General features: G+C 74.0%; 61 protein-coding genes. 32 read left to right on the forward strand and 29 right to left on the reverse strand.

The genetic code is table 11. The annotated features are described in order from the left end of the window. Together ACFP3U_RS26470 and ACFP3U_RS26475 are read left to right on the forward strand one after the other, a co-directional pair. Positions 1-334: lactate utilisation protein LutB domain-containing protein (locus tag ACFP3U_RS26470; RefSeq protein ID WP_380228180.1), on the forward strand; the 334-nt coding region annotated here is incomplete at its 5' end. Next, entirely contained in the window at positions 331-987 is a 657-nt protein-coding gene (locus ACFP3U_RS26475) for a LutC/YkgG family protein (RefSeq protein WP_380228181.1), read from the forward strand. The genes ACFP3U_RS26470 and ACFP3U_RS26475, both read left to right, overlap by 4 nt. Before the next feature lie 30 nt (positions 988-1,017). On the opposite strand, the gene ACFP3U_RS26480 is transcribed toward ACFP3U_RS26475, so the two are convergent. Continuing rightward, the gene (locus ACFP3U_RS26480) at positions 1,018-1,752 is read right to left on the reverse strand and encodes a FadR/GntR family transcriptional regulator (protein ID WP_380228182.1); all 735 of its coding nucleotides are present in this window, start codon (positions 1,750-1,752) and stop codon (positions 1,018-1,020) included. Positions 1,753-1,925: 173 nt separating this feature from the next. Next, on the reverse strand, positions 1,926-2,894 hold the full coding sequence (locus ACFP3U_RS26485) for a serine protein kinase RIO (RefSeq protein ID WP_380228183.1): 969 nt from the start codon (positions 2,892-2,894) through the stop codon (positions 1,926-1,928). A gap of 368 nt (positions 2,895-3,262) precedes the next feature. Here ACFP3U_RS26485 and ACFP3U_RS26490 point away from each other — a divergent pair, with 368 nt between their 5' ends. Next, entirely contained in the window at positions 3,263-4,645 is a 1,383-nt protein-coding gene (locus ACFP3U_RS26490; RefSeq protein WP_380228184.1) for a glycosyl hydrolase family 28-related protein, read from the forward strand. Positions 4,646-4,691: 46 nt separating this feature from the next. On the opposite strand, the gene ACFP3U_RS26495 is transcribed toward ACFP3U_RS26490, so the two are convergent. Further along, positions 4,692-5,828: an AI-2E family transporter gene (locus ACFP3U_RS26495; RefSeq protein ID WP_380228185.1), complete on the reverse strand. Its 1,137-nt coding sequence runs from the start codon at positions 5,826-5,828 to the stop codon at positions 4,692-4,694. Positions 5,829-6,032: 204 nt separating this feature from the next. On the opposite strand from ACFP3U_RS26495, the gene ACFP3U_RS26500 reads away from it, so the two are divergent. Continuing rightward, positions 6,033-6,740: an SMI1/KNR4 family protein gene (locus ACFP3U_RS26500; RefSeq protein ID WP_380228186.1), complete on the forward strand. Its 708-nt coding sequence runs from the start codon at positions 6,033-6,035 to the stop codon at positions 6,738-6,740. A 14-nt stretch (positions 6,741-6,754) separates the two neighbouring features. Here ACFP3U_RS26500 and ACFP3U_RS26505 read toward each other — a convergent pair whose 3' ends face one another. After that, a complete protein-coding gene (locus ACFP3U_RS26505; protein WP_380228188.1) occupies positions 6,755-7,741 on the reverse strand; it encodes a helix-turn-helix domain-containing protein in 987 nt (328 codons plus the stop codon). A gap of 128 nt (positions 7,742-7,869) precedes the next feature. Between ACFP3U_RS26505 and ACFP3U_RS26510 the strand changes: the two genes are divergently transcribed. Further along, positions 7,870-8,913, forward strand: coding sequence for a saccharopine dehydrogenase family protein (locus ACFP3U_RS26510; protein ID WP_380228189.1), 1,044 nt, complete (start codon positions 7,870-7,872; stop codon positions 8,911-8,913). 19 nt (positions 8,914-8,932) lie between these two features. On the opposite strand, the gene ACFP3U_RS26515 is transcribed toward ACFP3U_RS26510, so the two are convergent. The 3 genes from ACFP3U_RS26515 to ACFP3U_RS26525 all read right to left on the reverse strand — a co-directional run bounded on the left by ACFP3U_RS26515 (position 8,933) and on the right by ACFP3U_RS26525 (position 14,541). After that, a complete protein-coding gene (locus ACFP3U_RS26515) occupies positions 8,933-9,991 on the reverse strand; it encodes a protein kinase family protein (protein WP_380228190.1) in 1,059 nt (352 codons plus the stop codon). A 161-nt stretch (positions 9,992-10,152) separates the two neighbouring features. Next, complete coding sequence (locus tag ACFP3U_RS26520) at positions 10,153-12,870, reverse strand: beta-L-arabinofuranosidase domain-containing protein (protein WP_380228248.1); 2,718 nt, start codon at positions 12,868-12,870, stop codon at positions 10,153-10,155. A 372-nt stretch (positions 12,871-13,242) separates the two neighbouring features. Continuing rightward, on the reverse strand, positions 13,243-14,541 hold the full coding sequence (locus ACFP3U_RS26525; RefSeq protein WP_380228191.1) for an MFS transporter: 1,299 nt from the start codon (positions 14,539-14,541) through the stop codon (positions 13,243-13,245). Positions 14,542-14,669: 128 nt separating this feature from the next. Between ACFP3U_RS26525 and ACFP3U_RS26530 the strand changes: the two genes are divergently transcribed. Further along, on the forward strand, positions 14,670-15,197 hold the full coding sequence (locus ACFP3U_RS26530) for a CGNR zinc finger domain-containing protein (RefSeq protein ID WP_380228193.1): 528 nt from the start codon (positions 14,670-14,672) through the stop codon (positions 15,195-15,197). A gap of 101 nt (positions 15,198-15,298) precedes the next feature. Here ACFP3U_RS26530 and ACFP3U_RS26535 read toward each other — a convergent pair whose 3' ends face one another. Then, positions 15,299-15,739, reverse strand: a complete 441-nt coding sequence (locus ACFP3U_RS26535) for a VOC family protein (protein ID WP_380228194.1) — start codon at positions 15,737-15,739, stop codon at positions 15,299-15,301. Between the two features lie 39 nt (positions 15,740-15,778). Beyond that, positions 15,779-16,963, reverse strand: a complete 1,185-nt coding sequence (locus ACFP3U_RS26540) for an MFS transporter (RefSeq protein ID WP_380228195.1) — start codon at positions 16,961-16,963, stop codon at positions 15,779-15,781. Positions 16,964-17,255: 292 nt separating this feature from the next. On the opposite strand from ACFP3U_RS26540, the gene ACFP3U_RS26545 reads away from it, so the two are divergent. Further along, the gene (locus ACFP3U_RS26545) at positions 17,256-18,077 is read left to right on the forward strand and encodes a hypothetical protein (protein ID WP_380228196.1); all 822 of its coding nucleotides are present in this window, start codon (positions 17,256-17,258) and stop codon (positions 18,075-18,077) included. 130 nt (positions 18,078-18,207) lie between these two features. Here the strand turns inward: ACFP3U_RS26545 and ACFP3U_RS26550 are convergent, their stop codons facing one another. Together ACFP3U_RS26550 and ACFP3U_RS26555 are read right to left on the reverse strand one after the other, a co-directional pair. Further along, the gene (locus ACFP3U_RS26550; RefSeq protein WP_380228197.1) at positions 18,208-19,083 is read right to left on the reverse strand and encodes an ABC transporter permease; all 876 of its coding nucleotides are present in this window, start codon (positions 19,081-19,083) and stop codon (positions 18,208-18,210) included. Continuing rightward, a complete protein-coding gene (locus ACFP3U_RS26555; protein WP_380228198.1) occupies positions 19,080-20,009 on the reverse strand; it encodes an ABC transporter ATP-binding protein in 930 nt (309 codons plus the stop codon). The genes ACFP3U_RS26550 and ACFP3U_RS26555 overlap by 4 nt, the downstream gene beginning before the upstream one ends. Before the next feature lie 135 nt (positions 20,010-20,144). Between ACFP3U_RS26555 and ACFP3U_RS26560 the strand changes: the two genes are divergently transcribed. The 3 genes from ACFP3U_RS26560 to ACFP3U_RS26570 are packed head-to-tail and all read left to right on the forward strand — an operon-like array spanning position 20,145 to position 22,781. Next, positions 20,145-21,416, forward strand: coding sequence for a sensor histidine kinase (locus ACFP3U_RS26560; RefSeq protein WP_380228200.1), 1,272 nt, complete (start codon positions 20,145-20,147; stop codon positions 21,414-21,416). Next, the gene (locus tag ACFP3U_RS26565; protein WP_380228201.1) at positions 21,413-22,102 is read left to right on the forward strand and encodes a response regulator; all 690 of its coding nucleotides are present in this window, start codon (positions 21,413-21,415) and stop codon (positions 22,100-22,102) included. Before ACFP3U_RS26560 ends, ACFP3U_RS26565 begins: the two co-directional genes overlap by 4 nt. Positions 22,103-22,136: 34 nt before the next feature. Next, positions 22,137-22,781: a class I SAM-dependent DNA methyltransferase gene (locus ACFP3U_RS26570; RefSeq protein WP_380228202.1), complete on the forward strand. Its 645-nt coding sequence runs from the start codon at positions 22,137-22,139 to the stop codon at positions 22,779-22,781. 99 nt (positions 22,782-22,880) lie between these two features. On the opposite strand, the gene ACFP3U_RS26575 is transcribed toward ACFP3U_RS26570, so the two are convergent. After that, positions 22,881-23,180 (reverse strand): hypothetical protein, encoded by a 300-nt coding sequence (locus ACFP3U_RS26575; RefSeq protein ID WP_380228203.1) that lies wholly within the window; start codon positions 23,178-23,180, stop codon positions 22,881-22,883. 56 nt (positions 23,181-23,236) lie between these two features. Continuing rightward, positions 23,237-23,584: a DoxX family protein gene (locus tag ACFP3U_RS26580; protein ID WP_380228204.1), complete on the reverse strand. Its 348-nt coding sequence runs from the start codon at positions 23,582-23,584 to the stop codon at positions 23,237-23,239. Positions 23,585-23,783: 199 nt separating this feature from the next. On the opposite strand from ACFP3U_RS26580, the gene ACFP3U_RS26585 reads away from it, so the two are divergent. From ACFP3U_RS26585 to ACFP3U_RS26600, 4 genes are all read left to right on the forward strand, one after another. Then, positions 23,784-24,134, forward strand: a complete 351-nt coding sequence (locus ACFP3U_RS26585) for a cyclic-phosphate processing receiver domain-containing protein (RefSeq protein WP_380228206.1) — start codon at positions 23,784-23,786, stop codon at positions 24,132-24,134. Positions 24,135-24,273: 139 nt separating this feature from the next. Beyond that, complete coding sequence (locus ACFP3U_RS26590) at positions 24,274-24,402, forward strand: hypothetical protein (RefSeq protein WP_380228208.1); 129 nt, start codon at positions 24,274-24,276, stop codon at positions 24,400-24,402. 4 nt (positions 24,403-24,406) lie between these two features. Further along, positions 24,407-25,549, forward strand: a complete 1,143-nt coding sequence (locus ACFP3U_RS26595; RefSeq protein WP_380228209.1) for a methyltransferase domain-containing protein — start codon at positions 24,407-24,409, stop codon at positions 25,547-25,549. A 22-nt stretch (positions 25,550-25,571) separates the two neighbouring features. Further along, positions 25,572-26,360: an MBL fold metallo-hydrolase gene (locus ACFP3U_RS26600; protein ID WP_380228210.1), complete on the forward strand. Its 789-nt coding sequence runs from the start codon at positions 25,572-25,574 to the stop codon at positions 26,358-26,360. An 81-nt stretch (positions 26,361-26,441) separates the two neighbouring features. Here the strand turns inward: ACFP3U_RS26600 and ACFP3U_RS26605 are convergent, their stop codons facing one another. Further along, positions 26,442-27,119: a hypothetical protein gene (locus tag ACFP3U_RS26605; protein ID WP_380228211.1), complete on the reverse strand. Its 678-nt coding sequence runs from the start codon at positions 27,117-27,119 to the stop codon at positions 26,442-26,444. 170 nt (positions 27,120-27,289) lie between these two features. Between ACFP3U_RS26605 and ACFP3U_RS26610 the strand changes: the two genes are divergently transcribed. Both ACFP3U_RS26610 and ACFP3U_RS26615 read left to right on the forward strand, forming a co-directional pair. Further along, positions 27,290-27,991 carry a hypothetical protein gene (locus ACFP3U_RS26610; protein ID WP_380228212.1) on the forward strand — a complete coding sequence of 234 codons (702 nt, stop codon included), beginning with the start codon at positions 27,290-27,292 and terminating at the stop codon, positions 27,989-27,991. A gap of 139 nt (positions 27,992-28,130) precedes the next feature. Continuing rightward, entirely contained in the window at positions 28,131-32,648 is a 4,518-nt protein-coding gene (locus ACFP3U_RS26615; protein WP_380228213.1) for a CHAT domain-containing protein, read from the forward strand. A 10-nt stretch (positions 32,649-32,658) separates the two neighbouring features. Here ACFP3U_RS26615 and rho read toward each other — a convergent pair whose 3' ends face one another. The 7 genes from rho to ACFP3U_RS26650 form a co-directional block, all read right to left on the reverse strand. Next, a complete protein-coding gene (gene rho / locus ACFP3U_RS26620) occupies positions 32,659-34,110 on the reverse strand; it encodes a transcription termination factor Rho (RefSeq protein ID WP_380228214.1) in 1,452 nt (483 codons plus the stop codon). Between the two features lie 315 nt (positions 34,111-34,425). Next, a complete protein-coding gene (locus ACFP3U_RS26625; RefSeq protein ID WP_380228215.1) occupies positions 34,426-34,746 on the reverse strand; it encodes a hypothetical protein in 321 nt (106 codons plus the stop codon). Between the two features lie 49 nt (positions 34,747-34,795). Then, a complete protein-coding gene (locus tag ACFP3U_RS26630) occupies positions 34,796-35,239 on the reverse strand; it encodes a hypothetical protein (RefSeq protein WP_380228216.1) in 444 nt (147 codons plus the stop codon). Between the two features lie 55 nt (positions 35,240-35,294). Beyond that, the gene (locus ACFP3U_RS26635) at positions 35,295-36,290 is read right to left on the reverse strand and encodes a cyanobactin maturation protease PatG family protein (protein WP_380228217.1); all 996 of its coding nucleotides are present in this window, start codon (positions 36,288-36,290) and stop codon (positions 35,295-35,297) included. Positions 36,291-36,396: 106 nt separating this feature from the next. Beyond that, the gene (locus ACFP3U_RS26640; RefSeq protein WP_380228218.1) at positions 36,397-36,627 is read right to left on the reverse strand and encodes a hypothetical protein; all 231 of its coding nucleotides are present in this window, start codon (positions 36,625-36,627) and stop codon (positions 36,397-36,399) included. A gap of 105 nt (positions 36,628-36,732) precedes the next feature. Continuing rightward, positions 36,733-37,647, reverse strand: coding sequence for a S8 family serine peptidase (locus tag ACFP3U_RS26645; protein WP_380228249.1), 915 nt, complete (start codon positions 37,645-37,647; stop codon positions 36,733-36,735). Positions 37,648-37,867: 220 nt separating this feature from the next. Then, positions 37,868-38,794 (reverse strand): alpha/beta hydrolase, encoded by a 927-nt coding sequence (locus ACFP3U_RS26650; protein WP_380228219.1) that lies wholly within the window; start codon positions 38,792-38,794, stop codon positions 37,868-37,870. 456 nt (positions 38,795-39,250) lie between these two features. Here ACFP3U_RS26650 and ACFP3U_RS26655 point away from each other — a divergent pair, with 456 nt between their 5' ends. From ACFP3U_RS26655 to ACFP3U_RS26665, 3 genes are all read left to right on the forward strand, one after another. Further along, positions 39,251-42,328 (forward strand): lantibiotic dehydratase, encoded by a 3,078-nt coding sequence (locus tag ACFP3U_RS26655; protein ID WP_380228220.1) that lies wholly within the window; start codon positions 39,251-39,253, stop codon positions 42,326-42,328. After that, positions 42,325-43,581 (forward strand): lanthionine synthetase C family protein, encoded by a 1,257-nt coding sequence (locus ACFP3U_RS26660; protein ID WP_380228221.1) that lies wholly within the window; start codon positions 42,325-42,327, stop codon positions 43,579-43,581. The genes ACFP3U_RS26655 and ACFP3U_RS26660 overlap by 4 nt, the downstream gene beginning before the upstream one ends. A gap of 215 nt (positions 43,582-43,796) precedes the next feature. Beyond that, positions 43,797-43,997 carry a hypothetical protein gene (locus tag ACFP3U_RS26665; RefSeq protein WP_380228222.1) on the forward strand — a complete coding sequence of 67 codons (201 nt, stop codon included), beginning with the start codon at positions 43,797-43,799 and terminating at the stop codon, positions 43,995-43,997. Between the two features lie 164 nt (positions 43,998-44,161). Here the strand turns inward: ACFP3U_RS26665 and ACFP3U_RS26670 are convergent, their stop codons facing one another. Next, entirely contained in the window at positions 44,162-44,968 is an 807-nt protein-coding gene (locus tag ACFP3U_RS26670; RefSeq protein WP_380228223.1) for an MFS transporter, read from the reverse strand. Beyond that, positions 44,965-46,062 carry a MerR family transcriptional regulator gene (locus tag ACFP3U_RS26675; protein WP_380228250.1) on the reverse strand — a complete coding sequence of 366 codons (1,098 nt, stop codon included), beginning with the start codon at positions 46,060-46,062 and terminating at the stop codon, positions 44,965-44,967. The genes ACFP3U_RS26670 and ACFP3U_RS26675 overlap by 4 nt, the downstream gene beginning before the upstream one ends. Before the next feature lie 254 nt (positions 46,063-46,316). On the opposite strand from ACFP3U_RS26675, the gene ACFP3U_RS26680 reads away from it, so the two are divergent. The 5 genes from ACFP3U_RS26680 to ACFP3U_RS26700 all read left to right on the forward strand — a co-directional run bounded on the left by ACFP3U_RS26680 (position 46,317) and on the right by ACFP3U_RS26700 (position 62,182). Next, positions 46,317-46,910 carry a fasciclin domain-containing protein gene (locus ACFP3U_RS26680; protein ID WP_380228224.1) on the forward strand — a complete coding sequence of 198 codons (594 nt, stop codon included), beginning with the start codon at positions 46,317-46,319 and terminating at the stop codon, positions 46,908-46,910. 292 nt (positions 46,911-47,202) lie between these two features. Continuing rightward, positions 47,203-57,606, forward strand: coding sequence for a DUF7927 domain-containing protein (locus ACFP3U_RS26685; protein WP_380228226.1), 10,404 nt, complete (start codon positions 47,203-47,205; stop codon positions 57,604-57,606). A 120-nt stretch (positions 57,607-57,726) separates the two neighbouring features. Beyond that, entirely contained in the window at positions 57,727-59,007 is a 1,281-nt protein-coding gene (locus ACFP3U_RS26690; protein WP_380228227.1) for a hypothetical protein, read from the forward strand. Beyond that, complete coding sequence (locus tag ACFP3U_RS26695) at positions 59,004-60,998, forward strand: GMC family oxidoreductase (protein ID WP_380228228.1); 1,995 nt, start codon at positions 59,004-59,006, stop codon at positions 60,996-60,998. Before ACFP3U_RS26690 ends, ACFP3U_RS26695 begins: the two co-directional genes overlap by 4 nt. Further along, positions 60,995-62,182, forward strand: coding sequence for a ferritin-like domain-containing protein (locus ACFP3U_RS26700; RefSeq protein WP_380228229.1), 1,188 nt, complete (start codon positions 60,995-60,997; stop codon positions 62,180-62,182). Before ACFP3U_RS26695 ends, ACFP3U_RS26700 begins: the two co-directional genes overlap by 4 nt. A 55-nt stretch (positions 62,183-62,237) precedes the next feature. Here ACFP3U_RS26700 and thpR read toward each other — a convergent pair whose 3' ends face one another. Together thpR and ACFP3U_RS26710 are read right to left on the reverse strand one after the other, a co-directional pair. Beyond that, positions 62,238-62,855, reverse strand: coding sequence for an RNA 2',3'-cyclic phosphodiesterase (thpR, locus tag ACFP3U_RS26705; RefSeq protein ID WP_380228230.1), 618 nt, complete (start codon positions 62,853-62,855; stop codon positions 62,238-62,240). Between the two features lie 71 nt (positions 62,856-62,926). Then, a complete protein-coding gene (locus tag ACFP3U_RS26710; RefSeq protein ID WP_380228231.1) occupies positions 62,927-63,397 on the reverse strand; it encodes a nuclear transport factor 2 family protein in 471 nt (156 codons plus the stop codon). Positions 63,398-63,503: 106 nt separating this feature from the next. Between ACFP3U_RS26710 and ACFP3U_RS26715 the strand changes: the two genes are divergently transcribed. Further along, positions 63,504-64,082 carry a TetR/AcrR family transcriptional regulator gene (locus ACFP3U_RS26715; protein WP_380228233.1) on the forward strand — a complete coding sequence of 193 codons (579 nt, stop codon included), beginning with the start codon at positions 63,504-63,506 and terminating at the stop codon, positions 64,080-64,082. 282 nt (positions 64,083-64,364) lie between these two features. Beyond that, positions 64,365-65,279, forward strand: coding sequence for a ribosome-inactivating family protein (locus ACFP3U_RS26720; protein WP_380228235.1), 915 nt, complete (start codon positions 64,365-64,367; stop codon positions 65,277-65,279). A gap of 102 nt (positions 65,280-65,381) precedes the next feature. Here the strand turns inward: ACFP3U_RS26720 and ACFP3U_RS26725 are convergent, their stop codons facing one another. After that, positions 65,382-66,857 (reverse strand): glutamate synthase subunit beta, encoded by a 1,476-nt coding sequence (locus tag ACFP3U_RS26725; protein ID WP_380228237.1) that lies wholly within the window; start codon positions 66,855-66,857, stop codon positions 65,382-65,384. A gap of 1,363 nt (positions 66,858-68,220) precedes the next feature. On the opposite strand from ACFP3U_RS26725, the gene ACFP3U_RS26730 reads away from it, so the two are divergent. The 3 genes from ACFP3U_RS26730 (at position 68,221) to ACFP3U_RS26740 (ending at position 69,883) form a co-directional block, all read left to right on the forward strand. Next, positions 68,221-68,688, forward strand: a complete 468-nt coding sequence (locus tag ACFP3U_RS26730) for an XRE family transcriptional regulator (protein ID WP_380228238.1) — start codon at positions 68,221-68,223, stop codon at positions 68,686-68,688. A 90-nt stretch (positions 68,689-68,778) separates the two neighbouring features. Then, positions 68,779-69,333 (forward strand): ParH-like protein, encoded by a 555-nt coding sequence (locus ACFP3U_RS26735; RefSeq protein WP_380228240.1) that lies wholly within the window; start codon positions 68,779-68,781, stop codon positions 69,331-69,333. After that, positions 69,326-69,883, forward strand: a complete 558-nt coding sequence (locus tag ACFP3U_RS26740) for a DUF6545 domain-containing protein (protein ID WP_380228241.1) — start codon at positions 69,326-69,328, stop codon at positions 69,881-69,883. Before ACFP3U_RS26735 ends, ACFP3U_RS26740 begins: the two co-directional genes overlap by 8 nt. Positions 69,884-69,932: 49 nt before the next feature. Here the strand turns inward: ACFP3U_RS26740 and ACFP3U_RS26745 are convergent, their stop codons facing one another. Together ACFP3U_RS26745 and ACFP3U_RS26750 are read right to left on the reverse strand one after the other, a co-directional pair. Continuing rightward, the gene (locus tag ACFP3U_RS26745) at positions 69,933-72,140 is read right to left on the reverse strand and encodes a tetratricopeptide repeat protein (protein ID WP_380228242.1); all 2,208 of its coding nucleotides are present in this window, start codon (positions 72,138-72,140) and stop codon (positions 69,933-69,935) included. An 80-nt stretch (positions 72,141-72,220) separates the two neighbouring features. After that, positions 72,221-73,420: a hypothetical protein gene (locus ACFP3U_RS26750; RefSeq protein WP_380228243.1), complete on the reverse strand. Its 1,200-nt coding sequence runs from the start codon at positions 73,418-73,420 to the stop codon at positions 72,221-72,223. Between the two features lie 751 nt (positions 73,421-74,171). On the opposite strand from ACFP3U_RS26750, the gene ACFP3U_RS26755 reads away from it, so the two are divergent. Together ACFP3U_RS26755 and ACFP3U_RS26760 are read left to right on the forward strand one after the other, a co-directional pair. Then, entirely contained in the window at positions 74,172-75,749 is a 1,578-nt protein-coding gene (locus tag ACFP3U_RS26755; RefSeq protein WP_380228244.1) for a prenyltransferase/squalene oxidase repeat-containing protein, read from the forward strand. Continuing rightward, positions 75,746-76,396 (forward strand): HAD family hydrolase, encoded by a 651-nt coding sequence (locus tag ACFP3U_RS26760; protein WP_380228245.1) that lies wholly within the window; start codon positions 75,746-75,748, stop codon positions 76,394-76,396. Before ACFP3U_RS26755 ends, ACFP3U_RS26760 begins: the two co-directional genes overlap by 4 nt. Before the next feature lie 87 nt (positions 76,397-76,483). Here ACFP3U_RS26760 and ACFP3U_RS26765 read toward each other — a convergent pair whose 3' ends face one another. Continuing rightward, the gene (locus ACFP3U_RS26765; protein WP_380228246.1) at positions 76,484-80,581 is read right to left on the reverse strand and encodes a hypothetical protein; all 4,098 of its coding nucleotides are present in this window, start codon (positions 80,579-80,581) and stop codon (positions 76,484-76,486) included. Positions 80,582-80,898: 317 nt separating this feature from the next. Here ACFP3U_RS26765 and ACFP3U_RS26770 point away from each other — a divergent pair, with 317 nt between their 5' ends. Further along, on the forward strand, positions 80,899-82,338 hold the full coding sequence (locus tag ACFP3U_RS26770; RefSeq protein ID WP_380228247.1) for a serine/threonine-protein kinase: 1,440 nt from the start codon (positions 80,899-80,901) through the stop codon (positions 82,336-82,338). The last annotated feature ends 181 nt before the right edge of the window (positions 82,339-82,519 follow it).

The following is an 82,519-nucleotide window of genomic DNA, read 5'->3' on the forward strand; positions in this document are numbered from 1 at the left end:
CGACGCCTGCCCCGTCAAGATCAACATCCCGGAGGTGCTCGCCCACCTGCGGGCCCAGGTGGTCGAGGCCAAGGCCGAGGGACGGCGCCTGCCCACCGTGGAGGCACTCGCCATGAAGGGGGCCGCGGCCGTCCTGGTCTCCCCCGCCCGGCTGAGGCTCGCCCAGCGCGCCGCGGGCCTCGGCGGGCGGGCGCTCGCCCGGCGCGGCCGGATCGGCCGGCTGCCGCTGCCCGGCCCGCTGCGGGCCTGGTCCGACACCCGCGACACCCCCGCGCCGCCGGCCGAGTCCTTCCGGAGCTGGTGGCGCGCCAACCGTGCAGGAGAGCAGGAATGAGCAGCCGCGACACCATCCTCGGGCAGGTGCGCACGGCCCTGCGCGACGTCCCGACCGCCGAGCGGGTCGAGGAGGCGTCGGTCCCGCGCGGGTACCGGCGCAGCCACGCCGACGGGCCGCTGGTCGAGCTGTTCGCCGAGCGGGTCGCCGACTACCGGGCCACGGTCACCGTCGTCGAGGAGAGCCGGGCCGCCGAGACCGTCGGCCGCATCCTCGCCGACCGCGCCCGGACCACCGCCGTGGTACCGGACGGCTTCCCCGCCGACTGGCTGCCGGCCGAGGGCTGCACCTGGGTCTCCGACGAGCCGCCGCTGACCGTCGGCGAACTCGACCGCACCGGGTCGGTGCTCAGCACGGTCGCCGTCGCCATCGCCGTCACCGGCACGATCGTCCTCGACGCCGGGCCCGGCCAGGGCCGCCGCGCCCTGACCCTGCTGCCCGACCACCACCTGTGCGTGGTCCGCCAGGACCAGATCGCGGGGGACGTCCCCGAGGCGCTCGCCCTGCTCGACCCCACCCGACCGCTGACCTTCGTCTCGGGCCCGTCCGCCACCAGCGACATCGAACTCGACCGGGTGGAGGGCGTCCATGGCCCCCGCACCCTGGACGTCGTGGTCCTCACACGTGCGAAGAAGGAGGCCACAGACGGGTAGCCCTGCACGCGCGCGTCGGGCCGGAGCGGATCACCGAGGTCGAAGGCCTGCCGCGTCGGCGTCGGGGAAGACCGGCGGCAGGGCCGAACCGGAGCCCAGCATCCCGCGCAGCCACTCCTCCACTCCGGCGACGTGCACCGTCGTCCAGGCGTGCGCGAGGTCGGGCCGACGGGCGGCGATGCCCTCCAGGATCGCCCGGTGCTGGTCCCGAGTCTGCTGGACGGCCTGCCCGTCGGTGATGCCGCGCCACGTCCTCGCGCGGCTGGTGGGGCCAGACAGCCCTTCCACCAGCGAGCAGAGCACGGTGTTCCCCGAGCCGACGGCGATCAGCCGGTGGAACTCCAGGTCGTTGGCGATCAGCTCCTCCAGCGTGGGAGTGTCGCCGAGCCGGTCGAGCACCGCGCGGAGCTCCGCGATCGCCTCGTCGGACATCACGCGGGCCGCCAGCGCGGCCGCGGCCGGTTCCAGGATGCGGCGCACCTCCAGGAACTCCAGCACGGTGTCGTCCTGGTGGAAGTCGACGACGAAGCCCAGCGCGTCCAGCAGCAGGTTCGGTTCCAGGCTGGTCACATAGGTGCCGTCGCCCTGCCGGACGTCCAGCACCCGGATCAGCGACAGCGCCTTGACGGCCTCCCGCAGGGAGTTGCGGGAGAGACCCAGCCTGGCGGCGAGGTCGGCCTCCTTGGGCAGCTTGGAACCCGGCCGCAGCTCGCCGCGGACGATCATCTCCTTGATCTTCTCGATCGCCTCATCGGTAACCGGCACCTGCCCCGCCTCTCCTGGCAGCCGAACATCGGATCTCTCCATGATAGAGCTGTCGCGATGCCGTTCGACGGGCAGCGCGGACACCTCGGCGGAGAGATCGGAAGCCCTGTGTCGGGCTCGCAGGGGTGCCGTGCCGCGATCCGTCCGACGACACGGCACCACCTGACGAAGCTCTACGGACGGAGGCGGGCGTCGGCGGCCAGCGAGGCGGCCAGGTCGTCGACCCGCCCCTCGGGCAGGCCGCGGGAGACGAACCAGGCGCCGACGTTGCGCACGTCCCGCTCCAGGAAGGACAGCCCGCGCGGGTTGGCGATGACGTCGACGATCTGCGGGACGTCGATGATCACCAGGCGGCCCCGGTGGACGAGGATGTTGTACGCCGAGAGGTCGCCGTGCGCGAAGCCGCCGACCGCGAGCAGCGACAGGCTGCGCCCCAGCTGCTCCCAGAGGTCCTCGATGTCGGCCTCCTCGACCCGGAGTTGGGCGAGCCTGGGGGCGGCCGTGCCGTCCGCGTCGCCGACGAACTCCATCAGGATCTCCGTGCCGGTGATCTGCACCGGGTAGGGGACGGCCACCCCGGCCGACCAGAGGCCGCACAGGGCGGAGAACTCCGCCGCGGCCCACTGCCCGGCGATCGCCTCCTTGCCGAACGCGCTGCGCTTGGCCATCGCCCGGGAGACCCGGGACTCCTTGTGCTGGCGGCCCTCCAGGTAGCCGGAGTCGCGGTGGAACATCCGGTGTTGGCCGTCGCGGTAGCGCTTGGCGGCCATCAGGGTGCGCCGCTCGGTGCCCGGGACGGCCCGCTCCAGCAGGAAGACGTCGGCCTCCTTGCCGGTCTTCACGATGCCGAGCTCGGTGTCCACGGCCGCCAGTTCGGTCACCACCCACCCGGGGCGCGGCTCGGGCCCCTTCTCGGTGGGGGTGGACTGGTCCCAGGTGGACCAGCGGTCGCCCTCGGCGGGGCCGTCGGCCACCGGGGAGGCGATGGTGGGGTCGTCCGAGGCCCCGGGGAACTCGGACTCACCGGCGGGGAAGTACTCCGGCTCGAAGTCGTCGAACCGGTCGGACCTGCGGCCGCGTCGGGGACCGCCCTTGGGGCGGATACGGGAGAAGGATTCGCTGTCGGCAAAGCGCTCGCGCACTGCGGGGGCTCCTTGAGGAGTGTCCCACCGGGTGCGCCGGTACGAGGCGTTTCAGCCGGTGGGCAGATGACGGACGAGGAAGGCGTATGGCGCGCACACGAGGGCGCGCCGCGACACGGCGGCAACCATCCGGACACACCTCCTCGACGTCAGGTCCTCGCACGGTCTCGGCGAGAACGTGACCACCATAGCCGTTCCCTCCTCCACCGCAAGCGAATTGTTTCCGCCGCTTCCCAACCCGGGCACCCCGCCGCACCAGCCGCCTTGACGGCCCGTCCGACCGACTGCGATCTTGGCGACCGGGCCGACACACGGGCCCGACACGGACATCGACAGACACACCTACAGACATCTGACGGGGGATATCCATGAGCAGGACGGAGCCCGCACGGGCCACCGCCGACACCACGCGTCGGCGCGCACTCCTGACCGGGGCGGTGGCCGGACTCGCCGGAGCGGCCGTCGCCGCCGGCAGTCAGCCCGCCTCGGCTGCCTCGGCCGCGACGGCCGCCGCCGGCGGCACGGACTGGTTCGACGTACGCGCGTACGGCGCGGTCGGCGACGGCGCCCACGACGACACCGCCGCCGTCCAGGGAGCGCTCGACGCGGCGGCCGCCGCCGGGGGCGGCGTCGTCTACTTCCCGGCCGGCAAGTACCTGGTCGTCCCGACCGCCGGCGCCCCGGCGCTGCGCGTCGGCGGCAACGACATCCGGCTGATCGGTGCCGGCAGCAGGGCCTCGATGCTGGTCAAGGGCGGGAACGGCATCCTGCTGCGGATGTCCGGCGCGGGCGCCGACGCCAGCGGCGCGACCCACCGCCGCTACTGCTCCGTCGAGAACCTCGGCTTCAACGGCAACCGCCGCACCGGTCTCGTCCTGGAGCTCTACTACAACGACAACACCGTCATCCGCGACGTCTACATCACCAGCAACGACGACCTGTGCATCGACGCGGTCGAGTTCTGGGACTCCCGGATCCACAACCTGGTCGTCGAGTCCAGCAGCGGCCCGGCCGGCAGCACCTCCCAGCCCAACGTCTGGCTGCGCAACTCCTCCGCCACCTCCGGCTGGGGCTACAGCACGGACAACGTCAACCAGGTGCACTTCACGGGCTGCCGGTTCGAGGCCTTCGGCACCGGTGCGCTCTGGATCACCCAGGGCACGGCCGGGACCAACAACCCGAACGGGATCCACCTCACGGACTGCAAGTTCGAGACCTCGCAGATGATGGGCGGCCCGCACCTCAGGGTCGACGCGTCCTGCAAGCACGTCCACGCGCGGGACATCTACGCCTACGCCGGGAACTTCGCGGCCGGCTACAGCACGCCCCAGAACATCATCGCGTGGGCCGCCATCGCCTCCACCCTGGAGAACGTCCTCGTCGCCAACGGGGCCGTCGCCACGGTCAACTCCGGCATCGACCTCTACGCCGGGCCCGGCACCGTGGCCGTGCTGCGCGACGTGGTCGGCCTCTACGGGACCAAGCCCACCGGCCACCACGTCTACTACGAGGCCTCCAGCGCCGGGGACTTCCGCGTCGAGAACACCTACGCCAACACCGGCAGCCAGGCCGGCGGGGCCGTCCCCACGCGGCACGCGCCCAATCCCCCGATCCGTCAGGTCTCCGGCCCGGTGAGCGACAGCTCCTTCACCCGGCCCCCGGCCGACGGCACCCTCGCCGTGGACAAGGACAACCGGCGGCTCTACGTCCGGGTCAACGGCACCTGGCAGTGGACCCAGCTGAACGGCTGACCCGCTGAGCCGGTGACCGGCGCCGGGCCTGGCGCCGGTCACCGGCTCAAGGCCGCCTGGACCGCCCGGACGGCACGGACGCGGCCAGCGGCCCCGGCCCTCGTCCCGGCCCCGGGCGGCGCAGCTCGGCGTAGACCGCCCAGACCACCGAGACGGCGGGGACCGCGACCACGGCGCCGATGACCCCCGCCGCGATGCTGCCCGCGAGCACCGACACGGCGACCACCACCGGGTGCAGGCTGACCGCCCGGCTCATCACCAAGGGGTGCAGCAGATGGCCCTCGATCTGGCCGATCACCACGATCAGCAGCAGCACGACGACCGCGATCACCGGCCCCCGGGCGGCCAGCGCCACCACGGCGGCGGCCAGCATCGCGATCGGTGAGCCGACCAGCGGCACGAAGGACGCGCAGAACTCCAGCACGGTCAGCGGCACGGCCAGCGGCACCCCCAGGAAGTACAGGGCGATGCCGACCATGACCGCGTTGGTCGCGGCGACGACGAAGATGCCCCGGGTGTAGCCGGCGAAGGTCCGCCAGGCCGCCCGGCCGCCCCGGTCGAGGTGGTCCCCGGCGGCGGACGGCAGCTGAGCGGCGACCCAGCGCCACAGCCGTTCGCCGGAGTGCAGGAAGAACACCGACATGAAGAGCGCGAGCGCGGCGCCGGTCCCGACCTCGACCAGCCGCCCGGCGCCGCTGAGGGCCGTACTGATCAGCGTCGAACGGTGCTCGGAGACGAAGTCGCCGACCTTGCGCTGGAGGTCCTCGAAGGTCGTGGGTTCGAGGTGGAACGGCGCGCCCTCCAGCAGCTTCTCCAGGCGGTCCAGGCCGCCCTGGAACTCCCGGCTCAGCCGGTCCAGGTCGTTCGCCACGGTCTCGCCGATCAGCGCGAGCAGGCCGGCCGGCACCAGGATCGCGATCGCCAGGCCGATCAGCACGGCGAGCGGGCGGGGGACGGCCCGGCCGGCCAGATCGACCAGCGGCCGGACCACCGAGGTGATCACCATGGCGAGGAAGGCGGCCAGCGTGATCAGGTGGAACCGCCCCAGCACCGTCAGCACCAGGTACCCGGCCACCGCGACGGCGACCAGCCGCCAGGCGTAGTCGGAGAGCCGGCGCAGCACGGGGCCGGCACCGGGCGCCGGGCGGGCCGGGCGCCGGGGGCCGGGCCGCCTCACCGGCATGCCGCGTACCGTCCCCCGGAACCGGGGTACGGCGGGACGCCGGGCGCGGGGAACCGAGCGGGACTGCTGGGGTACGAGAGCGGCATGAACCCTGGATAGCGGGTGCAGCGGCCCACCGGTGTGTTCCCGCGCCGACGGGCACCCACCCGGCCGATCCTCCGTCGACCGGTGCCGGGGCTCCCACGGCTCCGGTAGCGTGGCGCCATGATCACCGGTGACTCCCTGGCCACCCGTCTGCGCGCGCTGGCCGCCCGCGTCCCGTTCGACCTCGCCGTCCGCCCCGGCCTCGACGGCGCCCCCGGGGTGCCGCTACCGGTGCCGCCCGCCGAGGGCGAACTCCTGCGCCACCTGGGCGGCTTCTCCGTGCCGCCGGTGGAGGTCCACCTGACGGCACATCCGCGTCGGAACGCTCCCGCGCTGCCCGACCTGGGGCATGTGGTGTCGGACGACGGCGGCGGCGGGCTGACCTGGGTGGACGTCGCCTCCGACGGGAGCTGGGGCCAGGTGCTCATGCAGTACCGGGAGGGCGGTCTGTACGTCCAGGCCGACTCGCTCGCCGCCTGGCTCGACCGGCTGGTCAGCACGGCCGAGGAGCTCGCCGACGAGGTCGACTTCGAGGACGGCGTCCAGCCCTACGCGGACGAGTTCTGGGACGCCCTCCACCCCGACGGCCCCGACCTCGCCCTGCACCCCGCGCCCGCACTGCACACTGACAACACCGACGACCCGGTGCTCGCCGCCCTGGCGCGGAGCGTCCCCGACAGCGCCGTGCTCGCCGACCTGCGCGGAGCCGCCCCGGGCAGCCGCGCCCGGTTCGACCGCGTCTGCGGCCCGTACCGGCTCCGGCGCGCGGCCGACGCTCCGGTGTTCGCCGCCGTCCCCTGGGACTGGGAGCACGACCGGCCGCGCTGAGCGGTGCCGGACGGTCAGCGCGCCCACAGAGACCCGGCGGGCCGGCCCGCCGTCGGGCCCGACATGACGGGGCGGAAGGTCCGCCGGTAGGTGTCGGGCGGGACGCCGACGCTGCGGTGGAAGTGGCGGCGCAGGGTGGTGGCGGTGCCCATGCCGGTGGCCGTGGCGATGGTGTCGACGGTGGCGTCGGTGGTCTCCAGCAGCTCCTGGGCGTGGCGGATGCGCTGGGTGTGGAGCCACTGCAGCGGCGTGGTGCCGGTGAGGTGCTTGAAGTGCCGGCCGAGGTGCCGTGAGCTCATCCGGGCCTGGCGGGCGAGGTCCTCGACGGTGAGCGGCTGGTCCAGCCGCTTCAGCGCCCAGGGGAAGAGCTCCCCCAGGGGGTGGTTGCCCGGGTCGGGCAGCGGGGTGGCGATGAACTGGGCCTGGCCGCCGTCCCGGTGCGGTGGGACGACCAGGCGGCGGGCGATCCGGTTGGCGTTGGCCGAGCCGTGGTCGAGGCGGACCAGGTGCAGGCAGAGGTCCATGGCGGCGGCCTTGCCCGCGGAGGTGAGGACGTCGCCGTTGTCGACGTAGAGGACGTCCGGATCGACGGTGGCGGCCGGGTGGCGCCGGGCCAGTTCCCGGGTGTGGGCCCAGTGGGTGGTGGCGCGCCTGCCGTCGAGCAGTCCGGCCGCCCCCAGCACGAAGGCGCCCGTGCAGAGGGAGACGATGCGGGCGCCGACCTCGTGGGCCGCGCGTACCGCGTCCACCAGTTCGGCGGGCGGTTCGACGTCGGTGTCGGCCCAACCGGGGACGATCACGGTGTCGGCGTGCGGGAGGTGGTCGAGCCCGTGGTCGGGCTCCAGGCGGAAGCGGTCGATCTTCACCGGGCCCGGCCCGCAGAGGGAGAAGTCGTACCAGGGGTCCACGAGGTGGGTCAGGTCGGCTCCGAAGATCTCGACGGCCACGGACAGTTCGTAGTGGAGCATGCCGTCGGTGACGGCCAGTGCGACCCTGTGCATGTCCGAAAGTGTACGCGCCATGTCGTTTCCGACACTCGTGCGGGATGCCACCGGACGGACAGGATAGGGGTGTCGGACCGCAGCGGATCAAGACCGCGGCGGACGGTCGAGTACGAGGAGCAGTTCCCATGGGGGCAGGCCAGCTGGTGGCGGTGTTCGGCGCTTACGGTCACACCGGGCGGTTCGTGGTCGCGGAGCTGGCCGCGCGCGGGTTCGTCCCGGTGCCGTCCGGGCGCAACGCGCAGGCGCTGGAAGAGCTGGCCGGGGAGCACGGGCTGCAGGCCCGGGTGGCGTCGGTGGACGATGCCGCCTCGCTGGACCGCGCCCTGGCGGGCACGGTGGCGGTCATCAACTGCGCCGGCCCCTTCGCCTCGACCACCGGCCCCGTGATCGAGGCCGCGCTGCGCGCCGGGATCCCGTACCTGGACGTGGCGGCCGAGCTGGAGGCCAACCTCGACACCTTCGAGCACTACCGCGACCGGGCCCGGGAGGCGGGAGCGGTGATCGTCCCGGCCATGGCCTTCTTCGGCGGCCTCGGCGACCTGCTGGCCACCGCGGCGATGGACGACTGGACCTCGGCCGAGGAGGCGCACATCGCCTACGCGCTCAGCAACTGGCACCCCACCGAGGGCACCCGGCTGTCGGGCGCGGTCTCCCGCGAGCGGCGCGGCGACGTCCGGCTGCGCTACAGCGGCGGGCAGTGGGAGCGGCGCACCGATGCCGCGCCCACCCTGGAGTGGGACTTCCCCGAGCCCGTCGGACGCCGTCCGGTGATCGGGGAGTTCACGATGGCGGACGTCGTGACCGTCCCCCAGCACCTGTCCATCTCCGACGTGACCACCTACATGAACACCGACGCGGTCCGCGACGTCGTCGCCGCGCACACCCCGGCCCCGGCCGCCGCCGACGGGAGCGGGCGCTCGGAGCAGACCTTCCTCGTCGACGTCGTCGTCCGCTCGGGCGGGGCCGAGCGCCGCGCCACGGCCAGTGGCCAGGACATCTACGCCGTCACCGCGCCCCTGGTCGTCGAGGCCCTCGACCGCGTCCTGACCGGCCGCACCAGGGTCACCGGCGTCGCCTCCGCCGGCGAGATCTTCGACGCCCCCGACTTCCTGCGCGCGCTCGCCCCCCACATCACGCTCGACCTGCACCCGCAGACGGCCAACGCCTGACCGGGGCCCTTCCTCAGGCTCAGGCTCCGGCGGCCCGGTCGAGTTCGACGGCCGGAAAGGGCGTCCGCTTGCTCTCCGACAGCAGCCGGCGGTGGAACCCGTCCAGGACGGCGGCGGCCCGGGCATGACGTTCGACCACCGCCGCGAGCTCGGGCGGGACGCCGGCGGGCCTGCGCCCTTCGATCCACTCCCGGAGGAACACGTCCGGATCCGCGCCCTCCTGGAGGCGGTCGACGAGGTGGTGGCGGATCAGATGGCTCGCGGTGTAGTGGCGGTCGTAGGCGCGATGGTCGGAGAGGAACCGCTCCTCGACCGCCGACAGCTCGAAGCCCGAGCTCAGGGCCAACCCGAAGTCCGTGAAGTAGATCCTCCGGCCGTCGGTCAGGAGGTTGCGGAAATGGGCGTCGAAGTGCACGAGTCCCTGGGAGCTCATGAACGCCGCACCTCGCGCCAGTTCCTCCGCCGCCCACGCGTACGGGGAGCCGCCGTCGGGTCTCGTGGCCTCCCGGCGCTCGTGGAGCCACCCGCCGAGCGTCTGCGGCACGTGCTCCAGGAAGAGCACCAGGCTGTGGGAGGAGCGGCCGATGGCCTCCAGCCGCGCGCGCACGGCCGGCGAGCCGTCCCAGTGCGCGACCGCTCCGTCGATGCTCCCGAAGGCGTCCAGGAACCCCTCGGGAGCGGAGTCGGGGAGCACACGCCAGTGGTACATCAGGGGGAAGCCCGCGAACTCCCCGGTCAGGACCCAGTGGGTGGTCATGGTGTGGGCGGCCAGCTCCCGCCAGGCGCCGAAGCCGGCCGAGCCCACTCCGTACTGGTAGAACATCGGCAGGCCGAAGAGGTTCGCCGTCGACCGCACGTTCTCCGGCCGGGTCTCGACGTCCGTCAGCGGCACCCTCTTGACGAAGACCCGCACCCCGTCGAGGTCCAGTTCCGCGGACCTACCGCCGATGCCGGTCCCGACGTCGGACGCTGACGCCACGACCGCGCCGAGCCGCCGGTCGCTCAGCAGGGAGAGGCGGGTGGCCGCGCTCCCGTAGGCGGCGAGCCGCGCGGCGTGCGTGGAGTCGGGGTGGTGCATCAACGGCTCCTCGATGCCCGGACCGGGGCGTCAGTGACGGCACGAACGCGCTCGACTCTATCCACCGAGGTCAAGCCCGTTCAGGCGGAGCAGCGCGGAGGAGCCGGGTCACGTCGCCGTGACCCGGCTCCTCATTGAACCGCTCGCACAGGGGGCGCCGGTTACAGGAAGCGCCAGAGGTGGTCGCTCGTGCCGTTGTCGTCCCAGAGGACGATCTGGGCGCCCGCGGTGGTGGAGGCCCCGGAGACCCCGAGGACGCGGCCACTGACGGACTGGATGCGGAAGGTGTCGCCGCCGCCGTGCCGCAGGCGCCACCGGTGGTCCGCGGCGCCGTTGTCGGCCCACTGGACGATCCTGGCGCCGTTGGCCGTGCCGCCGCCCTCCACGCCGAGGACCTTGCCGCTGTTGGAGTTCTTGAGCCGCAGGTAGCCCCCCGAGTCGACCACCGCCGTCCACAGGTGGTCCGCGGTGCCGTTGTCGCCCCACTGGACCACCAGTCCGCCGTCGGCGGTCGACATGTTCTGCACGCCGAGCAGGAGCCCACTGCCCACGTTCTGGATGCGCCGGGTGCCCGTCGGGACGAACCACCACCGGCTGGTCGCCGAGCTGGTGTCCGGGGCCTGCACGGCGAGGGCGCCCTGGGAGGTGGCGGCGCCGGCGATGCCGAGCAGCTTGCCGCTGTTGGCGTTGCGCAGGCCGTGCGAGCCGTCGGCCGTCTCGACGACGGTCCACCGGTGGTCGGCGGTGCCGTTGTCCGACCACTGGACCACGGAGGCGTTGTCGGCGGTGGACATGTTCTGCACGCCCAGGACCTTGCCGCTGTTGGCGTTGCGCAGCCGCAGCGCGGTGCCGTCGGCCACCAGCCCCCAGTCGTGGTCGGTGGTGCCGCTGTCGCCCCACTGGAGGGCCGGCGCACCGTCCGCGGTGGACATGTTCTGCACGCCGAGCACCAGCCCGCTGCCCGCGTTGACCAGGCGGAATCCGGTGCCTCCGGTGCTTCCCGTGCTCCCGGTGCTCCAGTAGACGGTGTAGTTGAAGCCCTGCGCGTCGTGGAACGGGCCGAGGTTCACGGACGAGCCGTTGGCGGTCGCGGTGAAGGCGAGGCCGGTGGTGCCGGTCCGGGTGATCGACGCCGGGTCGAGGGTCGGGAGGGCGTTGAGCGCGGTGCTGCCGTAGTTGCCGCACAGGACGGCCGGGCCGTAGGTGACCGCGGCGACGCCCGGGTTGTCGTTGGCGGCCCGGAGCGCGACCCGCATGGGCAGCTTGACGGTCACCGTGTCGCCGGAGGCCCAGGCGCGGGTGACGGTGGCGTAGGTGCCGGGCGTGGTGGCGATGTTCTGCACCGTGCCGTTGACGCTCACGGTGGCGTCGGAGGTCCAGGCCGGGATGCGGATGCGCATCGACCAGGTGTCACCGGTGCTGCCGGTGACCTTGAGCGTGGTGGTGTCCTCCGCGGGGTACGCGGTGGACTGGGTGATCGTGAGGCCGCGCTCGGCCCAGGTGAGGACCGTGGGCACGAACAGGTTCACGATGAGCGTGGTGCCGTCGCGGAAGTAGGCGGAGTCCGCCAGTTTGGTGTTGGACTCCACTCCGGTGCCCTGGCAGCACCAGAAGGAGTCGTAGTCGGTGCTCCAGGTGCCGCCGCCCCAGGCCGGGCCCACGCCGCGCCGGCCGCCGGGCTTGAGCGGGGTGAAGTAGGTGACGTGCCCGTGGGCGTCGGCCGGGTTCTGCGCGCCGATCACGTGGTTGAGCAGGGTGCGCTCGTAGAAGTCGAAGTACTCGACCCGCCCGGGGTCCAACTGCCACAGCTCGCGGGTGAGTTTGAGCATGTTGTACGAGTTGCAGAGCTCGCAGGTGTCGTTGGTGAGCTGGGAGGCTATCGCGTCGGGGGCGCGGAAGTGCTCGGCCTGGCTGTTCCCGCCGATGGCGTAGCTGTGCTTGGTGGTGCAGATCGTCCACGCCGAGGTGGCGATGTCGCGGTAGCGCGTCGTCCCGGTGGCCCGGTACTCGCGGACGGCGCCGATCCACTTGGGGACCTGGGTGTTGGCGTGCAGGCCGTTCAGCTGGTCCCGGCCGGCCGCCAGCGGGTCGAACACGGCGGCGTGGTCGAAGCGTTGGGCGACCGTCAGCCAGCGCGCGTCCCCGGTCCGCAGGTGGAGGTCGGCCAGCACGTCGTTCATGCCGCCGAACTCGGTGCCCATCAGCGCCTGCATCTGGCCCTGGGAGAGCCGGCCGGTGCGCTGGTCGACCCAGCCGGCCAGGGCCAGGAGGACGTCCCGGGCCTGGGTGCTGCCCAGCAGGCGCCAGACGTCGAGCAGGCCGACCATGGTCTTGTGGACGGCGTAGTAGGGGACGTTGCCGTTGTTGAGCGTGCCGGACTCCAACTGGGCGAAGTCCGACTCGGGGAAGCCCGAGAGGTAGCCGGCGGAGAATCCCGCCGCGCCGTTGTTGGCCTGGCACTTGGCCAGCTCGGCCACCATGCGGACGGCCTTGTCGCGGCAGGTGGTGTCCCCCACCGCCAGGTAGGACTGGGCCCACGCGCTGAGGAAGTGCCCCTGCACATGGGTGCGGAAGGGGAACGACGGGGCGTCCCAACCGCCGTTCGCCGCTGCGGCGTTGGTGGACAGCCGGTGGTTCGCGCGGAAGTTGTAGAGCAGACGGTCGACGTCGACGAAGCGCAGATAGGCCAGGGTGCGGTTCTGGTTGTCGAGCCAACGGCCGGCGGTGAGTCTGACCTGGCCGAGGTCGAACGGCAGCGCCGAGACCCCGACGGGGGCCGCTTCGGCGTCCGTCGGGGCGAGAGCGAGGCCGGCGGCCGGCGTGAGGGCCAGCATGCCGGTGGCCTTGAGCAGGTTGCGGCGGCTCAGCGGATGAGGCAGCATCGCGAAACCTTGTTCCTTCCGGGTGGGGGAGGAGGTCGGGCCCCTGAATTGTTAGCGCTAACAAAATTGGTCGAAGCGGAGCGGCTCTCCGATCGACGAGGAAGTCCTGAGGCAGGGGCCCGGTCGGTGGGGTGGGCGGCACATGGTGGTGCGGGTGGCGAGGCGTCGGAAGTCGGCCGAGGGCGCGGGGGTTGCGAAGTCCGACCATGGACGGGTGCCACGTTTATAGCCCTGGTTTCCGGACCGTGTCCAGGGGTTCGACAAGCCGCCGACACGCCCGTCCGTACGTCTTGACGCCGTGTCAGCGGATGGCGATAGTGAGTGGCGTTTGACGTGAGCCGCTCACCTCTCGCAGGGACCACACCTTGGTCAGGCGGTCGCTCCGGGTGGGCCTGCCTCGGCCAGGGCGGCGTGGGTCGCTGTCTTGAGGAACGGCACGATGGTGGCCAGGGCCGCGACAGCGAAGAGCGCGAAGGCGGTACGCATTCCCAGCCATTGGGCGAGGACACCGACGAGGGCGGCTCCCAGGGGCATGGCACCCCAGCTGAACAGGCGTGCGGCGGCGTTGTAGCGGCCGAGCATGCCGGGGTGGATGAGGCGTTGGCTGATGGTGCGGGAGTTGACGGTCCACAGGACGCCACCCATGCCGCCGAGGAAGGCGCCCGTGCCGACGATCCACAGGCTGGTGGTGAACACGGGTGCGGCAACCATGGCCGCGGTGCCGACGAGGTCCGCGAACATCGACCAGCGGCGGCCCAGCAGGCGGTTGATGGTGGTGACGGTGAGTGCGCCGACCAGGCCACCGGCGCCGAGCGCGCTGAGCAGGATGCCGTACTGGCCGGGCTCCAGATCCATCAGTTGGGTGGCGACCAGGGGGATGAGCGCGAGCCAGGCACCCCAACAGGCGCACAGAACGGTCAGGGCGAGCGCCATCAGGCGGAGCAGGGGCTGATGCCACAGGCCGCGGACTCCTTCGGCGATGCTCTGGTTGACCGAGCCGGACGGGGCCGTGGTCTCAGCCGTGGGCTGGAAGCGGCCCACGAGGAAGGCCAGGATCAGCGTGCCGAGCAGGTAGCCCGCACCGACCCAGCCCAGCGCCACGCCGGCACCGGCGGCGATGAGGAGCCCGCCCACGAATGGGCCGCAGAACTCGTTGCACACGGTTTCCGCTCCCGCCAGCCAGGCATTGGCTCGTTCATGGCCCGCCGGAGCGACAGCGGACGGGACGAGCGTGGCCGCTGAGGTCAGCGCGACCACCTCGGCAACACCGAGCGCGAGGCCCGCGACACAGAGCGCGGGGATGGTGACGGCATTGTCGGCGACCAGGGCGAGCAGCACCAGGACGACCAGCATGCGGGCACCGTCGGCCAACCACAGGAGTTTGCGCCGGTCGAAACGGTCCACCAGAACGCCGACGTGCAGGGCGATGAGGAGCCAAGGGAGTGTGAGAGCGAGCCCGACGCCGGCCACCTGAGCCGGAGAGTCGGTCAGGCGGGCCGCCATGAGCGGAAGCACGACCTTGGTCACCCCATCGGCCAGGTTCGTTATCGCGGTGAACCCCACCAACACCGCGGTATTGCGGCCACTGCGATCGGCCGACGTCGACCGGTCCGGCTCACCGGTCACGCCGACGGGGGCGGCCTCTTCCGAGTCGGGCAGACCTTCCACAACTAACCTCCTAAAGGCTCTGGGTGGTCAGTATGCATGAATGGATGCCAGGGGCGCCACCTGGCCTTATAACTGGTAAAGTTCTTTTACAGGTTGACCATTCTCGCGAACCTGGAAGGCGACTCGCCATGATCGAACCCTCACCCGCCGCCCAGCTCATCGAGGCGTTCATCAACACCGTCGACCTCGAGGACGGCCAGGACGACGTCGCGACCCCGACCGAACTCGCCCGCTGGCTGGCCGACCATCACCTGGCGGGCGACCCGCCACACCTCACCGCCGGGCAACAGCGCGCATTCCTCGACCTGCGGGCCGGATTCCGGGAGGCCCTGGACCCCGACAGTCCCGTATCGCCGCACCACTTGGCAGCAGCCGACGCCATCCTGGCCGAGGTTCCCCTCCTGGCCACCCTGAAACAGCCACTCGTCCCGTCCTCCGCACAGACCCCGGCCCAGACGGCCATGGCGCAGCTGGCCATCGCCTGGACGACCCTCGTCCTCACCGGCCAGATTCACCGGCTCAAGAGATGCGCCGAGCACACCTGCCGCGGCGCCTTCTGGGACTCGTCCAAGAACCACAGTCGCCGCTGGTGCTCGATGCGGCTCTGTGGCAACCGGACCAAAGCCCGTCGCTACGCCGCCCGCCAACGCCACTGATCGCCACGATCCGTGCGAGCTGCGGACGAGGAAGCCGGCGAGACGAGTCGACGGACAGAACCTCGATCATCCCGTTCGGCCGCCGGGTCCGGCTCCCCCGCTCAGCGGAGTTGCTCGGCCAGTCCGACGATGACGCCCTCCGGGCCGCGGACGTAGCAGAGCAGGTAGCTGTCCTCGAACCGGGCGATCCCGCCGACGAGTTCGGCGCCGTACGGGCGCAGCCGGGCCACGGTGTCCTCAAGGTCGTCGACGGCGAACATGACGCGGTGCGTGCCCAGGACGTTGTGCGGCCGGTCGCGCGGCCCGTCGGCGGTCGCCACGGGGCTGCGGTACCGCGCCAGTTCGAGCCGGCTGTGACCGTCCGGGGTCCGGAGCATCGCGATGTCGCAGTGGACGCCGTCGAGCCCGGTGCACCGGTCGGCGAAGGGACCCTCGACCTCTCCCCTGCCCTCCAGCTCCATACCGAGCTCCACGAAGAACGCGACGGCGGCGTCCAGGTCCTCGACGACGATGCCGACGTTGTCCATCCGCTGAATCGCCATGCCGGTCTCTCCCTCATCCTGGTGCGGTCGTTCATCCTGTCAGTCGATGCGGGCCACCCGGGCCGCCGCCACGGCGACCAGCAGGCCCAGACCGACACAGACCGCGCAGACGAGGAACATCGTCCGGTAGCCGGCGGCCTGGGCGACCAGCCCGAGCGAGCCGCTGCCGGCGGCGAGGCCCACGGTGAAGCAGGCGCCGAAGGTCGACAGCGCCGTGGCGCGCCGGCGTTCACTGACCGAGCGCACCACGAACAGCCCCAGCATCGGGTAGATCTGCCACATTCCCACCCCGATGAGCACACCGCCGACCACGCCCGGGCCGAGGCCGTCCGACACCCCGAGGAGCGCGACCCCCAGGGCCTCGACGAGGAAGAGGCCCGCGAGCTCCACCGGCCGCGTGGCCTCCCACCGTATCCAGCTGCCCGCCACCCGCAACAGCACCACGGTCAGGGAGTACGCGGTGACCACGACCGCTCCCCCGGCGATGCCGAGGGCGTCGAACTTGGCGACCGCGAAGCTGGAGACGGCCGCGAAGCCGAACGCGGTGAAGATCAGCGCGACGCTGGGCAGCACGACGCCGAGCAGCGCCCGGTCCTGCTCGACGTCGGCCCGCTCCGAGGTCGAGGAGAGCCGCACCTCGGGAACGTACAGGGCGATGGGGATGACGAGCAGGGCGATCAGTCCGGAGACCACGAAGGTGGTCGCCGTGCCCACCAGGTGCTCGATCAGGGAGCCCAGCGGCGCGCCCAGGCCGATGGCCACGTAGTTGACGGTGCCGCCGAGCCCCAGCGCCCAGCCCTGCCGGTCCTTGGCCACCAGTTGCACCGGCCAGACCCCGACCGCGGCCAGCATCGCACCCATGCCGACGCCCAGCAGCATCCGCAGGCCGATGAGTTCGGTGATCGAGCCGGCGAGCGGGTAGCAGACCGTGGCGAGCACGGTCAGCACCGCGCCGCCGATGGTCAGGGCCCGGGTGCCGAGGCGGTTCATCAGCGTGCCCGACACCGGTCGGGACAGCAGCGCGGTCAACGCGTAGCCGCTGATGACCGCGCCGACCTCGGCCGGGCCGCCGTGCAGCCGGCCGGTGACGTGGCCGGGCAGGATCGGGATGGTCAGGGCGAACGGCAGATAGCCGAGCCCGTTGGCCAGCGCGATCAGCAGCGCGTACCGGACGGCTCGCTTGTCGGTGGTGGTCTCGATCTCGGGCTCTAACTCGGTTCGCACAGATTCACTCCCTCATGTCCGGGATTGAGCCTAAGCGGGAACACGCGTACGGAGCTTGTGATCGTCCCCACTGGCCGCCGGCGACGCCGGCGCGGTTGCTGCGGCCGCTCCTGCGCCCGCCCGGGCAGCGGCGCGGCGGGCAGGCGGGCGGGTGGCGATCGATACCGAAAAGTTGCGCCCGGGGTGTGACAGAACCGGCGGTGTTGGCGCTGAGGGACGTGTGAGGGCCACGGCCGGTCGATCTGACCGGTCAGTCCACCAATGTCCTCATCTCCCACAGCGAACGGTAGTCATGCACGCTTCCCGCTCCACCCGCGCCGTTTTCACGGCAGCAGCCGTCGGCCTCCTGAGCCTCTCCGCGGCGCCCTCGGCGTTCGCCACGGCCGGCATCTACACTGTCCCGGTCCACCAGGACCTTCCCGTCACGGCGGCCGGCTTCGGCGAGCACGAGGCGAAGTGCGGGTCGATCGGCCCCGGCCAGGACGGCTGGCACTTCGTCCTCCCGGGCAACTCGACGGACTTCGTCAAGCTCACGGTCGCCTTCGACAACGGTGCGCCGCAGGTGGTCACCGCGTTCGGGCCGCCCACCACCAAGCACGCCTACGTCGCGTCGGCCCCGGGCGCCAAGCTGACCTCGGCCAGCGCCGAGGTCCAGGGCGGCGAGGTGAAGTGGTTCAACCTCTCGCACACCTGCCCGGCGGTGAACGCCACGCCGAGCTCGACGCCGTCCGCGCCCACCTCGACGCCGTCGTCCACGCCGTCCACCCCGGCTCCGTCGACCTCCGCCACGCCGTCGAACCCGACCTCGCCGGCCGGCAGCACCTCGCCGAGTGCCACCGCCTCCGTGTCCATATCGGCGTCGGCCACGTCCAAGGCCTCCAGCAGTGCCTCGGCGACCGCCGGCGCCTCGGCCGGTTCGACCGCTTCGGCCGGTGCGACGGTCGGTGCGGCTGCCGGGGGTTCGCCCTCGCCCTCCGCCTCCGCGGCGGCGAGCGGTGGGGCCAGCCTGGCCTCGACCGGGGCGAACGTCGGCATGACGCTGGCCGCCGCCCTCGGCCTGCTCGGGGCGGGCACCGTCCTGGTCATGCGCCGCCGCAAGGCCCGCCAGCACTGACCTGACCTGACGGCCTCCGGTCCGACGACGGCAGGGCGAGCCACCCGGCTCGCCCTGCCGTCGTTGCGTACGCCGGCGGGCGCGGAAACGCCGGCGGGCGCCCGTCCGGCCCGTACACCCGTCCGCTCCGTCAGACGTCCCGGCGCCGGACGGCCGTCGTCGCGAGGAGCACGGAGCCCAGCACCCAGCCCGCGTAGGCGAGCCACGACCCCGCGACCGTCGCCGGGTAGGGCGGGAGCAGTTGGTGCGTCAGGTCCGCCTCGGCCAGGCGCCGCCACGCGGTGAAGGGCATGGCGTGCGCGATCGCTGCCGACCAGGGCCGGTTCTCGTTGAAGGAGGCGGGCAGGAGGAAGAGCACCAGCACCGCGCTGACCACGCTCGCCGCCGCGTGCCGGATCAGCGTCCCCAGCCCGAAGCCGATCAGCGCGCACACCGGCGCCAGCAGCGCGGCGCCGGCGACAGCGCGCAGCACGCCGGGTTCGGCGAGCGACACCCCGGCGTGGCGCAGGCCAAGCAGCGTCTGGGCGGCCCAGAAGGAGACGCCGGAGGCGAGCGTGCCGACGCCGAGCATGGCCGCCGCCAGCACGCCGGCCTTGGCGAGCAGGACCGCCCGGCGGTCCGGGACGGCGGCGAAGGTGGTGCGGATCATCCCGCTCGAGTACTCGCCGACGACCACCGCGGCGCCGACCCCGGCGGCGAGGAGCATGAGGAGGTCGGCGGCCAGGCCGGTGAAGGAGACGTTCACTGCCGTCCCGACGACCCCGGAGCCGGGCGGCGGGCCCGCGGGCTCGGTGTGCTGGTAGGTGTAGCGCGCGGCGTTGAGGTTGACGCCGATGAGGACGAGCACGCCGATCCCCAGGATCCAGGGCATCGGGCGCAGGGACCAGAACCTGATCCACTCGGCGGCGAGCAGGTCGCGGAAGCGCGGCCTGGGTTCGCCGGCGGTCGGCGCGGGGGCGGTGGTGGGGACGGGGGCAGGAACGGTGGCGGGCAGCGGGGCGGTCATCGCGGTCCTCCGGCGGGGTGGTCGACGCGGTCGGCGGTGAGGGCCATGAACGCTTCCTCCAAGGAGCCGGTCCGGGTGGTCAGTTCGAGCAGCGGGACGCGGTGGTCGAGGGCGAGCGCGCCGATCCGGGCCGCGTCCAGGCCGGTGACGACGAGGGTCCCGGCTCCGTCGCCGGGCCGTACCCCGCCGCCGGCCGCCGTCAGGACGGCCGCCAGGCTCTCGGGTTCGGTGGCACGGACGGTGACGCCCTGTCGGGTGCCGCCCTGCCCCGCGCCGCGCGCGGCGAACTCCGCGACGCTCTCGGCGGCGATCAGCCGGCCGCGACCGATGACCACCAGGCGGTCCGCGGTGTGCTCCATCTCGCTCATCAAGTGACTGGAGACGAACACCGTCCGCCCCTCCGCGGCCAGCTTCCGGAACAGTTCGCGCACCCAGCGCACGCCCTCCGGGTCCAGCCCGTTCAACGGCTCGTCGAAGAGCAGCACCGGCGGATCCCCCAGCAGCGCGGCGGCGATGCCCAGCCGCTGTTTCATGCCGAGCGAGTACCCGCCGATCCGGCGCCCGGCCGCCCCGGTGAGCCCGACCTCCGCCAGCACCTCCTCCACCCGGCCGCGCGGCACGGCGTTGCTCCGGGCGAGGGCCCGCAGGTGGGCGCGGCCGCTGCGGCCCCCGTGCACGTCGCCGGCGTCGAGCAGGGCGCCGACGTGCCGCAGACCGCGCGGCCGGTCCCGGAACCGGAGCCCGCCGACGGTGGCGGCGCCGGCGGTGGGCGCGTCGAGGCCCAGGATCGCCCGCAGGGTGGTGCTCTTCCCGGCTCCGTTCGGGCCGAGGAACCCGGTGACCAGGCCCGGGTGGACGGTGAAGCTGAGGTCGTCGACGGCGGTGGTCCGGCCGTAACGCTTCGTCAGTCGGTGGACTTCGATCATGTGCTCCACACTGCCGCCGAGCGGCCGTCCGGCACATCCGACCAGGGACGACACCCGCACCTGCCCCGCTGTCACCCGTGGTCGTACACCCGTGGTCCGATGCCCCGGCGGGCGACGCCTCGTTACGATCACCGCATGTCCGCGACGCTCCCGCCCCCGCTACTGCTCCCGCCCCGACTCAGGCGGGTGCCCCCCGGTGTCTGGACGGCGCTCGCTTGGTGCCTGTCGCTGCTCGCCCCCTCGCTCGGCGCCGGCGACCTCCCGGACCACCGGACCTCCGCCGCCCTCGATCCGGCCGAACCCGGTGGGCCGGCCGCCCAGCAGGACTGGGCGACCGCCGCGCTCACCACCCCCGTCGCGTTCCTCGCCGCCGCCCTGCTGCGCCGCCGGCCGCGGACGGCCGTCGCCCTGCTGCTCGCCGCCACCGTGGCGCAGACCAAGGCCTGGCGCTGGGAGCTCCAGCTGCCGCCGACCGCGCTGCTCGGGGTGTCCGCCGCCCTCTGCCTGGTCACCGCCGCCGAACCGCGCCGGACCTCGCGCGCCGCACTGGCCCTGGTGCTCGGCGCGCTGACCCTGCATCTGGTCCTCGCCCCCGCGCTCGGCGGCGGCCTGCTGCTCACCGGCACCCGGATCGGCGCCAACGACGCCGGCGTCCTGGTCGCCGTCATCGCCTGGCTGGTGGGCCGCTCGGTCCACCAGTCCCGGGAGCACGCCGAGGCCCTGAGCGCCCGGGCGGCGGCGCAGGCGGTCACCGCCGAACGGCTGCGGATCGCCCGCGAGATGCACGACACCGTGGCGCACAGCATCAGCATCGTCGCCCTCCAGGCGGGCGCGGCCCGCCGGGTCATCGACACCCGGCCGGACCGGGCCCGCGAGGCGCTCGCCGAGATCGAGACCGCCGGCCGGGAGACGCTGGCCGGGCTGCGCCGGATGCTCGGTGCGCTGCGCCGGGCCGACGATTCCGACGGCGCTTCCGACCATGCTTCCGGCGCGGCGACCGCCACCCCGGCCCACCGTCCGCCCGGTCTGGCCGACCTCGACCGGCTGGCCGCCGCGACCACCGCCGCCGGCGTGCGGGTCGACCTCCAGTGGCAGGGCGAACGGCGACCGCTGCCGCCCGAGATCGACCTGGCGGCCTTCCGGATCGTCCAGGAGTCGCTCACCAATGTGGTCCGCCACGCCGCCGTCCCCGCCTGCGAGGTGACCGTCGACCACCGGCGGCCCGCCGAACTCACCCTCGCCATCACCGACCGCGGTCGCGGCCGGGGCACCTCCCCCGCCGGCTACGGACTGACCGGCCTGCGGGAACGGGTCTCCCTGCTGCACGGCGAGTTCACGGCCGCGCCCCGCCCCGACGGCGGCTTCCGCGTCACCGCCCGCCTGCCGCTGACGGGAGAGGCCCGATGACGCCGCCCGTCCGCGTCGTCCTCGCCGACGACCAGCCGCTCGTCCGGGCCGCCCTGGAGATGGTCATCACCGAGGCCGAGGACCTGGAGGTGGTCGGCGAGGCCGGCACCGGCGCCGAAGCGGTCCGCCTCGCGGAGGAACTGCGCCCCGACATCGTGGTGATGGACATCCGGATGCCCGTCCTCGACGGCATCGAGGCCACCCGCCTGGTCACCGCCGGGCCGAGCCCGGCCCGGGTCGTCGTCCTCACCACCTTCGACGAGGACGAGAACGTCTACGCCGCGCTGCGCGCGGGCGCCTCCGGATTCCTCGTCAAGGACATGGCCCTGGACGACATCCTGGCCGCGCTCCGCGTGGTCGCCGCCGGCGACGCTCTCCTCGCCCCGAGCGTCACCCGCCGCCTGATCGCCGAGTTCGCCGCCCGGCCCCTCCCCGCCGCACCAGCCGCTCCGGCTCCCCCGGCCTCGGCCGACCGCCTCGCCGCCATCACCGACCGCGAGCGCGAGATCCTCACCCTGGTCGGCCGCGGCCTCTCCAACACCGAGATCGCTACCGAACTCGTCCTCAGCCCCGCCACCGTCAAGACCTACATCACCCGCCTCCTCACCAAACTCCCCGCCCGCGACCGCGTCCACCTCGTCATCCTCGCCTACGAATCCGGCCTGGCCCCCGCACCCGCCGCCTGAGACCCGTCGGATCGCCGGACTACTCTGTCGGAGCATGAATCCGGACAGCTGGTTGGCGGACGCCCGCACCTCGTACGACACGGTCGCGGTCAGCTACGCGGACCAACTACGCGAGGTCCTGGGCGGCAAGCCGTACCTCCGGGCGGCGCTGGCCCTGTTCGCCGACGCGGTCGCCGACGCCGGCGGCGGGCGAGTGGCGGACGTGGGATGCGGACCGGGCCACGTCACCGCCCACCTGCGGCGCCTGGGCGTCGACGCCTTCGGCATCGACCTCTCCCCCGGGATGGTCGAGGTGGCCAGGGCCGAACACCCCGGGCTCCGCTTCGAGGTGGGCTCCATGACGGCTCTCGACCTCGCCGACGAGTCGACAGCAGGCCTGCTCGCGTTCTGGTCGTTGATCCACATCCCCGATGCCGCGGTCCCGACCGTTCTCTCCGGCTTCCGGCGGGTACTGCGCCCCGGCGCACCGCTGCTGATCGGCTTTCACGTGGGTGACGGCTCGCGGCTGAAGACGGAGGGCTACGGCGGCCACCCGATGCGCATCCACGTCCACCGACGCCAACCGGCCCAGCTGAGCACCTGGCTCCGCGAGGCCGGATTCACGGTCGAACCCGAGATGCTCCTCGACCCCGAGACCAGCACCCCGGGAGCGCTCCTCTTCGCCTACCGTCGTCCGTAGCGGTCACGCCGCTTCGTCGTCCCAGTGAGCGGTCGCGTCGTAGAGTCCGGGACGATGGCCGGCACGCCCGACTTCGACCGGATCGCGGACGGGGACGGGTCAGCGCCGGAGCTGCAGCAGTTGCTGGCTGGTCCAGCCTTCTCCCGTCGGGGTGAACGCGGTGATCCGATCGTTCGCGAGGTCGACGAGGAGCTGCGGGTTGGCCGCCCGGTCTTCGAACAGGAGGACCTGGGGGTGTCCGTCGGCCTCGACGGCGGTGGTCGCGCCGCAGTGCAGCAGGTGGTCCCGGAAGTGGTTCAGCGCTTCGGGTGCATCGGCGGGGCGGAGTGCGAGTACCTGCTGGGTGAGGCCCTGGCCGGTGCCGCCGCCGGTGATCGTCGACTTGATCCAGGTCTCCACGCCGGCCGCGCGCAGTGGGCGCTCGCGCTCTCGTCTCGTTGCCGTGACCAGCCCGGTCAGGCGGCGAGGCCCAGGGCCAGGGTGACCGCGACGGGGGTGAGGTAGAGGAGCGGAAAGGGCACGGTCTTGTACGAGCGGGCCCGCAGGCAGGTGAGCACCGCGCCGAGGAAGTACAGGATCAGACCGACCGCGGCGGCGACGCCGAGGGCCGGGACCGCGAGACCGACCAGCAGACCGGCCGCGCCCGCGAGCTTGGCCAGCGCCAGCGGGCCCCACCACGAGCGCGGGACCCCGTACTCCACCAGCGGCTGGGTCACGAACTCCGCCCGGCGGGCGAGGGAGACCCCGGAGAAACCGACCCACAGGGCACTGACAACAGCGAGGACGACGTAGGCGACAGACATGGCGAAACCCCGGATTCATGTGGAGGAGGAGAGGGAGCAGGACGCATCAGCCGCGCCCCGCCCGTTGCACTTGCTCGGACACTCCACTGACCCGCCGCCCGTCACGGATGTGACAGCACTCCCGAAGAATTTCTCCGCCGGCCCAGCCGGAACCTCAAAACCCGTGGTCACCCCACACGCCGGCCATGACAATCATCCGATGAAAGAAGCTCCCGCCGCGCCCACGCCCACGCCCGAGCCCGTCGTCCTCGGCATCGACGACCTCCGGCCGCTCCCCCGGGCCACGCGGATCGCCCGCACCAGTTGCGACGGCGTCCAGCTCCTGGAGGAGCACCGCGACAGCTTCATCGACGAGCTGTGGCTCGACCACGACCTCGGCGGCGAGGACACCATCATGCCGGTGGTGGCCCTGCTGGAGGAGGCGGCCTTCGCCGGGCGGCCGTTCCGGATCGGCACGGTCTTCGTGCACAGCGCCAACCCCGTCGGCGCCCAAGCCGTTGTCCGGTCACTCACCCGCTGGAGCTACCGCGTCCGGCGAGCCTCGGCGTAGCGAGCCCGACCGCCCGGGCCCGGCGTCCGCTCACGCATCTGCGCGCGCCCCGGGTGCGCCTCCGCGCCCCCTACCGCCGGCGGTCGTGAGCGGACAGGATGGCCGGGCCGTTGCCCCGTACACGGAAGGACGTCGGCCGATGGGATCGCATGAGAAACCGCCGCCGGATCCGGGCAAGGGCGAGGCGCCGCCGGGGAACGCCGACGGGCAGGTGCCGAGGCCCGGTCCGGGCGGCGACGGGAAGCACCGCAAGCCGAAGCAGGACTGACACCGTGGATCTGGTGAAGCGCCGGGCCGCCCTGGACCAGGCCATGGAGGCGCGTGGGGACTGGCCGGAGCGTTCCGGGTGGCTGCGGGAGGCCGTCGCCGAGGTGCCCCGGGACCTGTTCGCGCCGGACCGGCTGTGGCGCTGGGACGGCCGCGCGTACGTGCCCGTCGACCGGCGCTCCGACCCGGAGGGTTGGGCGGACGAGCTGTACGCGGGCCCGGACGAGGCCGCGGTCACCCAGGTGACCGGCGGGCTGCCGTCGTCCAGTCTCTCCGCGCCGGGCGTGGTGGTGGACATGCTGGACTCGCTGAAGCTGGAACCCGGGCACCGGGTCTGGGACATCGGTGGCGGGCAGGGCTGGAACGCGGCCCTCGCCGCCCGGCGGGCCGGCCCCGGGCGGGTGGTGTCCACCGAGATCGACGGCGCACTCGCCGGCTTCGCCCGGGAACGGCTGGCGGCCGCTGGCCTCGACGTCGCGGTGCTCACCGCGGACGCCACGACCACCGGGCCCGGCGGCGGCCCGGTCGACCGGGTGATCGCGACCTACGCCGTCGAGCGGGTGCCGTGGACGTGGGTGGAGGCCTGTCGGCCGGGCGGGCGGATCGTCCACCCGTGGGGCCGACTCGGGCACGTCGCGCTCACCGTCGCCGAGGACGGGTGCTCGGCCACGGGCCGGGTGCAGGGTCTGGGCCGGTTCATGGCGGACCGCACCCGCCCGCTGCCACCGGCGGCCGGGCCGGCCGGGTACACGACGGTGCGCGGCCGGGGCCCGGCCGAGACCGAGCGGATCGTCGACCGCGACCTCGCCCCGCTCGAAGCGGACTGGGACCTGCGCTTCGCCCTGCGGGTCGCGGTGCCGGACGCGCTGATCACCACCGGCCGCGACGAGGACGGCACCAACGCCTGGATCCACGACGGCCACCGGTCGTGGGCGTCCTTCTCCGCCGTCGGGGACGGCACGGCCGCCCTGCACCAGGGCGGTGAACGGCGGATCGGCGACGAGCTCCTGACCGCCTGGGCCCAGTGGGAGCGCCTCGGCCGGCCCGAGCCGTACGACTACGGGATCACCGTCACCCCGCAGCGCCAGTGGGCGTGGTTGAACAGCCCCGACGGCGGCCCCCGGTGGCCGATCCACGAAGCCGGTTGATCAACTGCTCTAGGCTCTCGGGATGGCCGACAAGCTTCTTCGCCTCAGGGTTCTGGGTTCCGCGACGCCGTATCCGAGCGTGGACAACCCGTGTTCCGGCTACCTGGTGTCCGCCGGGGGCACGCATGTGTGGATGGACGCGGGCAGCGGGACGCTGGGGCCGCTGCAGCGCCATGTCCGGCTGGACGAGCTGGCCGCGATCTGGATCTCGCACCTGCACGCCGACCACTGCGCGGACCTGCTCACCGCCTACTACGGCGCCCTGTACGCGGATGTCCGGCTCGCCGCGCCGATCCCGCTGTACGGTCCGCCGGGCATCGGCGACCGGCTGGCGGGCTTCCTCACCAACACGGCCGTCCGCAGCCCGATCGAGTCCGCCTTCGCGGTCACCGAGCTGTACGACGGGCACCAGGTGGAGGTCGGCCCGCTCCGGCTGACCAGCCGGGCGGTGGCGCACGGCATGCCGGCGTTCGCGCTGCGCGTCGAGGCTTCGGGGGGATCGCTGGTCTACTCGGGAGACTCCGCACCGTGCGCCGCCCTGACGCAGTTGGCCGACGGATGCGACGTCCTGCTGTGCGAGGCCGACGGCGCGCAGCCTCCCGCCGAGGGCGAGCCGCTGCATCACACCGCCGAGGACGCCGGTCGGACGGCCGAAGCGGCCCGGGCAGGCCGGTTGATCGTCACCCATGTCGGACGGCTCCTCACGCCGGAGCAGGCGGTGGCCGGCGCCGCCGCGCACTTCGACGGCCCCGTCGACCACGCCGCCCCCGGATCGACCTTCGAGATCGGCCGGGCGACGGGCGCCCTCTGACCCGGGGACGCCGGCTCCGCGCCCCGGGTGCCCGGCCCTGACGGCCGGGCGCTCGGGGCCTTCCGGGCTCCGACGGGTGGGTCAGGACAGGTAGTCCTCCAGGCCGCCGTCGCGTCGGATGTCCAGGGTGACGCAGTGGAAGCCGCCGCCGAGTGCCCGGGAGTGCCGTAGCCGGTGCGGCAGGACGGTGATCCCGGCGTGCTCCAACTGTTTGATCAGGGCGTCCTGGCCGGACTCGACGATCGCCAGGTCCGGGGAGACCATCAGCAGGTTCATACTGATCCAGCTCTCGCTGAGCGCGTTCTCGACCGCGTCGCCGGGGGGCTCAGCCGGGGGGCACCAGAGGATGTCCCAGCCCCGCAGGGGCTCCGGCACGGTGTCCGGGGCGACCTGCTCCGGGTTGAGGAGCACCAGCCCCGGCCGCAGCAGCGCGATGGTGCTGTCGATGTGGGTGTACCCGTAGATGTCGCGCAGCGGGTGCAGCCGCAGCCCGCCGTCGCCGAGCAGGCCGAGGGTGGACTCCAGCCAGCGCAGGCCGAGTTCATTGCCGCTGCGGGAGACCTGGTAGAACACGTCCCGGCCGAGCCGCAGCACGTTCGCGGCGTCGAAGACCGGCTCGGTCTCGCCCAGCAGCGGGAGCCCGTCGGCGTCGAACTCGAAGAGCTCCAGGGCAGGTTGAACCGCAACATCGACCTCTTCGACGAACTGCTGCCGACCACCTGCGCGGGCAACGGCCTGCCGGTGCGCCGTCCGGAGCATTTGGAAACCCAACTCCCGTCGATCACCGACGTGTTAGCCTGCCGCAAAGGGGGTTGGTACGGATGTGGAACCTGTGGGGACGAACGACCCGGACGGCGTGCCTGGTCGTGGCGGGCCTGACACTTGCGGGCTGCAGATCCGACGGATCGGCGCCGGCGGCCGGCAGCACGGTGACCAACAGCGCCTCGGGAAGCGCGAGTGTCACACCGAGTGCCCGGCCGAGCGCCTCGGCGAGTGCCACCACACCGAGCCTGCCGCCGCCGTCCGCGGAGCTGACCGACGCGTACTTCGCGGTCGGCCAGTGCGCGGGCCCGATCATCGGCAAGTCCCAGGGCGGCTCCGGTCCGCCCTACCAGCCCGTCGACTGCGGTGACACCTTCGCGGCGGCCAAGGTCACCAAGCGCAGCGCCACCACCCTGTCCACCGGGGCGCCCGCCGTCGGCGCGCCCCCCGCCGAGGCCGTGTCGGACTGCGAGGACACCACCGACCTGTACCTCGACCTCGAACGGAACCTGTTGCAGGCCACCGGGGCGACCTCGGTCCGCGGCGGGCTGACGGCCTACGCCTGCCTACGCAACCTCAAGGCGCCGCACCCCGGCGATCCGGGCATGGGCGGCGGCCCCAGGATCATCGTCGGCGACTGCGTGTACCGGGCCAAGGTCCCGGTCGGGAAACCCATCACCCGCGAGACCGCCTGCGACGCCACCGGCGCGAAGGCTCCCGAGTACCGGGTGGCGAAGCTGTTCGTCCCCAACATCGCCAAGAACGGCCCGCACGAGAGCTGCCCCGAGACGGCCCCGGAGCAACTCTCGCTGGCCACCACCGGCAAGATCGACCTGTTCGCACAGGTCGCCTGCGGCGAGAAGCTCTGACCCCGCCCGCCCCCTGCCCGGCAGATTGACGCCGGGCGGGTGGCGGTGCCCTCGGCCCCATCGGCCCCCCTCGGCCCCGGGTGTCACCGACTCCCCGAATGCCATGCGAACTGACGTGGCGTCAGGCTAACTTGGCGGGGTGGGAGAGCTGTACGACCGGGTCGCCGCGAGGGTGTCGGACGCGCTGGACGCGGTGGACCGGGGTCCACTGCGCAGTCCCGAGGCGGTGGAGGACGCGTTCACGCTGCTCCGTGCGGCGACGCCGTCCCCCGACCTCCCGGTGGACCTCTGGGCCGTCCGGGCCGTCCTGTGGACCTTCTGGGGGCGGCACGAGGGCGCCGAGGATCCGGACGCGCTGCTGAACTCGCTCGTCGCCTACCAGGCCTTCGGCTATCTGCGGAACCGCCTTCCCCCCGAGGCGCTCCCTCCCCAGCTCCGCGAGCTGTACAGCGCCCACGAGTCCTTCAACGAGGCCCGCTTCGCCCACCTGGCGAGCACGGCCCACGGGCAGGTGCTGGAGCGGCCGGAGACCGGGGAGCCCGAACGGCTGGCGGCGTTGGACCGCGCGCTCGCCTGGTCGGGCCGGGCGCTCGGCCTGCTCCCCCAGGACCACGACGACGTCGACCTCCTGCTGCACGCCCTCTCCCTCGAAAGCGAGCGGTTCCGGCTGACCGCGGATCCGGACGCGCTGGTCGCCGCCGCCGAGCACGCGCGGGCCGCCCACGCCGTGCTGCCCTCGACCCTCCCGGAGCACCTGCCGCCCGGCGTGCCCGACACGGCCCTGCCCGACCTGCGGCGGCTGGTCCTCGCCGTGCTGCTCGACGCGGCCCGGCTGCTCGGTGCGCCCTCGCTCGACGAGGCGGAGCGGCTGGTCGCGGCGGCGGCGCCCGAGGACCTCCCGCCCACGGCGGTGGAGGACCTGCGCGAAGTCCGGCGGATCCGGGAGGAATCCACCGCCTGGGCGGGCCAGTTCGACCTGCGGGCCGGGGTGCTCCTCACGGACGCGGGGGTCGGTGGGCAGAGTGCGCCGGTCCTCGCCTGCGCCGTCCGGCGGCTGCGCGCCGCCCTCGCCGCGACCCCGGTCGACCACCCGGAGCACCCCGCCGTCCGCGCCGCGCTGGCGGAGGCGCTGGAGGCGTTCGCCGGGGAGCGCGGTGACGAGGCTTCGGCCCGGGAGGCGGAGCAACTGAGGACGCGGGCCTCGGAGGGACCGGACGCCCCGGATGCACCGAAGGGGCCCGCGACGGCCGAACCTGACGGCGGGGAGCCGGCACCGGACGAACTCCAGTTCGCGCGCGAGCTGTTCGGCCGGTTCAAGGCGTGGGCCGCCGAGACGGGCGGCCTCGCGCCGATCCGCGTCCAGGCCCTTGAGATCCTGCTCTCCCTGCCCGACGACCCCGACACCCCCGAGAACGCCCGCCCGGAGGCCGACGAGCAGATCGCCCGGTTCCGCGACGCCCTCGCGCACGTCGCGACGGACGACCACCGCCGCCACCTCTACCTGGCCGCCCTGGCCGCCCTCACCGGGTCGCGGGCCGGGGAGCTCCGGGAATCCTCCCCCGCCGCGGCCGCCCTCAGCAGCGAGGCCGAGGCGCTGTCGGACGAGGCGCTGGCCCGCGGCGCCTGGGGCCCGACCCCGGAGGAGGTCCCGCTGCACGTCCTCCTCACCCGCCGCCGCTACGACGAGGCCCTGCCCGTCGCCCTCCTCGCAGCCGGGTTCGGCGAGGACGACGGCAGCCTCGGCATACCGGAAGCCGCCCGTCTGGCCGCCGCGATGGCCCGCGCGACCGACCTCCGCGTCGACGACTTCGGGCAGGCCGGCCCCGACGGCAGACCCGACGAGGCCGCGGCCCGCGCCGATCTCGACCACAACATCGCGGTCACCCGGGACCTCCTCGGGCAACTCGCCGGGGAGGACGCCGACACCCTGGCCCCGCTGTCCGCCGCGCTCGCGAGTCTGCTCTCCCTACGGGTCTCCGACACCCGGGACCTGTCCAACCTCGACGAGATCGTGGAGCTGCTGCGCTTCGCCCACGATCACGGCCACTCGGTCGACGAGGCCTTCGGCGGGGACCGGTTCCTGGTCATGGCGCTCGCCTGGACCTCAGCCCAACGGGGCGACCCCGCCGCCGCACGCGAGGCCGCCGCGCTCCTCGCCGAATCGGCGTTCCGGACCACCGCCGACGGCCCGCCGACCGGCCTCGCCCTGGCCGTCGACACCGCTCGGGCGGAGTTCTTCGTCGGCCTGCAGAACTACCTCCTCGGGCACGATCCCGCGCAGCGGGACAAGGCCCGAGAGGCCGCCCTGCGACTCGAACGCCTCGCCACCGAAGCCGCCCTGGACGCTGCCGACGACGACGGCACGTTCCCGGCCCCGCCTTCGCCGTCGGAGATCCGGGCCGAGGCCGCCAACTACCTCAACGCCATCGACGCCACCGGCCCGGGCGGCCTGCTCACCGGTGTCACGGAGGAACTCGTCGAGCGGTGCCGCACGGCGTACGCGGCGTGCCCGACGGGCGATCCCACGCGAGTGGTCGCCGCGATGACCCTCGTGAACGTCCTGGCCCAGCACGCCCGCGAGGTCACCCGGGGCGACCCCGAGCAGGGCCGGCGGGACCTCGACGAGGCGCTGCGCGTCATCGACGCCGTCGCGCCGGGCACCCCCGAGGGCTGGACCGCCGGCATGCGCTCCCTGGTCTCCACCATGGCCACCCCGCCCGGCGCCGAACCGTTGATCCCCGGCACGGAGGCCGTCCGCGACACCGGCGCGGAGCCGCTCCAGCGTCTGCTGCACGGTCTCCTCGGCGGTTTCGGGGCCGGGGAGTGGGCCGCGCCCGAGCGCTCCCCGCTGCTGCGGGCCCATCGGGCGGTCGACCTCGCCGCGCAGGCCCTCAGGCTGCCGGAGGCGCAGCTCGACGCCGGCTTCGCCCACGTCGAGGAGTTCGTCGACCAGCTCACCCGCATCACCGACCGCGGCAGTGACCAGGCGTCCGCCGAGCACGGGCTGACGTCGTTCGAAGCCGTCCTGCGGGGCATCACCACCATGCTGCTGATGACACTCTCCCAACTGGACGCCCAGCGACGCCTCCAGGCGGCCGAAGCCTTCCTGGCCGCCTACGAGGCATCGGCCTCCGGCGCCGGGCCCCGACCCGGATTTCCGACCGAGGGCCTGCCCGCTCTCACCTTCGACATCGACGACGGTCCGAGACTCGAACGGGCGCTGGAGCTGATGGAGCGCGGGCGCGGCATCCTGCTCTCCCGCCGTGTCGAGGCCCGGGCCGACGTCACCGAGCTTCGCGCCGAACACCCGGAGCTGGCAACGGAGTTCGAACGGCTCACCGGCCTGCTGGAGCCACCGGCCGACGGCGACGGCGCCGTCGCCCCCGAACGGGCCCGGTTCGAGGGCTCGCTGGCCTCCCGGGCCCTCGACGAGCTGATCGACGAAGTCCGCGCCCTCCCGGGCTTCGACGGCTTCCTCCGCCCGCTCACCGCCGCGCGGATGCGGGCCCTGGCCGAAGACGGTCCGGTCGTCCTGCTCCACCAGGCGCCCGTGCGCGACGCGCGCCTCCTCCTCGACATTCCCCCCGTCCGGTGTTACGCGATCGTCGTGACGGCCGAGTCCGTCAGCGCGATCGCCCTGGAGCCCGATCAGCAGGACGCCGCCGACGCGGCGCGCCGGCTGCGCGAGGCCAACGACGCCATCAACGCCCGGGGTTCCGCCCGGCTGGGCCCGGCCGGGCTCGTCGCCGCCTCGGCGGAGCTGGACGGCGTCCTCTCCTGGACCTGGCACCGGGTGGTCCGCCCCGTGCTGGACCGGCTCGGCGCCGTGACCCCCGTACCCGACCTCGGACCGTGGCGGCGGATCTGGTGGGTGCCCACCGGGGACTTCCACGCCCTCCCGCTGCACGCCGCCCAGTGCACCCTGCCCGACTGCGGGGCCGAGGGCTGCGGAGCCGCGCTCGACTCCGTCGTGTCGTCCTACGTCCCCGGCTTCCAGATCCTGGCCCACGCACGCTCGCGCACCGCCCACCGCGAGCCCGGCGGCGCGCCGACGAGCGGCGGGACGGCCGGCGCGACGGCCGGCGCGACGGCCGCGCTGCTGGTCGCCGCCTCCGAGGACGAGCTGCCCCGCGTCGCCGGGGCGGCCCACTACGCGGCCGAACGGCTCCACGCCCCCGGCCCGCTGGTCGGCGCCGAGGCGACCAAGGAGGCCGTGCTCGGCGCGCTCGGCAGCACCCCGTGGGCGCACTTCGGCTGCCACGCGGCCACCGACGCCGCCGAGCCGTCCGGCGCCCGCCTCCATCTGCCGAGCGGCGAGCAGCTCTCCGTCCTGGAGATCTGCCGGGCCCGGCCGGACGCCGCCCGGCTGGCCTTCCTCGCGGGCTGCGGCACGGCGCGCGGGTCGGAGCGGCTCAGCGACGAGGCGATCCACATCACCAGCGCCTTCCTGATCGCCGGCTTCCCGGCGGCCGTCGGCACGCTCTGGGAGATCGACAGCGAGGCGGCGGACGGCGTCACCCGGGACTTCTACCGGCGCGTAACGGCCGACCGGACCGGGTCGAGCGCACTCGCCCTCCACCACGTCGTCCGGGAGCTGCGCCGACGGCTGCCCCGCCGACCGCACGTCTGGGCGGCGTACGTCCACGCGGGCGCGTGAGCGCTGGGGCTCAGGAGGTGCGGGGCGGCGGGGTGCTGGTGGCCACCTGGCGCAGGAGTTCGTCGTTGCTGGCGGTCCGCTTCAGCCGGTCCAGGAGCAGCTCCGTGGCCTGCTGGGCGTCGAGGCCGCCCAGGGCCCGGCGCAGGGCCCACGCCGCGGGTGTGCGGGCGGGGCCGAGGAGGAGGTCCTCGCGGCGGGTGCCGGAGGCCTTGACGTCGACGGCCGGGAAGACGCGCCGGTCGGCGAGGTGGCGGTCGAGGCGGAGCTCCATGTTGCCGGTGCCCTTGAACTCCTCGAAGATCAGGTCGTCCATGCGGGAGCCGGTGTCGACGAGGGCGGTGGCCAGGATGGTCAGCGAGCCGCCGTTCTCGATGTTGCGCGCCGCGCCGAAGAGCCGCTTCGGGTGCTGGAGGGCCGTCGCGTCGAGGCCGCCCGAGAGGGTCCGGCCGTGAGCGGGTGCGGTGGCGTTGTGGGCGCGGGCGAGGCGGGTGACGGAGTCGAGCAGGACGACGACGTCGTGGCCGAGTTCGACGAGGCGCTTGGCGCGTTCGACGGCGAGTTCGGCGAGGGCGATGTGTTCGCGGGCGGGCCGGTCGAAGGTGGAGGCGAGGACCTCGCCCCGGACCGTGCGCCGCATGTCGGTGACCTCCTCCGGACGCTCGTCGACCAGGACGACCATCAGGTGGGCCTCGGGGTGGTTGCGGGCGATCGCCGCCGCGATGGTCTGCACGACGATCGTCTTGCCCGCCTTCGGCGGTGCCACGATCAGACCGCGCTGGCCCTTCCCGATCGGGGCCACCAGGTCGATGACGCGGCCGGTCAGCTGCTTGGGGTCGGTCTCCAGGCGCAGTTGCCGCTGCGGGTACAGCGGCGTCAGTTCGTGGAACACGGGCCGGGATCGGGACTCGTCGGCGGGGCGGCCGTTGACCGTGTCGACGCGCGCCAGCGGCTGGCGGGCACCGCCCGCGTCCGGGCGGGTCGCGCCGGTCAGGACGTCCCCGGACCGCAGGCCGAGCGCCCGCACCTGGCCGGCGGGCAGGCGCACGTCGGTGGGCCCGGGGAGGTAGCCGGAGGTGCGCAGGACGGCGTTCCCCTCGCGGACGTCCAGGACCCCGGAGACCGGGACGAGGTCGCTCCCCGCGGTGGTGGTCGGCCGCGCCGGCCGGTCGGAGCGGCCACGTGCTCGCGGCAACGGCGCCGGCGCCTGCGGCCGCTCGGCGGAACGCCCTGCGGTGATCGCCTCGACGAGTTCGCCCTTGCGCAGGCGTGCGGCGCCCGGGATGCCCAGGGCGGAGGCGAGTTGGTGGAGGTCGGCCTTCAGCAGGCCGTCCAGCGGTGCGGTGGTCGACGGTTCGATGGTGGTGGTCACGAGAAGGTACTCCTGTGATGTCGAAGGGTGTGGCGGCGCCGGGCCTCCGGGCGGGCCCGGCGTGGGCGACACGGAGCGGCGGTGAACGGCCATAAGCGGCAGCGAGCGGCCGCGCGAGGGGCACACTCTCAGCTGTAGCCGGAATACTCAGGAACGGAGCGCCGGAAGGGCGTCAGTCCGTCGGTATCCGGGCCGGCCCCCTGAGGGCCTCGGATGTACAAGGCGCCTGGTTCCCGCACCCCGAAAGGGTGGGCTTCCAGCATCGCCTCCATGCAGGGTAACACTACGGTGCGCCGCAACGCCTCGGTTTATCGGCGGCGCGGCCTCGGATCACCGGATGGCCGGGCGACAACGGCCGTGGGCACCGGTCTCCCCGCCCCTCGGCGGGAGCGGGGAGGAAGGATCGCGCTAGCGGGCGGATATCCAGTACGGCGGGCACAGCGGGTCCGCCGCCAGGCAGCTCCACAGTTCGAGGTCACAGAAGGACGGGAAGCCGGGCGTCGGGTTCGCCAGCTGGCAGAGAAGCGCGTTCACGTGGCACTCCTGCTGATGCGCCTGGCACCGCTGGAACAGGTTGTTCCATGGGGGCGGCGGGAAGCCGCCCCGGCCGGCGCGGCCGGACGGGAACACCCGGGAGGTGGGGTGCCCCGGGAGCCGCGCCGCCGAGGTCCGGTAGCACCCGACCGCCCGGTCGAGTGATGCTTCCGCCGAGAAGCCGGGCAGAGTCATGCGATACACCTCGATTCGGGTCCGACCGAGCCGCCGGGGGACGCCTCGGTCACCCCTTCGGAGCCTTGAGCCGGATCGTCGACTCCTTCAGGCCGCCGGTCTTCAGGTCCCCGCTGTTGCAGCAGGGGCAGCCTTCGGCGGTGATGCACACGCAGTTCGGGATGCAGTCGTCACCGGTGCCCCGGCCGTGGAGCGTCCGGGACAGCTGGGGCGTCCCGGCGGGGAACGCCCGGGAGGCGGTCGACGCGGCGCTGACCGTCTCGGTGCAGATGCTGTCGCAGCACTCGAACAGATCGAACGGGCCGCAGTCGTGGCACTTCTTGTCGCAACCGAAGCCGCCCAGGGCGCAGACGCCGCAGAACACTTCGGACTGGGCCGGAAGCACCGCCTGCTGCCGCGCGGCGGTGTGCGGGCCGGCGGGGCCGGCACTGGTGCGGTAGGGCCCGCCCGGCGGGCCGATCGACGCCTCGGCGACGAATCCGGGCATTCTCATCTCGACTGCCTCCTCACTCGGACGCCTCCGGGGGTTCGGAACACCCCCGGAGGACTCAGCGGTCGTAGTAGGGCTGGAGTTTGCTGACCAGGAAGGGGAACCGCTCGCTCACGTCCACCCGGACGAAGCACTTGTCGGTGACGTCCGTGCCGCGGTGGGTGTAGGAGAAGACGACGTCCACGATGGTGCGGGTGCCGCCGCCCAGACGGGAGGGGCGCACCTCGACCCCGGTCAGCGACTTGTTGTCGGCGTAGGACTCGACCGCCCGGTTGTAGACGGCCGGGTAGCGCACCGCCAGGTAGTTGAGCGCGCGGTGCTCGTCCGTGGCCCCGGCGTTGTCGGACAGTTGGAGGGTGCGGTGGAGGATCTCCTCCGCCGTCACGCGGTAGCGGTCGCCGTCGACGCCGTCGGGGACGGGCAGGCTGTCGATCAGGGCGTTCCGGTCGAAGGAGTAGATCTGGTCGAACAGCACGACGGGCACCGTGAGGCCGTTGCAGTGGTCCGGCCCGGCGATCGGGCCGCGCACGCCGATCACCACGTCCAGGTCGGACGGGCCGGGCGACGGCCGCACCGCCTCGATCAGCAGGGAGAGGTCCGCGGGGTCGCGCGGGTGGAGCAGGTACGTCTCCAGGCCCTCGACGGTCAGCACCCAGCACAACTGCCGGGCCAGGTAACGGTTGGCGGGGTCGGTGAGCGTGGTGCGCAGCAGTTCCCGGTCGGTCAGGCCGGCCGCGTCGGTGCGGCCTCCGACCTGGGTGTACTCCTTCTCCACCCCGAGGCTGGGGAAGCGGATCTCGACCCGGCCCAGCGCGTACACGTAGCGGGGCGACGCGGCCCCGGCAGAGCCGGTCGAGGCGGCGCAGGCCGGGCAGACGTGCTCCCCCTGGGCGGACCCGGCCGGCGTCAGCGGGCGCGGCGGTTCCGGCGGTAAGGCGGGTTCCGGGGCGGCCGGTGCCGCAGCCGGGGTCACGACGGGCGAGGGTGGCGGCTGTGGTGGCGGTGCGTCCGGCACCGTCGGCTGCTGCGTCAGCTCCGTGCTTTGGTCAGCCATCGCGCACCACCTCGGTCACTCGCGTCATCGGTCCGTTCCCTTCTCTTCTGCTCTTCGACCTGTGCGGCCTTTCCGGTCCGTACGGCGGGTGTGCTGCCTCGCGCTGTCAGGAACCCCGCCGGCCGCCGAAGCCCACCCAGCGGTTGAGCGTTTCGGCCCGCCGGGCGCATCCGCCGCACGGCCGGACGCCCAGGCTCGTGGTCGCGTGCTTGATGACGTCGCCGAGGCCGATCTCCTCGTCGGAGACGAAGCCGGGCAGCCGTACCCGGGGGCGGGCGGGGGTGGGTGCGGAGGATGGCGGGTCCTCTGGGGCGGCCCGCCCGGATCGGTCTCCCATGGCGTCTCTCCCTTCCTCGTCCTTCCTCGTCCTTCCTCGTCCTTCTCGTCCTGCCTCGTTCGCTTCGCTGTCGGGTCATTCGCTCGTGGGTCATTCGCTCTCGGGTCAGGGGTTTCCGGCGGTCACCCGGAGGTAGGCGCCCCAGGCGTCCAGCAGGGGCGGGACCACCGCGCGGTGCCACGGGGCGGCGTTCAGAACGGCGTCCCGGACGGCGGCGGCGCCGGCGGCGGGGCGCAGCGACCAGAGCAGGGCGACGGTGCCGGTGACCAGGGGTGCGGCCACGCTGGTGCCGCTGATCGGGTCCGGCCGCCCGGTGGTCAGGCCGGCCACGCCCTCGCCGGGCGCGCGCACCCCGTGGCGGCCGATCGAGGCGCCGAGGTTGGAGTAGCCCAGCGGCCGACCGCGGACGTCGCACGCGGCCACCGGTAACACGGCGGGGTGCCGGGTGAGCGCCGAACCGCCCACCGCGCCCTGGTTGCCGGCGGCGGCCACCACGATCACTCCCCGCCGCAGCGCGTGGTCCAGAGCCTCCGTCAGGGCGTTCCGCTCCCGCACCGAGGACCAGCGCAGATCGGCGCTGACGTTGACGACGCGCGCGCCGCTCTCCACCGTGGCGAGCAACGCCTCCGCCAGCTCCTCCGGCGTCGCGGTCGGCATCAGGCCGGGGCCCGGTTCCGTCTCCCCGAAGACCGGCCGGACCAGGAGGGTGCAGTCCGGGCAGATGCCGGGCACCTGCGAACCGCGGCGGCCGGCCAGGATGCCCGCGACGAACGTCCCGTGCCGGCAGGACGCACCGGCGGTGTCCCGACACCCCGGCGGCGGGCCGGCCGGGACCTCGCGCACCAGCTCGGCCGCGAGTGCGGGGTGTCCGAGCGCGACCGGGCCGTCGATCAGCCCCACCCCGATGTCCGCGCGTCCGCTGCTGCGTGCCATCAGCGCCGTGAGGCCGACCAGCCCCAGCGGGGTATCGGCGACCGGCCCGGCGGACGCCGCCTCGAAGCCCGGATTGTGGGACCACATGGTGATCACCAGATTCGCTGTCGCACACCGGTCCCCTCCACCACCATAGACCGACCCCGGATCGCAGTCATCCGCACGGCCGCGCCGGGTAACTGGCCGTCACGACGACGCCGGGCCCGCCCGAGCGCCTCGGGCGGCTCCCGGCACCGATCCGGTGCCTCACGGCGACGAAGCGGTCACTTCACGTGGCCACCCGTCGGTGAGACGGGGCGCCGGCGCATCAGCCCCTGGCGGGCAGGTGGTCGGCGAAGTAGTCGGCCAGCTTGTCGACGGCCTGGTCGATGTACTCCTCCCTGTCGTAGAGGTCGACGTGGCTCGCGCCGCCGATCCAGTGCAACTCGGCCGGACCGGTCGCTCGTTGGTGTGCCTCGACGGCCATCCAGGAGGTGACGGCGCGTTCGCCGACGATCTGCAGCATCGGGCGCGGGCCGATGAGCGGGACGGCGAGGAACGGGTCGTAGCCGGCCAGCCTGTCGATGCTCTCCCAGGCCAGGAACTTCGCCGAGCGCTCGTGCTCGCCGCGCGAGGTGCAGTAGTACGCGAAGCCCTCAGCGCCGTGCTCACCGCCGAGCTCGCGCGCCTGCTCGGCCGTCGCCGGGAACATCGTCATCGTCCCGGGGTCCTGGCCCCGGGCGGCGGCGGTACGGGCCCGGGCGGCCGCGTCCAGCAGGGTCCGGAAGGCGGCCGGGTCCTGGGCACCGTCGGCGCCCAGCCGGAACTGCCGGGACGGGTCGGCGGTGGACACGGCGGCCACCGCCCGGACCCGGCTGTCGGAGCCGGTCGCGGACAGGGAGTAACCGCCCGAGGCGCAGATCCCGAGCAGGCCGATCCGCTCCGCGTCGACCTCCTCGCGGGTGGTCAGGTAGGACACGGCGGCCTTGAAGTCCTCCACCCGCTGCGCCGGGTCCTCCAAGCCGCGCGGCTGTCCCCCGGACTCCCCCTGGTGGGCGGCGTCGAAGGCGAGGGTGACGAACCCGCGCCCGGCCATCCGCCGCGCGTACGTGCCGGACGTCTGCTCCTTCACACCGGTTCCGGGGTGGCCGACCACCAGAGCCGGCAGCGGGCCCCGCGCGGGGGTGTCGGGGGTGTAGAGGTGCGCGGCGATCTCGATGCCGGCGCTGTCGAAACGGATGTCGGACCTGGGCATGCGGGTGCTCTTCCTGTCGATCGGGGACCGCGAGGGCCCCTGGTGGCCCCGGTCGGTCGGCCGCGTCGCCGCCCACGGGCGGCTCGCAGCCTCGACTGTGACCGATCGGCACGGACCGGCGCGTCAGTCGCCTGACCCAATTCGGCGGATCCGGGTCGACGGCTGCCTCGGGCTGCCGCAGAGCGGCGGTGGACGCCGGCGGGGCAGGTTGCGGGCGGCGGTCGGGCGCGGCGTCACGACGGTCCGTCAGATGACTCAACTCCGGCGGACTGCGGGATTGTTCGCGGGCTGACCGTCAACTGACGGATGTGCGCCCGGCAGGCGGTCGCCAGGATGGCAGTTGCCCGGGCCGGACGAGGGCCAGGACGGGCCCAGGGCGGGGAATGGGGAACGGAGCGCGTGATGTCGGATGCCGGTGGCGGCCTGTTTGACGCAGTGCCCGGGGGTTTGCTGAGGATGGCGATGCTGACCCCGCCGTCGGCCGGGGCCGACGAGATCGACCTGCGGGACCTGCACGAGGTCGCCGACTACCTCGATGAACTCACCGCTGATCCGTGGGTCCTTGAGGCGATCGCCGTCTCCAATCTGCCGCTGTACACGTCCGTGGCGGCGATTCGCGCGCGCCGGGCGGTGCGGCCGAAGGCGTTGCTCAAGGCCGCTCTGGCCGCGACGCGCTACGTCCTGCGAGGCTCCAGCAGGCCGACGCCGTTCGGCCTGCTCGCCGGTGTGGCACCGGTGTCGTTCGGCGACTCCGTCCGGGTGCGCCTCGGTGCGGAACACCGTGCCGTGGTCAGGCCCGACGGTGAGTGGCTGGCCGAGGAGGTCTGCCGATGGGAACGGCGGCCCGCCGTCCTGCGCACGCTGCGGGTGGTGCGCAACGACCTGGGGTTCCGGCGGGGCGACCGCTGGGTCCTGCCTTGCGCCCCGGCCGGGGAGAGCAGCAGCGTGCCCGACCCCGGTATGGAGGAGGCATCCGCCCGGTACACCGGCGCGTTGGAGCTCATCCTGCGGACCGCCGAGCGGCCGGTCGCGGCCGGTTCCCTGATCGGCCGGGTGACGGCGGCCTTTCCCACGGTTCCCGTGGGCAGGATCGAGGACGTCCTGGTCGATCTCGTGAGGCGGGGGTTCCTGCTCACGGACCTCCACCCGCCGCTCACCTCGCCGGACCCGCTGCGGCATGTCGTCGACCGACTGCGCGCCGCCGACCTCTCCGACCCTTCCGACCTGTCCGACCTCGACAACATCGCCGACATCGCCGAGCGGCTGCACCGGCACGGGCGGCACCGGCCCGGCGCCGGACTGTCCAGCTGGCGCTCCCTGGTGGACGCCATGAACGCCCGGCATCCGCACCCCAGCCCCGCGGGGGTCGACCTGCGGGTCGACGCCGACGTGGTGCTCCCCGAGGCGGTGCTGCGGGAGGCCGAGCACGCCGCGACCGCGCTCTGGCGGCTGCGGTCCCGCGCGAGCGAGCAGCCCCATCTCGTCGAGTACCACGCGGCGTTCCTGGAGCGGTACGGCACCGACCAGTCGGTGCCGCTGCTCGACCTCCTCGACGCCCAGGCCGGCCTCGGCACACCTGCCGGGTACCGCAACCCGCGCAGCGAACGGTCGGCCCCGCCGGTGCCCCCGACCGCGCACGACCTCGCACGGGACGGCTGGCTGCTGCGGCTGGTGTCCACGGCCGCCGTCTCGGGGGCGACCGAGGTGGTGATCGACGACGAGATGATCGCCGCTCTCGACGACGCCCGCCCAGACGCCCATCCCGGCGACCACCCCGGCGACCACCCCGACGCCCGCCCCGACGCCCGCACCGCCGACCTGCGCTTCCCGGGCGAGATCAGCCTGCACCTCACCGCCGAGTCACCCCGGGCGCTCGCGGAGGGCGACTTCGTCGCCGTCCTGGCCCCGGCCACCGGCTCCTCGCTGCCCGGCTCATTGGAGGCCCGCTTCGCCCACCTGCTCGACGACGCCCGCCCGCTGGGCGACCTGGTCCGGCGCGGCACCCGGGCCCGGTCGGCCGAGGGCGCCCTGCCCGTCCAGGTCGACTTCCAGCCGACCGCCCAGGGCGTCGCCGACGCCGCCCGCGTCCCCGCGTTCTTCACCGACCGCCTGACGGTCGGATGCTTCGGCGACCCCGGGTCGGGCGACACCCTCCGGGCCCAGGACATCGCCGTCGCCGCCGACACCACGCGCATGTACTTCGTCGAGGCCGCGACCGGACGGGAGATCGCGCCGGCCTTCCCCCACGCCGGGAACGCGCGGCTGGCCCCGGCCGCGGTCCGCTTCCTCTGGGAGGTGCCCCGTATGGCGCAGCCCACCTGGGTGGTCTGGCAGTGGGGACCGCTCGACGCCGCGCCCTACCTGCCGCGCGTGCGCTACGGCCGCACCGTGCTGACGCCGGCACGCTGGCGCCCGGACCCGGCGCTGTCGGACGCCAGCGTGCCCGGCGACGCGTGGGAGCTCCTCCTGGACCGGTGGCGAGCCCGGTGGAACGTCCCCGACCTCGTCGACGTCGGCACCGCGGACCGACGGCTCACCCTGGACCTCTCCCGCCCGCTGCACCGCCGGCTCCTGCGGCGCGATCTGGCCCGCGGCACCGATCTCCTGGTGACCGAGCCGCCCGCGCGGGCCGGACGGGGCCACGGCTGGCTGCGCGACGAATCCGGGGCGGTCCGGGCCGGCGAGCTCATCGTGCCCCTCCTGCCACGCCGGCCGCGCACCCCGGCACCCTCGCCGCGCCCGCAGGTCGCCCGGGCGATCCCCCGGCGCCACCCGCGGTGGCTGTCCGCCAAGCTCTACGGAGCCACCGCCCGCCAGCACGAGGTGCTGACCGAACACCTGCCGCTGCTGCTCGCGGCCCTGCCGGACGGCGTCGACCGCTGGTTCTTCGTCCGGTACCGCGACCCGGACCCGCACCTGAGGCTGCGGTTCCACGGAGATCCCGAGGTGCTGCACGGGCCGACGACCCGCGAGGTGCTGGACTGGGCGGACCGGCTGCGCGGGCAGCGCCTGGCCGGCCGGCTGGTCCTCGACGGCTACGAGCCGGAAACCCTCCGCTACGGCGGCCCGGAGGTCATCACGGCCGTGGAACGGCACTTCCACCACGACAGCCTCCAGGTGCTGGACCAGCTGCGGGCCTTCCCCGACGGCCTCCCCGAGGACGAGAAGGTACTGCTGGCCGCCGCGAACTTCGCGACCACCGTGCAGGCGGTGCACGGCGGCGGCTGGCCCGCCTGGTTCCTCGACCCCGCGCTCGACGAGGTCTGCCGACCGCACCGCGCCTACGGCCATCGCCACCGCCAGGAGGCCTCGGCCCGGTACCGCGCGAGCGACCTTCCCCTGCCCACCCCGGCCGACCGGTCCGAACCCCTGGCCGCCCTCGCCACGGAGCGACGCTCCGTCCTGCAGAGCGTCCTCCACATGCACCACAACCGCCTCGTCGGCCCCGACCGGCAGTCCGAGGGGCGCGCCCTCGCCCTGGCCCGCTGCCTCGCCGACGACGAGGAAGGACGAAGGAGGCACAGGCAGCCATGACCACCTGGACAGCGGAGGCAATCGTCGCCGAGACGGCCACCCGGATCAGCGCCTGGACACCCGCACCCGAGCCGGGAGCCACCCCCGTCGGCGACCTGCTGGGAGCAGCCGTGCTCCTGTGCGAACTCTCCGCCGACGATCCCGCCTGGCGGCCGGCGGCCCACGACAAGCTCACCGCCGCCGTGCACGCCCTCCAGGCCCGCCCCGCCGAGGCCGCCACGAGTGGGCTCTTCTCGGGGGCCGCCGGCCTGGGCCTCGCGGTCAAACAGGCCGCGGACCACCACGGCGGCTACCGCAACGCCCTGGAGCGGTTGGACACCGTGCTGCGGGGGCAGCTCGCGGGCCTCCTGGCCACCGGGAGCGCCACGAACGCCCGGAGGCGGTCCGCCCTCCCCGTGGAGTACTTCGACCTGGTCTCCGGCCTCACCGGCCTCGGCCGCTACTTCCTCGCCGAGCCCGCCGCGCCGGACGCCCTCGGCGATGTCCTGCGCGCCCTGGTGGCCGTGACCGAACCGGTGCGGACGCCCGACGGGCAGTTGCCGGGCTGGTACAGCAGCCTGCCGGAGGTCGGTGGGCCGCCGCGGCACGTGCTCAGCCCGGGCCTCGCGCACGGCGTCGCCGGACCACTGGCCCTGCTGTCGCTGAGCCGGCAGCGCGGCCACCGCGTCCCGGGCCAGGAGGCGGCCGTCCGACGCATCGCCGACTGGCTGATGAGCTGGGCGCGCGAGGACGAGGCGGGCCCGTACTGGCCGTCGCTGATCACCGCCGCCGAGGAGCGCGCCGACCCGCGACCGAGGGTGCGGCCGCACCGGGCGTCGTGGTGCTACGGCGCGCCCGGAGTGGCCCGAGCCCTGCAACTGGCCGGCCTTGCCCTGGGCGAGGAGAGCTGGACAGGCCGCGCGGTGGACGCCGTGCACGCCGTCCACCGACGGGAGGGCGGACTCGACGGCCTCTTCGACGCGGGGCTGTGCCACGGACTGGCCGGCCTGGCCCGGGCCACCGCCCTGGTGGCCGCCGACGCGTCCGACCCCGTGCTGCACCGCGAGGCCGAGCACGTGATCGACCTGATCCGCGCGGCCTACGATCCGGCGACCGCCTTCGGGTACCCGGTGTACGACCCCGTCCGCCGACAGCACCGGGATTCGCCGGGACTGCTGGAGGGAGCCGGCGGCGTCGCGCTCACCCTCCACACCCACCTCGCGCCCGCGCAGGCGCGCCGAGCCCCTTGGGACGCCGCGCTGTTGCTGTCCTGACGCCGCTGTCCTGACGCTGCTGTCCTGACGCCCCGGCAGAACCCTCCGGGCCGGTGCCCCCTGACCCAGGTGGCCCGCTGCGCGGTCCGCCGCGCGGCGGGTCGTCTGCCAGAGCGTGAAACGTCGGCATTTCACGAAAACGCTCTGTTCACTCACTGCCGACGCAGCAGAAATCGTCCACCGCGACGAGAACCTACCCACAGAGAGAGGCCGCCATGACCGCGACCGCCGTACTCCAGGCCCAGGACCAGCTGGCCGAGTTCGACCTCGACATCCGCCTGGACGCCGAGGACCTCACACCGCTCGACCCCCGGATGGGCGCCGGCACCAGCGCTGAGATCTGCACCGTGACAGCCTACTGCGGCGTCGAAACGCTCAACACCTTCTGCAACACCAGCCACTGGGGCGCCTGCTGACCGTCACCACGGCGCGTCGGCGCCCCGCTGTCCGACCCACCTCGTGACGGACCGCGAAGGCGCCGACACCTTGGCCTGACACCCGCGGGCCCGCCCACCTCCACTCCCGGAGGCGGCGGGCCCGCGACCTGCGTGCCGTGCCGTATCGCCCGGAGCCCGCACGCTCATCCGGCGGGCGCGGGCGTCAGTGGCTCGGCCGTGGGTGCGGCCTTCGGCAGGTCGCGCATCCGGCGCAGGGGTGAGCAGAGCACCGGGAGGACGGCCAGCAGTTCGCCCAGCGCGCCGGCCCAGAGGGCCTGCCGGACGCCGAGGCTCTGGCCGAGCACGCCCCCGATCAGCGCGCCGATCGGCATCACGCCCCAGACCAGGAAACGCACCGTCGCCGTCATCCGGCCGAGCAGGGGCTTCGGGCAGAGCCGCTGGCGGAAGGCGACCGAGGTGATCTTGAAGGTCATGAAGACCGTCCAGCCCAGCGCCTGCAGCACGACGGCCAGGGCGAAGCGGCCGTCGGCCCGGAAGAACGGCACCGCCAGCAGCCAGAGCACGGCACTGCCCGCGACCGCCGCGCACATGGCCGGCCCCTGGCCGAGCCGGGTGGTGAACCGCACCGTGAGCAGGCTGCCGGCCAGGCCGCCGACGGCCTCGGCGGTGAACACCAGCCCGCACAGGAACGGCGACAGGTGCAGTTCGCCGGCCAGCAGGACCAGGAGCATCGAGGCACCGATCGTGCCGCAGAGGTTGGAGATCGCCGCGGTGAGCGTGACCGCCCGCAGCAGCCGGTCGCCGAGGACGAAGCGCAGCCCCTCGGCGATCTCGGTACGCAGGCTCGCCCCCGGCCGGGCCGCGGGCCGGGCGCCGGGCCGCCGGATCCGGCCCAGCAGCAGCGCCGAGAGGCCGAAGCTGACCGCGTCCACCGCCAGCGCCACCGGCGCGGTCAGCGCGCCGACGGGTAGGGCGGCGGCGCGGGTCACGCCACCAGCAGCCGCAGGCCCAGGTCCGCCGCGTCGAGGCCGTCGAGGTCACCGTTGCGCTCGGCCCACCGCCCGGAGTCGAGGTCCGCGCGCAGGCTTCGCACCGCTCGCTGCTCGGCCTGCGGCCCCACCCTGGTCCACACCGACATCGCCCGGCGCACCCGGTCCTCCAGGTAGGCCCCGGGCCGGCGCCAGTACGCCTCGAACAGGCCGTCCGCGCAGTCCCACGGGACGGGCACCGGCTCGGCGCGGGCGCCGATCGCGTCGGTCATCGCGGCCAGCGAGGGGAACTCCGCGAGGACGGCGGCGAATTCGGGCAGGTAGTCGCGGGTGAGCCAGAAGCGGTCCGGCCAGCCAGGCTCGTCGGTGTCGAAGGTCAGCACCACCACCTTGCGGGCCACCCGCCGCATCTCGCGCAGCCCCGCCAGCGGGTCCGCCCAGTGGTGGACGGTGGAGACGGCCATCGCGACGTCGAAGGAGCCGTCCTCGAACGGCAGGCTCTCCGCCGCGGCGGCCACGCACGGCGCGGAGCCGGCGGGCCGCTGCCTGCGCATGACCTCCGAGGGCTCCACCGCGATCACCTCGCGGTCGGCGGGCTCGTAGGAACCGGTACCGGCCCCGACGTTGAGCACCCGCCGCGCGTCCCCGAGCGCGTCCCAGACCTGCGCGGCGATCCGCGGGTCGGTGCGCCGGGTCGCCGGGTAGGCGCCGCCGATCGCGTCGTACAACCGTGCACCGAGCATCCCCAGTTGCTCCTCAGGAGTCACCGTCATCCCCTCCGCCCGTGCCGTGAGTTCCCGGTCGATGGCCGCCACCATCGCGTCGGTGCGGTCCCGCTGCTCCAGCAGCAGGCCGCGCAGCCTGCGCAGGTGCGCGACCGCGTCGATGGACCGGTCGTCGACCAGGTCCGCGATCTCCCGCAGCCCGAACCCGAGCCGCCGATAGGCCAATACCTCCCTCAGCCGCTCCACATCGGCCGCCGAATAGGCCCGGTAGCCGGCCGCGGTCCGCGCCGACGGCCGGACCAGCCCGATCCCGTCATAGTGATGCAACATACGGACGCTCACCCCGGCCAGCTCGGCCACGCGTCCCACGGTCCAGTGTTCGTTCACGACACCGACTGTGCAGCCTGACACCGCGTGAGGGTCAAGAGCCCCTGGGGTCGCGACTGCGCCAACCGCCGACGCGGGCGGCTCGGGTCCGCTCGTGCCCCCGGCCCGGTGACGGCGCCGCACGGGTGACGGGCGGTGCGGTGCGGGCCCGATCTCCCGGGCGGCGGCGCGGCGCGGTGTCACCATCTGGGGCGTATTCGGCACGATTCGACCGGTTCCCCCTGGAGGACCTCCGCATGAGCCGTCGCACCCACCGCCCCGCCCTCCTCGCGGCCCTGGCGTTCGCCCTCGCCCCGCTCGCCGGCTGCGGCGGCGTCGACGCCGGCGGGGCCGGTCCGGTGGCCGTCGCACCCCCGCCCCCGGAGAAGGCCTTCGGCCAGGCCTGCGCGGCGCTGCCCGGCGAGGGCCCCGGCAGCCTCGACGCGATGGGCCGGATGCCGGTGCTGACCGCGATCGACCAGACCAAGGACCTCTCCCAGCTGTCCGCCCTGGTCAAGACGGCCAAGGCCAAGGACATCTTCGACTCGATGGAGAACGTCACCGTCTTCGCCCCGAACGACGCCGCCTTCGCCAAGCTGACCGAGGAGCAGAAGAAGGCCCTCACGACCCAGCAGGGCGCCGGCGACCTGGTCCGCAAGCTCATCGTCGTCCGCGACCTGCGCAAGGACGACCTCCAGGACAAGCAGTACACCTCGCTCCAGGGCGCCGCCCTCAAGGCCACCGGCAGCGGCGAGGACTACCGCATCGGCGGCGCGCAGGTCCTCTGCGGCAGCATCCGGACGGCCAATGCGCGGCTCGCGATCCTGGACACGGTGCCGGCCTTCGGCTGACGGCGGATGTGCACGCGGGGCAGCTCAGTCCGCGCGGGGCCGCTCCGGTGGAGCGGCCCCGCACCGTTCCCGGCCCGTCCCCAGGCCCGCCCGCCGGGGTTGCGCCGAACGGTGACCCGAATGGGCCGAAAGCGCGGATTCCGGGACGAAAGATCACTGACACGACGTCAGGTGGCGCCGACCCGCGCTCCGCCTCGGCAGTCTCTGATCGCATGTGCGTGCATTCGCATGACTTGTCGTGTTGTCCGCCCAGCTGCGCCCGTGCTCACACGGTCGTGAGAGGAGATGCCGGATGGCTCCGGTGAGGTCGTTGCTCGGCGGTCGGTTCTCGACGGCGGTGCGCGGCGCGCTCGCGCTGCTCTGCCTGGTGCCCCAGGGCGGGCTGGCGCTCGCCGCCGCCCCGCCCGCCTACGGGCCGCAAGGGCTTCCCGAGCGGCAACGGGCGCTGGTCGCGTGCACACCGACCAGCGGCTTCACCAACTGCGCGCGCGTCACCTACAGCGGCGGCGACCAGACCTTCACCGTGCCGGCCGGCGTGACCAGCGTCTACGCCCGGGTGTTCGGCGCCGGCGGCGCGGGCGCGCCGCGCGCCTACTACACCGGCCAGTACGGCGGAGGCGGCGGAGGCTACACCACCGGCGCGATCGCGGTGACGCCCGGTCAGACGCTGACCCTCACCGTCGGCCAGGGCGGCCGGATGAACAGCACCACCTCCACCTACGGCGGGGGCGGCGCCGGCGGCCAGGGCTTCACCACCCCCGTCGGAGCCAGCGCGACCGGCGGCAGCGGCGGCGGCATGAGCGCCGTGTGGAACGGCACCTCCGGCACCGACCCGCTGCTCGTGGCCGGCGGTGGCGGCGGCGCCTCCCCCGGTGCCGACGCCACCACCCCGGCGGCCGGCGGTGGCGGCGGCACCACCGGCGGCCAGGACAACCAGGCCGCCGCCTCCGGTCGCGGCGGCACCCAGACCGCGGGCGGCGCGGGCGCCGCCCAGACCGCGTGCGCGACGGCCGGCGACGGCAGCCAGTACCAGGGCGGCAGCGGCGCCAGCGCCCCGCAGTTCGAGGGCGGCGGCGGCGGCGGCGGCGGCTACTACGGCGGCGGCGGCGGTGCCTGCCAGCGTGGCGGCCGCCTCGAACCCAACGGCATGGGCGGCGGGGGTTCCGGCTACAACAGGGGCGCCGGTGTCACCGACACGCAGACCTCCAACGGCACCAACAGCACCGGCAACGGCGTCGGCGGCACCTCGGGCGGCCGGACCGACGCCCTGTACACGAGCGGCATTGGCGACGGCGGCGGCTACTCCGACGGCGGCAACGGCGAGATCGTCCTCGAATGGGTGACCCAGGTCGGCCTGTCCATCACGAAGTCCGCCGCCCCGACCACCTACGTCCCGGGCCGGCCGCTCACCTACACCTTCGTGGTGCGGAACGCCGGACCGGCGCCCGCCGTCGACGCGGCCGTCCGCGACGCCCTGCCGTCCGCACTCTCCGGGTTCACCTGGACCTGCGCGTCAGGCGGCACCGGCAGCAGCTGCGGCACCGCGAGCGGTACCGGCAACATCGACACGACGGCCACGATCGCGGTGAACAGCTCCGTGACGTACACGGTGACGGGCACCGTCCCGGCCGCCACCACGGGCACCCTGGCGAACACCGCGACGGTGACCCGGCCGACCGCCAGCACCGACCCCAACTGCGGTCCGACGTGCTCCAGCACCGTCGAGACCCCCGGGCGGGTCACCACCGGACTGTCGGTGACCAAGACACCCGACAAGAACCCGTACGTGCCCGGCCAGCCGCTCACCTACACGATCGTGGTGAAGAACGACGGGCCCTCCGACGCCGCCGGCACCTCGGTCAGGGACACCCTGCCGGCCGCCGTCCAGAACTTCACCTGGAGCTGCACGGCCTCCGGCGGCAGCAGCTGCGGCGCCACCCCCTCCGGCACCGGCAACATCGACACCACCGTCACCATCCTGGCCGGCGGCCAGGTCACCTACCGCCTCACCGGCACCGTCCCGGCGGACGCCACCGGCTCCCTGGACAACCGGGCCACCGTCACCCCGCCGGGCGGCACCACCGACCCGAACTGCTCACCCTCCTGCACCAGCACCGCCAACCCCATCCCGCCCGGCAACCAGGCCAACCTGGTCGTCTCCAAGACGCTGCTGACCAGCCCCGTGGTGCCCGGCGCCCAGATCCGGTGGCGGGTCACGGTGACCAACAACGGCCCGTCGCGGGCCCGCAACGTCGTCGTGACGGACCGGATCCCGGCCGGGGTGACCGGCGCGAGCATGGTCAACGACCAGGACGGGGGCTCCTGCCCGATCGCCAACGGCACCGCGAGCTGCCCCGCCGTCGAGATCCCGTTGAACGGCACCGCCAGCTGGACCCTCACCGGCACACTGGACCCCAACGCGACCAGCACGCCGACCAACACCGCCGTGGTCACCGGCGGCCCCGACCCCGCCACGCCGACCCACACGGCCGTCGCCTCACCGACGAACTCCCCGTCGCCCCAGGCCAACCTCACCATCTCGAAGACACTGCTGACCAGCCCGGTCGTGCCGGGCGCACAGATCCAGTGGCGGGTGACGGTGGCCAACAACGGCCCGTCGCGGGCCCGCAACGTCGTCGTGACGGACACCGTTCCGTCAGGCGTCACCGGTGCCTCGATGAAGGCGGACGCCGGCGGCACCGACTGTCCGATCAGCGGCTCCACCGCGACCTGCCCGGCAGTGGAGATCCCGGCCGGTTCGTCGCTGAGCTGGACCCTCACCGGCACGCTCGACCCCAACGCGACCAGCACCCCGACCAACACCGCCGTCGTCACCGGCGGCCCCGACCCGGCCGCCACGGCCCGCACCGCCGTCGCCTCGCCGACCGCCCTGCCGTCGCCGCAGGCTAACCTGACCGTCTCCAAGTCGCTCCTCACCAGCCCGGCCGTGCCCGGCCAGGCAGTCCAGTGGCGGGTGACGGTGAGCAACAACGGTCCCTCGCGGGCGCGCAACGTCGTCGTGACGGACACCGTTCCGTCAGGCGTCACCGGCGCCTCGATGAAGGCGGACGCCGACGGGGCCGACTGTCCGATCGGCGGGGGTGTGGCGACCTGCCCGGCGGTGGAGATCCCGGCCGGCTCGTCGCTGAGCTGGACCCTCACCGGCACGCTCGACCCCAACGCCACCACCACACCGACGAACTCGGTCACCGTGACCGGCGGCCCGGACCCCTCCGCCTCCTCACACACCGCCGTCGCCTCGCCGACGAACTCCCCGTCGCCCCAGGCCAACCTCACCGTCTCCAAGGTCCTGCTCACCAACCCGGTCGTCCCCGGACAGCAGATCCAATGGCGCGTCACCGTCACCAACAACGGCCCCTCCCGCGCCCGTGACGTCGTCGTCACCGACACCGTGCCGACCGGCGTCAACAACGCGACCATGACGGCCGACGCGAGCGGCGCGAACTGCCCGATCACCAACAGCACCGCGACCTGCCCGGCCGTCGAAATCCCGGCCGGTTCCTCCGCCACATGGACACTCACCGGAACGCTCTCCTCCGACGCGACGGCGACACCCGCCAACACGGCGACGGTCACCGGCGGCCCGGACCCTGCCACACCGACCCACACGGCAGTCGCCTCACCGACGAACTCACCAGCGCCGCAGGCCAACCTCACCGTCTCCAAGGTCCTGCTCACCAACCCGGTCGTCCCCGGCCAGCAGATCCAATGGCGCGTCACCGTCACCAACAACGGCCCCTCCCGCGCCCGTGACGTCGTCGTCACCGACACCGTCCCCGCCGGGGTCAACAACCCCTCCATGCAGGCTGACGCCGACGGGGCCAACTGCCCGATCAACGGCGGCACAGCCACCTGCCCAGCCGTCGAAATCCCGGCCGGATCCTCCGCCACGTGGACGCTGACCGGCACACTCTCCTCCGACGCGACCTCGACGCCGACCAACACCGTCACGGTGACCGGCGGCCCCGACCCTGCCACACCGACCCACACGGCAGTCGCCTCACCGACGAACTCACCAGCGCCGCAGGCCAACCTCGCCGTCTCCAAGGTCCTGCTCACCAACCCGGTCGTCCCCGGACAGCAGATCCAATGGCGGGTCACCGTGACCAACAACGGCCCCTCGCGAGCGCGCGATGTCGTGGTGACGGACCAAATCCCCGCCCAGGTCAACAACGCGACAATGACGGCTGACGCGGACGGGGCGAACTGCCCGATCAACGCCGGTACGGCCACCTGCCCCGCCGTCGAGATCCCCGCCGGATCCTCCGCGACCTGGACACTCACTGGCACGCTCGACGCCAACGCGACCACCACACCGACCAACACCGTCACGGTCACCGGCGGACCCGACCCCGCCACACCAACCCACACCGCCGTCGCCTCACCGACCAACTCGCCTGCACCCCAGGCCAACCTCACCGTCTCGAAGGTGCTCCTCACCAACCCGGTCGTCCCCGGACAGCAAGTCCAGTGGCGCGTGAGCGTCACCAACAACGGACCGTCGCGGGCCCGGGATGTCGTGGTGACGGACCAGGTCCCCGCCGAGGTCAACAACGCGACAATGACGGCCGATACGGACGGAGCCAACTGCCCGATCAACGGCGGCACCGCGACCTGCCCGGCCGTCGAGATCCCCGCCGGCCAGACCCTGACCTGGACACTCACCGGCACCCTGGACGCGAACGCGACCACCACACCGACCAACACCGTGACCGTCACCGGCGGACCCGACCCCGCCACACCAACCCACACCGCCGTCGCCTCACCGACCAACTCGCCTACGCCCCAAACCAACCTCACCGTCTCCAAGTCCCTCCTCACCAACCCGGTCGTCCCCGGCCAGGCGGTCCAGTGGCGCGTCACCGTGACCAACAACGGACCGTCGCGAGCGCGCGATGTCGTGGTGACGGACCAGGTCCCCGCCCAGGTCAACAACGCGACAATGACGGCCGATGCGGACGGGGCCAACTGCCCGATCAATGGCGGCACCGCGACCTGCCCGGCCGTGGAGATCTCCGCCGGCCAGACCCTGACGTGGACGCTGTCCGGCACGCTCGCCTCCGACGCGACCTCGACGCCTACCAACACCGTTACGGTCACCGGCGGTCCCGACCCCGCCACGCCGACTCACACGACCGTCGCCTCACCGACCAACTCGCCTACACCGCAGGCCAACCTCACCGTCTCCAAGTCACTGCTGACCAACCCCGTCGTCCCCGGACAGCAGATCCAATGGCGGGTCATCGTGACCAACAACGGCCCCTCGCGAGCACGGGACGTCGTGGTGACGGACCAGGTCCCCGCCGGGCTCAACAACCCCTCCATGCAGGCTGACGCCGACGGGGTCAACTGCCCGATCAACGGCGGCACCGCAACATGTCCCGCCATCGAGATCCCGGCCGGCCAGACCCTGACCTGGACACTCACCGGAACGCTGGACACGAACGCGACCACCACACCGACTAACACGGTGGTCGTGACCGGCGGGCCCGATCCGACGGCCACCGCGCACACCGCCGTCGCGTCGCCCACCTCCTCGCCGTCGGCGCAGGCGAGCCTCACAGTGTCGAAGGTGCTGCTCACAGATCCCGTGGTGCCGGGTCAGCAGATCCAGTGGCGGGTCAGCGTCACCAACAACGGACCGTCGCGAGCGCGCAATGTCGTGGTGACCGACCAAGTCCCCGCCGGGGTCAACAATGCGACGATGACAGCCGATGCGGACGGAGCGAACTGTCCGATCGGCAACGGCACGGCGACGTGTCCCGCAGTAGAGATCCCGGTCGGACAGACCCTGACGTGGACGCTGTCCGGCACGCTCGACGCGAACGCGACCACCACACCGACCAACACCGTCACGGCGACCGGCGGACCCGACCCCGCCACACCAACCCACACGGCCGTCGCCTCACCGTCCAACTCGCCTGCACCCCAGGCCAACCTCACCGTCTCCAAGGTGCTCCTCACCAACCCGGTCTTCCCCGGTCAGCAAATCCAGTGGCGGGTGACGGTCACCAACAACGGTCCGTCGCGAGCGCGGGACGTCGTGGTGACCGACCAAGTCCCCGCCGGGGTCAACAACGCGACAATGACGGCCGATGCGGACGGGACCAACTGCCCGATCGCCAACGGCACGGCCACCTGCCCGGCCGTCGAGATCCCGGTCGGACAGGCCGCGACGTGGACGCTGTCCGGCACACTGGACGCGAACGCAACCACCACACCGACCAACACCGTCACGGCGACCGGCGGACCCGACCCCGCCACGCCGACGCACACGGCGGTCGCCTCGCCGACCACCACACCCACACCGCAGGCGAACCTGACCGTGTCGAAGGTGTTGCTCACCAACCCGGTCGTCCCCGGACAGCAGATCCAATGGCGCGTAAGCGTGACCAACAACGGCCCCTCGCGGGCCCGGGACGTCGTGGTGACGGACCAGGTCCCCGCCGGGGTCAACAACGCGACAATGACGGCTGACGCGGACGGGACCAACTGCCCGATCGCCAACGGCACGGCCACCTGCCCGGCCGTCGAGATCCCGGTCGGGCAGTCGCTGGCCTGGACGTTGACGGGCACGCTCGCGCAGGACGCCACGGTCACCCCGACGAACACCGCGCTGGTGACGGGCGGACCCGATCCGAGCACCCCGACGCACACCGCGGTCGCCTCGCCGACGAACTCGCCCACTCCGCAGGCGAGCCTGACCGTGTCGAAGGTGCTGCTCACCAACCCGGTCGTCCCCGGCCAGCAGATCCAGTGGCGGGTCAGCGTCACCAACAACGGCCCCTCCCAGGCCCGGAACGTCGTGGTCACCGACCGTGTGCCGGACGGTGTCGGCGGTGCGAGCATGACGTCCGCCGACGGGAGCGTCTGCCCGATCACGGACGGGACGGCCGTCTGCCCCGCCGTCGACCTGGAGGTCGGCCGCACGCAGTCGTACACGCTGAGCGGAACGCTCGTGCAGGATGCGACGGTGACGCCGACCAACACCGTCACGGTCACCGGCGGCCCGGATCCGAGCACCCCGACGCACACCGCCGTGGCCTCGCCCACCGACTCGCCGTCGCCGCAGGCCAGGCTGACCGTCGCCAAGGCGCTGCTGACCGACCCGGTCGTCCCGGGTGAGATCATCCAGTGGCGGGTGACGGTGACCAACAACGGTCCGTCCACGGCGCGGGACGTCGTGGTCGCCGACCGGATCCCGGACGGGGTCTCCGGCGCCGTCCTCCAGTCGGACGTCGACGCGACCGTCTGCCCGGTCACCGGCGGTGTCGCGGTCTGTCCGGCCGTCGAGCTGGCGGTCGGCCGGACCGTGTCCTACACGCTGACCGCGACGCTCGCCCCGGACGCGACCGTGACGCCGACCAACACCGTCACGGTGACCGGCGGCCCCGACCCCGCCACGCCGACGCACACGGCGGTGGCCTCGCCGACCGCCTCCCCCACGCCCCAGGCGAACCTGGGCATCGCCAAGGCGCTGGTGACCAACCCGGTCGTGCCGGGCCAGCGGATCCAGTGGCGGGTCACGGTGACCAACCGCGGCCCCTCGCGGGCCCGGAACGTGGTCGTCACCGACACCGTCCCGGCTCTGGTCGACGGCGCGAGCATGACCTCGGACGCCGACGGCTCGGCCTGCCCGATCACCGGCGGCACGGCGACCTGCCCGGCGGTGGAGATCCCGGCCGGCGGTAGCGTCTCGTACACCGTCACCGGGACGCTCGACCCGGCGGCGACCGGCACCCCGGTCAACGTCGCCACCGTCACCGGCGGGCCCGACCCGGCGACGCCCACGCACACCGCGACCGCCCAGGCCAGTGAGACGGTCGCGCCGCGGGCGAGCCTCACGGTCTCGAAGGCGCTGCTCACCGACCCGGTCGTGCCGGGGCAGTCGATCGCCTGGCGGATCAGCGTCACCAACAACGGGCCGAGCCTGGCCCGCAACGTCGTGGTCGCCGACCGGATCCCGGACGGGGTCGTCGGCGCCTCGCTCTCGCCGGACGAGACGGGGGCGGCCTGCCCGGTCGCGGGTGGCGTGGCGACCTGCCCGGCGATCGAGATCCCGGTCGGCCGGACGGCGACCTACACGCTGAGCGGCACCCTGGCCCAGGACGCGACCGCCGTGCCGGGCAACACCGCCGTGGTGACCGGCGGCCCGGACCCGAGCACCTCGGCCCACACGGCGGTGGCCTCGCCCACCGGCTCCCCGTCACCGCAGGCCAGGCTGACGGTCTCCAAAGCGCTGGTGACCGACCCGGTGGTGCCCGGTGGGACGGTGCGGTGGCGGGTGACCGTCCTCAACAACGGTCCGTCGCGGGCCCGGAACGTCGTCGTCACCGACCGCGTGCCGGACGGGGTGTCGGGAGCCGTGATGGCCTCGGACGAGGACGGTACCGACTGCCCGGTCACGGGCGGCGTGGCCACCTGCCCGGCGATCGACCTGGAGGTCGGGCAGACGGCCTCGTACACGCTGAGCGGCACGCTGGCGCAGGACGCCACGGTGACGCCGACCAACACGGTGGTGGTGACGGGCGGCCCTGACCCGGGCACGCCGACGCACACCGCGGTGGCCTCGCCCACCGGCTCCCCGTCACCGCAGGCCAGGCTGACGGTCTCCAAGGCGCTGGTGACCGACCCGGTGGTGCCCGGTGGGACGGTGCGGTGGCGGGTGACCGTCCTCAACAACGGTCCGTCGCGGGCCCGGAACGTCGTCGTCACCGACCGCGTGCCGGACGGGGTGTCGGGAGCCGTGATGGCCTCGGACGAGGACGGTACCGACTGCCCGGTCACGGGCGGCGTGGCCAGCTGCCCGGCGATCGACCTGGAGGTCGGGCAGACGGCCTCGTACACGCTGAGCGGCACGCTGGCGCAGGACGCCACGGTGACGCCGACCAACACGGTGGTGGTGACGGGCGGCCCTGACCCGGGCACGCCGACGCACACGGCGGTGGCCTCGCCCACCGGCTCGCCGTCGCCGCAGGCCAACCTCGTCGTGGCGAAGGCCCTGGTGACCGATCCGGTGATCCCGGGCCGGCAGATCCAGTGGCGGGTCACGGTGACGAACAACGGGCCGTCGCGGGCACGGAACGTGGTCGTGACCGACCGGGTGCCGGCCGGGGTGTCCGACGCGTCGATGACGGCGCCGGACGGCACCGCGTGCGCGATCGCCGGCGGGACGGCGACCTGCCCGGCCGTGGAGATCGCGGTCGGCCGGACCCTGACCTGGACGCTCAGCGGGACGCTCGACCCGGGCGCCACCGTCACACCGACCAACACCGCGCTCGTCACCGGCGGTCCGGATCCGAGCGCGAGCACCCACACGGCGGTGGCCAGCCCGTCCGTCGAGCCGGTGCGGGAGGCGCGCCTGTCGGTCTCCAAGGTGCTGCTCACCGATCCGGTCGTCCCCGGGCAGCAGATCCGGTGGCAGGTCGTCGTCACCAACCGGGGCCCGTCCGTGGCCCGCGACGTCGTCGTCACCGACCGGATCCCGGGCGGCGTGCTGAACGCGTCGATGGCGGCCGACGACGGTACCGCCTGTCCGATCGCGGACAGGACGGCGACCTGCCCGGCCGTGGGGATCCCGGTCGGCGGGACGCGGGTGTGGACCCTGACCGGCACGCTGGACGCCGGCGCCACCGTCACACCGGCCAACACGGCGACCGTCACCGGCGGGCCCGACCCGGCGACGCCCACGCACACGGCGGTGGCCTCGCCCTCGGAGCCGCCGTCCGGGCAGGCCCGGCTGAGCGTCGCCAAGGCGCTGCTGACCTCCCCGGTCGTCGCCGGGCAGCAGATCCGGTGGCGGGTCACCGTGACCAACCACGGCCCCTCGCCGGCCCGGAACGTGGTCGTCACCGACCGGGTGCCCGCGGGGGTCGGTGACGCCTCGATGACCGGCGACACCGACGGCGCGCCGTGCCCGATCGCCGACGGGACGGCGACCTGCCCGGCCGTCGGGATCCCGGTCGGCGCGACGGCGAGTTGGACGCTCACCGGCACGCTGGACCCGGACGCCACGGCCGTCCCGGTCAACACGGTGGTGGTGACGGGTGGCCCGGACCCGGACGCGACCGCCCACACGGCGGTGGCCACCCCGACCGAGCCGATCACCGTCCGGCACGACCTGCTGCTCACCAAGCACGCGAGCCCGGCGGACCCGAAGGCCGGTGACCAGGTCACGTACACCGTCACGGCCACCAACCGGGCGAGTGGCACGTACGTCGGCGCGGTCGTCACCGACGACCTCTCCGCGGTCCTGGACGGAGCGGTCTACGGCCGTGACGCCGACGCGAGTACGGGGCGGACGGCGTACGCCGCGCCGAGGCTGACGTGGACGCTGGACATCCGGCCCGGGGCGACGGAGACGCTCAGCTACACCGTCACCGTGAAGCCGGACGCGGGTGGCGCGAGGCTCGTCAACCGCCTGACCGCCGACGGCTCGAACTGCTCCGGCTCCACTGGCGGCAACGGTCCGCGGCGGGCCGAGGCGGGCACGAGCGACGGCAACTGCTCGACCACCACCACGGTCCGCCACCTGCCGAGCCCGAGCCCCAGCCCGACCACCCGGCCCCCGCTGCCGCCCACCGGCAGCGGGAGTCCGAAGCCGGCCCTGCTGATCACGGTGGTGTTCCTCGCCCTCGGCGGCCTGCTGGTGGCGGCGCGGCGCTCCCGCCGCTGACCTCCGCCGGTCACACCGGGCGGTCGGCTCTGCCGGCCGCCCGGCGGCGTTCAACGCTTCGACGTCGCGGTCGCCGTCCAGCTGTTCAACTACGCCGACGACGTCGCCACCATCGAGCGGATGTGTCGCAACATCCACCGGAGCATCGTGCCCGGGGCCGAGTTCTTCGCCTTCGTGCAGCACCCGGACTACCGCTTCGACGGGCCCTCACTGGCCAAGTACGGCTTCCTGTGCGAATCGCTCGGCGAGGACTCCGCGATCGGGCCGCGGGTGAGGATCACCGCGCTCCTCGACCCGCCGATCTCGTTCGTCGCGAACCCGCCGAGCCGCGAGGTCTACGAGGGGAGCCTGCGGGCGGCCGGGTTCACCGGGATCACCTGGGTCCCGCTGGGGATCTCCGCGGCCGGCGTGCGCGAGTACGGCGAGGAGTTCTGGGACGACTTCGTCGGCAACCCGCCGTTGACGATGCTGCGCTGCCGCGCCGCACCCCGGGCGGGCGCGGCACCCCCCGGCCGGCGCAGGACGCGCGCGCCGGGCGCAGGACGCTGCGCACGTCACGCGCCCGGCGCGCGGGCTCGGGCGCGCAGGCCCCACCCCGCGCCGCCCGGTCGGGTGAAACCCTCCGCCGGCTCCGGCGCGACCGCCCGTGCGCCCTGCCGCGCGCCCGCCTCGCGGGCGATGATGCCGGGTGGTTCGCCCGGGAACCTTTCGCGCGGGGACGTCCGCTCCCCCGGTCCGGGCGGCCTGCCCCGTGAGAGGAGCGTGATGACGGTTCCCGCTGTGACGGACGAGGTCGAGGACTTCGTCGACCGCTGCGTGCCCCTGGCCGGCTTCGCCGCCTTCGACCTGTACGCCACCGGCATGGCCGAGCGCTATCTGGAGACCGCCCGGCAGCAGGTCGGGGCGGCCGCCTTCGCCGAGTTCTGGGCCGCCTGGTCGGCCGCCCTCGACGGGCGCGGCGGTCCGCGGGACCTCTCGCCCGTCCACCTCGAGGTGGCCCGGGCGCTGGCGTACCTGTGGCTGACCGGCTCCTGGCCGCGACTGGCGCCGGCCGCGCACGCGGCGCTGCGGCGGCAGCTGGCGAACGAGGAGTTCGTGGTCGCGCCGGAGGCGTACGTCGAGGGCCTGGTGTGGCGGACCTTCCACGGGCATCCGGCCGGGGCGAAGCCGCCGGGCTTCGGCACCTGGGCGGTCCGGCCGCCGGCGCAGCCCACCACCGAGGCGCTCCGCCGCCGCCTCGGCCTCGACGAGCAGGCGGTCTGCCGCACCGGGCTGGCGGCCGAGGTCGCCCTCGACGCCGTGCCCGACCACCTGCTGCCCGGCCACCGGGCCTGGCGCCGGATCCCGCCGTCCGCCGTCCCGACCTCGGCCGGGCCCGCCACCCGCGAGGAGCGCGCATGACCGGGCCTGTGACCGCCGTCGGCGCGGACGAGGCCGTCCGCCGGCGCTACGACGTCGTCATCGTCGGCGGCGGCTGGTCAGGCAGCCTGATCGCGAAGGAGCTCGGCGACCTGGGCTGGCACGTCCTCGTCCTGGAGGCCGGCAACGGCGGCACCGCGACCTGGCCCGGCTACCTGGGCTCGCTCTCGACCTACCACTCCGCCGTCGCCAAGGTGCCCAACTCCGCCTACCGGCGCAGCGTCGCCGCGCCCTCCCCGGACGTCCTCGACCTCGCCCCGGTGCGCGACCCGCGACCGGGCCGGCCGGAGTTCACCGCGAACGGCTACTTCGTCCAGGACGGCCGGCTCCCGTACGGCACCGACTACCTGCGGGAGTTGGGCGGCACGGCGATGCACTGGCTCGGCGCGGTGCCCCGGATGCACCCCGAGGACTTCGTCACCGAGCGGTACGGCTACGGGCGCAGCTGGCCGATCGACCCGAAGGAGCTGCAACCCTGGTACGCCCGGGCCGAGTTCGAGATCGGCGTGGCGGGAAACGCGGACGACCAGCGGGCGATCGAGGTCGTCGCCGACCCGGAGTACGTCTACCCGATGCATCAGATCCCGGCCAGCTACATCGACCGGTACTGCCAGGAGCTCGACGGCACGCCGGTCCGCGACGACCTCGCGGGCGAGGAGTACGAACTGCGGGTCAGGAGCCTGCCGCAGGCGCGCAACTCCACCCCGAACCCGGCCTACTCCCCCGTCCCGTACCGGCCGCAGGGCGCGGTGGGCCTGCCCAACTACGGCGAGCGCTGCGTGGGCAACGCGAGCTGTGTGCCGATCTGCCCGGTGCAGGCGAAGTCCCACCCGCTGCGCCAGCAGGCCCGTTTCTCGCGGACGGTCTCGCTCGCCACCCGCTGCGTCGCCACCCGGGTCCGGCTGGCGGGCGCGACCCGGGGCGGCCGGGTGAGCGGGGTGGAGTTCCGCGCGTACACCGATCCGGCCTCGCCGGTCGGGCGGTCGTACGTGGTCGAGGCGGACTTGGTGGTGCTGGCCGCGCACGCCGTCGAGAACGCCCGGCTGCTGCTGTTCTCCGGGCTCGCGAACGGCAGCGACCAGGTCGGCCGCAACCTGATGGACCACCCCACGATCCTCAACTGGGCGCTCGCCGACGAGAAGCGCGGACCGGTCGGGCCGTTCCGCGGCCCCGGGCACACCTCCGGCTGGGAGGCCTTCCGCTTCGGCGAGGGGCGTGCCCGGCGGGCGCCGTTCCGGATCGAGATCGGCAACTGGGGCTGGGGCTGGGCCACCGGCGCGCCGATGAGCAATGTCGCGACCGCCCTCGGTATCGGCGGCGACCGGGACGGCGAGGTCCGGCCGGACGGCGTGTTCGGGCCCGAGCTGCGCCGGCTGCTCGGTTCCGCCCTCGGCCGGCAGCTCCAACTGCAGATCGCCGTCGAGCAGTCGGCGAACCCGGGCAACCGGGTCACCATCGACCGCCGCTACCGCGACGCCATGGGCAACCTCCGCCCGGTCATCACCTACGACCTCGACCAGCACACCCGCGACGGCCTCTTCGCGGCCCGCAAGGTGGCGCGGAAGATCTTCGGACACCTCGGCGCCACCGACTACACCGACCACGCCCCGCGCGACGGCGTGCCGCCGCTCGGCCACTTCACGCACACCGTCGACGGCGAGACCCTGGACCTCGCCTACAGCGGCGCGGGCCACGGCGCGGGCACCCACATCATGGGCGGCTCGGCGGCCACCTCCGTGGTCGACGAGTACCAGCGCACCTGGGAGCACCCGAACCTGTACGCCGTCGGCTGCGGCAGCATGCCCTCCATCGGCACCAGCAACCCCACCCTCACCATGCTGGCGCTCGCCCTGCGCAGCGCCGGGCGGATCCACCAGGACCTGCTCCCCGACCGGCGGCCGGCCGACCTGCACGGCAGCGCGGGGGACGCGACGGACACGGGGGGCACGACGGACACGGAGGTACCGGCATGATCACCGCCCTCGCCCTGGACCGGGCCGGCTTCGGCGTCCCGCGGACGCTGCCCGACCTGCGCACGTACCTCCAGGCGGCCATGGAGGTCGAACACCTCACCATCCCGGTCTACATGACCGGCATGTACACCATCCGCCCCGGCACCAACCGCACCGCGTACTACGCGATCCGCGCCGTCCTGCTGGAGGAGATGCTCCACATGACGCTGGCCGCCAACCTGCTCAACGCGGTCGGCGGCACCCCGGAGGTCGGCAGCGGCTTCGTCGCGGAGTACCCGGCCCGGCTGCCCTTCAGCGGCGAGACGGTCCCCAGCATCGGACTGCGGCACTTCTCCCCCGAGGCGCTCCGGACCTTCCTGCGGATCGAGCAGCCCAGGGCGATCACGCCGAACACCGCTCCGGGCGACGGCTGGACCTCGATCGGACAGTTCTACGACACCGTCCGGGAGGGCCTGGAGTACCTGGTCAGGACGCTCGGCCACGACGCGGTGTTCGCCGGCGGGCGGCCGGGCCACCAGGTCGGCCCGGAGGACTTCTACAACTCCGGTGGCGAGGTCTTCCCCGTCGACGGCCGCAATTCGGCGCTCGAAGCGCTGGAGACGATCACCGAGCAGGGCGAGGGCGTCCACGGCACCATCTGGAACAGCAACGACCGCTTCGGCGAACAGCCCGAACTCGCCCACTACTTCCGCTTCAACGAGATCTTCACCGGCCGCGGCTACGGCCCCCACGACCGCCCCAGGGACCGGCCCAGCGGCCCCCTGATCGACGTGACCTGGGACGACGCCTACCCGATCCACGGCGACTCCAAGGTCGCCGACTACGAACGGTTCGCGACCACCAGCGCGGTGTACGCGCAGGCCGTGGCGTTCGACTCCCGCTACGCCGTCCTGCTGCGCTACCTGCACTCCGCCTTCAACGGGCGCCCCCGGGACATGGCCCTCGCCATCCCCACCATGCTCGAACTGCGCGACCGCGCCGAACAGCTCTACCGCAATCCGCACCCCGACCCGGCCCAGGCCGCCCTGGGCCGCTTCGCCAGCGCCACCTTCGAACTCGACGCGCCCGACTACCGGGCCGCCGACGAGGAGGTCCGACGCAACGTCGAGGCGGCGGCGCTCGAAGCGGGCGAACCGATCGACCTGTCCGCCCTGTCCTCGGACTCCACCGAGGCGTTCGCCTGACCGTGGCCGGGCCGCAGCCGGGTCGGCGGTTACGGCTCGGTGGCCGGGCCGCCGGTTACGGTTCGGCGGGGGACGCGCCGTCCCCGGTCCGCGCGGCGGCGCCCAGTCGCCACGCCTCGATGTCGCGGTAGCGGATCGGTCCGGGGCCGCGGCCGATGTTGCTGCCGACGAGGTGCAGGCGCTCGGTGCGCCACCGCAGGCCCACGAATCCGGCGAGCCCGGCCGCGGCCTGCGGCACGCTGACGGCGTCGTCACGGCGTGAGCGTGCCAGCGTCAGATGGGGGTTGAGCGGGCGGTCCCGGAACCCGATCCCGCACGCCCTGATCAGCTCCCGGACGTCGGTGGCGAGCCGGTGCAGGCCCTCCACGTCCCCGTCGATCCCGCTCCACAGCAGCCGCTCGTCGAAGTGGCCACCGCCCCGCAGGTTCAGGTCCAGGGCCGGGTACGAAGGCGCCGCACCGGCCAGCGCCGACCGCAGCGGGGGGACCGCCGTGGACGGCAGCTCGCCGAGAAAGGCCAGGGTGATGTGCCAGTCCTCGATCCGGTTCCACCGCAACCGCGGGTACCGCGCGCGGGCCGGCTCCAGGGCGCCCGCCAGTTCGTCCTTGGCGTCGTCCGGCGGGGCCAGCGCCACGAAGACGCGCAGGGAGGAGGGCTCGGGGTGATCGTCCACGAAGGGGGAGGGTAGCCGAGGGAGGGCCCCGCTCGCGCCGACCGCCATCGGGCAGGCTCCAGTGGGGAGGTTCAGAGTCCGAGGTCGGTCAGCCCCGGGTGGTCGTCGGGGCGGCGGCCGAGCGGCCAGTGGAAGAGGCGCTCGTCCTCGGCGATCGGCAGGTCGTTGATCGAGGCGTGCCGGCGCGCCATCAGGCCGTCCTGGTCGAACTCCCAGTTCTCGTTGCCGTAGGAGCGGAACCACTGGCCGGAGTCGTCGTGCCACTCGTAGGCGAAGCGGACCGCGATGCGGTCGCCGGTGTGCGCCCAGAGTTCCTTGATCAGCCGGTACTCGTGCTCGCGCCGCCACTTGCGGGTGAGGAAGCCGACGATCTCCTCGCGCCCGGTGACGAACTCGGCGCGATTGCGCCAGCGGCTGTCCGGGGTGTAGGCGAGCGAGACCCGCCGCGGGTCGCGGCTGTTCCAGCCGTCCTCGGCGGCCCGGACCTTCAGGCGGGCGGTCTCCTCGGTGAACGGGGGCAGGGGCGGGCGCTGTTCGGACATGCCGGTCTCCTTCGAAGGGTGGCGCCGGAGTCGGGGTGAGAACGGTCGTTCTCACGGTGTCCGCTACCCTATGAGAACCATGGTTCTCATGTAAAGGGCAGGGCGGATGGACACCGACGAGGCACAGACCCGGATCCTCGACGCGGCCGAGGAGCTGTTCTACGGACAGGGCATCCAGGCGGTCGGCATGGACGCCGTCCGCACCGCCGCCGGCGTCACCCTGCGCCGCCTCTACCAGCTCTTCCCGTCCAAGGGCGACCTCGTCGAGGCCTATCTGGACCGCCGCGACCGGCGGTGGCTCGCCGCCCTCGCCGACCATGTGGACACGGCCGCCGACACTCCCGCCGAGCGGGTGCTCGCCGTGTTCGACTGGCTCGCCGACTGGTTCGCCCAACCCGGCTTCCGGGGCTGTGCCTTCGTCAACTCCTTCGGCGAACTCGGCGCCACCGCACCCGGCGTCGCCGCCGCGGCCCGTCGGCACAAGGAGGCGCTCCGCGAGTACCTCACCGGACTCGCCACCGACGCCGGCGCCCCCGCGGGCACCGGGACCCACCTCGCCCTCCTCGTCGAGGGGGCGATCACCCTCGCCTCCCTCACCGGCACCCCGACCCCCGCCGCCGAGGCCCGCGAGGTCGCCGGCCTGCTCCTCGCGAAGACGGGCGCGAGGACCGGCGCGAAGAGCTGACGACACTCCAGTTGCGGTGCCCCGTAGGACTCCTGGAAGGGGCCGCCCGCGCTCAACACCGTTCGCGCATGGGTCAGACGGCGTGCGCCGCGGGGCAACAGCGACGGCTCGGGCTCACGCATGCTGAACCGGAGCGCCGAGCACGATCACCACGGCGTTCCCGGCGCTCCCGGCGCTCGCCCGACCCCGGTCGAGCGGTCGCCGCGCGCCGCCCGTCCCCCGTCCGGCCTCGATCACGGCCCCACCGCGTGTCGGCCGGACGCCGTCGTCCAAGGAGACACCGTGTTCCTGAGGAACCGTTCCGCCCTGCTGTCGGCCACGGCCGCGACCGCACTCCTCGTCACCCTCGCGGGCACCGCGTCCGCGGCACCCGCACTCACCGACCGGTCGGCGGGTGCGAGCCAGATTCGGATCGAACCCGCCAACCGTGCGGCGGTGCTCCAGAGTTGGCCCATCATCGACTGGGACATCACCAACATCACCTCCGGCGCGGGCCAGCACGCGAACCGCTACTGGAACCTCATCGACGCGATCCACCAGAACTCCTACGGCGACGCGACCGGCGCCGACAGCGGGCTCGTCCAGCAGACCACCCGGAACGAGAACCGGCTGATCCAGATCCGCGTGATCAACAACGGGACCCACCTCGTCTCCATCTACATGTGGGCCGACAACCTCTACATCGCGGGCTTCTACTCCCCCGCCGCCAACCGCCACTGGGCCTTCCAGGACGGCCGTCAGCAGCAGTTCCAGAACGACCTCGGCGTCACCGCACGGCTCATGCCGCGCACCGGCAACTACAACGGCATCACCGGCGGCAGCACCCGCGAGAACCTCTACCTCGGCTCCACGAACATCTTCGACGCGCTCTACGGCCTCCACGACGTCCGGGAGTGGAACGAGAGGATCATCGACCGGGGCATGCTGATGGCCATCACCATCTTCTCGGAGGCCGCCCGGTTCGGATCGATCCTCAACCGGGTCTACGGGAACATCAACGGCTGGACCAACTACCAGCTGAGCGTGGACTACCGGGACATGGAGAACCAGTGGGGCCGGCTCTCCCAGGCCGCGCACGCCTGGCGGCAGGGCCGGGCCGCGTCGGTGCGGCTGATCGGCAACAACGTCACGAGCTTCGACCAACTGCGGCGCGTGGTCGGGTTCGTGGAGCTCCACGGTTCGGAAGCGCTGCTGTAACTCCGGTCGTCCGCCCGCTGTCCCGTCCGCCGCGGCTGTCGGTCTGCCCGCTGTCCCGTCAGCGCGCGGCGGTGACTTTCACCGGGTGGCGCCGACCGCCGGTCAGAGGGTGAGGGCGCGGGTGGAGGGGTGGATCGGGGCGGGGAGTTCGGTGTGGCCGCGGAGGTAGCGGTCGACGGCGGCGGCGGCCGAGCGGCCCTCGGCGATCGCCCAGACGATCAGGGACTGACCGCGCCCGGCGTCGCCCGCGACGAACACGCCGGCCGTCCCGGCGGCGAAGCCGTCGTCGCGGGTGAACGCGCCGTCCGGGCCGACCGTGAGGCCGAGTCGGGCGGTCAGCCAGGGTTCCGGTTCGGGGCCGGTGAAGCCGAGCGCGAGCAGTGCCAGTTCGGCCGGAACGGTCCGCTCGGTGCCCGCCCGGGGCGTACGGTCGGGCGGCTCGGCGTCGGCGAAGCGGACCGCGGCTAGCCGCCCGTCCGGCCCCGGCTCGAAGGCGACCGTGGTGGCGGCGAACACCCGGACCCCGGCCTCGGTGGCGTCGGCCTCCTCGTGCGAGGTGGTCTTCCGGTGGACCTTCGGGTGGACCGGCCAGGGCTCTCCGGGGGCCCGGAGCTCGGGCGGGCACGGGTTGATGTCGAGCTGGGTGACGGCCGCGGCGCGCTGCCGCAGCGCTGTGCCGAGGCAGTCGGAGGCCGTGTCGCCACCGCCGACGATCACCACCCGGCGGCCCTCGGCGGACACCGGCGCGGCCGGCAGATCGCCCTGGTCGACCCGGTTCGCGCCGGTCAGGTAGCTCATCGCCCCGTGGACGCCCGGGAGGCCGCGGCCGGACACCGGCAGGTCGCGGGGCACGCCGGCGCCGACGGCGACCACCAGCGCGTCGCAGTCGGCCCGCAGCTCGTCGGCCGCGACGTCCCGGCCGACCCGCACCCCGGTGCGGAAGACGGTGCCCTCGGCCCGCATCTGGTCGAGCCGGCGGTCCAGCCGGTGCTTCTCCAGCCGGAACGGCGGGATGCCGTAGCGCAGCAGCCCGCCGAGGCGGTCGGCCCGCTCGTACACCGTGGTGGCGTGGCCGGCCCGGGTGAGCTGCTGGGCGGCGGCGAGGCCCGCCGGGCCGGAGCCGACCACCGCCACCCGGCGGCCGGTGGTCGTGGCGGGCGGCTGGGGCCGGTCCCAGCCCTCCTCCCAGGCCCGGTCGGCGAGGGCGAGCTCGATGTTCTTGATCGTGACGGGCGCTCCGCCGTCGACGGCCAGTACGCAGGCGCTCTCGCAGGGGGCCGGGCAGAGCCGCCCGGTGAACTCGGGGAAGTTGTTCGTCGCCAGCAGGCGGGCGGCCGCGGCCCGCCAGCCGTCCAGCGCCACCAGCCGGTTCCAGTCCGGGATGAGGTTGCCGAGCGGGCAGGCGCTGTGGCAGAACGGCAGCCCGCAGTCCATGCAGCGGGCGGCCTGGCCCCCGACGATCGGCAGCAGGGGAACCCCGGGGCGGTACACCTCTTGCCAGTCGTCGAGCCGCTCCCGCGCGTCCCGCCGCTCGCGCTCCGCGCGCGGGGTGGTGAGGAAGGCCATCCGGTCTGCCATCGCGGCCTCCGGCAGGGCGTGCCGACACGGACCGGCGGCACCCCGGCGGACGCGCCACCGTGTGGCCACCGTACGCCTACGAAGGGCCTTCGGGAAGCCGGGCCCCCGGGCGGGACGGGCGCCGGGCCGGGTGGGCGTTCACCCCCTGCTCCCCGCGGCGCGGCCGTGGACGTCCTGCCGCGCGGGACCGGGGCCGTCAGCCGCTCCGGACGATCACCGCGGGGACGAGGGTCATGGCCAGCCAGCCGAGGACGGGTACGGCCAGGGTGGCGGCGAGCGGCAACTGCGACGGCACGAGGGTGAGGACTGCCGACGAGCGCCATGGGGACGGTGAGGCCGCCCATGGCGAAGGCGAACGGGGCCACGCCGGTCTCCCGGTGCCCCCAGGTCAGGCCGAGGACGGTGAGTGCCACACCCAGGCCGACCACGAGGGCCACCTCCAGGGACGCCAGCCAGGCCGAACCCGAGTTCGGGGTGCGCTGCCCGTTGTGCGAGACCTCCGCCACGCTCCCCCGGAAGAGGGTCAGGTCCACCTCCGTGCCGACCTTCGCGCCGTAGTAGAGACCCGAGTTGACCGTGTAGCGGTGCTCGGGGGCCGTCTCCCGTGCCACGGTCAGCGTGTAGGTGGTGCCGTCTCCGGAGGGGCTGGCGTGCCGGTCCGTCACCTTGCCGGTCTCGTGCCGCACGCACTCCTCACCGGGCGTACGCACCGCCGTCCCGCACACCGGGGCGGTGCGGTACGCGCTCGCCTCGTCGTTCGCGTCGACGAACCAGCTGAAGCCGAGCACCGTGGTGGCCAGCCCGGCCAGGAGGAACAGGCCCTGCGCCACCGCACGGGCGGCGCCCCCTCCGGAGCGCCGGGGCCGGGCCGACGGCCTCGCGTCCATGGTCCGAACATTCATCGCAACCCCCATCGATCGCGTCCACGGGCACCTCCCCGATGCCCAGCAGGGATGATTCCAAGGACGTGGCCGACGGGAACGCAACCCGGCCTCCTTGTAGCGAACTTGTCGAGATTCCGGGCCGGGGATCTCACACTGGCCCAACCTGGGTCGGCACGGGGCGGTGACCATGCGGGTCACCGCCCGGCTCGGGTGCCCGCCGGCCGGCGGGCACTACTGCGGGTCGGGCGTGGCCGCCGGCGGGGCACGACCACCGGGTCGTCGGCCGACGGTGATGACGACCTTGCCGAGGCGGTTGGTCCGGTCGTAGTAGCGGTAGGCGGCTGCGGCCTCCTCCGGGAATGGCGATCAGTACGCGTACCACACGGCCGATCGCGGTGCCTAGAATGGGTGGCCGGTCGTGAGTTGGTCGATCCGCACACGCACGGGGCGTGTCCGCGGGGTGAGGGAAGAGGTGTGCCGTGCCCGACGCTGACTCCGGTGCGTCCACGCTCGCAGCGAAGCTGGACCGGCTGTTCGACGTGGTCCGCCGCCCCGACCGTGAGCCGTACACCCATGAGGAGGTCGCCCGGGCCTGCCGGGAGGCGACCGGTGAGACCTTCTCGGCGACCTATCTGTGGCAGCTGCGGACCGGGCGCCGGGACAATCCGACGAAGCGTCATCTGGAGGCGCTGGCACAGTTCTTCCAAGTCCCTCCGGCGTACTTCTTCGACGACCGGCAGAGCGTCCGGATCGCCGAGGAGCTGGCGCTGCTCGGCGCGCTGCGGGACGCCGGGGTACGGGACGTGGCGCTGCGCGCGGTGACCCTTTCGCCCGAGGGGCTCGGCACGATCAGCGACATGATCGAGGCGATCGCCCGCCGTGAGGCCGGAAGTCGGCCGGACGGCGGGCCCGGCGGCAGGGCGAGCGGCGGTTCCGGCGGCAGGTAGCGGAAAATCGGCTCGAAGCGGTTCTCCCGGCGCTTCCCCGTCCGTAGGATCGCCTCCCGACTTGGGGGTCGAGCACCGGGGGGTATGGGCGTGGAGTATCCGGGTGGGGTTGAGCGCGGGCTCTGGCAACGATGTCGCGGGGTCGCGGAGTCGATACCGCTCCCGGAGCCCTTCGGCATCCGGGCGCTGACCGACTCGCTCGGCCGGCTGCGCGGAAGACCCATCGAACTGGTCCCGCTCTCCGGCCCCGCGCACTCGCCGTGCGGTGTGCTGATCAGCACCGACCGGGCGGACTACATCGGTTACGCGGCGGACACCACCGCACTGCACCAACAGCACATCGTGCTGCACGAGATCGGCCACCTGCTCTGCGGACACACCGGCGGCGGTGCCGGGTTGAGCGCGGTCGTCCAGGACAGCCTGGCACCCCGACTGTCGGGCGAGTTGGTCCGCCGGGTGCTCGGCCGGTCGGCCTACACGCAGCGGCAGGAGCAGGAGGCGGAGCTCGTCGCCTCGCTGACCCTGCACCGGGTGCTGCAGCGCCCGCGGTCGTCCACGGTGATCGGGCAACTCGCGGAAGGGATCCTCCGGTTGGGGTACGGGATCGGCGGAGCGCGGGCCTGTGGTGCGGTGCGGCATGGCTGACCAGGAGACAGGAGCACCGGGCGGGCCGGTGCGTGACTGGTCCGACCACCGCCGGCTCGGGCCGCTCTGGTCGGTGCTGCGGTCCGAGCTGCCGGAGATCGAACTCGTCACGCCGGAGCAGCGGTTCGGATCCGTGGGCGGGCGGCGACCGGGCATCCGCTTCGCGCTGTTCCGCCGGATCATCGAGATCCGCGACGGCCAGCTGTCCCTCCGCCCGTACCTGCACCCTCGGGTGCCGTTCTGGGTGGGTGAGGTGGTCCGCCCGGCCGGGACGGAGGAGTTCGCCGTCCTGGTGGAGGCCGCCACCGTCGCGGCGGCGCTGGAGGCGGCCCGGGCCGGGCACCGCTTCCCCGTCGGTCCCGGCGGGGGGTGGGTGCCGCACCCGTTGGCGGCCGGGCTCCGCGAGGAGGCGGCGTGGTTGGCCAAGGTGGCTCGCGCGTACCGCCGTTCACCGGTCATGGCGCATGTCCGGCGGCGGGTGCGTGCGGAGCTGGCGGGGGCCGCGACGCCCGGTCCCGCCCTGCCGCCCCCGCCGGTCGCACAAGGGTGAGCGGACGGCGGGGGCGGGGAAGGTTCAGGCCCCAGGGACGGGGGCGGGTTCAGGCCCGGGCCAGCTCCGGCATCAGCTCGTACACCTGCTCCGCCGCACCGGGGTCGGCCTCCAGACAGGCGCGCAGATCGGCCCTGGCGGCCTCCGTCCGGTCGAGCCCGATCAGGCAACGGGCGCGCTGCAGACGGGCGTCCACGTCCTCAGTCGCCTCCACCACCTCGTCCAGCAGTCGGACGGCCTCGCCGTACCGCCCGGCGTCGTGGTGGACCACGGCCAGGTTGAACCGGATGCCGGGCTCCGCGGAGAGCTCCACGGCGCGTACCAGGTGGCTTCCCGCGGCGTCCAAGTCACCCTCCTGGTAGCGGAGTCCGCCGAGCAAGGCCCAGGCCTCGGCGTACTCGGGGTCGACCGCGAGCGCGTCCCGGTAGGCCTCGGCCGCCGCCGCGAGGTCGTCCTCGGCCACCAGCAACTGCCCCTTCAGGCTGAGCAGTCGGGCGTTCTTCGGCGTCCGCTCCAACCCGGCGAGGATGTCCGCCCGGGCGAGGTCGGGCGCGCCCGCGTCGAGCAGCAGGGCGGCCCGGTTCAGCCGGGCGTCGTCGAACTCCGGGTCGAGCTGCAGGACGTAGCCGAAGTCCGCCACCGCCGCCTCGGTGTCGCCGAGTTCGGCCAGGACGTCGGCCCGGTTGAAGTACGCCTCCGGGAAGGGCGGGGAGAGCCGGATGGCCTGCTCGTAGTCGGCCAGGGCCCGCTCCGGCTCGCCGAGGTCGCGCCAGAGCATGCCCCGGTCGAAGTGGTACTCGGCGTAGTTGGGGTCGCACTCGATCACCGCGGTGTAGTCGGCGACGGCCTCGGCGTGGTGGCCGAGGGCCGCGTGCACCTGGGCGCGGTTGTAGCGCAGCACCGAGCGGTGCAGCGCGTGCTCATGGGGCTCCAGGGTCTCGTCGAGCTGGGCGATGCAGGCGTCCAGCAGGGCCAGTGCCGCCGCCGGGCGCCCCTGGTGGACCTCGATCAGCGCGAGCCCGTTGCGGTTGAACACGACGCGCGCCTCCCGTTCCTTCGGGTCCGGGTGCCAACGGGCGAAGGCGATGGCCTGGTTGACCCAGGCGCGGGCCAACTGGTGGTCGCGGCGCCCGGCCTCGAAGTGCCGGGTGTGCAGCATGGCCGTGGCGTACGCGGCCTGCATGTGGACCTCGGGCGAGGTGCTGAGCGCCCGGGCCTCCTCGTAGAGCGGCAGGGCCCGCTCCGCCAGGCCGAGCGCGGCGAAGGAGGTGGTCATCTTGGTGGTGAAGGCCCACCAGTGGGTCGGGTTGCTCTCGTGGGTCACCAGCCGCCGGCCGCGTTCGCCGAGCTCCACGACGGCGTGGTAGTAGCCGAGGTCCATGCAGTGGTCGAGGGCGTGGCGCAGGGTGTCCGCCCCGGCGCCGGACGGGTCACTGCCGTGCTCGGCGTGCCAGGTGATGGCCCCCAGCCGCAGCGAGGACTCGCCGGCGGTCTCCAGCTCCGCGCGCCGCAGGTCGTGCAGGCGGGCGCGTTCGTCGGCCGGGAGCGCCAGGTAGGCGGCGGTTTCGGCGGGGTCGTCGCCGACGCCGTCGGCGGCGATGTGGGCGCGGCCGAGCGCGGCCTGCCCAGGGCCGGCCGGTGCCTGGTCGGCTGCGGGCTCCTCGTCCGCCAGGTCGAGCACTCGGCAGTAGGCGGCGAGGGCGTCCGGCAGCGTCTCCCGACCGGGGCCGATCGGGCGCTCCAACGGCTCGGTGCCGGTGGTGACGACCACGGTGAGCAGCTCCGGGTCGATCCGGCGCAGCAGGACGGCGAGGAACTCCCCGTCGGTGGGGTCGGCCCGGTGCGCGTCCTCGACGACCAGGGTGTGCGGGCCCGCCCCGAGCGCGCGCAGGTACGCCTCCAGGAACTCGACCAGGCCGTGGGCGATGCGCAGGGTGCGCAGCGCGGAGTAGAAGCGGGTGCGCTCCTTGGGCACCGCGAGCGAGGTGAGCGTCTCGCGGGTGGCGGGCACCAGGTCGCGCAGTTCGGGGGTGGTCGAGAGGATCTCGATGTCGTGTCCGGCGACGGCCTCGGGGCAGCGCGCGAGCGCGTCGGGGACGGTCGCGCGCAGGATCGACCCGACGGCCGTGTAGGGCCCGCGCAGCCGGCGGTCGGCGTTCACCACGGCGAGCACGGGTGGCAGGTCGAGCTTCGCGCGGGCGTCGAGGCGGGCGGGGCGCCGGGCGGCGCGGACCCAGTGGTGGCGGTGTTCGGCCATGGCACAGCTGCCTTTCGTGCGGTGACGGGGAGGTGGGGCGGAGGTGACGCGGCGCGGGAGCCGGCGTTCCGTCCTGGGAGTCAGATCGTCCGGGCGGCGCGGCGCTCCCGGACGCCGAGCACCACGACGGCGGCGACCTGTCCGAGGCTCAGCAGCAGCAGGGCGAGCGAGTCCAGCCGACCGGCCGGCGACCCCTCTCCGGTGATCCGCACCCACATGTCGTGCAGCAGCCGGTAGGCCGTCGGCACCACGACACCGGCGAACATGGTGAGGGTGAACGCGTAGCCCACGACCATCAGCCAGGCGTACCAGCGGGCGGCCCGCCGGTCGACCGGGTGGTGGACCGAGAGGTCCACCGGCTGCCGCCCGGTGACCCGCCGGACCGCGTTGCGGAGCACGTCGACCGCGGCGGCGTGCAGGTTCACGCAGCCCAGCACCGTACTGAGCAGGACGTACAGGTCGGTCCGCAGGTAGAAGAAGCCCTGCCAGGCGAGCCGCAGCACCGTGGCGTAGGCGATCGCGAGACAGAGCCGGGCGACCAGCGCACCGCCGCCGCGCGTCACGTCGGCGACCAGGGTGAGGACGGCGATCGCCAGCACGTCGGCCAGCATGCCCGCCAGGATGGGCAGGTAGCGCTGTCGGCGCGGCACGCTGACCAGACCGTCGAGCGAGGTCTCCAGCACCAGGTACACCAGCCGGCGGCCGACCGAGAGCCGCGAGCGCAGCCCGAGTCGGCGACCGGCCAGCGCGTGGAACGCCTCGTGCAGCGCGAGCAGCGGCACCTGTCCGAAGAACAGCATCAGGACGACGAGTGTGTAGGACGTGCTGAAGAACAGGTTGTCGGCCCGCGGGACCAGGGCGGGCACCCGGATCATCTCGACCGCGGCGAGGGCCGTGACGAGCGCGTAGCCGAACAGGGCCGGCCTCCCGAACAGCAGCCCGCCCAGGCGCCGCCCGCGCACGGGCGCGACCTCGGCCGTCAGTGCGTCGGCGGGGCGGAGGAGGTCGAGGTCGGCGAGGACCTCGACCAGGTCGGCGATGTCCACGCTCTCGCCGTGGGCGGCCCGGTAGCGCTCGGCGGCCTCGCGCGGCGTGACGCCGTCGGCCAGCATCCGCACCAGCTCGGCGCCGTCGGCCGGGAAGACGGCATAGGTGTCGGTCTCCGGACTGCCGATGGTGACCTCGTCGGCCTCCTCCAGGTAGACGAGCCGGCGCAGGGGCAGCGGCCGGTCCAGGTCGAGGCCCGGGGCGTTGGAGTTGCTGTCCACGGAGGAGTGCACGGTTCCTCCTTGCGGGAGGTGGGCGGAGGGGGCGAGGTGGGCGGAGGGGGCGCGCGGAGCGGGCGGGGTGGGCGGGTGGAGCGGTGCCGGTCGTCAGGTGCCCGACCGGCACCGCGTTTCCCCCGGATCCGGCGGTCGGATCAGAGCTGCACGCTGCAGTCCCACGGCAGGTACAGCGCACGCGCCGTGCTGGTCAGGCGGACCGGACCGGCCTTGCGGACGACGATCTTCTTCATGACGGACACCTCCTTCCACGACAGACGGTCGAGGCCGCGAGCAGACATGAGCTGAGATGAATTGGAAACTTCACCTCAGCCACATCAGCTCGGCCAGGGCCCAAGAGTGGTGAATCCACGTCTCCCGCGTCAAGAGACCGGCACACCGCCTCCACACAACAATCACGCCTGAGGACACGGGAGTTCGCAGGTCGAGGCCGACTTCCGCAGGCGGCAGACGCCCCCACCGCGTCCGAATCCGCAGCGCCGAACCGGCCCTGACGCCGCGCCAGAATATAAACTGAAATGATTCACCGAGGACTTTAGGAAGCATCGCCAGGGCCTCCTGGACAGGAGATCGCCGGACCAGGAGCGGCGAGTGACCCATGTCATGCTCCTGCGGTACTGACGACCGCTACCGTGGGCAGCGACGACGCGGCTGATCGCCCGTCATTCCGCAGGACCGAGGTGTGCGGTGAAGCAGGCCGGTCCACGAGGGGTGCCATCGGGGCACGCCGCCGGAGAGGGTGGGGTCGGTGCACTTCCTTGACGCGCCGGTGGACGGCCGCGGGCCGTCCACCACGGAGGGCATGGCGGGTGTCGCCGCCGCGGGCGCGCGGTGCCTCGCGAAGGCATCGCGGTTCGCGATCGAGTCCCAGGACGCCGATGGTGCCTGGCGGATGCCGACGCAGCCGCGCATTCTGGAGAACGCGGTCGCCGTCTGTTCACTGGCACACATCCGAGGAGAACGGGCCGCCCGAGCACGGGCGCGGGCGGTCTCCTGGCTCCGGACCGCCACCCCGCAACGCCACGACCCGTTCGTGGCCGCCGCCGACCGGTGGCTGGTCGAGGTGGCCACCGCGGACGGAGCGGTCCCGGCGTTCAGCGAGCTGTCGGCGGCGGCAGGCCCGCATTCGCGGCGGGCGCTGTACCTGCACGCCCTGGCCTGCGCCCTGGGCGCACCCGGCGCCCACGCCCCTCAGCTGCTGTCCGACACCGAGGCCGCGCTGGGGCACGAACGGGGCAGCGGACTCAAGCCGTGGCAGCGGACCATGCTGCTCGCCTTCGAGGCCGTCGCCCGCTCCGCCCTGGGTCTTCCCCCGGCTGCCGGCACCCTCGACGCGTTCCGGCGCGCGCAGTCCGCGGACGGCTCGTACTACGGCATGCCCCTGGTCACCGGCATGCTGCACCTGGCGCTGACCCGGACCGCGCCGGACGATCCGGTCACCCACCGGTGCCGGGAGAGCCTGTTCGCCGACCAGCACCCCGACGGGACCTGGCGCTTCATGGTCAGCGAGGTGTGGGACACCGGCCTGATGGTCCGCGCCCTGCGAGGCCACCCGGACTTCGACGCGGACGCACTCGACGCCGCCCAGGCCTTCCTGGCCTCCGCCCAGAACGAGGACGGCGGCTGGGCGTGCGGCGCGGCGCTCGACTCCGACAACGACACCACCGGCAACACCCTCCTCGCCCTGGCCGGCACCGCATGGGCCGACCGGGTCCGCGCCACCGCCACCGCCTACGCACGCCGCTGCCGGACCGAGGCCGGCCTGTGGACCACCTGGCACTCCAGCGACGACGACCCCGTCCCCGACGTCGTCGCCCACATGGTGGCCGGCATCCGGGCCGCCTCCCTGCCCGGCATCGACCTCGACCCCGCCCGCCGCTGGCTGGCCGACCGAGAGGCCCAAGGCCACTGGCCGAGCGACTGGTACATACCACCCGCGTACGGCGCCGCCGAGATCAGCACCCTGCTCCCACCCGGCCCGCACACCCGCGCCACCACCGACGCCCTGCTCGCCGCCCAGCGCCCCGACGGCGGCTGGCCCCGCGTCCCCGGTGAATCCCACTCCAGCCCCGCCGCCACCGGTCTGGCCGTCACCGCGCTGACGCACCATCGCACCGCACCCCGGGAGGCCGTCGAGCGCGCCCTGTGGTTCCTCGTCGACGCCCAGACCGACGAGGGCACGTGGACCGACCTGCCGCTCATGTACGGCCCCCGGCCCTTCCTCAGCGCCACCGGCGTCCAGATCCACGCCCTCACCGCCCGCGCGCTGCGCCAGACGCTCACCCCCGCGCGACAGCCGGCACAGCCGGCCGGGGCCGACCGATGAACCCGGCCGCCACCGGTCCCCTCGCGTCGGCGCCCGACCGGGAGCTCCTCGCGGCGCTGAGCCCGACCGCCGTGATCTTCGACTTCGACGGCACACTGGTCGACACCAGCACCCTCAACACCGACGCCGCCCGGGCCAGCTTCACCGACCTGGACCTGCCCGTCCCCGAGCCCTGGCTGCACAACGCCCCGCTGGCCGATCTCACCGCCCTGCGCGAACTGTTGCACCGCGACCTCGGCCTCCGCCTTCCCGACACGGACTCCGAGTTCGTCGCCCGTACCCGCGCACACTGGCTCACCCTCGCGCGCCGGGCCCGCCCGGTGGCACGGGTCTGCGCCGCCGCGCGCCACCTGGCCTCGGCGGCCGTTCCACTGGCGGTGGCCTCGGCCAACGACGGCCAGGTCGTCCGCGCGGGCCTGGCCGCGTCAGGCCTTGACGGCCTGTTCCGGACCGTCGTCGCCCGCGAGCACGTCGCCCGCCTCAAGCCGGCGCCGGACGCGTACCTGCTGGCCGCCGCACGCCTGGCCGTACCTCCCGACCAGTGCCTGGCCTTCGAGAACACCGACGAGGGCATCAGCGCCGCGCTGGGGGCCGGCATCCCCGTCATCGACATCCGCGACCGCACCTGGAACGCGCGCCGGCCCTGATGGGCCGACCCCCTTGCCGCAGCGGCGGCAGCCCGGCCCGAGCCGCCCGCCGCTGCGGCAGCGGCGGCGGGCAGTTGCGGTGTCGTGTCAGGGCCGTTCGGGCCCGGGCTGGGTGGCCTGCCAGGCAGCGGCGAACAGGGCGGGCAGGGGGCGGGTCGGGACGAGGACGGCGTGCGCGGTGCTCGCGCGCCCCGGGTCGAGGGTGCGGTGGGTGAACCGGTCGGCCTCGACCGGCAGTCGGGGGGTCTTCAGGTCGAGCCACGGGCCGGGGAGGAAGAGGCTGCGCCCGGCGCGGGAACGGCGGGCGGTGACCACCAGGCCGGTGGCGCCCAACCGCTGCTGGGCGGCCTTCAGTTCGGCCGCCGTCCAGCCCGTCCACAGCCGTATGTGGCGATCGGTCGGGTCGGGCAGCGCGAGCAGCATCAGGTACAGCGCCGCCGCGTCCGCGGTCAGGCCGAGGGCCGCCGCGCAGGCGGTGACGACGTCCGGGGCGCTGCGGCGCGGGTCCTGTTCCCAGCCCGGGGTACGGCCGGCGTCCTCGGCGAGGTGGCGGCCGAGGGCCTCCAGGTCGCCGGAGAGCAGGATGCGCAGATCGGCGAGGGCCGGCAGGCCGGAGCCGCCCGGCAGAGCCTGCGAGGGCTTCAAGCCGTCGTAGTAGTCGTCGAGCGCGTCGAGGACCGTAGCCTCGGCGCCGGCGAGGAGACCGGGGCGCACCAGGACGTGCCACTGCCCCGCGGCCGGGTCGTCCACCACCTCGACGCCGGGCAGGGCGGCCAGGGCCGACGTGGACGGCGGCCTACCCGTGGCCGACCGCAGGTTGACGGAGAAGACCCGCCAGGCCGGCCCGGTGCCCTCCCGGTGGGCGGCGAACTCGGCGGTGACGCGCAGAGCGGCCGCGGCGACGGCGGGGCGCAGCGGGTGACCGGCGGGGGTGCGGTGGGCGAGCCACGCCATCGCGTACGGCGAGGCGAACGGCGCGGGCGCGCGGTCGGGACCGGCCTCCGGGGCGAGGGCGGCGGCCAACAGCGCCTCCGGTCGTCGGCAGCGCCTGCGCAGGCCCTCCGGGACCGGGTCGACCGCGGGGCCGGGGCCGGCCGGTGCCCACTCCCCCGTGGGGAAGCGGATCTCGCGCCCGGCGAGGGCCAGCAGTTCGGCGTCGACCGGCGGCGCGCCGAACCGCTCGTGCCACCAGGCCACCGCCCGCTCCACGTCCGGCCCGTGCGTCCACAGCCGCTCCGGGTCGGCCGGCACCAGCCGGTTGCGGAACTCCCGGACGGCGTCGGACCCGATCCGGCGGACGATCTCCTTCTCGGCGGCGCTCTCGTGGTCCCGGTGGTGTGTGCGGACGGCGAGCAGGGCGCCCGCCTCGGCCGTCGTCAGCGCGAGCCGCCGGGCCAGTTCCTCGGCCGTGTCGGGCCGGGCGGGCAGCGGCCCGCGGTCGGCGAGCAGTTCCAGGTAGCGGTGCAGCAGGTCGGCGTCGATGTGCGCGGTGAGGTCGGTCCGGGTCTGGACCTCGCAGTCGGCGGCGGCCAGCGGGCCGTCCTCGGGGAAGGTGCCGCCGGGCGCGTACTCCAGCAGCTCGGAGCGGTTGAAGCTGCTGTGGAGGACGAGCGCGGTCGAGAGCGCCGTCCGGAAGGCGTGGCCGGTCGGCGGGGTGGGCCGGTGGCCCGGGCGCCCGAGGGTGACGGTGCGCCAGCGGCCCGGCCCCTGCTCCGCCACGAACGGCAGGCCGGCGAACTCGCGCAGCCGGTCGAGGCTCGTGGCGTCGCCGCGCAGCAGTTCGGTCCGCCAGTCGACGACCAGGTACGGGAAGGCGGCGGACACGCCCGCGACGATCGCGCTCGGACGGTCGAGGTCGCCGTCCCAGACGGGGCTCCCGGTGGCCACCTCGCGCAGCAGCCGGCCGACGCGCACCCGCACCGGCTCCGCTGGGGCGACCGGCACATCGGGTACGTCGCGCACGGCAGGTACGTCGGACACGGCAGGAGCGTCCGTCCCGGCGGCGGCCTCGGGGGTCAGCAGCGGCACCAGGTGGGCCAGCCCGTCGCGGCAGTTCGCGGCGATCTGCACCAGGCGGGCGAACTCCCGGCCGACCTGCTCCTCCTCGACCTCCAGGAGCCGGCCGATCCGCTGGCGCACCAGGCCCGCGGCACCCTCGCGGAAGACCGACCGCGCCTCGACCGCGCCGAGCAGCAGCTCGGCGCCCGCCCGGTCCAACGCCTGCTCCGGCGCGTTCCTCCGCACCGCGTCGAGCAGCAGGGCGGCGACGTCGACGGCGGCCAGCCGCCGGGCCCGGGCGGGGTCGGCGAGCAGCGTGACGGCGGCGCCGAGGTGCTGGAAGCGGGCGAGCAGCAGCGCCACCTCGTCCAGGTCGAGCAAGGGCAGCTCGGCGAGTTCCTCGTCGCACCACTGCGCCAGGGCTTCGCGCCCCGGCCCGGTGTCAGCCAGGGTGGGCACCTTCGCCCACCCCTTGGGGTCGTGCGGCTGGTACCAGAGGTTGTGCGCGTCCCCGCCGTTGGTCAGCTCGCACTCGGCCCGCAGCAGGGCCCGCAGCTCGCGGGCGAACCGCGGATCGGCGCACAGGGCGGACAGCGCGGGGCGCGGCGCCGTGTCGACCCGGTGCAGGTACGGATCGGCGAGCCGCGGCGGCGGATCGGCGACCGGCGCGCCCGCGGCCAGCAGCACGTCCAGCAGGCCCAGCCGCAGGGCCGGGGACCCCTGCGCCTTCCGGTCCCACCGACTCGGGTACGGCAGGTCGACGGGCACGCCGTCGGCGGTGATCCGCGGCGCCAGCAGCGCGGCGAGCCGGTGAAGGACCGGTCGGGACGCCGTACGGAACGACCGGTCGGCCAGGACGACCAGCGCGCGCAGCCAGTCGGCGGCGGTGCCGGGCGCGGCGCCGCCCGCGTCGGGGGCGGCGGTGAGGTGGGCCAGCGCGCCGGTCCGTTCCAGGTAGTCCAGCGTCAGGTCGGTGTCCGGCATGCCGGACTGCGGTCCGGCGGCGGCCACCTCGCGCGCCAGGTCCGGGCGGTCGGCCAGGACCAGCTCCCAGGCGGGGTCGGCGAGCAGCGCGGCCCAGAACTCCTGGGCGGCCGTGTGCCACAGGTCGCGGGCCGGCAGCAGCCGGCCGGCCAGCCGGGCGAGTTCGCGCGCGGGGTCGAGGCCGGCGGCGCGGGCGGTGCGGACGAGGTCGGCGGCGAGTCCGGTGCGCAGGCCCTCGCGGAGCGTGCGGTCGCCGAGCAGGGCGAGCGTCCGGCGGGCCGCGTCGCGGTCGGCGCCGCGCGCGGTGACCTGGCGGACGCGTTCACGCAACGCGGTGTCCGTGAGCGCGCCGGCGGCGTCCACGGCGGCGTAGCGGGCGTCCAGCCACTCCTGGTCGACGTGCTCGCCGGCGGTGCGCTCCGCCGTCCTGGCGCGGGCGAACCACGCCGCCGCATCGGCCCGTTCCCCGCCGTGGCGCAGGCAGAGGTCCGCCACACCGTCCAGGAAGCAGCGCGAGAGCGCGGGGTCGGCGGCGGCGACGGTCTTGAGCACGGCGTCGACGTCTCGCTTCATCCACACCCGCCAGGCCGAGGTGGCCTGCTCCAGGCGCTCCAGGTGGTGCAGCACCTCCCGCTCCCGGGTGGGGTGCGCGGCGAGCGCGGACTCGGGGAAGGGCATCGCCCCGGCGGCCGGCAGACCGGTCGCCAGGGAGCCGACCGGCTCCCAGCCCTGGTGCACCATCAGCCGGTCGCGGTGGCGCGCCGCGTCCTCGGCGGTGAGCACCACCCGCTCCGCGCCGGGCAGCGCCGGATGACGGTAGCGACGGACCAGCAGGCCGTCCTCCCCCTGCGGCCCCCCGGCGGCGGGCACGAGACCGGCCTGCGCCAGCGCCTCCGCCCAGGCGGCGTCCACCGACAGCAGCTCCACCACCCGAACGGGCACCGCGACGCCCTCGCGCACCAGCCGCTCGGCCTCCTGCCCGCACGCCCGGCGGTGCGCCACGACGCCGTCGGCGAGCCCGAACAGCCCCGGCAGGCCGGGATGCCCCGCCAGCACCGGCGGCACCTTCTTCAGGACCCGCCCGCGCTCGTTGCGGAAGACGACCTTCGCGTCCTCCAGCCGTGCGACGTACCCCTGCGCACCGATCTCCCCGACCATGACCCACCACTCCCCCGTGCTGTCCACCCGCCGGGCAGTGCTCACCCGGCGCCTCCGCAGCCTAACGACCACCTCTGACAACGGCGCTCCGGCCGCGCAACCACGGGGAGCCGGGACGGCGTCCACCCGGTGATATCGTCCGCTGATCGACGACAGCGGCCCCCGGCACCGTCCGGGACCACCGCCACCTGCGGTTCGGCGCCACGGAGCGGATCCGGGAGAATCCTGGAGAATCCGGAGGGATCGCCGTCCGGGCCCGTGGAGGTGCCGTTGCGCGCGACCGGCAGCGCCCGCCGACGCCACCGGTCCGCCGGGCGGGGAGTCGATCGCGGTGCATCGAGGGGAAGCATGAGAGGTCAGGCATGACGCGCGGACACGCCCGGGCCGTCGGCGATGTGGTGGCCGGGCGGTTCGAACTCCGGGAACGCCTCGGCGCCGGGGGCATGGGCACCGTCTGGCGGGCCCACGACCCCGCCCTGGAGCGCGACGTCGCCCTCAAGGAGATGCGCTCCGGCGGCCACGACGACCCCGCGCGCACCGCCCTACTGCGCGAGCGCGCCATGCGCGAGGCCAGGGCCCTGGCGCGGATCAACCACCCGGGCGCGGTCGCCATCTACGAGGTCGTCGACGACCGGCCGCACCCCTGGCTGGTCATGGAGTTCGTCGACGGCACCCCGCTCGACACCCTGCTGCGCGGCGGCGCGCTGACGCCCGTCCGGACCGCCCGGATCGGCCTGGACGTCCTCGCCGCCCTGCGCGCCGCCCACTCCGCGGGAATCCTGCACCGCGACGTGAAGCCCGCGAACGTCCTCGTCCGCCCCGACGGCAGCGCCGTCCTCACCGACTTCGGCATCGCCGCGCTCCAGGGCTCCCACACCCTCACCGCCACCGGCGACATCATCGGCTCCCCCGAGTACCTCGCCCCTGAGCTCATCCGCCGCACCGAGGCCGAGGCCGGCCCCGCGAGCGACCTGTGGTCGCTCGGCGTGCTGCTGTACGCGTGCGTCGAGGGGACCAACCCGATGCGGCGCGATTCGGTCTGGGAGGTCCTGGTCGCCGTCTGCGAGGAGCCCGTGCCGCCCCCGCCGCACGCCGGCCCGCTCGCCCCCGTCATCACCGCGCTGCTCACCAGGGACCCCGGCGGCCGGCCGGACATCGACGACACCGCCAGGGCGCTCGCGGCCGTCCGCGACGAGCAGCCCTCCCCCGTCGGCGGCGACGAGCCGACCCGCCGGCTGCCACCGCTCGCCCCGGGCACCGGCCCCACCGCCGCCACCTCCGCCGCGCCGACGGGCGCCCGCACGCGGCGGCGCCTGCCACGGGCGGCCGCCGCCGTCCTCGGGGTCGCCGCCCTCGCCGCCACCGGCGTCGGCGTGTACGCGGCACTGCCCGGTTCGCCCTCCGCCGGCCCCGGCCCCGGCGTCGCCACCCCCTCGCCGACCGCCTCCCCCACGCCCACCCCGACCGCGCCGGGCCTCTGGATCGCCCAACTCTCCGCCGTCCCGCACGGCTCCGACCGGACCGCGCTCGACCAGGAACTCCTCACCCTCCAGCGCAAGCTCCCCGGCGCCCGGCTCCTCAACAGCAACGACTGGAAGTCCCTCAACCCCGGCTACTGGGTCATCTACACCACGGGCGACTTCCCGGACGGCGACAGCGCCCTCGCGTTCTGCACCGCACACGGCCGCAGCAAGTGCGTCGGCCGCTACCTCAGCCAGGACCCGGCCGACGGCCGCTTCATCTGCGTCCCCCCGCCGACCCCCGGCCAGCCCTCCAGCCGCGAAGCCTGCCGCCGCCCCTGACCTGAACCCGGGCGGGGAATCCGCACCGCTCCAGCCCACCACGCACGGCCGGTCTCCGCGTCAGGACGCGGAGACCGGCCGTTGGTCGTACGGGGGCTCACCCCTCGCTGCGGATCTCAGCGGACCCTAGACGAGTAGATCCGAAGTTCCGGCCCGCCAAAGGGCAGAGGGCGTCCAAGAT

It is taken from the genome of Kitasatospora misakiensis (assembly GCF_042656005.1).
GTDB classification, from domain to species: Bacteria; Actinomycetota; Actinomycetes; order Streptomycetales; family Streptomycetaceae; genus Kitasatospora; species Kitasatospora misakiensis.

Bases quoted from the DNA above. Each gene is read 5' to 3' on its own strand.
- ACFP3U_RS26500 (WP_380228186.1), top strand. From the start codon at position 6,033: ATGATCACCGGTGACTCCCTGGCCACCCGTCTGCGCGCGCTGGCCGCC.
- ACFP3U_RS26745 (WP_380228242.1), bottom strand. From the start codon at position 72,140: ATGGCCGAACACCGCCACCACTGGGTCCGCGCCGCCCGGCGCCCCGCC.
- ACFP3U_RS26555 (WP_380228198.1), bottom strand. From the start codon at position 20,009: ATGATCGAAGTCCACCGACTGACGAAGCGTTACGGCCGGACCACCGCC.
- ACFP3U_RS26660 (WP_380228221.1), top strand. From the start codon at position 42,325: ATGACCACCTGGACAGCGGAGGCAATCGTCGCCGAGACGGCCACCCGG.
- ACFP3U_RS26725 (WP_380228237.1), bottom strand. From the start codon at position 66,857: ATGGCAGACCGGATGGCCTTCCTCACCACCCCGCGCGCGGAGCGCGAG.
- ACFP3U_RS26570 (WP_380228202.1), top strand. From the start codon at position 22,137: ATGAATCCGGACAGCTGGTTGGCGGACGCCCGCACCTCGTACGACACG.
- ACFP3U_RS26515 (WP_380228190.1), bottom strand. From the start codon at position 9,991: ATGCACCACCCCGACTCCACGCACGCCGCGCGGCTCGCCGCCTACGGG.
- ACFP3U_RS26625 (WP_380228215.1), bottom strand. From the start codon at position 34,746: ATGACTCTGCCCGGCTTCTCGGCGGAAGCATCACTCGACCGGGCGGTC.
- ACFP3U_RS26535 (WP_380228194.1), bottom strand. From the start codon at position 15,739: ATGGCGATTCAGCGGATGGACAACGTCGGCATCGTCGTCGAGGACCTG.
- ACFP3U_RS26665 (WP_380228222.1), top strand. From the start codon at position 43,797: ATGACCGCGACCGCCGTACTCCAGGCCCAGGACCAGCTGGCCGAGTTC.
- ACFP3U_RS26600 (WP_380228210.1), top strand. From the start codon at position 25,572: ATGGCCGACAAGCTTCTTCGCCTCAGGGTTCTGGGTTCCGCGACGCCG.
- ACFP3U_RS26695 (WP_380228228.1), top strand. From the start codon at position 59,004: ATGACCGGGCCTGTGACCGCCGTCGGCGCGGACGAGGCCGTCCGCCGG.
- ACFP3U_RS26655 (WP_380228220.1), top strand. From the start codon at position 39,251: ATGGCGATGCTGACCCCGCCGTCGGCCGGGGCCGACGAGATCGACCTG.
- ACFP3U_RS26585 (WP_380228206.1), top strand. From the start codon at position 23,784: ATGAAAGAAGCTCCCGCCGCGCCCACGCCCACGCCCGAGCCCGTCGTC.
- ACFP3U_RS26545 (WP_380228196.1), top strand. From the start codon at position 17,256: ATGCACGCTTCCCGCTCCACCCGCGCCGTTTTCACGGCAGCAGCCGTC.
- ACFP3U_RS26605 (WP_380228211.1), bottom strand. From the start codon at position 27,119: ATGCTCCGGACGGCGCACCGGCAGGCCGTTGCCCGCGCAGGTGGTCGG.
- ACFP3U_RS26590 (WP_380228208.1), top strand. From the start codon at position 24,274: ATGGGATCGCATGAGAAACCGCCGCCGGATCCGGGCAAGGGCGAGGCG.
- ACFP3U_RS26580 (WP_380228204.1), bottom strand. From the start codon at position 23,584: ATGTCTGTCGCCTACGTCGTCCTCGCTGTTGTCAGTGCCCTGTGGGTC.
- ACFP3U_RS26770 (WP_380228247.1), top strand. From the start codon at position 80,899: ATGACGCGCGGACACGCCCGGGCCGTCGGCGATGTGGTGGCCGGGCGG.
- ACFP3U_RS26630 (WP_380228216.1), bottom strand. From the start codon at position 35,239: ATGAGAATGCCCGGATTCGTCGCCGAGGCGTCGATCGGCCCGCCGGGC.
- ACFP3U_RS26690 (WP_380228227.1), top strand. From the start codon at position 57,727: ATGTGTCGCAACATCCACCGGAGCATCGTGCCCGGGGCCGAGTTCTTC.
- ACFP3U_RS26760 (WP_380228245.1), top strand. From the start codon at position 75,746: ATGAACCCGGCCGCCACCGGTCCCCTCGCGTCGGCGCCCGACCGGGAG.
- ACFP3U_RS26560 (WP_380228200.1), top strand. From the start codon at position 20,145: ATGTCCGCGACGCTCCCGCCCCCGCTACTGCTCCCGCCCCGACTCAGG.
- ACFP3U_RS26635 (WP_380228217.1), bottom strand. From the start codon at position 36,290: ATGGCTGACCAAAGCACGGAGCTGACGCAGCAGCCGACGGTGCCGGAC.
- ACFP3U_RS26565 (WP_380228201.1), top strand. From the start codon at position 21,413: ATGACGCCGCCCGTCCGCGTCGTCCTCGCCGACGACCAGCCGCTCGTC.
- ACFP3U_RS26715 (WP_380228233.1), top strand. From the start codon at position 63,504: ATGGACACCGACGAGGCACAGACCCGGATCCTCGACGCGGCCGAGGAG.
- ACFP3U_RS26685 (WP_380228226.1), top strand. From the start codon at position 47,203: ATGGCTCCGGTGAGGTCGTTGCTCGGCGGTCGGTTCTCGACGGCGGTG.
- ACFP3U_RS26495 (WP_380228185.1), bottom strand. From the start codon at position 5,828: ATGCCGGTGAGGCGGCCCGGCCCCCGGCGCCCGGCCCGCCCGGCGCCC.
- ACFP3U_RS26475 (WP_380228181.1), top strand. From the start codon at position 331: ATGAGCAGCCGCGACACCATCCTCGGGCAGGTGCGCACGGCCCTGCGC.
- ACFP3U_RS26510 (WP_380228189.1), top strand. From the start codon at position 7,870: ATGGGGGCAGGCCAGCTGGTGGCGGTGTTCGGCGCTTACGGTCACACC.
- ACFP3U_RS26700 (WP_380228229.1), top strand. From the start codon at position 60,995: ATGATCACCGCCCTCGCCCTGGACCGGGCCGGCTTCGGCGTCCCGCGG.
- ACFP3U_RS26680 (WP_380228224.1), top strand. From the start codon at position 46,317: ATGAGCCGTCGCACCCACCGCCCCGCCCTCCTCGCGGCCCTGGCGTTC.
- ACFP3U_RS26740 (WP_380228241.1), top strand. From the start codon at position 69,326: ATGGCTGACCAGGAGACAGGAGCACCGGGCGGGCCGGTGCGTGACTGG.
- rho (WP_380228214.1), bottom strand. From the start codon at position 34,110: ATGGCCGTTCACCGCCGCTCCGTGTCGCCCACGCCGGGCCCGCCCGGA.
- ACFP3U_RS26490 (WP_380228184.1), top strand. From the start codon at position 3,263: ATGAGCAGGACGGAGCCCGCACGGGCCACCGCCGACACCACGCGTCGG.
- ACFP3U_RS26710 (WP_380228231.1), bottom strand. From the start codon at position 63,397: ATGTCCGAACAGCGCCCGCCCCTGCCCCCGTTCACCGAGGAGACCGCC.
- ACFP3U_RS26645 (WP_380228249.1), bottom strand. From the start codon at position 37,647: ATGTGGTCCCACAATCCGGGCTTCGAGGCGGCGTCCGCCGGGCCGGTC.
- ACFP3U_RS26650 (WP_380228219.1), bottom strand. From the start codon at position 38,794: ATGCCCAGGTCCGACATCCGTTTCGACAGCGCCGGCATCGAGATCGCC.
- ACFP3U_RS26530 (WP_380228193.1), top strand. From the start codon at position 14,670: ATGATCGAACCCTCACCCGCCGCCCAGCTCATCGAGGCGTTCATCAAC.
- ACFP3U_RS26505 (WP_380228188.1), bottom strand. From the start codon at position 7,741: ATGCACAGGGTCGCACTGGCCGTCACCGACGGCATGCTCCACTACGAA.
- ACFP3U_RS26640 (WP_380228218.1), bottom strand. From the start codon at position 36,627: ATGGGAGACCGATCCGGGCGGGCCGCCCCAGAGGACCCGCCATCCTCC.
- ACFP3U_RS26550 (WP_380228197.1), bottom strand. From the start codon at position 19,083: ATGACCGCCCCGCTGCCCGCCACCGTTCCTGCCCCCGTCCCCACCACC.